Below are 112429 nucleotides of genomic sequence, written 5' to 3' on the forward strand. Positions count from 1 at the left end.
CGTTAGGGAAACGCCCGGTTACATTCCGAACCCGGAAGCTAAGCCTTTCAGCGCCGATGGTACTGCAGGGGGGACCCTGTGGGAGAGTAGGACGCCGCCGAACAAATTGTGGGAAAAGCCCCGCACCAGACCCTGATGGGTCACGGTGCGGGGCTTTTCTGCGTTTAAGGTCGAGTCATGCGCTACGACCTCATCATCTTCGACAACGACGGCGTGCTCGTCGACAGCGAGCCCCTCTCGAACACCATCCTGTCCGGGTATCTCACCGAACTCGGCCACCCCACCTCGTACGAGGATTCACTGCGTGACTACATGGGGGCCGCCGTCCACCGCGTACACGACCTGATTCAGGAGCGGACCGGGCGGACGTTGCCCGCGGACTTCGACGAGACTCTGCACGCCCGGGTCTTCGCCGCGTTCGAGCGGGAATTGCAGCCCGTCGCGGGAGTCACCGACGTACTCGGCAAGCTGGTCGCGGACGGGGTGCCGTACTGCGTGGCGTCGTCCGGGACGCACGAGCGGATCAGGGTCGGGCACCGCAGGACCGGGCTCGACGAGTGGTTCGAGGAGGAGTGGGTGTTCTCCGCGGAGGACGTCGGGCGGGGCAAGCCGGCGCCGGACCTGTTCCTGCTCGCGGCCGAGCGGATGGGGTTCGCGCCCGAGCGGTGCGCCGTGATCGAGGACAGCCGGCTCGGGGTGGCCGCCGCGCGGGCCGCGGGGATGGACGTGTACGGGTTCACGGCGATGACGCCCGCGGAGCGGCTGGAGGGGGCCAACGGGTACTTCGACGACATGGGGCAGCTGCTCGGATTGCTCGGGTGATCTCTCTACCCAGGAGTAGGTGACGGCCCTAGGCTCTGCGGCCATGACTGACGCACGCCTGAGACACGGCAGGGCGTCCCTGGCGGTGAGTTTCTTCGCGCAGGGCATGGCCTTCGCCCTCCTGGTGACCCGCATACCCGCGATCCAGGATCGGTACGGGATATCCGACGGCCTGCTGCCCGTGTTCCTCGCGGCCGTGCCGATCCTCGCGGGGATCGGCAGCGTCGGCACCGAGCAGCTGATCAAGCGGGTCCGGCCGAGCGTGGTACTGCGGTTCGCGCAGCCCGCCGTGCTGCTTGCGCTGCTCGGGGCCGGGGCGGGCGACCGGATGTGGCAGGCCGGCCTCGCGCTCGGCGCGTTCGGGCTTTCGGTGGGGGCGCTGGACGCCTCGATGAACATGCTCGGCGTCAGCCTCCAGCGGACGTACGGGCGCAGCATCATGCTCGGGTTCCACGCCTCGTACAGCCTCGGGGGGATCGGGGGCGCCTCGCTCGCCTGGGTGGGGGCGCACTGGCACCTGTCGCTGCTCGTGTCGTACCTGCCGGTGGTGGCCGTGCTGCTGCCGGTGTGTCTGGTCGCGAGCCGGTGGTACGTGGACGGGGACGCGCCCGCCGACGCGGCGGTGGGCGAGGGCGCGGGGGCCAAGCCTGTGGTGTTCCGGCTGCTGCTGCCGCTGTGCCTGGTGATGAGCTTCGCGTACATCGGGGACTCGACGGTCTCCAACTGGAGCGCGAAGTACCTTCAGGACACGCTGGGCAGCTCCGAGCAGCTGTCGACGGTCCCGTACAACGTCTACATGGTCACCACGCTGCTCGGGCGGGCCGCCGGGGACTTCGGGGTGCGGCGGTTCGGGGCGGTGGCTGTGGTGCGGTTCGGGACGGTGCTCGCGGCGGCCGGGTTCGCCGTGGTGGCGGCCGCGCCCGGGCCGTGGGTGGGGATGGCCGGATTCACGCTGCTCGGGTTCGGGCTGTGCGTGATCGTGCCGCAGACCTTCGCGGCGGCCGGGCGGCTGTTTCCGGGCGCCAGCGACGCGGCGGTCGCGCGGCTCAACATCTTCAACTACGTGGGGTTCCTGGTCGGCTCGCCGCTGGTGGGGGCGATCGGCGACGCGTGGAGCTATCGCGGGGCGATGCTCGTGCCCATGGTCCTGGTGCTTCTGACGCTGGTGTACGCCCGCTCGTTCGGCACGGAGGCCGCCCGATACGGTGGCGGGCATGAACGGCCGCGCACTGTTGATGTGGGATGAAGCTGTCACGCGCTACGACTTCGGGTCGAGCCATCCGATGGACCCGGTGCGGCTCGCGCTGACCATGGGACTGGTGCGGGCGTACGGACTGGACCAGCAGGTGGACGTGGTGGCCGCCGCGCCGGCCGGGGACTCCACGCTGCGGCTCGTGCACCGCCAGGACTACGTGGACGCGGTGCGGGCGGCCTCGCTGAACCCGGCCGCCGCCGACGCCTCGTACGGGCTCGGGACGATGGACGATCCCGCGTTCCCCGGGATGCACGAGGCCTCCGCGCTGATCGCCGGGCAGTCGGTCGCCGCGGCCGAGGCGGTGTGGGCGGGGGAGGCCGCGCACGCGGTCAACTTCGCGGGCGGGCTGCACCACGCGATGCCGGGCGGCGCGTCGGGGTTCTGCGTCTACAACGATGCCGCCCTCGCGATCGCGCGGCTGCTCGAGCTGGGGGTCGAGCGGGTCGCGTACGTGGATGTGGACGTGCACCACGGGGACGGGGTGCAGGCGGCGTTCTGGGAGGACCCGCGGGTCCTGACGATCTCGCTGCACGAGCATCCCCGGCTGCTGTTTCCCGGCACCGGGTGGCCGGAGGAGACCGGGGCGGACGGGCCCGGCGAGGGCTCCGCGGTCAATCTCGCGCTGCCTGCGGGGACGGGGGACGAGGGGTGGTTGCGGGCGTTCCACGCGGTGGTGCCGGAGCTGATCGCCGATTTCCGGCCGCAGGTGCTCGTCACCCAGCACGGGGCCGACACGCACTTCGAGGATCCACTGGCCCATCTGGCCGTGTCACTCGACGCGCAGCGGGCCGTGCAGGCGGCCTGCCACTCGCTGGCGCACGAGTACGTCGAGGGGGCGAAGTGGGTCGCGCTCGGGGGCGGGGGGTATGCGGTGGTCGATGTCGTGCCGCGGTCGTGGACGCATCTGGTGGGGATCGCGGGGCATGCGCCGCTCGATCCCGAGTCGGTGATCCCGGCGTCCTGGCGGGACGAAGTGTATGCGCGTACGCGGCAGTTGGGGCCGGGGCGGATGACCGACGGGCGGACCGTCTCGTGGCGGTCGTGGGACGCGGGGTACGACCCTGCGGATCGGCTCGACCAATCGGTGCTTGCGACTCGGCGGGCCGCGTTTCCCCTGCGGGGCTTGTTGGCGTAGGGGGGCTTCCCCACCCCGCCCGGGGTGCGCCCCGGCCCCTTGGCGGGGGCTCCGCCCCCTGCACCCCCGTTCGCGCCTGAACGGCGCTCGTCCTCAATCTCCCCCAAGGCCTTAAGGGCCAGGGGGGACCCCCATGACGGGCTGAGGTTGCCCATGCTGGCCAGCACGGTGCTGTTAGGGGCGCGGGGAACTGCGCGAGCGGCCCCGCACGGTCCGCAGCCGAACCCTCGCGGGGCGGGCTGAGGGTGCCCATGCGGGCCAGCACGGTGCCGCCAAGGGGCGCGGGGAACTGCGCGAGGAACCACGCACGGTCCGCAGCCGAACCCTCGCCGGGCGGGCTGAGGGTGCCCGGTGCAGGCCAGCACCGGTGCCGCCAAGGGGCGCGGGGAACTGCGCGAGGAACCACGCACGGTCCGCAGCCGAACCCTCGCCGGGCGGGCTGAAGGCGCCGGTGCCGACCCGCACCGACCCCCAGGCGGGCCCCGGGTGGGCCAGGGGGCGTGGGAGGTGGGGGCGGTTACGCCAACTGTGGGGATGCGGGCGGTTATTGGCGCGAGCCGCGGGCGTCTGCGGGAGCATCGTCGGATGTTGAGCATCGGGGCGCTGCGGGCGCATCTTCTGGCGGCCAGACTGGCCGGGCCGGTGGCAACGTCGCGGGAGGAGAGCCTGCGCAGCTATCGGCTGTTCGCGGCGCGGGACCCGCGGGTGACGCTGGGGCTCGATCCCGAATGGGGCTGGGGCGAGCGGGACTTGCTGCGGCTGATGGCGGACAAATGCGGGGTGAGCGACGACCCCGGGCATGTCAGCGGGCCCGATGTCATCGACCCGGAGCGGACGTTGGCGGGGCTCGACGCCTTCGCGGCGCGGCTCGGCGAGGTGGCGTCGAGGCGGGGCGCGGTGCTGCTCGGGACCGGTCATCCGCACCGTCTGCTCGGTTTCTACGCCGCCCTGGCGGACGCTTTGTCGGCGGCGGGATGCCCTGTCCTCACCCCCGCGCAGGGTAGCTCTGTCGACATAACGACCCGGTTCGGGGTACGTACGTACAACCTTGACTACGTACGGGGAGTCGCGTTGGTGCGGGAACCCGGCGCGCGGGGAGCCGGGAGCGAAACCGGCGCGCACTCCCATTCGCCGCTCCCGGTTCGGGTCGCTCTGGGGGCTTCGGCAGGGGGTTCCGGCCGCGTTCCCGATCTGGTGATCGGAGATCACGGATGGGTCTGCGGGGCAGGTCAGCTGGGTATCGAGGCGGTCGGTCTTGCCGATACGGACGACCCCGCGCTGTTCGTCGGCGAGGCCGAGGGGCGAGTGGCCGTGGCCGTTCCGCTTGATGACGCTGTGCGGTCTGATTACTACCGGCCGCTTACTCGCTATGTACTCAATCGAGCGTGTCTGTCACAGTAGGCGGCCGATGGCAGCTCCTCTTCCCCACTCGCACCACCCGCCCCTAGTCTGGGGAGTGAGCGCACAGCGACGTTGAGTCACCGGAGGGGAAGCCGGTGCGCGTTGGGTGCGGAAGGTACAGGTGGGTCATGGCTGCTGGGAGTGACAGGCCTCTCAACGAGGTCAAGTTCCTGACCGTGGCGGAAGTCGCCTCGGTGATGCGAGTGTCGAAGATGACCGTGTACCGCTTGGTGCACAGCGGTCATCTGCCGGCGATCCGGGTGGGCAGGTCCTTCCGGGTCCCGGAGCAAGCAGTTCACGAGTATCTCCGCGAGTCCTTTGTGGGGGTGGAGACGGCCTGAGGGAGCTCCCCGCTCCCCTCGGATTACGTCCCTCACTCGGCGGCAGGTAGGCTAGGCCGACGTAGGTCGTGTGGGCCCAGACGCCCCGCACCGAGTGAGAAGAAGTGAGCGAGGGTAGTCGTGGGCTCTGTTATCAAGAAGCGGCGCAAGCGGATGGCCAAGAAGAAGCACCGCAAGCTGCTCAAGCGCACGCGCGTTCAGCGTCGCAACAAGAAGTAAGCGAGCGCTGTTCGTGAGATCGCAGCCCTCCCACCGCATTGTCGGTGGGAGGGCTGTGGCGTACACGGAGGCGGTTTCTCGGCCATGCGGGCGCACGTGGTCATCGCCGCGCAACATCCAGCCGCTACGGTGGCGCCTAGGGCGTAGGGGCGTACCGAAGGCCGAAGGAAGGCGCTGATCTTGGGGAAGGTCGTGCTCGTCACCGGAGTGGCCCGGCAGCTGGGTGGCCGTCTCGTGCGGCGGATCCAGCGGGATCCCGAGGTCGACCGGGTGATCGGGGTCGATGTGGTCCGGCCGGGGCACCGTCTGGGTGGTGCCGTGTTCGTACAGGCGGACATCCGCCAGCCGGCGATCGCGAAAGTGCTCGCCGAGCACGCGGTGGACACCGTCGTGCACATGGATGTGACCGGCACGCCGCTGAGCTCCGGCGGCGGGCGCACCGCGGTCAAGGAAACCAATGTCATCGGCACGATGCAGCTGCTCGGGGCCTGCCAGAAGTCGCCGACGGTGAAACGGCTCGTCGTGAAGTCGAGTACGAGCGTGTACGGGTCCGCGCCGCGCGATCCGGCGGTGTTCACCGAGACGACCCCGCCGAAGTCGCTGCCCAGCGGTGGCTTCGCGAAGGACGCCGTCGAGGTCGAGGGGTATGTGCGCGGCTTCGCCCGGCGCCGGCCCGACGTCGCGGTGTGCGTGCTGCGCTTCGCGAACATCCTGGGGCCGAGCGCCGACTCGCCGCTCGCCGAGTACTTCTCGCTGCCGGTGCTGCCGACGGTGTTCGGCTACGACCCGCGGCTCCAGTTCGTCCACGAGGACGATGTGATCGACGTGCTGCGGATCGCGTCGGGCGAGCCCCGGCGCGGGACGCTCAACAGCGGGACCTTCAACGTCGCGGGGGAGGGCGTGCTGCTCCTGTCGCAGTGTTCGCGGCGGCTGGGCAGGCCCACGGTGCCGTTCCTGCTGCCCGCCGTCCGCTGGGTCGGCAGCGCGCTCAGGACGGTCGGGGTGACCGACTTCTCGCCGGAGCAGATTCGTTTGCTCACGCACGGCCGGGTGGTCAGCACGGCCCAGATGCGCGAGACGCTGGGCTACCAGCCCCAGTACACGACCGCCGAGGCCTTCACGGACTTCGCCCGCAGCAGGGGGCCGGGGCTGCTGCCGCCGGACTCACTGGCCAGGGCCGTGGACCGGGTGGCGGGTCTGCCGTTCGCGCCCTTCCCCGGCGGGGTACCCGCCGCAGTCACCACCCCTTCGAACGCGGAATGAGGAGCGCACCAACGATGGCGGACGCCAAGGTCATCCCGTTCGACGACGACCGCTCGCGCCAGAGCGCGCAGCGCACCGGTCGCAGGCGCACCGTCCCGGGCCGCCGCAAGGCCGAGCCGGGGCCGCTCGCACCCCCTGCCGCCCCGGTCAGCGCCCTGCCCCGGGCGCAGGAGTCCGCGGAGCAGCCCTCCGGGGCCCGTACGGGCGACGAGCGGGAGCAGGGCGGCGGCTGGGACCGGCGCATCGCGGGCGGGCTGTCGTTCCTGCGGCGGCGGATCACCGGCGAGTACGACGTCGACGAGTTCGGCTACGACAAGGAGCTGACCGACCAGGTCCTGATGTCGATCCTGCGGCCGTTCTACGAGAAGTACTTCCGGGTCGAGGTGAAGGGGGTCGAGAACATCCCGGCCGAGGGCGGGGCGCTGGTCGTCGCCAACCACTCCGGGACGCTGCCGCTGGACGGGCTGATGATGCAGGTGGCCGTGCACGACCACCACCCGGCCGGGCGCCATCTGCGGCTGCTCGCGGCCGACCTGGTGTTCATGCTGCCGGTCGTCAACGAGCTCGCCCGCAAGGCCGGACACACCCTGGCCTGCTCGGAGGACGCCCAGGCCCTGCTGGAGCGCGGCGAGGTCGTGGGGGTGATGCCCGAGGGGTTCAAGGGCATCGGCAAGCCGTTCGGCGAGCGGTACAAGCTGCAGCGCTTCGGGCGGGGCGGCTTCGTGTCGACCGCGCTGAAGGCGGGCACGCCCATCGTGCCGTGCTCGATCGTGGGCGCCGAGGAGATCTACCCGATGATCGGGAACGCCAAGACGCTGGCCCGGCTGCTCGGGTTCCCGTACTTCCCGATCACGCCGACGTTCCCCTGGCTGGGGCCCGCGGGCCTGGTGCCACTGCCGACGAAGTGGACGATCCAGTTCGGTGAGCCGATCCCGACCGACGCCTATCCGCCGGAGGCGGCGGAGGACCCGATGCTGATGTTCAACCTGACGGACCAGGTGCGGGAGCAGATCCAGCACACGCTGTACAAGCTGCTCGTGCAGCGGCGGTCCGTGTTCTTCTGAGCGCTCTGCCGCGCGTCCTTCCGGGCCCCTTCCGGGGTCATCGAGGTTCCCGCGCACGACGACTGGAGGGGCTGGGAGATCCCAGCCCCTCCAGTGCGTTCGTACGTGAACCCCTACTCCGCCTTGTCGGCGTCGATGCCCAGGCCCGGCAGGAGGCCGGGCAGGAGCGGGGGCAGGGTGACGTTGGGGACCGGGGGCTTGTTCGGGGACTTGCCGGTCGGAGCGGGGGCGGTGCCGCCCGTGCCCGGCTCCAACAGGCCGCCGGTGTTGCCGCCGAGCAGGCCCTCGCTGGACGGAGAGCCCGTGGGCTGCGGCTTTCCGCCGGTGCTGGGGGTGGTGTGGCCCGAGGACGTGGACGAGGACGGTGTGGAGGGGTGGGTGGTGCCCGAGGAACCGCCGGGGTGCGAGGAGCTCTGCCTGCTGTGCGTGGTGGACGACGCCTTCGGCAGCAGCGACTGCAGCGGCTCGACCTCTTGGTCTATGGCGGCGAAGACCGAGCTCACCTTGTCGCCGACGTCGGTCAGCTGGGCGGGGAGCTTGCCGCGGAGCTTGCTCCAGCTCGCGCGGTGCGCCTGGGAGAAGGAGTTCAGGGCGGCGATGGGGCCGAGGGAGCCGTCCCTGGCGTAGGCCTGGTGCAGCAGGCGGTGGCCTTCGGAGGCGTCGTGCTCCATGCCGTTGAGGGCGCGCCGGACCTCGCCGAGCTGTTCGTGGTCGAGGTCGCCCGCGCGGCCCCGCTCCATGAGGCGTCTCGCCTCGGAGAGCCGGGTCGAGGCCTGGTCGAGGTAGAGCTCGCCCCGGCTCGCGTCGTCGTCGGCCATGCCGAGCTTGAGGTCCTCCATGCCGCGTTTCAGCCCGTACAGGGAATCACCGGGAAGGGCGTCGGAACTGGCAGCGGCCACGCCGCTGAACGCGCCCGCGGCCACACCGATGCTGAGTCCGCCCGCCGCAATGCCCTTGGACCAGCGGGAGCGGGGTCGCAATTTCCGGAGCGAGGTCGCCCGGTGGGCGCCGCGGCCGGTCCGCTGCTCGGGCACCTGAGGGTCGGCGGCACCTCCGCCGGCGAACATCCGCTCCATCTCGGCCATGAGCAGCGCCCGCTGCTCGATCTTGACCTGCGGATCCATCTCCGGCTTCGGCAGTTCGCCGAGCCCACCCGCCAGGGTCAACAGCCCGCTGGTGTCGGCCGGTTCGGCCGCGCCGGTCTCGGGTGTCTCCTGGTCGGCCGCCGAGGCTTCTTCCAGGGCCTGGGCGAAGGCGTTCGCCCGCCGGTGCGCCGATACGTTCGCGATCACTGGCGGCACCTCCTCTCGTCATCACGGTCGACTCCCCAAGGGGCCTGGAAGGTTGCACGCCTTGAGCACATCCACACGATCGAGTGAGCGGCTGTGGACATGGCGTGACCACAGGGAGCCTTCATCCCGCACAACGACGGACGCGGCACTTGGGTTACGGACGAAGGATGATCGGACCACAGCGTCATCGGGGGCTCACGGATGGTGAGTTGGACCCGCTCTCGGCGGGTCGGCGGGGGCCGTCCGGAGGGGCCGGGCGGTCAGCGGGCGTCGTCCGGGAGGAGCCGGGCGAGGGTGCGCACGGCCCGGTACTGGAGGGTCTTGATCGCGCCCTCGTTCTTGCCCATGACGCGGGCGGTCTCGGCGACCGAGAGGCCCTGGAGGAAGCGCAGGGTCACGCACTCCTGCTGCTGCGGGTTGAGCTTGCGCACGGCTTCGAGCAGGGCGGCGTTGGAGAGCGACTCCAGGACGGAGTCCTCGGGGGAGCGCTCGACCTCGTTGGCGTCGAGCATTTCGCCGGTGGTCACTTCGAGCCGGAATCGGCTCGACTTGAAGTGGTCGGCGACCAGGTTGCGCGCGATCGTGACCAGCCAGGCGCCGAAGTCGCGGCCCTGCCAGGTGAAGGTGGAGATCCGGCGCAGGGCGCGCAGGAACGTCTCGCTGGTGAGGTCCTCGGCCGTCGCCTTGCCGCCGACGCGGTAGTAGATGTAGCGGTACACGGTGTCGCTGTACTGGTCGTAGAGCCGGCCGAAGGCGTCCGCCTCGCCGGCCTGGGCGCGCTCGACGAGGTCCATCATGCGCGCGCTGTCGCTGTCGGCGGTGGGCCGGCGGGCGGTGGGCGTCGCGGACGTGCCCGTGCTGCGGCCGCCGCTGCGTCTCCCGACTGCGGCACCGCCGTCGGCCAGGGCATAGCAGGGCCCGACAGGTGTTGCGGTGGCGAAGGCAGGGGCGCCGGCGTACGCGGTGGGGACGAAGACGCGCAGGCGGTCGACGACCGCCCCGCGCAGCGTAGCCAGGCCCGAGGCGTCAACCCCGACGTGTGGGTACACGGGACTCCCAGAGGCAGAGCTTCCATCACGTGCAGTGCGGAACCGTTCACCCATCGTGGCGATGTACGGGTTCCGGATTGCGTCTGAGGAGAATAACGCTTCGTGCAGGGAGCGCTACACCCAGTTGCTCAAATCGTCGATTCCGTCGCTTCTGTTACGTCTCTGGGTCGGTTCAAGTCGCACAACGTGAGCAGAACTTGATCGGATTGCTTCCGGATCTGTCCGCGCCGGGGATCTGTTGTGCCCGGGTGTGGGCAACGGGGCTGGCGGGCCAAGGGGGATGGGGCGAAACCCCCACAATCGAATATTCCGGCGGCCGGCGACCGGTGCTGACGGCCCGTGGCTGCGGAGGGTGGCGTCCGGGGTCGGCGAAGGCGCGGTCGGCCACCTGGCCGACCGCGCCTGAGGAGCGGGGTTGGTTACCGGCGGCGACGGTGCAGGGCGACCGCGGCGGCCGTGCCGCCCGCCAGCGCGCCGACGCCGGCCGCGGCCGGGATGCCGACCTTCGCGGCCTTGCGGCCGGTGCGGTAGTCGCGCAGCCGCCACTCGCGCTCGCGGGCGTGCTTGCGGAGCTTGGCGTCGGGGTTGATCGCGTAGGGGTGGCCGACGAGCGAGAGCATCGGGATGTCGTTGTGCGAATCGCTGTACGCGGCGCAGCGGGCCAGGTCGAGCCCCTCGGCCGCGGCCAGCGCCCGGACCGCCTCGGCCTTGGCGGGGCCGTGCAGCGGCTCGCCCACCAGGCGCCCCGTGTAGACGCCGTCCACGGACTCGGCGACCGTGCCGAGCGCGCCGGTCAGGCCGAGGCGGCGGGCGATGATCGTCGCGGTCTCGACGGGCGCGGCCGTCACCAGCCAGACCTTCTGGCCCGCGTCGAGGTGGGCCTGGGCGAGCGCGCGGGTGCCGGGCCAGATGCGGTCGGCCATGTACTCGTCGTAGATCTCCTCGCCGATGGACATCAGCTCGGAGACGCGGTGGCCCTTGACGATGGACAGCGCGCTGTCGCGGGCGTCCTGCATGTGCTCGGGGTCCTCGACGCCGGCCAGCCGGAACCAGGCCTGCTGCCAGGCGAACCGCGCGAGCTCGCGCCGCTGGAAGAACTTCCGCTTGTACAGGCCCCGGCCGAAGTGGAAGAGGGCGGCGCCCTGCATCACGGTGTTGTCTAGGTCGAAGAAGGCGGCGGCGAGATCGTCCCCGACGACGGGGAACTCGGGCTCCGGTGGATTCTCGTCGGCCATGGCCTGCGCCAGCTCCGCCAGCGCTGCCAGTTCCTGCGAGGACTTTCGGGCTGCCTCGGCTGCGGCCTCGCCGGCCAGCACGCTGCGTGCTGTCGCCGAGCGCCTACGAGGGGTGAGCCATCCCAGTGCGGCCATGTCGTGAGCATAGCCAGTCTGTTCGGAACTTCCCGACTCGCCGGGATGCGATGGCGTGAACTCTCCGAGACCGCCGCGTTAAACGGACGATCCGGGCGTATGGGTCCGCCCGGTGCGCCGGGGGTTGGAGAATGGAAGGCATGAGTCCCTTGCTGCGACGTACGAAGAAGCCGGGCGGGAGCCCTGCCGACCGGGTGGTCACGTTGATCGGGAAGCCCGGTTGCCATCTGTGCGACGACGCCCAGGAGGTGATCGAGGCCGTGTGCGCCGAGACGGGTGCGTCCTGGGAGAAGAAGGACATCACCCAGGACGAGGCGCTGTACAAGGAGTACTGGGAGCAGATTCCGGTCGTGCTGGTCGACGGCGAGCAGCACACCTTCTGGCGGGTGGACCCCGTACGCCTCAAAGGCGCGCTGGTCGGCTGATCCTGGGCGAGTCCGGGCGGTGGGGGCTGAACAGCCAAATGAGGGCGATCGCGATAGTTGCGGTTACCATCATGGTCGTTTTGCTGTGGTTCGGGGGTATCGCTGTGAGGAGTGTGTGCGGCCTTGCCCCCTTCGGGTCCTGAACGGACTGAACCCGTTCGTGGTTCCGCGATCCGCTCCCCGGGTCGCGTGAGCCCGGTCACTTTGCTCGGACAAAGCGGACACCATCTTTGTGCACGCGTTCACAAAGACATAGCCTGCATCCGACGGGGCGGTCCTGGGACATGTGGCCGCCTGCAGCCCCGCTCATCCCGCAGGAGCACCGTGGCAACTGGCCGAACTCACCGACCGGCGACCCGAAGCCGAGGAATCCCCGAGGCCACCGTCGCCAGGCTTCCGCTGTATCTGCGTGCGCTCACCGGACTCTCGGAGCGCTCCGTGCCGACGGTCTCCTCGGAGGAACTCGCGGCCGCCGCGGGGGTCAACTCCGCGAAGCTGCGCAAGGACTTCTCGTACCTGGGCTCGTACGGCACCCGCGGTGTGGGGTACGACGTCGAGTATCTCGTCTACCAGATCTCCCGGGAACTGGGCCTGACCCAGGACTGGCCGGTTGTCATCGTCGGTATCGGCAACCTCGGCGCCGCGCTCGCCAACTACGGCGGCTTCGCCTCCCGCGGCTTCCGGGTCGCGGCCCTCATAGACGCCGACCCCGCGATGGCCGGGAAGCCGGTGGCCGGGATGCCGGTGCAGCACACCGACGACCTGGAGAAGATCATCAGCGAGAACGGGGTCTCGATCGGGGTCATCGCGACCCCGGCGGGCGCCGCTCAGCAGGTCTGCGACCGCCTCGTCGCGGCCGGGGTGACCTCCATCCTCAACTTCGCGCCGACCGTCCTTTCGGTGCCCGAGGGCGTCGACGTGCGCAAGGTCGACCTCTCCATCGAGCTCCAGATCCTCGCCTTCCACGAGCAGCGCAAGGCCGGCGAGGAAGCCGCTGTCGCCGAGGCCGCCGCGGCCGTCGTGCCGCCGGTGCGGGGCGCCGTGACCAATGGCCGGAAGGGACCGGACGGGGACATGCCCGCCGTGATGCCGGCATGAGCCTCCTGGTCGTCGGCCTGAGCCACCGCAGTGCCCCCGTCAGCGTCCTGGAGCGGGCCTCCCTCTCCGCGGACGCGCAGGCCAAGCTGCTCCACGACACCCTCGCCGCCGAGCCCGCCGCCGAGGCCGCGGTGCTCGCCACCTGCAACCGCATCGAGCTGTACGCCGACGTGGACAAGTTCCACGCGGGCGTCGCCGAGCTCTCCACACTGCTCGCCCAGCACAGCGGCGTCGGCCTCGAAGAGCTCACTCCTTATCTGTATGTGCACTACGAGGACCGGGCCGTCCACCACCTCTTCTCGGTGGCCTGCGGACTCGACTCCATGGTGGTGGGCGAGGGCCAGATCCTCGGGCAGATCAAGGACACCCTCGCGCTCGGGCAGGAACTGCACACCGCCGGACGCCTGCTGAACGACCTGTTCCAGCAGGCGCTGCGGGTCGGCAAGCGCGCCCACAGCGAGACGGGCATCGACCGGGCCGGGCAGTCGCTCGTCACCTTCGGGCTCGAACAGCTCGCCGCCGGGGTCGAGGTCGAGAGCTGGGCCAAGGGCAAGCGGGCGCTGGTCATCGGCGCGGGCTCCATGTCCTCGCTCGCGGCCGCGACGCTGGCGCGGACCGGCGTCGACGAGATCGTGGTCGCCAACCGCACGCACGCCCGCGCCGAACGGCTCGTCGAGATCCTCGGCGAGGCCGGCACGGCCGCGCGCGCGGTCGCGATGGCCGATGTCGCACGGGAACTGACACGAGTCGACATCGCGGTGTCCTGCACCGGCGCGACGGGTCTGGTGCTGACCGGCGAGGCCGTGGCCGCCGCGGTCGGCGAGGAGCTGAAGGCGGCCGAGCCGGCCGTGTCGGCCTCCGCCGCTTCCGCCGCGGGCTGTCCCGTCGACTTTTCCGGCGCGGCGGCCGCGGGTGCCGCGGTGGCCGGGTTCGGGGTGGTGGACGAGGCGCTCAGGGCCGACGGCGCGGCCGCCGCGACCCCGGGTGCCGACGCCGACTCCCTTGAGCTGCACGGCAGTTGGGCCGAGAACACCCAGCGGCGCATCTCCCGTGCCCGCCGCGACATTCCCGTGGCGGCCGGGCCCGTGAAGCTGGCGCTGCTCGACCTCGCCATGCCGCGGGACATCGACGCCGCCGTGCACCGCGTTCCCGGGGTGCGGCTCGTCGACATCGAGTCGCTCGCCGAGGCGTCCGCCGACGCGCCCATGGCCGCCGATGTGGACCAGGTGCGCTCGATCGTCTCCGACGAGGTGGCCGCGTTCGGCGCCGCCCAGCGGGCCGCGCACATCACGCCCACCGTGGTCGCGCTGCGGGCCATGGCCGCCGAGGTCGTGGCCGGCGAGGTCGCGCGCCTGGAGGGCCGACTTCCGGGGCTGGACGACAAGCAGCGCTCCGAGGTCACCCAGACCGTGCGCCGCGTCGTCGACAAGCTCCTGCACGCACCGACGGTGCGGATCAAGCAGCTCGCGGCCGAACCCGGCGGCGCCGGGTACGCGGACGCGCTGCGGACTCTCTTCGACCTCGACCCGGAGACGGTCGCCGCCGTGTCCAGGGCCGATCTGAACGACGCCGATGTCAAGAACCGAGGGCGGTCATGACCGAGAAAGCACTGAGACTCGGGACCAGGCGCAGCAAGCTCGCCATGGCCCAGTCCGGCCATGTGGCCGACGCCGTACGGCAGTTGACCGGGCGTCCCGTCGAGCTGGTGGAGATCACCACGTACGGCGACACCTCCCGCGAGCACCTCGCCCAGATCGGCGGCACCGGTGTGTTCGTCGTCGCGCTGCGCGACGCGCTGCTGCGCGGCGAGGTCGACTTCGCGGTGCACTCCCTCAAGGACCTGCCCACCGCCCAGCACCCCGACCTGGTGCTGGCCGCGGTGCCGGTGCGCGAGGACCCGCGTGACGTGCTGGTCGCGCGCGACGGGCTGACCTTCGCCGAACTCCCGGACGGCGCCCGTGTGGGCACCGGTTCGCCACGGCGGATGGCGCAGCTCAACGCGTACGCCCGCAGCCACGGGATGACGATCGAGACCGTGCCGATCCGCGGCAACATCGACACCCGCGTCGGATACGTCACCAAGGGCGAGCTCGACGCGGTGGTCCTGGCCGCCGCGGGGCTCAACCGCATCGGACGCAGCGACGTCGTGACCGACTTCCTGTCGGTCGACACCGTTTTGCCCGCCCCCGGCCAGGGGGCCCTGGCGATCGAGTGCACGGCGGCCGACGCCGACCTCGCCGCCGCGCTCGCCGAGCTCGACGACCCGTTCACGCGGGCCGCCGTGACCGCCGAGCGGTCCCTGCTCGCCGCCCTGGAGGCCGGCTGCAGCGCACCTGTGGGTGCGCTGGCCGACCTGCTGGCCGACGGGCAGGTTGTTCATGAGATGCGCCTGCGCGGAGTTGTCGGTACCACCGACGGTTCCTCGCTGGTGCAGCTGTCCACCACCGGTCCCGTACCCACGTCGCACGACGAAGCGATGGCCCTCGGACGCGAACTCGCGGACGAGATGCTCGCCAAGGGTGCGGCCGGTCTTATGGGGGAGCGAGCACTTTGAGCCCCACCACCCACCCCACCGCAGCCGGAAACGTCACCTTCCTCGGTGCCGGACCGGGTGACCCCGGACTGCTGACGCTGCGCGCCGTGGAGGCGCTGGCGTCGGCGGACGTCCTGATCGCCGAGCCCGCAGTGCTCGACGTTGTTCGCGCGCATGCGCGGGCAGGTGTGGACACACCTCAGCTGACGGTCATTGACGAGGCGTCAACAACCGCCGGGATCCCTGTGTTGCGGGATGCCGCCAATCTTGTCATGGAGGCCGCGCGCTCCGGCAGGCGGGTCGTCCGTGCCGTCTCCGGCGACCCGGGCCTCGACGGCGACGCCGCCGGCGAGATGCTGGCCTGCGCCTCCGAGGGCATCCCCTTCGAGGTGGTGCCGGGCGTGGCCGCCGCGGTCGGCGTGCCCGCGTACGCCGGTGTCCCGCTGAGCGGGTCCAGCGGCGCGGACGTCCGCTTCGTCGACGCCCGCACCGCCTCCGACCGGTGCTGGGCGGAGGTCGGCGCGAGCGACGGGACGGTGGTCGTCTCCACCACCCTGGAGACGGTGGCGGCCGCGGCCGGCGAGCTCGTCACCGCGGGCCGCAAGCCCGACACCCCGATGTCCGTGACCATCGCGGGCACCACCACGCGCCAGCGGACCTGGTCCGCGACGCTCGGCTCGGTCGCCCAGGTGCTCAAGCAGGCGAAGGTGCTGCCCTCGCCGGACGGGCACCAGGCCGTCATAGCCGTGGTCGGCGAGCGCAGCGCCCCCGCTCAGCGCGACCAGCTCTCGTGGTTCGAGTCCAAGCCGCTGTTCGGCTGGCGCGTGCTCGTACCGCGTACCAAGGAGCAGGCCGCCTCGCTCTCCGACCAGCTCAGGTCGTACGGAGCCGTGCCGCACGAGGTGCCGACGATCGCCGTCGAACCGCCGCGCACGCCCCAGCAGATGGAGCGCGCGGTCAAGGGCCTGGTGACGGGCCGCTACGAGTGGATCGCGTTCACCTCGGTCAACGCGGTGAAGGCGGTGCGCGAGAAGTTCGAGGAGTACGGGCTCGACGCTCGGGCCTTCGCCGGTATCAAGGTCGCCGCGGTCGGTGAGCAGACGGCCGCCTCGCTGGTCGAGTTCGGCGTCAAGCCGGACCTGGTGCCCAGCGGTGAGCAGTCCGCCGCGGGTCTCCTGGAGGACTGGCCGCCCTACGACCCGGTTTTCGACCCGATCGACCGCGTCTTCCTGCCGCGTGCCGACATCGCCACCGAGACGCTGGTGGCGGGCCTGATCGAGCTCGGCTGGGAGGTCGACGACGTCACGGCCTACCGGACCGTACGGGCGTCGCCGCCGCCGGCCGACACGCGTGAGGCGATCAAGGGCGGCGGTTTTGACGCGGTGCTCTTCACGTCCTCCTCCACGGTGCGGAACCTGGTCGGCATCGCGGGCAAGCCGCACAACGTGACCGTCATCGCGTGTATCGGCCCCGCGACGGCCAAGACGGCGGAGGAGCACGGGCTGCGGGTGGACGTCATGGCTCCGGAGCCGTCCGTCCACAAGCTCGCGCAGGCGCTGGCGGACTTCGGGGCGGCTCGTCGTGACGCGGCGGTGTCCGCGGGCGAGCACGTCACCCGGCCGAGCGAGCGCCGCCCCGGCGCCCGGCGCCGCCGCACGACGTAACCCGGGGTGCCCCCGGGGCCCCTGGGCTCAGCCCAGACCCCGGGGGCCGCCCCCACCCCCTGGGGCTCCGCCCCGGGACCCCGGCCCGCCCTTCGGCCTGCGGACCGTGCCCGCTTGCTCGCGCAGTTCCCCGCGCCCCTAAACCCGCTTTCGGCTTGCGGACCGTGCTCGCTTCTCGCGCAGTTCCTCGCGCCCCTGGCGGTACTGGTGCGGGCCAGTGCTGGCATCTTCAGCCCGTCCGGCGTTTGAGGACGAGCGCCGTTCAGGCGCGAACGGGGGCTGGGGCGGAGCCCCAGGACGCCTGCGGACCGTGGTCGCTTCTCGCGCAGTTCCTCGCGCCCCTTGGCGGCATGGTGCTGGCCAGCAGGGGCAACCTCAGCCCGTCCGGCGTTTGAGGACGAGCGCCCTTGAGGCGCGAACGGGGGGGGGCTGGGGGCGGAGCCCCCAGGTGCTTCAACCCAGGGGTGGGGGAGAGCCCCCGCAAAGCGGGCGTAGCGTGTACGCCATGACTGTGTACGGATCCTTCCCCGGGGCCCGGCCCCGTCGGCTGCGCACCACCCCCGCCATGCGCCGCATGGTCGCGGAGACCCGGCTGCACCCCGCCGACCTCATCCTCCCCGCCTTCGTCAGGGAAGGGATCACCGAGCCCGTCCCGATCCAGGCCATGCCGGGCGTCGTGCAGCACTCCCTCGACACGCTGCGGAAGGCCGCCGTGGAGGCCGTCTCCGCCGGAGTCGCCGGGATCATGCTCTTCGGGGTGCCCGAGGACGAGAAGAAGGACGCGGCCGGGACGGCCGGTACCGACCCGGACGGGATCCTCCAGGTCGCCATCCGCGCCGTGCGGGAAGAGGTCGGCGACGACCTCGTCATCATGTCCGACCTGTGCCTGGACGAGTACACGGACCACGGCCACTGCGGTGTGCTCGACGCGGACGGCCGGGTCGACAACGACGCCACCCTGGAGCGCTACGCCGAGATGGCCCAGGTCCAGGCCGACGCGGGCGTCCACGTCGTGGGGCCCTCCGGGATGATGGACGGCCAAGTCGGCGTCATCCGGGACGCGTTGGACCAGACGGGCCACGAGGACGTCTCGATCCTGGCCTACACCGCCAAGTACTCCTCCGCCTTCTACGGCCCCTTCCGCGAGGCCGTCGGCTCCTCCCTGCGCGGCGACCGCAAGACCTACCAGCAGGACCCCGCCAACACCCGTGAATCCTTGCGGGAGTTGGCGCTGGACCTCGAAGAGGGCGCGGACATGGTGATGGTCAAGCCCGCCGGTCCCTACCTCGACATCCTGGCCAAGGTCGCTGAGTCGGTGGACGTGCCGGTCGCGGCGTACCAGATCAGCGGCGAGTACGCGATGATCGAGGCCGCCGCCGAGAAGGGCTGGATCGACCGCGACCGCGCGATCCTGGAAACCCTGACCGGCATCAAGCGAGCCGGAGCCCACATGATCCTCACGTACTGGGCGACCGAGGTGGCCAAGGGGCTGTAGGGCTCAGAGCCCTGGACGATGGCGGCGGCGTACCCCATGCGTCGCCGCCCTCCAAGACGCCCGCCCCTTCAGTCCCACCAGAAGGTCCAACTCCCGCTGCGCACCAGCGACTCCGCATGGTCCCGCAGCGTGGTCCCTATCGCGTCCGGGCAGAATGCGAAGTGTTCCGCCGCCAGCACCAACGCCTCTTCCGGGTCGGTCGGCGGGGCTGCCACCGAGACCGTGAGCCGGTCGAAGGACAGGCCCACCACCCTGATCCCGAACCTGTCCTCCCACGAACGCAGCACCGCGCACAGCCTCGCCGTGTCGTTCTCGTGGTTCAGCGGGCCGCGCCAGCCCATCGCCGCCGGTATGTCCGCGCTGCGGCGGGCCGGGACCAGTGCCGCGCGGGCGCCCTTCAGGTGGCCCTCGCCCAGCGCTTCCCGCGCGACCTCGGCCGCCCTGCCGTCGGGGTCTCGCTGGAGCGCGGGGGCCTCCGCCAGCCCCGGCCACTCGTCGGGGTCATGGCCCAGCTCCTCGGCGTACGTCTCCCAGAACCCCGCCAGCACGTCCTCGGCGTCGTGGTCACCCGCGTACGACATCTCCTCCGGGGCCAGCTCCCACTCGGCCAACTCCCCTGTGCCGCCCAGCAGTACGGGATGTAGGCCCAACGCCCTGCGAGCCGGGGCGAGGCGCGCCAAGTCCTCCGGGGCGGCCGGTTCATCCGCGTACCAGAGCAGTGGCTCGGTCGCCGGGCCGATCACCCTGCCGGGCGGCAGCGCGAGGCCCAGCGCCGTACCGGTCGGATCGTTCGTCAACTGCGGGAGTGGGTTCGGAAGCATCGCCATACCCCGAATGTAGGTCCCGCCACTGACAACGCCGCGAGCGTCTGATCCGGAGCTCAGAGCTCCGCTACGAAGCCCTGCCACGCGGCCGGGTTCAGCGTGAGGGTGGGGCCCTCCGGGTCCTTCGAGTCACGGATGTGGATCGCGGACGGGTGAGCCGCGACCTCCACGCACTGGCCGCCATCGCTGCCGCTGTAGCTCGACTTCCGCCAGGTGCAGGCCATTTCGAGGCACTCACCGCCATCGCTCCCGCTGTAGCTGGACTTGAACCACTTCTGTGCGCCGATGCTCATCAGTCTCCTAGCAAACGGTCCAACAGGCCTTTCGTGTCCTCGGTGTTGAGGGCCTGTGTTCGCAGCATCGCATACCGCTGCGCCAGGATGCTTACGTCGCCAGGGTCGGCCACGAAGTGGCTGCCACGCTGAGTCTCGGTATAGGCGAGGTGCTGGTGGTCCGGAGTCTCCAGCAGGATGAAGGCGCCATCCAGGGATGCGTGAGACGTGCGGCCGAGCGGCATGATCTGGAGAGCCAGGCCGGGGAGTTCCGCGCATTCTCGGAGGTGGCGGAGCATCTCCCTGTACACCGCGTCCCCGCCAAGCCGATCGCGGACGATCGCCTCGGAGATGACGAAGCTCAACGACGGAGGCTCCTTGCGGTGGAGTATGGCCTGGCGGTCGAGGCGGGCCTCTACCTGAAGGGTGATCTCGTCCTCGCTGTACGCCGGTACTCGGCTCCGGAACACCGCGCGGGCGTACTCCTCGTTCTGGAGGAGGCCCGGCAGAACCTGGTTGGCATAGAAGCTGAGGGCGATTGCCACGCGCTCCTCGTCCATGTACTTCTCCGCCCACAACGGATACCGGTCGACCTCCGGCATGTTCTCGACCGCGACGGTCAGAGCGCCCTTGGTGTCCAGCACCACGTCCATTTCGCGGGCAAGGTCGGGCTTCAGTACGCGCCGTCCCTGCTCGATCGAGGCGATCGTCTCCGGATCGGCGCAGACCCGTTCCGCCAGCCGTCGCTGGGTGTATCCGGCTGCTCGCCTGAAGCACGCCAATTGCGCGCCCACCATACGCATCGCGGATGCGTTCTTCCTGGGGTGCATGTCTGCCAACTCCCCATACCCGCAGCGCGGTTATGCGCGGCGGACCCGTACAAAATACTTGTACGGGTCCAACCTCTCCGTCATCAAAGAGCAGCTCCGAAACCCTCCCCCCATGACGACGGCCCTCACCCAGAACGAATTCCGCGAGCGCTTCTACCCCCGGCGGCGCCAATCCGTGCCCGAGGCGAGGGAGTTCGCTGAAGTGGCCCTCTCCGACTGGGGGTTCGCGCACCGGCGTGACGACGTTCTGCTCTGTGTCAGCGAGCTCGCCACCAACGCGTTGGTGCACGGGGTGCCACCGGGGCGGGGATTTCTGTTGCGGGCGGAGTTGCGCGAGGGGGCCGTGTTGCGGGTCGAGGTGCAGGACAGCGGGGGCGGGGTGCCCCGGGTCGCGGACCTGGCGGACGACGGTGGGCGCGGGCTGCTCCTCGTGGGTGCGACGGCCGACCGGTGGGGGGTGGGGGAACGCGACCCCGGGAAGGTGGTCTGGTGCGAGTTCGTCTGCCCGGACGGCGGCTCGTACCCCGGCCCGGATCGCTGGGGCCCCCGCCCGCACGCGGGACCGGATCGTGGAATGGCCTGATCATGGTGGCTGGGCGCTGCATAGGGTGCCGGGTGGTCGAACATCCGAGCAACTGACAGGAGCCGCACCATGACCGCCCCTTCGCCGGCCGCCGCAGCCGTGCCCGCGCTCGCCGCGCGGGCCGCGTCCGTCGGGGCCTCCCCCGTACGGGAGATCCTGGCGCTGACCGCGCGGCCCGAGGTGATCTCGTTCGCGGGCGGTCTTCCCGCGCCCGAGCTGTTCGACGGCGAGGGCATGGCCGCCGCGTTCCGGGCGGTGATGGAGGAGCAGGCGCGGACGGCTCTTCAGTACTCCACGACCGAGGGCAGCCCGGCGCTGCGGGCAGCCACCGCCGCGCGGCTCGCCCAGCGGGGGCTCACCACGGGGACCGACGACCTCCTCATCACCACCGGTTCCCAGCAGGGACTCACCCTGCTGGCCGCCGCGCTGCTCGAACCCGGCGACGTGGTCCTCGTCGAAGACCCCTGCTACCTGGCCGCGTTGCAGGTCTTCGGCTTCGCGGGTGCCCGGATCGTGGCGGTGCCGTGCGACGAGGACGGGCCCGACCCGGTCGCCTTCGACGAACTCGTGGCTCGCGAGCGGCCCAAGCTCTTCTACTGCGTGCCCACCTTCCAGAACCCCACCGGCCGCACCATGAGCGCCGAGCGGCGCCGCGCGATCGCCGACGTGGCGGTGCGGCGCGGGCTGTGGCTCGTGGAGGACGACCCGTACGGCGAGCTGCGCTATGAGGGCGCCCACGTACCCTGGATCTCCTCGTTCGAGGACGCCGCCGACCGCACCGTGCTGCTCGGCAGCTACTCGAAGATCATGGCGCCCGGTCTGCGCATCGGCTGGCTGCGGGCGCCGCGGGCGCTGCTGCGGGCCTGCGTGATCGCCAAGCAGGCCTCCGACCTGCACACCGCGACCGTCAACCAGCTCGCCGCCGCCCGCTATCTGGCCGACCGCGACCTGGACGCGCACGTCGCCAAGGTCCGGACGGCCTACGGCGAGCGCCGGGACGCCATGCTCGCGGCGCTCCCCGAGGCGCTGCCCGACGGCTCCACCTGGAACCGGCCCGAGGGCGGCATGTTCCTGTGGGCCCGGCTGCCCGAGGGCAGCGACGCGACGGCCCTGCTGTCCATGGTGATCGAGCACGACGTCGCCTACGTTCCCGGCGCGCCCTTCTTCGCCGGTGCGCCCGACCCGGCCGCGCTGCGGCTCTGCTTCGTGACCTCGGCTCCGGACGAGATCAGGGAGGGGCTGACGCGCCTCGGTCGTGCGCTCAGAGGCTGAACCGCGCGACCGGCAGGCCCAGTTGGTGTCAGCTCTTCGGTTTCGCGCGGACGTGCATGCGCTCGCCCTGGCGGCCGAAGAGGCTGAGCACCTCCACGGGGCGGCCGTCCGCGCTGCTGAACCAGTGGGGCACCTTCGTGTCCCACTCGGCGACCTCGCCGGGGCCGAGCACCAGGTCGTGCTCCGCGAGGACCAGCCGCAGCAGGCCGTCCAGGACGTACAGCCACTCGTAGCCCTCGTGCGAGCGGAGGTCCGGTTCGGTGCCCCGGTCGGGGATGAGGAGTTTGTACGCCTGGAGGGGGCCCGGTGCACGGGTCAGCGGGATGAAGGTGCCGCCGTTCGGAGACGGGCGGGGGCTCAACCGGACGCGGGGGTCACCCACTTCGGGCGCCCCGACCAGATCGTCCAGGGGCACGCCGTACGCGCTCGCGAGCGGGAGCAGGAGCTCCAGGCTCGGGCGGCGCTGTCCCGATTCGAGGCGGGACAGGGTGCTCTTCGAGATACCCGTCGTCTCGGCGAGCGCGGCCAGGGTGAGGCCGCGCCGGGCGCGCAACCGTTTGAGCCGCGGGCCGACTTCGTCCAGTACCGCCTGGTGGGGCGGTGGTCCGGCGGGAGGTGGACTGTCCATGGGGGCATTCCACCCCGCCGCCCCGGCGGGGGCAACCGTGGTCGCCGTGCGGGACGCGGGGATCTACCAGGAGTCGATCGCCGACAGGTCGGACTGCCAGTACGTGGCCATGGCCTGGCTGTCCACGACGGCCACGCTCTGGGGGAGCGAGGCGTGTGCAGCGGGGCCCGTCGACTCCATGCCGACCTTGCCCTGGAAGTACACGGTGACCTTGCTCGTCCTGTACGACGCGCTGCCGTCGTCCTCGCCCAGCGTGCGGACCATCGCGTACGCCGAGGCGCCCGGGGCCAGCGAGACCACCGCCTGCGGGATGGTCTCCTTGTCCACCGGGATCGGCGCCTGCTGGGAGCTGGAGAAGGAGACGGCGGGGGCGTTGTAGGCGCTGCACATCGTCCTGCTGGTGTTGGTGACGGTCAGCAGGATGTGGTTGACCGGGCGCTTCACCGGGGTCGCCGTCAGCTTCACGTCGGCGCCGGTGCAGGGCGCGTCGGCGTCACCGCCGCCCCCGGAGGGCTTCTTCGTGGATTTGCCGGTCGACTTGGCCGGGGCGCCGGTGTGCTTGCCCGAGCCCGTACCCACTCCCTTGCCCGAGTCCGAACCCTTGCTGCCCGCCGCGTCACCCGCCGTCGGAGCGGGGGCGGCGGTCGCCGGGGCGGAGGCCGAGGGCTGGTCGCTGGACAGTGCCGCGTCGGAACCGCTGTCGCTGCCGCAGGCGGTCAGGGCGAGGGCGGCGATGAGCGTGGTGGTCGCGGCGGCGGCGATGCGGAAGGAGGTACGCATGATGGTGGTGCTCCCCGTGTGTCGGTAAGTCGGTGTTCCGGACGCCGTGATGGCGTCAGGCGCGGTAGTGGTGGATCAGCGTGATGAGGGTGGCGATGGACGCGGCCAGAACGACGACGGCCATCGAGTCCGCGAGATTGAACCGGACGCGGAATCGCATGGGCTGCTCCCGGAACGAGCTGTTCGGTTGCTTGCTACAGCTACCTTGCGGGCCGGTCCGACGGCCCCGCAACGAGCAAGGGACAATGGGGGAAGCTGGAACGCTGAAACACCCTTTGACCTGGGGAAATGACCTGTCCCTGGAATGCGTTCCTGGGATGGCTGGGGAGGGAACCGGGGCATGGCGACAACCGAGTCCGAGCAGCTCGCGGCGCTGCTACGGGAGTTGAAGGACCGCTCGGGACGCAGTTACGGAGTGCTCGCGGGCCGACTCCACATGAGCACCTCCACGCTGCACCGGTACTGCAACGGAGACGCGGTCCCGAACGAGTACGCGCCCGTCGAGCGGCTCGCCCGGCTGTGCGGGGCGACCCCCGAGGAGTCCGTCGAGCTGCACCGGCGCTGGATCCTGGCGGACGAGGCGCGGCGGCGCGCGCGGGGTACGAACCCGGCGCCGACGGCCGCCGAGACGCCTTCCGCGCGCGAGCCGGAACCGGCGCCCGCCGCTGCTTCTCCGGCAGCCCCGGCCGATCGGGGCGAACCGGCCGCTGCCTCCGAGCAGATGGCCGCGGAGCCCGCGTCCGAGCCGGTCGCAGGGACCACGGCCGAGCCCGTGAAAAGGGAGGCGGCCGTCGAACTGCCCGACGTCGTGCCCACCGCCTCGCACGCCCCGACACGTAGGGGCAGGCTGAGCAGCCGCAAGGTGCGGCTCGCGCTGATCGGGGCCGCCGTCGTCGCGCTCGCCGTTCCCGCTGTCGCCGTCGCGAGCCTGTCCGGCGACGACGACAAGAGCTCCACGGTCGCGGACGCCAAGGAGAGCACCCCCGCGCCGAGGACCCCCTCCGGGCACGCGCCGAGCGGCTCGCCCAGCGCCGCCCCGAGCCCGTCGGCTGCGTCGCCGAGCGCCTCGGTGTCCTCCGGCCGCCCGAAGCCCTCGCCGAAGCCGGGATCCGCCGGCGGCGCCCCCGTGAGCGTGGGCATCAGCTCGTACGACTGGGAAACACCGTGCGGCAAGTTCTATCTGCTCGACCAGAAACCCGGCGCGGTGCCGCCGCCCCCGACGAACCTCCAGGACCGGCGCTCCTGGGCGCGGGCGCTCAACGGGGTCGACGGCGAGGCGCTGAAACTCGAGCTGACCGTGACCGGCAAGAGCGCGGAACCGGTGGTGATCACCGGAATCAACGTACGGGTCGTGGGACGCCAGGCGCCCCTGAACTGGACGGCGTACTCGATGGGTACGGGCTGCGGCAGCGGAATCGTCCCGTACAGCTTCGACATCAACCTGGACGCGGCCCAGCCGGTCAGCAAGCCGGTCGCCGGGCAGCAGGCCGACACGAAGATCCCGGCCCGCGACTTCCCCTTCAAGGTGTCCACGTCCGACCCCGAGGTCTTCGACCTGAACGTGTACACCCAGGCGAACGACGTCACCTGGTACCTGGAGGTCTCCTGGACCAGCGGCGACCGCTCGGGCAAGGTCCGGGTGGACGACAACGGCAAGCCGTTCCGCACCAGCGCGGTCAAGGGCCGCCCGGCGTACGAGTACCGCCCGGACACCAACGTGTGGGACCACCTGGAAACCGGGTGAACCAGGCGGCCCCGCACGGGAGTTGGCGATACTAGAGGCGCTCGGGCGTCCGGATGCCGAGCAGGGTCATCCCCTGGGTGAGCGTCCGGGCGGTCAGGTCGCAGAGGAACAGGCGGTTCTCGACCTGGGCCTCGGTGTCGGCCTTGAGCACCGGGCACTGGTCGTAGAACGTCGTGTACAGCGACGCCAGCTGGTACAGGTACGCGGCCAGCTTGTGCGGGGCGTACTCGGCCGAGGCTTCGTAGACGAGGTCGCCGAACGCGTCCAGGTGCAGACCCAACGCCCGCTCCGCAGGGGCGAGTTCGAGCTCCGGGTGGGCGGCGGGCGAGATGTGCTCGGCCTTGCGGAGAATCGACTTGATGCGGGCGTAGGCGTACTGGATGTACACCGACGTGTCGCCGTTCAGCGACACCATCTGGTCCAGGTCGAACTTGTAGTCCCGGTTCGCCGACGTCGACAGGTCCGCGTACTTGACCGCGCCGATGCCGACGTACCGGCCGTTCTCGACGATCTCCGCCTCGCTCAGGCCCACCTTCTCGGCCTTCTCGCGCACGACCGCGGTGGCCCGCTCGGCGGCCTCGTCGAGGAGGTCCTCCAGCTTGACCGTCTCGCCCTCACGGGTCTTGAACGGCTTGCCGTCCGCGCCGAGCACCGTGCCGTAGCCCATGTTGTGCGCGGTGACGTCGTCGCCGAGCCAGCCCGCCCGGCGGGCCGTCTCGAAGACCATCTTGAAGTGCAGCGACTGGCGGACGTCCACGACGTAGATCAGCGAGGTCGCGTTCAGGTCGGTGACCCGGTTGCGGATCGCCGAGAGGTCGGAGGCCGCGTACCCGAAACCGCCGTCGGCCTTCTGCACGATGAGCGGGACGGGCTGGTCGTCCTTGCCCCGGATCTCGTCGAAGAAGACCACGAGCGCGCCCTCGGAGCGCACGGCGACGCCGGACTCCTCAAGGAGCCGCGCCGTCTCCGGCATCAGGTCGTTGTACGCCGACTCGCCGACGATCTCGTCGTCCCGGACCTCCATGTCCAGCTTCTCGAAGACCGAGTAGAAGTAGACCTTCGACTCGTCCACGAACTGCTGCCACAGCTCCAGGGTCTCCTTGTCGCCGGACTGGAGGGCGACGACCCGCCTGCGGGCGCGCTCCTTGAACTCCTCGTCGGCGTCGAAGACCGCGCGGGAGGCCTTGTAGACCCGGTTCAGGTTGCTCATGGCCTGCTCGCCGTCCACGGCGTCGGCCGGGGCCAGCTCGCCGGGGTTCTCGATCAGGTACTGGATGAGCATGCCGAACTGGGTGCCCCAGTCGCCGATGTGGTGACGGCCGATCGTCTGCTCGCCGGTGAAGTCGAGCATGCCGCGCAGCGCGTCGCCGATGACGGCCGACCGCAGGTGGCCGACGTGCATCTCCTTGGCCACGTTGGGCTGGGCGTAGTCGATGACCGTGACGCCCGGGTTCTCCTTCAGCGGCACGCCGAGCCGGTCGTCGGCGGCGCGGGCCGCGAGCGTCTCGATGATCGCGCGGTCGGCGAGCGTGATGTTCAGGAAGCCGGGTCCGGAGACCTCGATCTCCTTGATCGCGTCGCCCTTGACCTCGTCCACGACCTTCGTGGCGAGCTCGCGCGGGTTGCCCTTGAGCTTCTTCGCGAGCGCCAGGATGCCGTTGGCCTGGAAGTCGGCCCGGTCGCTTCGTCGCAGCAGCGGGTCGGTGGAGCCGGCCTCCGGCAGGGCAGCCGAGAGGGCGTCCGCCAGGCGCTGCTGGACAGTGGAAGCGAGGGAATGGACCGAGGCCATGAGGTGCCGTTCCTGTCGGGAGTGAGGACGTTTGCCCCCCGATTCTCCCACGCGGCCTCCTCCCCTTTCTCCCGAGATACGGGCAACCCCCGAGGAGCTCGTTCCGTCTGGGAGAATGGGCATGCCAGCCTCTCCCAGGCATACGAGAAAGAAGGACGTGCCGACCGTGGCTCAGAGCAGCACCGAGACCGACTGGGTCTCCCGTTTCGCGGACGATGTCATCGCCGAGTCGGAGCGACGTGCGCCTGGCAAACCGGTCGTCGTCGCGTCCGGCCTTTCGCCCTCCGGCCCCATCCACCTGGGCAACCTGCGCGAGGTCATGACCCCGCACCTGGTCGCGGACGAGATCCGCCGCCGCGGGTACGAGGTCCGCCACCTCATCTCCTGGGACGACTACGACCGCTACCGCAAGGTGCCGCTGGGCATCCCCGGGGTGGACGAGTCGTGGAACGAGCACATCGGCCGCCCGCTGACCTCGGTCCCGGCGCCGGTCGGTTCGGCGTACCCGAACTGGGCCGAGCACTTCAAGGCCGCCATGACCGCGGCCCTCGCGGAGCTGGGCGTCGAGTACGACGGCATCAGCCAGACCGAGCAGTACACCAGCGGCGTCTACCGCGACCAGGTGCTGCACGCGATGAAGCACCGCGGCGACATCGACGCGATCCTGGAGCAGTACCGGACCAAGAAGGCGCCGGGCAAGAAGTCGCAGAAGCCGGTCGACGAGGCCGAGCTGGAGGCCGCCGAGGGCTCGGGCGCGGCGGCCGAGGACGACGGCACCGGCTCGACGGGCTACTTCCCGTACAAGCCGTACTGCGGCGGCTGCGGCAAGGACCTCACGGTCGTGACGGCCTACGACGACGACACCACGGAGCTGAGCTACACCTGCTCCGCGTGCGCCTTCTCGGAGACCGTGCGGCTCAGCGAGTTCAACCGCGGCAAGCTGGTCTGGAAGGTCGACTGGCCGATGCGCTGGGCGTACGAGGGCGTGATCTTCGAGCCGTCCGGCGTCGACCACTCCTCGCCGGGCTCCTCGTTCCAGGTCGGCGGCCAGATCGTGTCGATCTTCGACGGCGTCCAGCCGATCGGCCCGATGTACGCCTTCGTCGGCATCAGCGGCATGGCCAAGATGTCCTCCTCGAAGGGCGGGGTCCCGACCCCGGCCGACGCGCTGGAGATCATGGAGCCGCAGCTGCTCCGCTGGCTGTACGCGCGCCGCCGCCCCAACCAGTCGTTCAAGATCGCCTTCGACCAGGAGATCCAGCGGCTGTACGACGAGTGGGACAAGCTGGAGGCGAAGGTCGCCGACGGCTCGGTGCTGCCCGCCGACGCGGCCGCCCACGCCCGGGCCGCCCGCACCGCCGCCGGTGAGCTGCCGCGCACCGCGCGCCCGCTGCCCTACCGCACCCTGGCCTCGGTCGTGGACATCACCGCGGGCCACGAGGACCAGACCCTGCGCATCCTCAGCGAGCTGGACCCGGACAACCCGGTGTCCTCGCTCGACGAGGTGCGCCCGCGCCTGGACCGCGCCGAGAACTGGATCTCCACCCAGGTCCCGGCCGACCAGCGCACCCTGGTCCGCGAGGAGCCGGACGCCGAGCTGCTCGGCTCGCTCGACGACGAGGCCCGCGAGTCGCTGCGCCTGCTGGTCGAGGGCCTCGACTCGCACTGGTCGCTCGACGGGCTCACCACGCTCGTCTACGGCGTGCCGAAGGTGATGGCGGGCCTGGAGCCGGACGCCAAGCCGACGCCCGAGCTGAAGGTCGCCCAGCGGTCCTTCTTCGCGCTGCTCTACAAGCTCCTGGTGAGCCGTGAGACGGGGCCGCGACTGCCCACGCTGCTGCTCGCCGTGGGCGCCGACCGGGTGCGCAAGCTGCTCGCCGTCTGACCTGCCGCGGGTCGAAGGGCCGCCACCGATTCCGGGTGGCGGCCCTTCGCCGTGTCGTGGCCCTGACGGTCGTCGGTGCCCTCCCGGCCGTCTGGGGCGAGGGCGCCAAGAAGGACCGGCAGGCCTGATCCTGACGCACTGTCAGGCGATGTGGTCCTCGGTGAGTTCGGCCTCGAAGCGCTGCTTGAACTCCGGGTACAGCTTGCGCAGCACGGCCGAGCTGCCGGGGTAGCTCACGCCGTGGACGTCCGTGAGGTTTATGTCGAGCGCCTCGACGGTCGGGTAGTCGCTGTGCTGGTTCACATAGCGGCGGAAGGCGTCGTAGGCGACGCCCGCGAACTCGGCGAACTCGGCGTCCGTCGGTACGGGTTCCGCGTACGCCTCCTGCTCCTGCGCGGGCTGCGGCCCGGCCGCGCGCGGGCCGGGGACGCCGAGCCGGCGTTCGCGGCCGGGACCCGCCGGGACCATCACGGGCTCCTGGTCCGGGCCCTGCTCGGGCTGGGGCTGCTCCGGCGTGAACGCCGGGTCGTAGGTGCCCTCGTAGACCTCGGGCGAGACGTGCTGGGCGGCGAACCAGGGGCTCTCGTGCGTGGTGGGCTGCTCCGGCCCGGCGTGGGCCTGCTCCTGCGGGGCGGCGGGGGGCGGGGCCTGGAGCGGGGGCTCCTCGGGGGCGGAGTGCGCGTGGGCCGGGGGCAGTTCCGGCTGCGGCTCGACGCGGGCGGCCGCAGGCGGGGGCGGCAGGAGCACCGGGTCCATGCCGGCGGCGGCGAGGCCGGCGGGGGCGGTCTCGGCGAGCGGCACGCCGAACTTGGCCAGGCGCAGCGGCATCAGGGATTCGACGGGTGCCTTGCGGCGCCAGGCGCGGCCGTAGACGGCCTGGAGGCGGGCGCGGTAGACGAGGCGGTCCTGTTCGAGCTTGATGACCTGCTCGTAGGAGCGCAGTTCCCACAGCTTCATGCGGCGCCAGAGGCGGAAGGTGGGGACGGGGGAGAGCAGCCAGCGGGTGAGGCGGACGCCTTCCATGTGCTTGTCTGCGGTGATGTCGGCGATGCGGCCCACGGCGTGCCGGGCCGCCTCGACGGCGACGACGAACAGGACCGGGATCACCGCGTGCATGCCCACGCCCAGCGGGTCCGGCCAGGCGGCGGCGCCGTTGAAGGCGATCGTGGCGGCCGTGAGCAGCCAGGCGGTCTGGCGCAGCAGCGGGAACGGGATGCGCATCCAGGTCAGCAACAGGTCGAGGGCGAGCAGCACACAGATGCCCGCGTCCACGCCGATCGGGAAGACGTAGGAGAAGTTCCCGAACCCCTTGTGCAGCGCGAGCTCGCGGACCGCGGCGTACGAACCCGCGAAACCGATCCCGGCGATCACCACGGCGCCCGCGACCACCACCCCGATCAGGATGCGGTGGGTCCGAGTCAGCTGAGTCGCGGCCACCCGCGTCCCCTCCCCTTGTCAAGCAACTGGCGGGCACAGCCTGGCACATGCGTACGGAGTCCGGCCCACAGGGGAGGGCCGGACTCCGTACGGTGGCGTGAGCGCTACTTGTTGTTCGCGGTGGCCACCGCCGCGACCGCCTCCTTGGCGGTGACGGTGGCGCCGTCCTGGACCTCGTTGGTCTGCGGGGCGTCGGCGCCCTGGTAGCCGGTGCCGTTGTAGTCGACGGTCACCACGGCGTTGGCGGTGCGCACCACCACGACGCCGTACTTGAAGTCCGCGTCGGTCTTCTTCAGGTCGAACGTGATCGCGGTCGCCTGGTCGCCGACCCCGGAGAGCGGCGTGGCCTTCACGTTCTTCGCGTCGGCGGTCGCCTTGGCCGCCGAGACCGCCCGGTCGTACTGCTTCTGGGCCAGCGCGTCGCCGGTGCCGAGGCCCTGCGCGGAGTCGTAGCGCTTGAAGTCGACGTCGAGCCAGCGGTAGAGCGAGCCCTGCACGCCCTTGTCGTCGAGGCCGTTCCAGGTGCAGCTCGCCTGGGACTGCGGGTCGGAGGTCTTGCCGACCTCGCCCGCCTTCGTCTTCGCCTTGGGGACGTACTTGTCGATCGACGCCGGGGTGATCGACTGGCACGCCTCGGGCAGCTTCTTGAACTTCGCCGGGGCGAGGGAGGGCGACGCGGAGGCCTGCGAGCTGCCGGACGCCGTCGCGCTCGCCGTGTCCTTCTTCTTGTCGCCGCCCGAGTCGGAGGAGCAGCCCACTGCGACGAGCATTACAGGGACCGCGGCACAGGCGAGGACACGGGCGAGCCGGATGCGCGGGGCCGGGGCGTGGGCCTTTTCGGGGGTGGCCGGGGCTGATCGGTGCATGATTCCTTCGCTCTTCGTTCTTCGCGCTGGCGCGCTATTCGCTGAACTGCTCGACGAGCTTGCCGGCCAGGGCCTGGGCCTGCTCCTGCAGCTCCTTGCTGTCGGGGACCGCGGCGGATGCCACGGCCTGGGCGGTGTACTCGATGGTCACGATCACATTGGACGTACGGAAGACCACAGTGACGGTACGTTGTCCGGTCGCCGATCCGCCGTCGGTGCCGGACGGGGACGATACGTCGTTGAGGAACGCGGCGTCGCCGAGCCCGCTGAGCCGGCGGGGCTGGACGCCGTCCGCGCCGCCGCTGCCGGAGGGGCTGGGCGAGGCCGGGGCGCCGGTGGGCGAGCCGACCGGGACGGAGGGGGCGCCGGCGGCGGGCGAGACCGAGGAACCCGCGGTCGCGGAGACGGACGGCGCGGGGGCGGAGCTCTTGGGGGCGGGCAGGTTCGCCGCCGTCTCCTTCTTCCCGTACAGCTGCTTGGTCTGGTCGTCGTCGCTCACGGTCGGGTCGTACGAGACGACCCGCTCGAAGTCGACCGTGAGCCTGCGCACACCCTCGGGCGTCTCGTCCTTCCAGCGGCAGCCGACCCGGCGGTCGGTGTCGTAGGTGAGGTCGGCGGTGCCCGCGTACTCCTTGGTGGCGTCGGCCTCCGCGAGGGCGGCCGCGCCGGGCAGCATGTCCTTGAGCGCGCCCTTGTTCACGGCCCGGCAGGGCTCGGGGAGGGTGCGGTACTTGCCGGGCTGCGCGACCGCCGACTTGGGCACGCCCGCCTTGGAGTCGGCGGTGGAGCCGTCGCCGCCGGAGCCCGAAGAGCACCCGGAGGCGAGCGCCACCAGGAGTGCGAGACCAGGCACGTACGCCTTTCGCTGCACGGTTTCCAGGCTCCTTTCAGCGGGACGACGAAGGGAAAAGCAGTTGCCGCCCGTGGGCGGTGGCCGGACACAATGTGTATCGCACGCGCACCTGTGAACGCCGGTCCACTTTCCTGGTTGTGGGTCTTGGCACCAGTTTTTGCCATTCGTGCGGTTCTGGGCGTTGTTTGCCGTTTTCTGCCCTCGGGGGATCAAGGAATTATGTCGTACACGGAGATGCCGGGCGCACGGGTGCCCATCAGGATGTGGACCGATCCGGCGTCCATCGACGCGGGCGCGCTCCAGCAGCTGCGCAACGTGGCCACCCTGCCGTGGATCAAGGGCCTCGCCGTGATGCCGGACGTCCATTACGGCAAGGGCGCCACGGTCGGCTCGGTCATCGCGATGGCGGGCGCGGTGTGCCCGGCCGCGGTGGGTGTCGACATCGGCTGCGGCATGTCCGCGGTGAAGACCTCCCTGACCGCCAACGACCTCCCGGGCGACCTCTCCCGGCTCCGCTCGAAGATCGAGCAGGCCATTCCGGTGGGCCGCGGGATGCACGGCGACCCGGTGGACCCGGGCCGGCTGCACGGCTTCCCGACCTCGGGGTGGGACGGGTTCTGGGAGCGGTTCGGCGGCATCGCGGAGTCGGTCAGGTTCCGCGAGGAACGGGCCGCGAAGCAGATGGGAACGCTCGGATCAGGCAACCACTTCATCGAGTTCTGTCTCGACGAGACGGGTTCGGTCTGGCTGATGCTGCACTCCGGGTCCCGGAACATCGGCAAGGAGCTCGCCGACTTCCACATCGGCGAGGCCCAGAAGCTGCCGCACAACCAGGGCCTGGTGGACCGCGACCTCGCCGTCTTCGTCGCGGACACCCCGCAGATGGCGGCGTACCGCAACGACCTGTTCTGGGCGCAGGAGTACGCGAAGTACAACCGCGCGATCATGATGGCGCTCTTCCAGGACGTGGTCCGCAAGGAGTTCAAGAAGGCCAAGGTGACCTTCGAACCGGTCATCTCCTGTCACCACAACTACGTGGCGGAGGAGCGGTACGAGGGCATGGACCTGCTCGTCACGCGCAAGGGAGCGATCCGGGCGGGCTCCGGCGACTTCGGGATCATCCCGGGCTCGATGGGCACGGGCTCCTACATCGTGAAGGGGCTCGGCAACGCGGCGTCCTTCAACTCCGCCTCGCACGGCGCGGGCCGCAAGATGAGCCGGAGCGCGGCCAAGCGGGCGTTCTCGACGCGGGACCTGGCCGAGCAGACGCGGGGCGTGGAGTGCCGCAAGGACGCCGGTGTCGTGGACGAGATCCCGGGTGCCTACAAGCCGATCGAGAAGGTGATGGACCAGCAGCGCGACCTGGTGGAGGTCGTGGCGAAGCTGAAGCAGGTGGTGTGCGTCAAGGGCTGAGCGGCCGGCTCCGGCGTCCAGGGGTGAGTGCTCGGCTCCGGCTGCTCGGGCTTGCGCGGAGGCGGATCTGACCCTGCTCAGGGACCGGGAGTTGGCACCGGTCCGCCGGGTGCGTGGGACTCCGGGCCGCTGTGAGCCCGGGGGAGCGCGGCCGGGCCGGGGGCGTGAGCCCCCGGCCGCCGCCTCTTCCCGGCCCGCATGCCGGGAAAGCGCCGGAAGGGGCGCGCGGCTGTGCCTTCGGCGAGCCGAGGGCCTGCCGGGCACTGCCCGTATCACGAGGACGTACCGGGGAGGGGTCCGGTTTTGTCCGGGCGGCAGTGGCAGAAGCCGCCCGGTGTCCGCGGGACGCCCGGCAGGGCATCGTCTGCCCATGCCCTGCACTGCCGGTTCTGGCGTACGCGGACAACGTCCTCGTGACAGCGGACGTCAGGCGATCCGGCTTCGTCCCTCCCGGGGCGTGCCATTGATCGTCCTCATTCAGCATGCAGGAAGCGGCGGTTGTTTTCCGCTGAAGATTTATCCGCTGAAAAGCGGGGTGGGAAAAGATCCGGCCCGGTGGGCGGGATATCTGTGGCACGCGGTGGCTGAGTGCCGCCGGTGCCCTGCCGGTGCGTCAGGCCGTGGCCTGGCCGGGGTGGGGCGGGCGGTCGTCGATGAGGCGCTCGTCGGACAGGGCCCACTGATAGGTGAGTTCCTGAAGCGTGGACGCTCCGAACAACTGGCGCAAGGTGTGTACCTCCTTGGAAAGGCTGCGCAGCCCGATGCCGAGGCGCTGGGCGGTGAGCCGTTGCTCGATGCCGCGCGCCATGTCGCGCAGGATCTCGCGCTGGAGCAGCGTCGTGCGCGTCCCCGGCCGGCCTTCCGAGCGGGGTGCGCCGCTGTGCGGATCGCCGTTCCAGGGGTCGGCGCGGCGCCAGCACTCCTCGAAGACCTCGGCGATGAACGCCACCACGGCCCGGTCCCGTACGTGCCAGGAGGCGTGGCCGGGTGCGGAGTTGACGATGTGGTCCGAGATGAATGCCTGCCGCCGGTCGATCACGACACAGCGCTGGAACTGGGTGACCTGGGTACGGAACTGGGCTCCCCGGCCCGTCATCGCGGTCACATAGGCGCGGGTCTCCACGTCCTCGCGGCCGGTGTCGAGGTAGAGGCTGCGGATGTGGACTCCGCGGGCGAGCGCCGCGCGGTCCCGCTCCTCGACGGCCTCCCGCTGGGCGGGGGTGCGCGGGCCGCTGGGCTGTGCGGTGAGCAGCTCGGCGCGGGCCTGGCCGACGGCCTGCTCGATCCGGGCGTTGACGAGCTCGGGCTCGCCGAGGAACTCCGAGCCCCGGCCCGAGCGCCACTTGGCGCGCTCGAAGTGCAGGCTCAGCTCGTCGGTGACCAGCGGGATGCGGGCCGCGAGCGCGGCCTTGGCGGCCATCCGCCGCAGCTCGTCGTCCAGCCGGCGGCGGCCGGCCTCCTGGGGGTCGAGCGCGATGGGCAGGTGCGGCAGATGCGGATCGGTGGTGACCAGGCCCCACTCGGCGAGCTCCGCGAGCGCCGCGGCGTCCCGCTCCGGATCGACGTGCTCATGGCGGGTGACCCGGGCATAGACCTCGACGGCGGCAGGGGACAACGCTCTGGCCTCGGCCGCCCGGCTGTCCGGTTCGCCCATGTCTGCCCCCGTTGCGCCGCTGCGTGTGTGCGCCCTGCGTACGTCCGCACCCCGCTACCGCTTGATCCATGCATACCCCATCGGTCAGCGTACCTGTGGGGTCTCTCCTGGCGGGTGCCTCGGTGGCCACCCCCGAAGGGGGCGGGCACCAAAGCTGTGCCCGGAGGGGGCCGACCGTACCCGACCCGTCCACGAAAGGGCACACCTCGCCAATCACCTCCCGGCCCGCGCTCCGGCCGTGATGGCCGTGGCCGTCCTCGTCCCGCCCGCGGTGACCGCGGTGCTCCCAGCCCCGGACGACTTCGTCCCCGTCCGGGGCCGTCGTGCTGTCGGCGGGCCGTGCCCCCGCCGGGCCGCACCGGCCGAGCGGCGCTCCGCGGCCACCCCGGGCAGCCGGGGAATCGATCCGCTCCGACAATGGGACGTACGACGCCGACAATGGAACGTACGCCGACCATGGACGCGCACCGGCTCGCCCCGGTGCACGCCGAGCACCCGGCCCGGAGCCGATGGCAGAGTCGGGACCGAAAGTCGGGAGCGGCTGTTCCAACCGCGCGGCCAGCGGCGAAGTCGCCGGCCGCCCGTTACCGGGGGAGAACCACAGATGGACAAGCCCGCTCTGCGCTCCCTGCTGCGCGAGCGCCGCGCGCTGATCAAGCCCGAGAGCCACGGGCTGAGCAGGCCCACCCGGCAGGGGCGGCGGGCGCCTGGCCTGTCGCAGGCCCAGATCGACCAGATCCTGCACCGCGCCCCCGACACCTACGGCCGACTGGAGTCCGGCCGCTACCCCAACCCGCCCGCGGACCTGCTGCAGGACGTGGCGCGCCTGCTCGGCATGAACGAGCAGGAGTGGATAGCCCTGTGGCGGTACTGCCTGGGCCAGGACCCACCCTTCCCCCTGCACTCGCAGTCCGGGGAGGAGATCCCCGGCGTGTGGCAGGAGGCCGTCGACGGCATCGGACACATGGCGTACGTCAATGACCGGTCGTGGAACCTGCTCGCCCACAACGAACGCTGGTGCGAGATGTTCCCCGGTGGCCGGGTGCCCCAGAACACCATGCGCTGGATGGCGCTCGACCCCGCGGCCCGGGAGACCCTGACCGACTGGGAGCACTCCTGGGCGCCGCTCGTGCTGCCCCAGCTGCGGGCCGCGCTGGCCGCCGACCCCACCGACCAGACGCTGGCCCAGATCGAGAAGGAGGTCTTGGCGGACCCCCTCGCCGCCGAGATCTACAACCGCGCCAGCGCCTATCTGCACCTCGACGGTGACGAGCGACCCCTCAACCACGCGGCCCAGGGCCCCGGCTGGGTGACGATGTGCGCCGCCCAGCCGATGGCCGCACCGGGCGCCCGCATGATCATTCTGGTCTTCCACGCGGGCGAGAAGCGCCGCCACACGAGGATGCCGATGCTGCGCGCGAAGGTGCAGTAGGGGCGGGTCAGGGGTGGTGGGGGCGGTGGGAGTGCTGCTGGGCGCCCCCGCACCCTCGGGCCGCACCTGGCATCCGGTCGGTTACGGCTCGCGGTGGATCTTGGTGTTGGAGGCCTGGGCGCGGGGCCGGACCACGAGCAGGTCGATGTTGACGTGGCTGGGCCGGGTGACCGCCCAGGTGATGGTGTCGGCGACGTCGTCGGCGGTGAGCGGCTCGGCCACTCCCGCGTACACCTTGGCGGCCTTCTCGGTGTCGCCCCGGAAGCGCGTCGTGGCGAACTCATCCGTCTTCACCATGCCGGGCGCGATCTCGATGACCCGCACCGGACGCCCCACGATCTCCAGCCGGAGCGTCTCGGCGAGCACCCGGGCGCCGTTCTTCGCGGCCACGTAGCCGCCGCCCCCCTCGTAGGTGGCGTGGCCCGCCGTGGAGGACAGGATGACGATCGTGCCGTCGCCCGACGCTTCGAGCGCGGGCAGCAGGGCCTGCGTGAGGTTGAGCGTGCCGATGACGTTCGTCTCGTACATCTGCCGCCAGTCGGCCGGGTCGCCGGTGGCGACGGGGTCCGCGCCCAGCGCGCCGCCCGCGTTGTTGACGAGCACCCCGATGGTGCGGAACGCCGTCGCGAACTCGTCCACGGCGGCGCGGTCCGTCACGTCCAGCGCGTACGCCGTCGCCTGGTGGCCCGCCTCGTTGATCTCGGCGGCCAGCGCCTCGATCCGGTCCTTGCGGCGGGCCGTGAGCACCACGCGGTAACCGGCGGCGGCCAGTTGGCGGGCGGTGGCGGCACCGATCCCGCTGCTCGCTCCGGTGACGACGGCGATCGGGGTCCCGGCGGCAGTCATGTCGTGCTCCTCGCGCGTGTGGTGACCGGCGCTGCGGTCGTGGCTGGGGTGGTCGGCGGCGGCTCGTTCCCAACGCCGGTGACCGATGGGGCTGGACGGTGTGGACTGGACGGTGGGGGACTGGGGGCTGTCCGCGGTTGGACGGTGGTGGTCGAAGGGGTGATCGAAACCGCTACGCGGCCAGGATAGGCGGGCCGGGGCTCGCTCGGGCGGGGCGGGGCGATCTTCAACGGCCCCGCGGGGCGTACATGATCACGGCCATCCCGACCAGGCAGATCAGGGCGCCGGTGACGTCCCAGCGGTCGGGGCGGTAGCCGTCCGCGACCATGCCCCAGGCGATCGATCCCGCCACGAAGACACCGCCGTACGCCGCGAGGATCCTGCCGAACTCCGCGTCCGGTTGGAGGGTCGCCACGAAGCCGTAGATGCCCAGCGCCACGACCCCCGCGCCGATCCACACCCACCCCCGGTGCTCCCTGACACCCTGCCAGACGAGCCAGGCCCCGCCGATCTCGAACAGGGCGGCCAGGACGAACAGGAGAGCTGAACGAGCGACGAGCATGGGATCAGGGTGGCATGGGGCGGGCCGGTGTCCGGGACCGCGTTCGGGGTGGCGTTCCTTGGAAATATGGGGTGAAAGGTACCTTTCGCTCATGGTGGTTCGTGTGATGAGCAGATCGAGCAGAGCTCGCTGGTCGAGCGCGTTCGGCAGGACCCGCGAGGCGAGCACGTTGGGCGGGACCGGCGGGACCGGCAGAACTCTCGGCTCGGGCGGGTTCGGCGGGACGGTCAGGTCGGGCGGATCCCGCGCGTTCGGCAGGACCCGCGAGGCGAGCACGTTGGGCAGGGCGCTCGGCTCGGGCGGATTCGGCGAGAGCGGCAGTCCTCGCGTGTTCGGGGTCGTCGGTGGCCGGGCGGCTCTGCGTCCGGCCGCGGTGCGCGGGACGCTGGCAACGGTCGTCGTCGCCGTACTGGTGGCAGCGACGCTGATCGCCACCGGCACGTCGAGCGGGGCGACCGATGCCGGACGCGGGGGCGGACCCGGCGCGGCGGCACGTCCCGTGCTGTCGGCCGTGACCGCTCCCGATCCGGCCGCGGCAGACGGCGCCCGGGGTGAGGCGGATGTCTCGTATCACGGTCATGTCTCCCTCTGGAACGGCCACGTCGGCGTCTGGCTCGCGACGGCGAACCACGGTCCTTCCCCGGTCTCCGGCGCCACCGTGCGACTCCGGTTCTCCCTTGCCTTCGATCCCGGTGCCACCCTGCCCCCGAGCTGCCTGCGCACCGGCCCCTCGGCGGTGCAGTGCGGCACCGGCCCGATGCGGGCCGCGGGCAACGGCGTCCAACTCGCCCTCGACCTGGCGACCCTGGGCACCCCCACCGAGGTGGGGCTCGACATCGACACCGTCTGGAACGGCGGCATGACCGACCACAATCCGGCGAACAACACCCACCACGTCCTGGCCCCGGCCACCGGCGACCCGTACACCTTCTGACGGCGGCGCCCCAGGGCTTCCCGGGGTGCACCAGTCCGGTGTCCTCACCCCCGCTGCTGGATGACCGCCCGCGGTTGTGCCCGGCCCGTCCAGCGGGTGAGAGCCGCGTGCAACCCCGGCGCGTCCGGGCGGTCGCTCGCCCAGGCCACGTATCCGTCGGGGCGGACAAGGAGCGTGCTGCCGCGCTCGCTCTTCCAGTGGGCGCATATCGCTCCCTCCGGCGCCGGTACCCTGCCGTCCCGGGGTGTCACGAGGACGAACCCGCCGCGCCGCAGCACCTCGTAGAGCCGCCCTTCCGCAAGCTCCACATCGGGGGCGCGCTTCCCGGTCAGCGGGTGCGATCCGCGTTCCGCCGCGTACGAGATGCCGAGGCCGCTGATCATTCCCATCGCCTTGTCGGAGGCCGGTCGTACGGCGTTGAGGAACCGGGTGAGCAGGGAACGGGTGGCCCGTTGGAGGGGGTTGTGGGCCATGGCGAGCCGCACGATCGAGCCGCTGCTGCGCAGCACCATCGCCCCGACGGGGTGCCGCTCCGCCTGGTAGCTGTCGAGGAGCGCCTCGGCGTCGGCGGTGCGGCCGCGCAGCACGGCGGCGAGCTTCCAGGAGAGGTTCGCCGCGTCCTGGAGGCCGGTGTTCATGCCCTGGCCGCCCGCGGGGGAGTGGACGTGTGCGGCGTCCCCGGCGAGGAAGACGCGGCCGACCCGGTAGGCCGGCGCCTGGCGTTCGTCGCTGTGGAAGCGGGAGATCCAACGGGCGTCGTGCATCCCGTAGTCGGAGCCGAGGGCCTCGCGCGCGATCGTGCGGACCTCGTCGAGGTCGACGGGGGCGGTGTCGGGCACCTGGCGCTTCCGATTCCACCCCATGATCCGGTAGTAGCCGTCGCCGAACGGCGCGATGAAGGCGAAGGAGTCGCCCGAGCCGTTGACGGTGAGCATGTTCTCCGGCTCCTCGGCGAGCCGCACGTCAGCCAGCACGATCGAGCGGATCACCGACACCCCGGGGAAGGGCAGCCCGAGGGCCTTGCGGACGCCGCTGTGTACGCCGTCGGCGCCGACCAGGTAGCGGGCCCGCACCCTGACGGGCTGCTCGCAGTCGCCGTCGCACAGCTCGGCGGTCACCCCGGTGTCGTCCTGCTGGAGGCTCAACAGCTCGGCCCCGTAACGGAATTGGGCACCGGCCGACAGCGCGCGCCGTTCCAGTAGCCGCTCCACCTCGTACTGCGGAGTTATCAGCAGGTACGGGAAGCGCGAGCGCAGCCGGGTCAGGTCGAGGGACAGGCGGCCGAACAACCGCAGCCGTTCGATGGTCCTGCCCCGCTTGATCAGTTCGTCCGCCAGGCCGCGCGCGTCGAGCATCTCCAGCGTGCGCGCGTGGACGCCGAAGGCGCGCGTCATGTTGCTGATCCCGTGGGCCCTGCGCTCGACCACGGTGACGCTGAGACCCGCCGCGGCCAGGTCGCCCGCGAGCAGCAGTCCGGTCGGGCCGGAGCCGACCACGAGCACGTCACTGGTCGACGGGGTCTCGGGCCGGATCGTGGCGCGGGCGGCGCCGGTGGAACGCGCGGGGGTGGGCGAACTCGCCGCGCCCGATGGGCTGGTGGGGTCGGTGGAGCGGGCGGAGCCGGTCGAGTCGGTGGTGTCGCGCATGGCTTCCTCCTCGGGGCCAACAGTTGTTGGTCAACGCTTGTTGGCAAATGTAGAACCGCCGAGACTGGCGTGTCAACACCTGTTGGCCTACATTTGTTGGCATGACGACCGAAGCCCCTTCCGGAAGCCCTCGCCGCACCTCCGGCGCCACCAAGGCCGCGATCCTGGAAGCCGCCCGCGAGCGCTTCGCGACCGACGGCTACGAGCGCGCGACCATCCGGTCCATCGCCCGGGACGCGGGGATCGACCCTTCGATGGTGATGCGCTACTACGGGAACAAGGAGGGCCTGTTCGCCGCCGCCTCCGAGATCGACCTGCGCATGCCGGAGCTGGGGAGCCTGCCCGGCAAACACATCGGGGCCGCCCTCGTCGCGCACTTCCTCGACCGCTGGGAGGCCGACGACGTGCTCACCGCCCTGCTGCGGGTCGGCGTCACCAATGCGGCCGGCGCCGAGCGGGTGCAGACGATATTCGCCGAGCAGTTGATCCCGGTCGCCACCGGAGTCTGCCCCGATCCCGACGACGCCCCGCGCCGCGCCGTTCTGGTCGCCTCGCAGATACTCGGCATGGCGATGGCCCGCTATGTGCTGCGCATCCCGACCGCCGTCGCGATGACTCGGGAGGAAGTGGTCGGCTGGCTGGCCCCCACCGTGCAGCGCTATCTGACGGCCGAGCGGCCTTAGGCCCCAGCGCTCAGAAGCCCTTCCGTGGCAGTACGAGGCAAAGCTCTTCCGTGCCAGCACGCGGCATTCCTCTGCGCCGTAGACTTTCTGCATGGCACAGAAGAAGCGTTCGGGCGAGCCGACCGGGCCCGACCGGGACGGGGTCCTGCGCGATCTGGGCGCGGTCTCGCGCCGCTACATGGCCTCGTACGCGCTCTTCAACCAGGCCCTCGCCGACCATCTTGGGCTGCACCCGACGGACCTCCAGTGCCTCAACCTGCTGGGCCTCGAACCCGGGCCCGTCACCACGGGGCGGATCGCCGGGCTCACCGGGCTCACCACGGGGTCCGCGACCCGGCTCGTCGACCGCCTCGAAAGGGCCGGGTATGTGACGCGCCGCCGGGACACCGAGGACCGCAGAAAGGTGCTCGTCGAGGTGGTGCCCGAGCGGATGGCGGAGCTCGGCAAGGTCTGGGGCAGGCTCAACGGCGCCTGGTGGGAGATGTTCGACGCGTACGGGGACGAGGAGATCGCCTTCATCGCCACCCATATGCGCCGGACGGTCGACCTCAGCGCGAGCCAGGTCGAACGCCTCAGAAGCGGCAAGCTCTGACGGGCCCGCCGCGCGACCTCGCCGTCCCTATCCGGCCTGTTCCGCCGGGCAGGGCCCGGCCGTGCCGAACTCGCGGACGGCGTCGTCGACAATCGCCTCAAGACTGGCGTGGTGCGCCCCGCGCCAGTAGACGCGCTCGCAGGAACCGCACTCCGCGAAGACGTCGTACGTGGTGCGCGTGCCGTGTTCCAGGCGCGCACCCACCGATTCCTTGTCGGCCTCTCGTAGGGGTGCGTTGCAGGCGGTGCAGCGCGTCCAGGGCGCCAGGACCGGCGCGAACCGGCTGAGTACGTCCCGGAGTTGCTCGTCGGTGCGGTGGCTGTAGACGTAGGCCCCGGCCCAGAGCTCGCGGCGGTGCAGCAGCCCCCGGTCCCGGGAGAGCATGACGCGCTGCTCCCGAGCGGAGAGCGCGGCGAGTGCGGGGTCGCCGATGTCCTCGCTCTCGTACGCCGCGTCGACACCGAGCAGCCTCAACCGGCGGGCCAGCGTGCCGAGATGGACGTCGAGCAGGAAGCGCAGAGGGGCGCCCGGCACCTGCTGTGGGCGCTCGACGGCGCGCACCTCGATGAATTCGCCCGCCGCCGGAATGTGCGAGACCGGGACCTCGCGTCCGTCGGAGAGCAGCCGACCGGCCTCGGTGAGCGGAACACCCAGCGATTCGACGACGTGGCCGAGGGTGGACACGCCGTCGGTCACCACGGCGCTGCGTCCCTGTCGGCGCTTCGGCGGAACGAAAAGGTGCAGCTCGGGGGCGAAGTCGATCTGGATCTCCGGTCCATTCACGCCGTCAGGATCGCATTCCCGCAGGGGTGTGGGCCAGGCATTTCAGGGCGCGCCCCGGTGTCTGCGCCGGAGCACCGGGGGCTCGCTCTGGTGCGCCGACCCGCTAGGGACGGAAGGCGTCCGCGTTTTCGCGGGCCCAGTCCTCGAAGGTGCGGGCCGGGTGACCGGTCAGCTCTTCGACGACGGGTGTGACGGAGTCGGGCCGACCGTCGCTGGAGGCGAAGTAGCTGAGCAGTGCGTCGGCGATGGCCGGGGGCATGAACTCGGCCGTCGACTCCTTCCAGGCCTGACCGCTCACGGCGTTCACGGTGAGGGGCCGGCCGATCACCTCGGCGAGTATCGCGACCTGCTCCGCGGCGCTGAGGGAGGCGGGCCCGGTGAGGTGGTAGGCCCGGCCCCGCAGCTCGGGCCGGGTGAGCACGGCGAGCGCGGCTTCCGCGATGTCCGCCTCATGGATCGGGCTGGACTGGGTCTCGGGGTAGGGGAGGTCCACGGTGCCGGTCGACTTGATCGCCCAGGCCCACCCCAGGGCGTTGCCCGCGAAACCGCCGGGCTGCAGGAAGGTCGACTGGATGCCGGAGCTCTCCAGGCCTCGCTCGACCGCGCGGTGCATGGCCGCGATGGCGTTGGTGTCGGCGTCGGGCGCGAGGACGGAGCTGGAGGACAGCAGCACGATGTGCTGGACCCCGGCGGCCTTCGCCTCGGAGAGGAACGCCTCGATGTGCTTCGGGTTGGCGTACAGGAAGACCGACTCGACACCGGCCAGCGCGGCCGGGAAGGTCGCCGGGTCGTCGAGGTCGCAGACGACGCGCTCCACCCCCTCCGGAAGGCTCAGCTTGTCCGGGCTCGCGGATGCCGCTCGCACGGCGACGCCGTGCTGGTGGAGCAGCGGGATGAGGGCGGCGGCGACTTTGCCGCGGCTGCCGGTGATCAGAACGGTCATGGTCTAAAAGCCCTTCGTGTCAAGAAAGTTGAAGTACTCCCGCAGTACTGGCCCCTATGGGGCGAGCGTACGTCGCGGGCGGCCGCCGGGGCAGTGAGCTCTTCCGGCGGACCTAGCCGACCGGGCCGCGCTGTCGTGGCGGATCGGCCTGCGGGTGGGGTGGTGCGTGAGGTCATGGGTGGCGCGTGGGGGCTTCCCGACGGCTTCCCCGCTGCCGGCCGCTGGCCTTCAGGCCCTGGGGCAGGCCGGGAGTCCGTGCCACTGCTCTGCGCTGTGCAGAATCTGCGTCACGCAGATAAATATCCAGGAGGGCGGCGCCTGCGTCAAGCGCCTTATTCTTCGGCGCCGGGAAGGCGGCTGAGGGGAGACGGGAGGATGCCTGGGGAAATGCGTGGGGAGAGGCGGATGGCGCGCGGGGGTGGGCCGCGCGGTGGGCCGGAGACGCGGCCTCTACCCTTCCCGCATGAAGATCATTGACCTTGAGCCGGGTGACCGGCGTCTGACGGACGACCTGCTGCCGGTTCTCACAGAACTCCGACCGCACCTCACCGAAGACCTCTTCGCCGAGATCTACGCGGAGGGGCACGCCCAGGGGCTGCGCTTCACCGCCGTCTACGGCGACGACGGGGTCTGCGTCGGCGCCGCCGGGTGGCGGATCATCGTCAACACCGTGGCGGTGCGCAAGCTGTACGTCGACGACCTCGTCACCGCCGCCACCGCCCGCTCGACCGGCGTGGGCCACGCCCTCCTCGCGCACCTGGAGGGCCACGCGAGGGCGGCGGGCTGCACCTCCCTCAACCTCGACTCCGGCACCCACCGCACCGACGCCCACCGCTTCTACTTCCGCGAGCGCATGGCGGTGACCGCCTTCAACTTCAACAAGGACCTGGACTGAGCTCTGGGAAGGGCGGCGGCCCGAAGGAGGTCAACCTCGTCGCCGACAAGGCAGGTTGAAGCGTGACCCTCCGCCTGCCGGGAGCCATGGCCTCCAACTGAGTCAGCTTCTGGCCGAGTTGAGGTCAGCCGCCCGATCCCAGATCGATCCACCAGTCGTTCGACCGGAGCAGCGTGCCCGGCGGGTACTCGAACTCGACCTCGCCGGCGCACTCGAACCCGGCCTTGCGGCAGGTGGCGTTGGAGGCGGCGTGATCGACGGACGGGTAGGCGTGCAGACGACGCGGGCCGCCCGCTGAGCGGGCCGCCTCCACGACCGCCAGGAGCGCCGCGGCGGCCAGACCGCGGCCCTGGTATTCGGGAAGGATGCCGTAGCCCGTCTCGTACACCGCCTCGCCCTGCCATATGCGGGGCCAGTACCCGACCGATCCCACGGCTTCGCCCGTGCCGTCGAGGACGACCTTGAACATGCGCCCCTCGGTGGCGGGGCGGGCGCTCATGGCCGTGTACTTGCCGTGGCGGGCCAGGATCTTCTCCTCGGACTCCGGGCCGCCGAGGTGGTCGGTCATCTCCGGGGCGTTCTTCCTCCGCAGCAGACCGAGGTCCGCGTCGGACCAGGCCTCCAGCCGGACGTGCGGGGGAACTTCACGTGTGGTGTCACTCATGTCCCCGACGGTAGGCGCCGGGTCTGACAACGGCCTCGGATCAGGGGCGGGAGGCCGCCGGGCGCAGGGCCGAGGGCGGTGCGCCCAGCGTCGCCGTGAAGTCCCGTACGAGATGGGCCTGGTCGGCGTAGCCCAGTTCGGCGGCCAGCCGGGCCCAGTCGACGGCGTCGTCGGACTCGGCGTGTTCGAGGGCTTCGTGGATGCGGTAGCGCAGCACGACCCACTTCGGGCCGACGCCCACGCAGGCCGCGAAGAGACGCTGCAGGGAGCGTGCGGACAGACCCGCCTCGCGGGCGAGGGCGTCGACGCGGCGGACCGTGCGGTCGTGGCGGATGCGGTCCACCAGCTCCATCGCGAGCTCCGCCTGGGGGTCGGGCCGCGGATCGAGGCCGAGCAGGAAGGCGTCGAGGGCGGCCACGCGGTCCTCGTCCCGGTCCGGGGAGAGGACCGCCGTGGGGTCGGCCCCGGGGAAGACCGGGTCCGCGGGAATGACCCGGTCCGTCCACTGGGAGACGGGGAAATCCGGTGCGAAGGGCCGGAAGCCGCCGGGGCGGAACTGGATCCCGCACACCCGCCCGCGCCCCGACAGCTTCCGGGTGTCCAGGGCGAGCCCGACCCCCGCGAGCTCCAGGAAGTCCGGGCGGCCGTCGTCATACCGCTGGAAGACCACGTTGACGGAGGGGTGCGGCACCACATGGGAGGCGTACGGCCGGGGGAGATCCCAGTCGATCAGCCAGTAGTGCTCCAGATAGGGGCGCAGCGCGGGAGCCGGTTCATGGCGGCGGAACCGCACGTGCGCGAAGAGGTCGGAGGCGTCGACAATGCCGCGCGTGTCGCGTCGCGGGCCGGGACTCTGCGCTGACATGGCCCGATCCTATGGAGCGGTTGCCCTTGAGGAAGCGGCCACCTCTTGAAGAGGGTGCGGCTCTGTTCTGTACCGGGCACCTCTTTAAGAGGTCGTCGCTCCGGTCTTCAAGAGGTCGTCGCTCGGGCCCTGCAGTGTCTCAGGGGGCGGCCGTCCGTCGGGTCCGCCGGGTGAGCCAGTGCAGGGCACCCGCGTACAGGGCGAGCACGAGGGCGAGCAGCGGGTAGTACGCGGGCGGCAGCGCGGTCATGCCGATGAGTGGGCCGAGGGGCGACAGGGGCAGCAGCAGACCGGTCAGCGCCAGAATGCCGGCGGTGACCGGGACCTTGCCGCCGCGTCCCGTGCGCAGCAGAACCATCACCAGGGCCTGGGTCAGCAGGTTCTCGGTGAACCAGCCCGCGTGGAAGGCGGTTTCGGCGCGGGTGTGGCTGACCGCCCAGACCAGCACGGCGAAGGTCGCGAGGTCGGCGGCGGCGTTGAGGACGCCGAACCCGGTGACCGTGGCGAGGACTTCACGCGGACGCAGCTTGAGCGGCCGCCGCAGCGCTCCGGCCTGGGGGCGGTCGTAGGCGAAGGCCAGTTGCGCGGCGTCGAAGCACAGGTTCTGGACCAGGACCTGGGACGGCAGCATGGGCAGGAACGGCAGCAGCAGACCGGCGGTCAGCATGGCGATGACGTTGCCGAGGTTTGAGGAGAGTGTGATCCGCAAATAGCCCGCGATGGTCGCGCCGCAGCCGCGGCCCGCCACGATGGCGTGGTCGAGGGAGGTCAGATCCTTGGCGGCGAGTACGACGTCGGCCGTCTCGCGGGCCACGTCCACGGCCTCGGGCGGGCAGATGCCGACGTCAGAGGCGCGCAGCGCGGGCAGGTCGTTGACGCCGTCGCCGAGGAACCCGGTGACGTGCCCGCGTTCCCGCAGGACCCGTACGACCCGGGCCTTCTGCTCGGGGGAGCAGCGGGCGAAGACAGTAGTGCGGTCGGCGAGTTCGCCCAGTTCGGTGTCGCCGAGGCCGTCGAAGGAGGCGGCGGTGACGACCTCGCCGGGTTCCAGGCCGAGTTCACGGCAGGCGCGGGCGGCCGTGCCGGGGTGGTCGCCGGTCAGCACTTTCACGGCGATGCCCCGGTGGAGCAGTGCGGAGAGGGCGTCGGCCGCGGTCTCCGCCGTGGCGTCGCGCAGCCCGACCAGGCCCTGGAGGGTCAGTCCGCGCTCGTCCTTGGTGGTGTACGGGCGGGTGGCGGCGGGCCGTTCCGCGAGCGCCACCGCGAGGACACGGAGCCCGTCCGCGGCGAGGCGATCGGCGAGCGCGACGGCCCGCTCGCGTTCGTCGCCGGTCAGCGCGCACCGCTCCAGGACGTCCTCGACGCCGCCCTTGACCACCAGGGTGTGGCGGCCGAACCGGTGCGGCGTTCTGACCACGGCGGTGGACAGGCGGCGTACCGGATCGAAGGGCAGGACGGTGACCGCGTCGTACTCCAGGGCGTCCAGGCCGTCGGGGAAACGTTCCTCGGCGGCGTCGAGGAGGGCTTCGTCGAGTGCGTCGGCGCTGGGCAGTTCGGCGAGCTGCACGGTCCACAGGCTGTTGACGGCGGCCCAGTGCAGTACGGAGTCGTCGGGCGTGCCGGACGCGTCGAGCGCGCAGTCCAGGACCGGCCGGTCCTGGGTCAAGGTGCCCGTCTTGTCGAGGCAGACGACGTCGACGGCGCCCAGGTCGTGCAGCGCGGGCAGCCGCTTGACGATCACCTGGTGCGTGCGGGCCAGCGCGGACGCGCCGCGCGCGAGGGTGGTCGTCACGATGACCGGCAGCATCTCCGGCGTGAGCCCGACCGCCACCGCCACCGCGAACGGCAGCGTCTCCAGGCCGCGCCCGCGCAGCGCGGCATTGGCCATCAGGACCAGCGGCGGCGTGAGCAGCATGAAGCGGATCAGGATCCAGGAGATTCCGTACACCGACCGGTCGAAAGCGGTCGTGCGCCGGTCGTTCCCGGGCAGTTTGTCGGCCCTCGCGAACCGGGTGTCGCCGCCGGTCGCGATCACCACGCCGGTGCCGCCGCCGGAGGCCACGCTGCTGCCCTGGAAGCAGACCTCGGGCCGGTCGAAGTCCTGCGCGTCGAGGGCGAGAGGCTGTGCCTCGGCCGACGAGAGCCGCGCCGACGGCTCGTCCACCGGGTACTTGGGCACCGGCGCGGACTCCCCCGTCAGCGCGGCCTGATGCATCGTCAGGCCGGTGGCCCGCAGCAGGCGCAGATCCGCCGGTACGAGATCGCCGGGCGCCAGGCGCACCACATCGCCCGGGACCACCTGGTCCACGGGCACCTCGCGCGGGACCGGCGCCGCCTCCTCGTCCGACCTGCGCAGCACGGTCGCGGTGCTCGCCACCAGCTCCCGCAGGCCCGCCGCCGAACGGTCGGCGCGGTGCTCCCCGGCCGCCCGCAGCGCACAACTCACCACTACGAGCACCGCGATGACCGCCGCCGTGGCCCAGGCCGCGACAGCCGCCGAGACCAGGGCGAGGCTGGCGAGCACGGCCGTGAACGGGTCGCGCAGGCTGCGCAGAAAAATGATCGGGAGCGAGGGAACTCGGCGCGCGGGAAGGACGTTTTCCCCATACCGCAGGAGTCGTTTCTCGGCCTCGGACTCCACCAGCCCCCGAGGGCCCGAGCCGAGGGAACGCAGCAGCTGCAGAGGAGTGCTCCTTGACAACTGCAGAGAAGAGATCCGCTCAGGCGCCCAGGTCACGGACGAGTCCCGACGGTCCCGGCAGCTTCACGCCCTCGCCCAGCCGGGCGACCAACCAGCGCACCATCTGAGCCACATCGGGGTCGTCGACGAGATATACGACCCGGCGTCCCTCCCGCCGGGACCGCACGAGCCCCGCGAGTTTCAGCTTCGCCAGATGCTGACTGACGGCCGGCAGCGCACCGCCGACCCTCTCGGCCAGACCCGACACATCGGACTCGCCGTGGCTCAGCGTCCACATGATGTGCAGCCGCGCGGGCGAGGCAAGGAGTCCGAAGACCCCCGCTGCCTCGCCGAGCACCTCGGCCGACGGGTCGGTGCCGCTCGTCGTGGTCACCGTCGTCTCCCGTCTCCTGGATGTGGTGGCTGTTCCTGTCGCCCCCGGGCAGCCAGTCTAGAGGCGCCGGCTCACAGGGACACGAGGGTCACCTCGGTTGCCTTCACGCTCGACCACACGGCCGCGCCCTCCGCGAGTCCCAGCTCGGCGGCCGCCTCCGGGGTGATCTCCGCGATCAGGTCGGGCGACTCGGCGGACCCGATGAGCACCCGCAGCCTGCTTCCGCTCGCGGTGATCTCCCGTACGGTGCCGGGCCAGACGTTGCGGGGGCTGCCATCGGGACGCTTGCGGTGCACGGACACGGACTCCGGCGCGATGATCGCCAGTGCCCGGCTGCCCTCGCGCAGTGGCTCGGCCGCGACGATCCGCCCGCCGCCGGCCAGCGCGAGCCCGTCGCCGTTCGCCTCCCCGGCCCACGCGTTGCGGCCCAGCATCCGGGCCACCCAGGGGGAGCGGGGATTGCGGGTGACCTCGGCGGGCGGCGCGTCCTGGAGCGCGCGCCCGGCATCGAGTACGAGGACCCGGTCCGCCAGGGAGACGGCCTCGACCGGGTCGTGGGTCACCATCAGGCAGACACCGGCGAAGCCCGCCAGGTGGGTGCGCAGGGTGTGGCGCACATGGGCCCGGGTCGTCTGGTCGAGGGCCGCGAGCGGCTCGTCGAGGAGCAATAGCCGGGGGCGTGCGGCGAGCGCCCGCGCCAGGGCCACGCGCTGGGCCTGGCCGCCGGAGAGCTGTGCGGGCTTGCGCTGGGCGAGGTGCCCGACACCGAGCCGGTCCAGCCAGTCCTGGGCGGCGGCGCGTGCCGCACGCCGGGAGACGCCTTGTGCGCGCAGCCCGTACGCCGTGTTGGCGAGCGCGGTCAGTTGCGGGAACAGCGCACCGTCCTGCGGCACCCAGGCGACCCCGCGCTTGTGCGGCGGCAGGGTGGTGACGTCGAGCTCGCCGAGGCGCAGGTCGGCGTGCGCGCGGGGGGTGAGGCCGAGCAGGGCCCGCAGCAGGGTGGTCTTGCCGGCGCCGTTCTCGCCGACGACCGCGATGGTGGTCCCGGGGTCCGCCTCCAGGGTCAGCTGATTGAAACCGGTCACCTCGGCGTGCAGCGCCCAACTCGCCTCATCCAGAGCTGAGTTGGGGATTTCTGCGGGCCGGGGTGCGCCCGGGCGGGCGGCGCCCTCCGGGCCGCGGGGAGAGGCGGTCGTCCCGAAGCCGGGGCGTGCGCTGTCGGGGTCGGCCGGGCTCGTACGCGCCGGGTCGGTGTCCGGCGGCGCGGTGTCCGCGCGTACGGGGGCGGCGGCTGAGCCGCGTACCGAGGCGGAGCCGGTCCAGCGGCCGCGCAGGGCCACGAGCACCGCCATGGCGATGGCGAGCAGCAGCAGGGAGACGGAGGTCGCGGCCTCGGGGGAGTCCTGGAGCAGGAGATAGACCTGGAGCGGCAGGGTCTGGGTGGTGCCGGGGAGGTTGCCGGCGAAGGTGATCGTCGCGCCGAACTCGCCGAGCGCTCGGGCCCAGGTGAGCGCGGCGCCCGCGGCGAGGCCCGGCGCGACCATGGGCAGGGTCACCGTGAGGAAGACCCGGAAGGGCGAGGCGCCGAGCGAGGCGGCGGTCTCCTCGTAGCGGGGTCGCAGCCCACCGAGCGCGCCCTCCAGGCTGATGACGAGGAACGGCATCGCGACGAAGGTGGCGGCGACCACGGCGCCGGAGGTGTGGAAGGGGAGGGTGATGCCGAAGGTGCCCTCGAGCCAGGGCCCGAGCAGCCCGCGCCGCCCGAAGCCGAGCAGCAGGGCGACACCGCCGACCGTGGGCGGCAGCACCATGGGCAGCAGGACGAGTGAGCGCACCAGGGCCTTGCCCGGGAAGTCGACCCGGGCAAGCAGCCAGGCCAGGGGCACACCGAGAAGAAGGGAGAAGCCGAGTGCCCAGAACGAGACGACCAGCGAGAGCCGCAGGGCCTCGGTGACATCGGGGCCGGTCAGGTGCGTGCCGAGATCGCTCCAAGGGGTGCGGGCCAGGATGCCGAGGAGCGGCATCAGCAGGAACGCGACGGCGAGCAGCGCGGGCAGCGCCAGAGCGACGGGCGGACGCGGGCGGGAGCGGCTGCGAGTCATGGGAGGTCCCGGTGTCCTGATGGCGCGGGGCCTGCCCGCCCGGTGTGAACGGGCAGACCCTGCACAGTGGTTGAGCGTGGTGGACCGGACGGGCGCGCGGTTACGGCTGCTGGAAGCCGGCGCCCTGGAGGATCTTCTGCGCCTCGGGAGAGGACAGCCACTTCACGAACGCGGCGGCGGCGTCCGCGTTCTTCGAGGTCTTGAGGGTGGCGGCCGGGTACTTGGCGACGGCGTTCTGGGCGTCCGGGATGTCGACCGTGTCGACCTTGCCCTTCGCGGAGGCGGCGTCGGTCTTGTAGACGATGCCGGCGTCGGCCTCGCCCAGCTCCACCTTGCTGAGCACGGCGCGCACGTTCGGCTCCTGGGAGACCGGCTTGACCGTGATCTTCTGGGCGTCCAGGACCTGCTTGCTGTACCGGCCGACCGGCACCTCCGGCGCCGCGAGGACGACCTTCAGATGGGTGTCGGACAGGTTCTTCAGGCCTTCGACCTTCTTCGGGTTGCCCTTGCCGGTCGCGATGACCAGGCGGTTTTTGGCGATGACCGACGCATCGTTCACGCCCGCCTTGAGGCCGTCCATGGTCTTGGTGTCCGCGGTCACCAGGGCGTCGGCGGGCGCGCCCTGCTTCACCTGGGCGGCGAGCTCCTGCGACCCCGCGAAGGAGAACTTCACGTGGGTGCCCGGGTGCTCCTTCTCGTAGGCGGCGCCCGCCGCCTTGAAGACGTCGGTGAGCGAGGAGGCGGCGAGGACCGTCAGCTGAGCCGCCTTCGGCGCGTCGCCGGAACTGCCGGACGGCGAGGCGGTCTTGTCGCCCCCGCTGCTCTTGTCGCTGCCGCAGGCGGCGGCCAGCGGGATGAGCAGGGCGGCGGAGACGACTGCCGCGGCGGCGCGGCGGCGCCTGGTGCTGAGAGCCATGACAGACATGGGTGGTGCTCCTTCGGATGGTGGTCGAGCCGCGCCGGGAGGAGAGGGGCTTCCCCCTGCCGGGCATCCGGGCCGGATGTCCTGGGAGGAACGGGGAAGGGCGACGCCGCGGGGACGTTCGTGAGAGGCCTGACGCCGACCTAGGTGCGGTCGATGTGCACGCTGGTGGACTTCACCCGCGCGGTGGCCTGCATGCCCACCTCAAGGCCCAGCTCCTCGACGGCCTCCCGGGTCAGGAGGGAGACCAGCCGGTGCGGACCGGCCTGGATCTCGACCTGGGCCGCGACGTCACCGAGCTTGACGGCGGTGACGATGCCGGGAAAGGCGTTGCGGGCGGAGGTGTAGGGCACCTCTTCCTCGCCGTTGGAGGACTGGCCGACCTCGATGGAGAAGGCGGCCAGGTCCCGCCCGTCGATGAGCCGGCGGCCGCCTTCGTCGCGATGGGTCGTGACGCGGCCGCCGTCGGCCCAGCGGCGCACGGTGTCGGGGCTGACGCCGAGCAGACGCGCTGCCTGGCCGATGGTGTAGGACTGCATGTGCGCCAAGATAAGCGGCTTCGCGCCGCATACACAAAGGATCCGTCCGAACCTACACGGCGTTTGCGAGGCCGAATGGATGAAGGTCCAAGCTGGTCGTCGCGCCCGGTCGGGCGTTGGGTCCCGCCGCCCTCGGCGCAAGCCCGTGCCCCGCGGGACCTTGGGCCCGACCTCCCGAAAGCGGCACGGTCGTCCCGGCCGTGCGGTGCCGGGAAGGTCGCGGTCCGGTCAGCCGGTCAGGGCCACACCAAGCAGTACGGCTGATGCCCCGCCTCATGCAGCCGGTGCGAGAAGTCCTGCCATTCGTGCAGGAGTTGATAGACGTTGAAGGCGTCACGCGGGCCGCCGCGGTCCGGGACCGTGGACCAGATGAAGGCGGCTGCGCCGACCGATTCCTCCCCGACGCCGCGCAGCGGGTCGACGACCGTCATGGGGAGCTTGACCACCGCGTAGTCGGGGTGGAGCACGACCAGTTCCAGGGGTGGGACCTTGTGCAGCGGTATGCCCTGGATGCCGGTGAGGACCATCGCGGCCATCGTCTCCGGTTTGATCTTGGTGAACATGCCGCCCATGCCCAGCTCGTCACCACCGAGCTCCTCGGGGCGCATGGTCACGGGCACCCGCGCCGCGGTCGCGCCGTCCGGAGCGCCGAAGTACTTGTAGGTCACCCCCACCCGGCCACTTCCGTTCCCCGCCCCTGCGACGTCCCCGACCCGGTCGATCCGGTCCTGGGCGTCGCGTCGCCGGTGCCGTCCCCGACGGTGGGCGCGCTCGGGACCCCGGTCATCGGTCCCTTCGCCCAGTCCGCCACCGCGATGCATATCCTTCACCCGACTGCTTGTAGCCCGACTGCTTTGTAGATGGCACGGCCCCCACCGCGCAACCCGATCATCCGCCGATGCAACTCGATCATCTGCGGATCATCGTGTCATTGACCTCCCCCGCGCGGGTGCGGTGAAACACCAGTCCGCAAGAACGTCCGGCCCTCTGCCACCATGGCGTGTGTGAGCTATCCGTACGAATACGACGCCCCAGTTTCGCAGAACCTCTTCGACCGCGCGTCCGCCGTGACGCCCGGCGGCGTGAACTCCCCCGTCCGTGCCTTCCGGGCCGTGGGCGGTACGCCCCGGTTCATGGTGTCCGGTACGGGTCCCTACCTGACCGACGCCGACGGCCGCGAGTACGTCGACCTGGTGTGCTCGTGGGGCCCGATGATCCTCGGGCACGCGCACCCGGAGGTCACGGCCGCCGTGCAGGAGGCCGTCGCGCGCGGCACCTCCTTCGGCACGCCCGGCGAGGGCGAGGTCGCGCTCGCCGAGGAGATCGTGGCCCGGGTCGGCCCGGTCGAGCAGGTCCGCCTGGTGTCCTCGGGCACCGAGGCGACCATGTCCGCGATCCGCCTGGCCCGTGGCTTCACCGGCCGCGCCAAGGTGATCAAGTTCGCCGGCTGCTACCACGGTCATGTGGACGCGCTGCTGGCCGCCGCCGGTTCCGGGGTCGCCACGTTCGGCCTCCCCGACACCCCCGGGGTGACCGGCGCCCAGGCCGGCGACACCATCGTGCTGCCGTACAACGACCTGGACGCGGTGGACGCGGCGTTCCACGCCCACCCGGGCGAGATCGCCTGTGTGATCACCGAGGCCTCGCCCGGCAACATGGGCGTCGTCCCGCCGGGGGACGGCTTCAACGCGGGCCTGAAGGCGGCCTGCGCGAAGAACGGCGCGCTGTACATCTCCGACGAGGTGATGACCGGCTTCCGTACGTCGAAGGCGGGCTGGTTCGGCGTCGACGGCGTGGTGCCGGACCTCATGACGTTCGGCAAGGTCATGGGCGGCGGCTTCCCGGCCGCGGCGTTCGGCGGCCGGGCCGATGTGATGGGTCACCTCGCCCCGGCGGGCCCCGTCTACCAGGCGGGCACCCTCTCGGGGAACCCCGTCGCGACGGCCGCCGGGCTCGCCCAGCTGCGGCTCCTCGACGACGCGGCGTACGACAAGGTCGACGCCGTCTCCCGGGAGATCCAGGCGCTCGTCACCGCCGCGCTCAGCAAGGAGGGCGTCGCCCACCGGCTGCAGACGGCGAGCAACATGTTCTCCGTCTTCTTCACGGCCGACGAGGTCCGCGACTACGACGACGCGAAGAAGCAGGAGGCGTTCCGCTTCAACGGGTTCTTCCACTCGATGCTGTCGCAGGGCGTCTACCTGCCGCCGTCGGCCTTCGAGTCCTGGTTCGTGTCGACCGCCCACGACGAGCGCGCGATCGAGCGCGTCGCGGCCGCGCTGCCCGCCGCCGCCCGTGCCGCAGCGGAGGCCACCGCATGAGCGAGAACACCAACGCCGGGAACGAGCTGACCGTCGTGCACCTGATGCGCCACGGCGAAGTGCACAACCCGGACGGGGTGCTCTACGGGCGGCGCCCCGGCTACCACCTCTCCGAGCTCGGCCGGCAGATGGCCGACCGGGTCGCCGAGCACCTCTCGGGCCGTGACATCACCCATGTCGTGGCCTCCCCCCTGGAGCGCGCCCAGGAGACGGCGACGCCGATCGCCAAGGTGCTCGGCCTGGACCTGGCCACCGACCCTCGCCTGATCGAGGCGGCCAACGTCTTCGAGGGCAAGACCTTCGGGGTCGGCGACGGCGCCCTGCGCAAGCCCGCCAACTGGAAGCACCTGACGAACCCGTTCCGCCCGTCCTGGGGCGAGCCGTACGTGGAGCAGGTCGTGCGCATGATGGGCGCCCTGGACGCGGCGCGCGACGCGGCCCGTGGCCACGAGGCGGTGTGCGTCAGCCACCAGCTGCCGATCTGGATCGTGCGCAGCTTCGTCGAGAAGCGGCGGCTGTGGCACGACCCGCGCAAGCGGCAGTGCACCCTGGCCTCGCTCACCAGCTTCACCTATCAGGGCGACCGGATCGTGTCCGTGGGCTACAGCGAGCCCGCCCGCGATCTCGTACCGGCGCACCTGCTGGCCGGGGCCAAGCCGGTCAAGGGCAAGTCGAAGGCGTTCGGCGCCTGACGCACCCGGCCGGCCGGACCTCCGGCCGGCCGGCCCGCGCCGCCCGGCCCCGGGTGAGCACCCCCCCCACCTCTCCGACCCGCACTCCCCACCTCGTACGGTTTAAGAAGATTTGTGCGAGCCGCGGGGAACCATCCCTGTTTCGCCCGGCATCTCACAAATTGCCCAACTGCGGTGACGCGCTTGGGTTCGAGGACGACGAGACGACGGTGCGACGCGATGGGAACGGACGGGCTTATGCGGGAGATCGGTCGGAACTTCAGCCGAAGGGGCATGCTGGGACTGGGTCTGGGGGCCGCCGCGGCGGCCGGGCTTGCCGGATGCGGCAGTTCGGGCGGCGGCGGAGCGGGCGGCAAGACCGGCGGCGACGCGGCCGGTAAGAAGGCCGACGCGAAGCTGATAGGCGACGGTTCCACCGCGGACACCGGCAAGCAGCCGCACCAGCCCGACAAGCCCGTCCCCCTTGAGCCCGGCCAGACCCCGCCCCAGTTCGTCGTCTTCTCCTGGGACGGCGCCGGCGAGGTCGGCAACGGCCTCTTCCCGCGCTTCCTCCAGCTCGCCAAGGACCACGGCGCGGGCATGACCTTCTTCCTCTCGGGGCTCTACCTGCTGCCCGAGGCGAAGAAGCGGCTCTATCAGCCGCCGAACAACCCCGTCGGCGCCTCCGACATCGGCTATCTCTCCGACCCCCATCTCAAGGAGACGCTGAAGTACGTCCGCCAGGCCTGGACCGACGGCCATGAGATAGGCACCCACTTCAACGGCCACTTCTGCTCCGGGCGCGGCACGGTGGAGCACTGGACCCCGGCCCAGTGGCAGAGCGAGATAGACCAGGCGATCGACTTCGTCACCAAGTGGAAGACGAACACGGGCTGGACGGACGAGGACCCGCTGCCCTTCGACTACCGCCACGAGCTCGCCGGCGGCCGCACCCCCTGCCTGCTCGGCCAGGACAACCTGCTGCCCACCGCGCAGAAGATGGGCTGGCGCTACGACGCCTCGTCGCCCGGCGGCACCCAGGTGTGGCCGGTCAAGCGACACGGCCTGTGGGATCTGCCGCTCCAGCAAATACCCTTCCCCGGGCATTCCTTCCAGGTCCTCTCGATGGACTACAACATCCTCGCCAACCAGTCGCAGAATTCGACCAAGGCGCCCCCGGCCAACTACCCGGGCTGGCGCAAGCAGGCGACCGAGGCCTATCTCGCCGGATTCAAGCGCGCCTACGAAACCAATCGCGCGCCGTTCTACATCGGCAACCACTTCGAGGAGTGGAACGGTGGCATCTACATGGACGCCGTCGAGGAGGCGTTCAAGGGCATCGCGGCGCAGCGCGACGAGAAGAAGGATGTGAGGCTCGTCTCCTTCAAGCAGTACGTCGACTGGCTCGATGTACAGGACCCGAAGGTGCTCGCCAAGCTCCGTACGCTGGGCGTGGGACAGGCCCCCACCGGTGGCTGGAACGCGTTCATGAAGTCCGCTTAGGCGTTCCTGACAAGGGGCTTTACGGGCAGCCAGGGGGGCGGGCAAGATCCCCGAAACCGCCATGCGAAACTTTTCACATGTCCGTGAGTCCTGCCTTCCGACGCCGTCGCACCCTGACGCTGGCCGCGGCTGCCGCGGCCGCCGGTGCGCTGACCCTGACGGCCTGCGGTTCCGGTGGTACGTCCGGTGGTTCCGGTGACACCAAGTTCGTCACCGGTACCGGCGGGATCGCCACCGTGGCCAAGGGCGGCCGCCAGAACGCCCCGGAACTGTCCGGTGAGACCGTCGACGGCAAACAGCTCGACGTCGCCTCCCTCAAGGGCAAGGTCGTCGTCCTGAATGTGTGGGGCTCCTGGTGCGCGCCCTGCCGGGCCGAGGCGCCGTATCTGGCCAAGGTCTCCAAGGACACGAAGGCCAAGGGCGTCGAGTTCGTCGGGATCAATACCCGGGACACCGACAAGGGCCCGGCCCAGCGGTTCGAGAAGGAATTCGGGGTCGACTACCCGAGCCTGTACGACCCGATCGGCAAGCTCATTCTGCGTTTCCCGAAGGGCAGCCTGAATCCGCAGGCCATTCCGTCGACGATCGTTCTCGACCGGAACGGAAAGATCGCCGCCCGCGCCCTGATGGCGCTCGACGACACGAAGCTGCACCAGATGATCGACCCGCTGATCGCGGAGAAGTGATCGCGTGATGGCACTGGCCGCCGTCGGCGGAATGAATGAGACGGTCTTCAGCGGCGCCCTTCTGGTGGCCCTGCCGGTCGCCGTACTCGGCGGCCTCGTCTCGTTCTTCTCGCCCTGTGTGCTGCCGCTGGTCCCCGGCTACCTCTCGTACGTCACCGGAGTCACCGGCACCGACCTGGCCGAGGCCCGGCGCGGCCGCATGGTGGCGGGCGCCAGCCTGTTCGTGCTCGGCTTCACCGCCGTCTTCGTCTCCGGCGGCGCCCTGTTCGGCTACTTCGGCAGGAACCTCCAGGAGTACGGGGACACGCTCTCCAAGGTCCTCGGGGTGCTGATGATCCTGATGGGCGTCTTCTTCATGGGCCTCATGCCCTGGATGACCCAGCGCGAATTCCGCTTCCACCGGCGGCCGGTGACCGGTCTGGCGGGGGCGCCGCTGCTCGGCGCGCTCTTCGGCATCGGCTGGACACCGTGCCTGGGCCCGACGCTCACCTCGGTGAACGCGCTGGCCATGGACCAGGCGAGCGCGGGCCGCGGGGCCATACTGACGGTCGCGTACTGTCTCGGCCTCGGGCTGCCGTTCGTGCTCGCGGCGGTCGCCTTCCGCAAGGCGCTCGGCGCCTTCGGCTGGGTCAAGAAGCACTACGTATGGGTGATGCGGATCGGCGGCGGCATGATGATCGTGACCGGTGTGCTGCTGCTGACCGGGGCTTGGGCGGAGCTCGTCCAGCAGGTACAGGGCTGGTCCCAAGGCTTTCAGGTGGGTGTCTGACGCATGAGCAAGACCGAATCGACTCCGGAGCCCGACCTCGGCGAGGCCGGGTCGCAGCTTTCGACCGCCCCGACCGAGGAGCGGTCCAACGGCCCGGTCGGCATCGGCGTCCTCGGCTGGATCCGCTGGTTCTGGCGGCAGCTGACCTCGATGCGGGTCGCCCTGATCCTGCTCTTCCTGCTCTCGCTCGGCGCGATCCCCGGCTCGCTGATCCCGCAGACCAGCGTCGACGAGATGAAGGTCGCCGACTTCCAGAAGCGGCACGACACGCTCACGCCGATCTACGAGAAGCTCGGCCTCTTCCACGTCTACAGCTCGGTGTGGTTCTCCGCGATCTACATCCTGCTGTTCGTCTCGCTCATCGGCTGCATCGTCCCGCGCACCTGGCAGTTCGTCGGCCAGCTGCGCGGACAGCCGCCGGCCGCGCCCGGCCGCCTGACCCGGCTGCCCGCGTACACGACCTGGCGCACCGAGACCGAGCCCGAGCAGGTCCGCGAGGCCGCGCTCGCGATGCTCAAGAAGCGCCGCTTCCGCGCCCGGATCAGCGGCGACGCCGTCGCCGCCGAGAAGGGCTATCTGCGCGAGGCCGGCAACCTGATCTTCCACGTCGCGCTGATCGTGATCCTGGTGGCGTTCGCCGCCGGCCAGCTCTTCAAGTCCGAGGGCGGCAAGCTCGTCGTCCAGGGCGACGGCTTCTCCAACACGCTCACGCAGTACGACGACTTCAAGTCGGGCTCGCTGTTCGACACCGGGGACCTGGCGCCGTTCAGCTTCACCCTGGACCGCTTCGACGCGTCGTACGAGCGCAGCGGGCCCGAGCTGGGCACGGCCCGCGAGTTCAAGGCACACCTCACCTACTCCGAGGGTGCCAACGGCAAGGCGCAGCAGAAGACCGTCGAGGTCAACAAGCCGCTCATCGTCGACGGCTCCAAGGTCTACCTGCTCTCCCACGGCTACGCCCCGTCGGTCACCGTGAAGGACGGCCGGGGCAACGTCGTCTTCCACGGCGCGGTGCCGCTGCTGCCGATGGACAACAACCTGACGTCCAGCGGCGCCATCAAGGTGCTCGACGGCTACCGCGACGCCCAGGGCAACAAGGACCAGCTCGGTTTCGCCGCGTTCTTCGTGCCGACCTTCGGCGGCAAGGGCACCGGCGCGACCCAGATGTTCTCGAAGTTCCCCGCGCCCGACTTCCCGGTCCTCAACGTCGGCGCCTACCACGGCGACCTCGGTCTCAACTCGGGGCTGCCGAAGAACGTGTACCAGCTGGACACGAGCAGCCGCTCCATCAAGCCCTTCAAGGACGCCCAGGGCAACATCCTGAAGAAGCTGCTGCTGCCGGGCGAGAGCCTCGAACTGCCGGACGGCGCCGGGTCGATCACCTTCGACAAGGGCCCCATCCCGCAGTGGGCGAGCTTCCAGATCTCCCACCAGCCCGCCAACGGTCTCGCCCTCACCGGCGCGATCGCGGCCATCGCGGGCCTCGCCGGCTCGCTGTTCATCCAGCGGCGCCGGGTCTGGGTCCGCGCCGTCAAGGGCGACGACGGCGTGACCGTGGTCGAGATGGCCGGGCTCGGCCGCAGCGAGTCCACGAAGCTTCCCGAGGAGCTGGCCGATCTCGCGGTCACGCTCATCCCACAGGCGCCGACCGCGCCGGATCCCGAACCCGAACCCTCAGTTGTTCCTGCCGAAGGGGCTGAGAAGTGAATCTCGCCGCCACCACCAATGAGAGCCTGGCGCACACCAGCAATTACCTGATCTACTCGTCGATGGCCGTGTATCTGCTGGCCTTCTTCGCCAACATGGCCGAGTGGCTCTTCGGCAGCCGCAGCAAGGTCGCCCGCACCGCGGCCGCGCTGACCGGCGCCGGGCAGAACGCCAAGGACGCGGGCACCGTCAAGGTCGAGGTCGCCACTAAGAACGGCGGCACCGCCGTCCTGGAGCGCCCGAAGGTCGTGACGCGGTCCGCCAGCGGTTCGCGCGACGTCCCGGACGGCCCCGGCGCCTCCGGCGGGGACGAGAAGGGCGACCTCTACGGCCGCATCGCCATCTCCCTGACGGTCCTTGCCTTCCTCATCGAGTTCTCCGGTGTGCTGGCCCGCGCGCTGTCCGTGCAGCGGGCGCCGTGGGGCAACATGTACGAGTTCAACCTGACCTTCTCCACGGTCGCGGTCGGCGTGTACCTGGGCCTGCTCGCCCTGAAGAAGAACGTCCGCTGGCTCGGCCTTCCGCTGGTCACCACGGTCCTGCTCGACCTCGGCCTCGCGGTCACCGTGCTCTACACCGCCAGCGACCAGCTGGTCCCGGCCCTGCACTCGTACTGGCTGTGGATCCACGTCTCCACCGCGATCTTCTGCGGCGCGGTCTTCTACGTGGGCGCGGTCGCCACGCTCCTCTACCTCTTCCGCGACCGGTACGAGACCAAGCTCGCCGAGGGCGGCAAGCCCGGCAGCTTCGCGACCTCCGTCCTGGAGCGGCTGCCCGCGGCCGCCACGCTCGACAAGTTCGCCTACCGCGTGAACGCGGCCGTCTTCCCGCTGTGGACGTTCACGATCATCGCGGGCGCGATCTGGGCGGGCGACGCCTGGGGCCGCTACTGGGGCTGGGATCCCAAGGAGACCTGGTCGTTCATCACCTGGGTCGCGTACGCCTGCTACCTGCACGCCCGGGCCACCGCCGGCTGGAAGGGCCGCAAGGCCGCGACGCTCGCGCTGATCGCGTTCGGGTGCTGGCTGTTCAACTACTACGGCGTGAACATCTTCGTGAACGGAAAGCACAGTTACGCGGGGGTCTGAGTCGGTACCCAGTACCGGGGTGGGGGCCCTCTGGGGCTCCGCCCCAAACCCCGTTCGCGCCTAAAGGGCGCTCGTCCTCAATCTCCCCCAAGGCCTTAAGGGCCAGGGGGGACCCCATGACGGGCTAAAGATGCCCCTGTCGGCCAGCACCGACCCTGCCAGGGGCGCGGGGAACTGCGCGAGCAACCACGTACGGTCCGCGGCATAACGAACTCCCCCGGAGGGGCTGGGGGAGGGGCGGGGCCGGGGCCCAAGCGGGCCTAGTCCTCGCCCCGTTCGCGCCGCTTGAGCTCTTCCTCGCGGCGGCGCAGGTCCGCCTCCCAGTCCTTCAGAAGCGCCTCGTCCTTCTTGTTCTCCTCCTTGAGGGAGGCCAGGAAGGCCGGGTTGTCGTCGGGGGCGGTCCAGCGCCCAGCAGGGTTCCCGCCCCGGACCTTGCCCGCGGCCAGCCAGGCGATCGGCCCGATCAGGAGCTCGCCGAAGAGCAGGACGATGATGATCCACACCACTTTGGGGAGGCCCTTGACCTCTTCCTCGGGGGTGTTGAGGCAGTCGATGAACGCGTAGATCCACAGCGCCAGGACCAGCAGGAACGGCAGATACCTGAGCATGGTTGGAGAGTCCCCCCGGGAACGGTTGCGGGCCGTGCCTCGGCCCCGGTGACCGGCCCAGGGTAGCGGGTGCCCGATACTTGACCCCATGGCTTACGACGATCTCCGATCGCTGCTCAGGGCGCTGGAGCGCGAGGGCGACCTCAAGCGCATCAAGGCCGAGGTCGACCCGTATCTCGAAGTCGGCGAGATCGTCGACCGGGTCAACAAGGCCGGGGGCCCCGCCCTCCTCTTCGAGAACGTCAAGGGCGCGTCGATGCCCCTGGCCATGAACGTGTACGGCACCGACCGCCGCCTCCTGAAGGCGCTGGGGCTCACGTCGTACGAGGAGATCAGCGAGAAGATCGGCGGGCTGCTGAAGCCGGAGCTTCCGCAGGGCTTCGTCGGCGTCCGCGAGGCCTTCGGCAAGCTCGGCTCGATGGTGCACGTGCCGCCGAAGAAGGTGAAGCAGGAGGCGGCCCCCGTCCAGGAGGTCGTCCTCAAGGGCGACGACGTCGATCTGGACCAGCTGCCCGCGCTCTTCACCTGGCCCGAGGACGGCGGCTCGTTCTTCAACCTGGGGCTCACCCACACCAAGCACCCCGAGACGGGCGTGCGCAACCTCGGGCTCTACCGGCTCCAGCGCCACGACAAGCGCACCATCGGCATGCACTGGCAGATCCACAAGGACAGCCGCAACCACTACGCGGTCGCCGCCAAGCGCGGTGAGCGGCTGCCGGTCGCCATCGCCTTCGGCTGCCCGCCCGCCGTCACATACGCCTCGACCGCGCCGCTGCCCGGCGACATCGACGAGTACCTCTTCGCCGGGTTCATCCAGGGCAAGCGGATCGAGATGGTCGACTGCAAGACGGTGCCGTTGCAGGTCCCGGCCAACGCCGAGGTCGTCATCGAGGGCTGGCTGGAGCCGGGCGAGATGCTGCCCGAGGGCCCGTTCGGCGACCACACCGGGTTCTACACCCCGCAGGAGCCGTTCCCCGCGCTGACCATCGACTGCGTGACGATGCGCAGGCGCCCGCTGCTCCAGTCGATCGTGGTCGGTCGGCCGCCCACCGAGGACGGGCCGCTGGGCCGGGCCACGGAGCGGTTCTTCCTGCCGCTCCTCAAGATCATCGTGCCGGACATCGTGGACTACCACCTGCCGGAGTCGGGCGGCTTCCACAACTGCGCGATCGTCTCGATCGACAAGAAGTACCCCAAGCACGCCCAGAAGGTCATGCACGCGATCTGGGGCGCGCACATGATGTCGCTGACCAAGCTGATCGTGATCGTGGACGCCGACTGCGACGTCCACAACCTGCACGAAGTGTCCTGGCGGGCCTTCGGGAACACCGACTACGCCCGCGACCTGACCGTCGTGGAAGGCCCGGTCGACCACCTCGACCACGCCTCGTACCAGCAGTTCTGGGGCGGCAAGGCGGGCATCGACGCGACCGCGAAGTGGCCCGAGGAGGGGTACACGCGGGACGGTGGATGGCCGGCGATGGTCGAGTCGGACGCGGAGACGGCCGCACGGGTGACAAGGCGTTGGAAGGAGTACGGGCTGTGAGGTGCCGACAGATGAGGGTGAACAGCGGCGCGGAGGCCGGGTCCCCCCGCCCGCGCGGGAACGAACCGGAGCGCGGACGCCAGTGAGTGCTTCAGCCGCAGCGGTCCCGCAGCCGGGCCGCACCAAGGCGTTCCTGCGCCTGGTCATGATCGAGCACTCGGTCTTCGCGCTGCCCTTCGCCTACATCGCCGCGCTGACCGCGATGTTCCAGCTCGACCGGAACATCCACTGGGGGCGGCTGCTCCTGGTCACCGTCGCCATGGTGGGGCTGCGCACGTTCGCGATGGCCTGCAACCGGATCATCGACCGCGAGATCGACGCCCGTAACCCGCGCACCGCGGGCCGCGAGCTGGTCACCGGCGCGGTCTCGGTGCGCTCCGCCTGGACGGGCGCGCTCATCGCCCTCGTCGTCTTCCTCGGCGCGGCCGCGGCGCTCAACCCGCTGTGCCTGGCGCTCGCGCCGGTCGCCGTCATCCCGATGGTGGTCTATCCGTACGGGAAGCGGTTCACCAACTTCCCGCAGGCCATCCTCGGCATCGCACAGGCGATGGGCCCGGTCGGCGCCTGGATCGCGATCACCGGGTCCTGGTCGTGGGACGCGGTGATCCTGGGTCTCGCCATCGGCATCTGGATCGGCGGCTTCGACCTGATCTACGCCTGCCAGGACGTCGAGGCCGACCGCGGCCACGGGGTGAAGTCGGTGCCGGCCCGCTTCGGCATCCCGGCCGCGATTTACGGTGCGCGCGGCTGCCACACGGTGACGATGGCCCTGCTCGTCTGGTACGCCCTCGCCACCGGCGCCGGGTTCTTCTTCTGGCTGGGACTGCTCGTCGTGCTCGGGGCCTTCCTCTACGAGCACACCCTGGTCAAGCCGCACGACCTCTCGCGTCTGAACCGGGCGTTCTTCCAGGTCAACGGCTTCATCGGGATCGCCCTTTTCGTCTGCGCGCTGATCGACCTGCTGGTGCGGGGCCTCACGCTCTAGCCACCTGACCCGGACCCGGGCGCGGGTCGCCGGATAGGCTCGGACACGTGGAGCACGTGAACGTACACAGTCAGCAGCGCAAGCCGTGGGTGGTCGGGATCTCGGGTGCGTCCGGGACGCCGTACGCGGCGGCGGTGCTGCGCGCGCTGCTGGCCGCCGGGGAGAGCGTGGACCTGGTGGTCTCGCGGGCCTCGCGCCTGACGCTGCTCGACGAGACCGGCATCGCGTTCCGCGACGCGCACTGGCAGGACGATCTGCGCACGTGGCTGGCGCGGGGCGCGGACGGCAAACCGGGCACGTTCGGCGCGGTGGACGTCTCGGACGTACGGCACTGGGCGGCCGGGGACCTGGCGGCGGGGCCCTCGTCGGGCTCGTACCCGGTGCGGGGGATGCTGATCGTGCCGGCGTCGACGGCCTGTGTGGCCGGGGTCGCGCTCGGGCTTTCGAAGGACCTGTTGCAGCGGGCCGCGAGCGTGACGCTCAAGGAGCGGCGGAAGCTGGTGGTCGCGGTGCGCGAGACGCCGCTGAACGGACAGACGCTCAAGCACCTGGTGACACTGGACGAGGCGGGCGCGGTGGTGCTGCCCGCCTCTCCGGCGTTCTACGCGGGGGCGACGCACATCCAGGATCTGGTGGACTTCGTCGCGGGGCGCGTACTGGACGCGGCAGGGGTGCCGCACGGCCTGTACCGCCGTTGGGAGGGAGAGCTGGGGTCGGGATCCGCTCCGGTCGAGCGGGGCCGGGACCTTGGAGGTGGCTCTCGCGAGAACTAGCGCTTCTTGGCGGCGCGCTTGGGGGCGCGGGGCTTCGTCGCGGACGGCTGGTGGGCACGGGACCGGTTGGCCAGGTCCTGAAGCTCGCGCATCCGGGCGTAGGCCATCTCGATCGTGTACACGGTGACAACTCCTGAAAGATCGTCTTTGATCTGCTGGAAATTTATGCAAGCAGCTGAATGATTCGCAGGGTGTCGCCCCTGCATGCCTTAGATTCTACACTTAAACTCGCGGTATCGCTGAACAATGGAAGGCTTCAGGCATATGGACGCCGTCGATAGGCAGCTCATCCAGGCACTGCGGGAGAACGGCAGGGCCTCGTACGCGGAACTGGGCCGGCTCGTCGGGCTCTCCGGCCCCAGCGTCACCGACCGCATCAACCGTCTGGAGGCCGCCGGTGTCATCACCGGATACCGCGCCACCGTGGACGCGGCCTCGCTCGGCCTCGGCGTCACCGCGCTGATCGGCATCTCGCTCTCGGACGCCGCCGACCACGAGGACGTGGCCCGGCGCCTGCGCGACCTCGCCGAGATCGAGGACTGCTGGTTCATCGCGGGCGACGACTCGTACATGCTCAAGATCCGGGCCGGGGACGTCGACGGCCTGGAGAAGACGATCCGCAGGCTCGGCTCGACCAAGGGCGTCTCGCGCACCCGTACCACGATCGTGCTCTCCACCAAGTGGGAGAACCGGGTCGGGGAACTTCCCGAGTAGGGCGGGGCGTACCTTTGGTGGAGCCTGAAAGACACACGTATGGGAGGCGGCCTTGATGGACGCGGGACTCAAGCGCGAGCTGGAGCAGAAGGTCCGGGCCGGCGAGCGGCTCAGCCGCGAGGACGGCGTCGCGCTCTACGCGTCGGACGATCTGGCCTGGCTCGGCGGGCTCGCCCACGAGGTGCGCACGCGCAAGAACGGTGACGTCGTCCACTTCAACGTGAACCGTCACCTCAACATGACCAACGTGTGCACGGCGTCGTGCGCGTACTGCTCGTTCCAGCGCAAGCCGGGCGAGAAGGACGCGTACACGATGCGCATCGAGGAGGCCGTCCGCCTCGCCAAGGCGATGGAGAACGACAACCTCACCGAGCTGCACATCGTCAACGGGCTCCACCCGACGCTCCCGTGGCGCTACTACCCGCGTTCGCTCAAGGCCCTCAAGGAGGCGCTGCCGAACGTCGGCCTGAAGGCGTTCACGGCGACCGAGATCCACCACTTCGAGACGATCTCCGGGCTGAGCGCGAGCGAGATCCTGGACGAGCTCATCGACGCCGGCCTTGAGTCGCTGACCGGCGGCGGCGCCGAGATCTTCGACTGGGAGGTCCGCCAGCACATCGTGGACCACCGCACGCACTGGGAAGACTGGTCGCGCATCCACCGCCTCGCCCACGAGAAGGGCCTCAAGACGCCCGCGACCATGCTGTACGGGCACATCGAGGAGCCGCGTCACCGCGTCGACCACGTGCTGCGGCTGCGCGAGCTCCAGGACGAGACCGGCGGCTTCCAGGTCTTCATCCCGCTGCGCTACCAGCACGACTTCGTGGACATGCAGGACGGCAAGGTCCGCAACAAGCTCCAGGCGCGCACCACGATGGCGACGGGCGCCGAGTCGCTGAAGACCTTCGCGGTCTCCCGCCTCCTGTTCGACAACGTGCCGCACGTGAAGTGCTTCTGGGTCATGCACGGCCTCCAGACCACGCAGCTCGCGCTCCAGCACGGCGCCGACGACATGGACGGCTCGGTCGTCGAGTACAAGATCACGCACGACGCCGACAACTACGGCACGCCGAACAAGCTCACCCGCGACGACCTGCTCGACCTCATCCGCGAGGCCGGCTTCCGCCCCGTGGAGCGCAACACGCGGTACGAGATCATCCGCGAGTACCCGGGCCCGGACGCGGAGCTGCGCGAGGCGCCGCAGCCGATGCGCTTCTGAACGAGGGCCCCATGGCACTGACCTTCCAGCTCGACCCGGCGGTCACCCCGGCTCTGCGGGACGACATCCTCGGCCTGTGGGCCGAGGTGTCCAACGCGGGCGGGGCCGTCGGGTTCGTGCCGCCGGTCTCCATCGAGGACGTACGGCCCGAACTGGTCAAGCACCTCGCGGCCATGGCCGAGGGCCGGATGCGGCTGGTCGTCGGGTTCGACGAGGAGGGACGCGCCGCCGCCACGGCGTTCGTCGCGTACAACACACACCGCCTGATGGCGCACTGGGTGTGGCTGTACACCGTCATGGTGCACCCCGCGCACCAGGGCAAGGGGTACGGCCGCGACCTGATGCGGGCGACCGCCGACGCGGTGCGCGGCCTCGGCGGCATCGACGCGATCCGGCTCACCTGCCGGGGCGGCACCGGCGCCGACCGGTTCTACACGGCGTGCGGTTACAAGGAGGTCGGACGGGTGCCCGGCGCGATCCGGGTCGCCGACGGTGACGACCGCGACGACATCATCATGCTGCTCCCCCTGAACTGATCCAATTGTGGGCGTGCTTCACTAGTCGGACAGGGCCACCGTAGAGAGAAGGTCAGTCGTGAACGCCGCCAAGCCGAGCGCCACCATCTGGTACACCATGCTGCGCGTGGGGATCTTCATCGGCAGCCTGGTCTTCGTCGGCCTGCTGGTCCAGTTCGGTGTGCTGCCCAAGGGGCTCGGCCACTCCAACTTCATCTGGGTGATCCTGCTCGCCCTGGTCATCTCCGCGCCGCTCAGCTTCGTGCTGCTGCGCAAGCAGCGCGACGCGATGTCCGCGCAGCTCGTCACCAAGGTGGAGAGCGCGAAGGCGAAGCTGGAGGCGAACCGGTCCCAGGAGGACCGTCTCGCCCAGTAGGCGCCCCGCGCAGGACACACCCCACCCTTCTCGTACGGCCCGGCCCCGGAGCTCACCGCTCCAGGGCCGGGCCGCCGCTGTTTCCGGCCGGGCGGGAGCGGCTTCCGGTCATCCCGGGGTAAAAGAACTGCTTTGAGGTTCTCAAAGTTCAAGTGTTAACGTGTTCGACATGACGACAGCAGCAGTGCACCAGCACCCCACCGGCGGAGCCGTTCCGCTCGTGGCGCGTCTGCATGTCGACCTCTGCCGCTGCATGTCCGCGGTCTGTTGCCGCGACGTCTGACCCCGGCATCATGCGGCGGCGTCTTCCGCGTTACGTGACCGGTCCACGCTGACCAGTCCCCTGTGAACGGGCGCCGCGCTCATCTTCGAACGTCGATCAGTCCCCGTCTCCGCTCACCCGGGAGTATGTCCGTGTCCTCCGCGACCGCCCAGGAGAAGCCCAAGCGCGGCTCCTCCATATCCTCGATATTCTCGAAGTTTCCCTTCTGGGCCCAGATCATCGCCGGCCTCGTCCTCGGCGGCCTGCTCGGCTGGCTCGCCCGCAGCCAGGACATCGGCTGGCTCAAGGACACCCTGGAGCAGATCGGCAGCATCTTCGTCCAGCTCCTGAAGCTGGCCGTGGCGCCGCTCGTCTTCTTCGCGATCCTGGTGTCGATCACCAACCTCCGCAAGGTCAACAACGCCGCCCGGCTGGCCTCGCGCACCCTGCTCTGGTTCATGATCACGTCGCTGATCGCGGTGGCCATCGGCCTCGTCATCGGGCTGCTCACCAACCCGGGCGCGGGCACGGGGCTGACCCCGAAGGACGGCAAGCTCCCCAAGCACACGGGCTCCTGGCTGGACTTCCTGACCGGGATCATCCCGACGGACGTGGTGACGCCGTTCACCGAACTCAACGTCCTGCAGATCGTGTTCATGGCCGCCGTCGCCGGCATCGCGCTGCTCCAGCTCGGCGAGAAGGCCAAGCCGATCCTCACCCTCAGCGAGGCCGTTCTGGAGCTGCTCCAGAAGGCGCTGTGGTGGGTCATCCGGCTCGCCCCGCTCGGCACGCTCGGCCTCATCGGCTTCGCCATCGCCGACTACGGCTGGGACCTCATCGGCAAGTACGCCACCTTCACCGCGGACGTCTACATCGGCTGCGCGCTGGTGATGTTCGGGGTCTACCCGCTGCTGCTCGCCACCGTCGCCAAGGTCAACCCGGTCCAGTTCTTCAAGGGTGCCTGGCCCGCGATCCAGCTCGCCTTCGTCTCCCGCTCCTCCGTGGGCACGATGCCGCTGACCCAGAAGGTCACCGAGCGGCTCGGTGTGCCCAAGGAGTACGCGTCCTTCGCCGTGCCGTTCGGCTCGACCACCAAGATGGACGGCTGCGCGGCGATCTACCCGGCGCTCGCGGCGATCTTCATCGCCCAGATCTTCGACGTGCACCTCGGTGTCGGCGACTACGTCCTGATCGCGTTCGTCTCGGTCATCGGTTCGGCGGCGACGGCGGGTCTGACGGGCGCCACGGTCATGCTGACCCTGACCCTCTCCACGCTGGGCCTGCCCCTGGAGGGCGTCGGCCTGCTCATGGCGATCGACCCGGTCCTGGACATGATGCGTACGGCCACGAACGTGGCGGGGCAGGCGCTGGTACCGGTCATCGTGTCGGCGCGGGAGAAGATCCTGGATCTGGACGCGTTCAACCGGGCGTCCGGGTCGCCCGTGGAGGAGTCCTCCGACTCCCCGGTGCCGGTCGCGGCGTAGCCCCTCCGGGGGTGCGGCCTCTGTGACCCGGGGTCGGGGCGGGCCTCCTGGGGCTCCGCCCCAGACCCCGGGGGTTCGCCCACCCGCCCGCCCGTGCAGGGGGTTGGATGGCTTGAGCCCTGGGGCTGCGCCCCAGACCCCCTGCGGGGACTTCGTCCCCTGCGCCCCTGGGGGTTTGCCCGCCCGCCCGTGCAGGGGGTTGGAGGGTTCTGTTCTGGGGCTGCGCCCCGGGACCCGGCGGGGGCTCTGCCCCCTGCGCCCCTGGGGGTTCGCCCACCCGCCCGCCCGTTGCGCGGGGTTGGAAAGCTCAGCCCTGGGGCTCCGCCCCAGACCCCCAGCGGGACTCCGTCCCCTGCGCCCCTGGGGGTTTGCCCGCCCCCCTGCCCGTGCAGGGGGTTGGGTGGTTCGGCTCTTGGGGCTGCGCCCCGAGCCAGGGCGGGGACTTCGTCCCCTGCACCCCTGGGGCTGCGCCTCGGGCCCCGCGGGGACTTCGTCCCCTGCGCCCCGGGGGGTTCGCCCGGGTAGGGGGCATGGGGCGCGGGTCCTGGGGGTTTGCTCGGCTGTTGGAACGCGGGGTTCGCTTCCACCCGCTCAGGGGCGCGGGGAACTGCGCGATCAGCCACGTACGGTCCGCGGGGGGACGAGGTGGGGTGCCAAGTCCTCCACACCCTCCCGGCCCCGCCCAGCCCCCGTCTCCCACCGGAGGTTTTCGGGAAGGGGCGGGGTGGGGGAGATCACCAGAGTCCCCGCCCCCCGCCGCACCCCCCGCACCAGCCCCCGGCTGCACGCCCACACCGCCGCCCTCGCCCGGACCGGCGACCGCCCCACGCGCTGGGCCAGGACCGCGCCCAGGACCAGGCGCCGGGCCCCGCCCACATCGGCGTACGCCGCCCACAGGCCGTTCCCGCCCGCCGGCGTACTCGTCCCCGTCTTCAGGCCGACCACCCCGTACCGCCCCAGCAGCCGGTTCGTGGTGTGGGCCTCGCCGTGGCCTCCGGGGAGCCGGACGGAGGGGGTCGAGACGATCGTCCGGAACACCTCGTTCCGCATCACCGCCCCCGCCAGCGTGAGCAGGTCGCGCGCCGTGCTGACATTCCCCGCGTCCATGCCGCAGGAGCCGGTGAACCGAGAATGGGTCAGGCCCAGTTCGGCCGCGGCCTCGTTCATCCGGCGTACGAAGGCCGCCTCGGAACCGGCGGTCCGGCGCGCGAGCAGCCGGGCGATGTTGTTGCCCGACGGGATCAGCATGAATTCCAGCAGGTGCCGCAGCGGGTACTCCTGCCCCTCCTCTACGGGCACGACCGACTCGATCGCCGAGGCGGACTCCTCGGCGGCGGCGCGGTCGACACGGATCACGGGACCCGCATCCCGCGGCCCCAGCGGAAACGCCCGCAGCACCACGTACGCCGTCATCACCTTGGTGATGCTCGCGATCGGCACCGGCGTCTGCTCGCCGAGCGTGCCCAGGCTGCCCACCCCGACGACCTCCACGCTCGCCTGCCCCTCCCGGGGCCAGGGCAGCGCGTTCCTCGACCCGACGCGGTGCGCCCCGGCGAGAGCGGCGTCGCCGAACCGGCAGGCCGTGAGCCAGGCGCGCGCGGGGAGTTCGGCGGCCCCGCGCAGGAGCGCGCTCACCGGAGCCCCGACTTCGTCCCCAGGCTCCGGCCGAGCACGCCGACGCTCACCATCGTCGCGCCGAGGCACAGCCCGACCGCGCCGAGCGTGCCGGCGGGCTGCCAGGATTCGCCCGCCGCCGAGTCCGTCAGGAAGGCGCCGGTGATCAGCACGAGGGACCCGATGAGCAGCGCCGCTCCGACGGCTCCCGTCGTCATCGTCCAGAGCGTGGTGAACCTGCGGGACCGGACCGCGGGCGTGGCGTCGGAGGGGATGTGTCCGGGGGTCTTCATGGCCTGCTCCTCATGCTTCGGGGTGACTGCTGTGGCGGCTCCGTCTCGGGGGCGGAGAGTCACTTCGAAGCCTGAACGGGCGGCGTATCAGGGCCCGGACGGTTGTGTATCGGCCTCCGCGCCGCTGTGTACCAATGGCCACCACCCCCGCTGCCCGGCAGCCGCCCTGCCCGCGCCGCCCACCCTTGCCGCGGGCCGCGCGGCGTCGACCTCGCCAAGTACAAGGGCCCCGCGATGGACGACGTCGGCCGTGACGGATACGTCGCTGGGGCCAAGGAGGCGGGTCGGACGCAGGTCGTCCTCGACCTGTGGGTCGGCAAGGACGACCTCGTCCTCAAGTCCCAGGAAGCGGGCAAGGGCAAGCAGGGCGACGAGGTCGTGACCGAGGAGTACTCGGCCTACGGCGTCGACCCCAAGCTCGATGCCCCGCCCGCGTCGTCGGTCCTCACCTGGGACGAGTACATGGGGGCCCTTTCGAAGGGCTGAGCGTCCCTACTGCGTGGCGTACGCGGTGAACGCCGCCCATGCCCGGGGGGCCACCGCGAGCTGGGGACCCTGGGGGTTCTTCGAGTCCCGGATGTGGATGGTGGTGGGGTGGGCGGCGATTTCTATGCACTCGCCGCCCTCGCCTCCGCTGTAGCTCGACTTCCGCCAGGCATAGGAGAGTTCAACGCGCTCACCGCCTCCGCCGCTGCTGTGGCTGGCCTTGAACCAGTGGAGTTGCTCGGTGTTCATCGTTCCCCCAGCGTCTTCTCGATCAGGGACAGCGACTCCCGTGGGGTGAGAGCCTGCGCCCGGATGATCCCATAGCGGTCGGTGATGTGCCGGACCTCCTTCGCTGTGGTGATCAGACGCGGGTAGCCCTGGATTTCGGTGTACGACACCTGGTGCCCGCTCCTGGTGGTGATGAGGGTGAACGCGCCGTCCATGTTCGGGTGTTCCTCATTGGCCGTGGGCAGCACCTGAATTTCCACGGTGCGTAGACCGCCCAGGCGCACGAGTTGCCTCAACTGTGCGTTGAGTACGTCTCGTCCACCCACCGGGCGCTGGAGGATGACCTCCTCCAGGACGAAGCTGTACGTCGCCGATGTCCAGCGCTCCAAGATCTGCTGACGTGCCAGGCGGTCGGCCACGCGCTTTTCGACGGTCGCCTCGTCCAGCAGGGGACGCCGATGCGTGAAGATGGCGCGCGCGTAGTCCTCGGTCTGGAGAAGGCCGTGCACGACCTGGTTGTTGTAGTTGTGAAACTCGATGGCCTCTGCCTCAAGCTGCGCATAGTCCCGGTACCACTCCGGATGCCGCGTCCGGGCCTTCGCCTGGGCCTTGCGCACGTCGTCCTTCGCCGCGCTCAACAGGCCGCCCGCGTTGAGGAGTTCGTCCGCCGCATCCAGGAATTCCGGCTGTGGGATGCGCACCCCTCTTTCCACGGCGGAGATCTGGGCCTCGCTGTACCCCACCAGCTTCCCGAATTCCCGCTGGGTGAGGCCCGCGCGTTCGCGCAGGACCCTGATCTGTTTGCCCAGGGCGCTGAACAGCTCCGAGGCGCCTTCCGCCTCGCCGGGCGACTCCGGGCGGCGTTCCTGTTCCACCTATGCCTCCGCGCATGCGGTTACGGTCGACAACCCCTACAGCGCGCACCTCGCACCCGTACAGCAAACCGGTGTTGCGCGGTTGCCCCTGTTCAGCGTACGCAGAACTCGTCACGCTCGGTGACATGAATCCCCAATCCGCCGTCACGGCAACCGAGTTCGTCCAGCGATTCAGCAGTACGCGGCGCGGCGCGCGGCTCGCTCGGTGGCTGGCGGTGCAGCAGTTGGACGCGTGGGGCATCCCGTACGGGAGTCCGCGTTCCGACGCCGCCGCGCTCGTCGTCGCCGAGTTCGCCGCCAATGCCGTGACCCACGGTCACGTAGCGGGGCGGGACTTCGAGGTGCGGCTCGCGCTCGGGGAGCTGCTGCGGATCGAGGTCAGTGACGCGCGGGGTGAGTCGGAGCCCGCCGCGGCGCCGGTGGCGGAGGACGCCGAATGCGGGCGCGGGTTGCTGCTCGTGGCCGCCGTCGCCGTGGCGTGGGGCGTCAAGGCGCGGCCGGGCGTCGGCAAGGTCGTCTGGGCGGAACTCCATCCGCATGACGAAGGAGTGGGGGCCATGTAAAGGAAAAGTCAAGGTCGACATACCATGCGGGTGACCAACTCTGACTTTCTTGGGTAATTGGGGGAATCACGTGAAGTTCACGCGCATGCCGGCGCTCGTCGCCTCCGCGGCCATCGGGTCGGCCGTTCTGCTCGCCTCTCCGGCGTACGCCGCCGACGTCAAGGCTCCCGCCGTTTCGGCGCCGGACGCCGGGGCGACGACCTCCGGCGATCAGGCGGCCGCGGACAAGGCGGAGATCCTGCGGCTGATGGCGGCCAAGGACGCGGGGGAGGGCATCAAGGAAGAGGGGGCCAAGGCCATCAGCGCCGGCCCGGCTGCGATGCGGAAGTTCCTTGAAGTGGACCAGTTCGCCGTACGCGACACCGACAACTCGGTCGCCGTATCCCGGATCATCGGCACGGCGGACAAGGTCGGCCGGGGTGTCCGCGAAGCGGGCATGAAGGCGCTCAAGGGCACCCCGCAGGATCGTGTGAAGTTCCTTGAGGTGGGCCAGTACGAGGCCCGCTTCCAGGACGACCGGGTGCGCGTGGCCCAGATCATCAACGCCGGTGGCCGTTCGGTGCAGGAAGCCGGTTCCAAGGCGCTGGACACGAACACCCGCGAGTCCATCAAGGAGTTCCTCGAGGTCGGCCAGTTCAAGGCGCGCATCATCGACAACCGCGTCCTCGTCAGCCAGCTCATCAACGCCGGTGGCCCGGCCGTGAAGGAGGCGGGGACCAAGGCCCTCCTCGGCACCCCCGAAGACGTCCAGGCCTTCCTCGACAAGGGGCAGTACGAGGCCCGTAAGAAGGACGAGGCCGACGCCGCTGCCGCGAAGGACAAGAACAAGGGGCAGGACAAGGGGAAGAAGGACGACGGCAAGAAGGGCGGCGACGGTACGCCCACGCCTGACGCCTCCAAGGCGGGTGACAAGGGTGCCGGTGCCTCGGCTGCCGACAAGGGCGGCACGTCGGTGACCGCGGCCACCAAGAACGACCCCGCGCCTGCCTCCGGCGGCACCTCCCTCGCCTCCACCGGCGCCGGTTCCACGCTGCCGTGGGCCGCGGGTGGCACCGCCGTCGCGCTCGCCGGGGGCGCGGGCATTCTGGTGGCCACGCGTCGTCGGCGTTCTGCGGAGTAGGTGTTCTGCGGAGTAGGTGTTCTGCCGGGGGCGCGGGGGCTTCGACTGCGGGCCGTCGGGGGGCCGTTTGCGCAGTTCCCCGCGCCCCCAAAGCCGGTTTCGTCCGCCCGCCGTGCGTGGTTGATCGCGCCGTTCCCCGCGCCCCTTCACCCGCCTTCGCCCGCGGACCGTGCCCGCTTGCTCGCGCCGTTCCCCGCGCCCCTAAAGCCCGTTTCGTCCGCCCGCCGTGCGTGGTTGATCGCGCCGTTCCCCGCGCCCCTGTAGGGCAGCCAGTACCCCTTGACCGGCTGCCTCTTAGGAGGCCGCCGGTTCGGAGGTTGCCGGCGCCGTCCCCTGGGGTGGCTTCCGGCGTCCCAGGCGCTCCGCCGCCGTGCGGCCGCGGGCCTCCAGGGGGACCACGCCCGTCGCCGCGGCGAGGCCGAACGGGGGCATGTCCGCGTAGATCGACTCGTACGAGCCCTGGGGCGCGATGTACGTCTCGTGCCACAGCCCCACGTGCCCGCGCAGCTTGCCCTTGCGCTCCTTGCGGTTCAGGATCGCCCACGCCCGGTGGTGGAACATCTCCGGCGAGTGCGCGTAGGCGTACAGCTTCTCCTTGGACTCCCAGTACTGGACCACGTAGTACGTGCGCGGCGACGCGGTCAGCAGGACGTGGCCGAGCAGCCCGCGGCTCTTGTCCTTGCCCAGTTCGCCGAGCATGCGGAACATGGCCAGGCCCACCGGGACCCACTGGTGCACCGCCCAGAAGTGGTTGACGCGCATCCCGATCAGCAGCACCACCACGTCGCCCTCGGCGGCGGCCGTCGTGCGGGTCGGGCTCTGCTTGGCGAACATCGTGCCTCCAGCGTTCCTCGTCGGACGGCTTCCCCGGAGGGCAACTCGCTTGTTGGATAACGGAGTTACCCAGGCTCTACATCTTGGATAATGGCGTTATCCGAGGAAGGGCGCAAGGGATGCGGCTGGCAGAGTTGAGCGAGCGGAGCGGGGTCTCCACCGCGATGATCAAGTACTACCTGCGGCAGGGGATGCTCGCGCCGGGGCGCAAGATCGGTGCGACCACGGCGGACTACGACGAGAGCCATCTGCGCCGCCTCCGCCTCGTGCGGGCCCTGATCGAGGTCGGGCGGCTTCCCGTGGCCACCGCCAAGGAGGTCATCGGGTTCGTCGACGACGACTCCCTCGACCGCACCATGCGGCTGGGCGCCGCCCTGTGGGCCCTGCCCCACGGGCCCGACCCGGACGACGGCGACGAGAGCGTGGCCGCCGCCCGTGCCGAGGTGGACCGGCTGCTGGAGATGCTGGGCTGGTCCACCGCGCAGGACATCGGCGAACTCTCCCCGGACCACCGGGCGTTGATCGTCGCCGTGGCGACGCTCATCCGGCTCGGCTACCCCTGGAACGCCGAGCTGATGGCCCCGTACGCCGAGCTCATGCACCGGGCGGCCGTCCGCGACCTGGACTTCGTGGAGACCCATCCCTCCGAGGAGGAGAAGGTGGAGACCGCCGTCGCCGCGACCCTCCTGTTCGAGCCCGTCCTGCGCGCCCTCCACCGCATCGCCCAGCAGGAGGAGTCGGCCCGCCGGTACGGGTTGTAGCCCGCCCCCGTCGTGATGGGGAGCGGGCTCAACTCATCTGTCGGGCCTAGCAGTTGGACTGGCTCGGCTTGCCCGCGAAACGGTCCGCCAGCCAGTTCGCGGCCGGTACCCCGCCCACCGTGACCCCGCCGATGTGGCCGAGCAGCGGCAGCGCGTGCCACTCCACGTCCGCGCCCCGGGCGCACCAGTCCGAACGGAGCTGTTGGCCCACCGCGTACGGGATCAGCTCGTCCACCGTGCCGTGGTAGAGGTAGACCGGCGCGTCCGGGCGGTGGGTGCCGAGCTTCGACTCGGCCAGTCTGGCCTGCCAGTCGGGCTGTTCGAGCGGGTTCTTCACGGTCATGTCGGTGATGTGCTTGAACGAGCCCACCGTGGTGTCGACGGCCACGCAGTTGTTCCTGAAGTAGTCGACCAGCGCCTTGCCCGCCGGGTTCAGGTACGAGTCGAGCTTCAGCTCGGGGAAGGCCGCGTTCTGCCCGGCCGCCGCCATGAAGATCAGGCCGGAGCCCAGCCCGCCGTCGTTGGAGGCCGCGACCTTCATGAGGTCGGCCGGCACGCCGCCGGTCGCGGTGCCCTTCACTTTCAGTTCGGGGGCGTAGGAGTCGTGCAGCTCGGCCGCCCAGCTGCTGGCCTGGCCGCCCTGCGAGTACCCCATGATCCCCACGGGTGAGTTGGCGTCGACGCCGGGGATGCCGAGGCGCTCGGCGGCGCGGGCCGCGTCCAGGACGGCGGTGCCCTCGGCGCGGCCGACCGTGTAGGTGTGGTCGCCGGGCGTGCCCAGGCCCTCGTAGTCGGTGACCGCGACCGCCCAGCCCTTCTGCACGACCTGGTTGATCAGGGTGGCCTCGACGGCCGTCCCGTACGGGAAGTTGGCGCTCGGCGCGCACGAGTCGGCGAGCCCGACCGTGCCGACCGCGTACGTGACGAGCGGGCGCGGGCCGGTGCGGCCGTCGTTGGGCACGATGACCGTCCCGGAGACGGTGTTCGGGCCGCCCTTGGCGGTGGTGGAACGGTAGGTGATGTGCCAGGCCTTGGTGTTGGTCCACTGGCCGGGCAGCGGATGGAACTCGGTGGGGGACTGGGTGACGATGTCACCCGGCGAGGCGGTCGCCGTGTCGTCGGCGAACGCGGTGGGGGTGGCTGCCGACAGGAGCAGCGCGGCGGTGAGGGCACCGGCCACTCTGGTACGGACGTGCATGCGGCTCTCCCAACGGTCCTATGGGGCGCGGGCAGTTGAGGAGAAGGTAGTGACTGACCGGTAGGTACGGAGCTGACCGATCCGCTCAGCTTCACTGACCCCGTCGACGGACGGATGCCTGCCGCTCGCCGACCCCCGGCTGCCCTCAGTGGCCCAGGCGGTACGCGCCCGGCGTCGTCCCCGTCCAGCGGCGGAACGCGCGGTGGAAGCTCGTGTCCTCCGAGAAGCCGAGACGTGCCGCGATCTCGGCGATCGGTTCGCGGCCCTCCGCCAGGCCCGCGATCGCGGCGTCGCGCCGTACCGCGTCCTTGAGCCGCTGGAACGAGGTGCCCTCCTGGGCGAGGCGGCGGCGCAGGGTCGCGGGGGACATGGCGAGGCGGGCGGCCGTCTCGTCGAGGGTGGGCAGCCGGGGCGAGGCGCGCAGGCCGGCCGCCAGCGCCCGGCCCACCTGCTCGCCCACCGTCGTCCCGTACGCGCGCCGGCTGAGGAGCTCGAAGGGGGAGCGGCGCAGCATCTGCCCGAGGGCGGCCTCGTCGCGCACGAGCGGCGCGGTCAGCCAGTGGGCGTCGAACACCGCCTCCGTACGGGAGTCCCCGAACCGGACCGGGCAGCCGAACAGCGACGCGTACTCGTCCTTGTGCGGGGGCGGCGGATAGCCGAAGGACGCGCGGGTGAGCGGGATGCGGCGGCCCACCAGCCAGCTGCACAGGCGGTGCCAGATGATCACGAGGCACTCGGTCAGGAAGCGGTCCTCGTCCTGGCCCGCCAGATCGCCGCGCACGGTGAACACCGCGGTGGGGCCGGTGACTTCGAGAGCGAGGTCGGGGCCGTGCGGGAACAGCCCGTAGAAGGCGGTGCCGCGCCGCATCGCGCCGCCGAGGTCGCGGCAGCCGAGCGCGGCGTGGCACATCATCGCGAAGGTGCCGGGGCGGCTGGGGGCGGCGCCCAGCCCCAGGAACTCGTCCCCGGTCGCCCGGTACAGGGCGCGGAAGAGCTGCGCGAACTGGGCCGGGGTGACGCGCGCCCGGTCGTCCCCGAGCAGCAGCGGGGGGATGCCGGACGCCTGGAGCAGCGGCACGGTGTCGATGCCGTGCCGCACGGCGCCGCGCAGCACGGCCCGCACATGGTGCACGGTGATCGTCGGCTTCGCCATGGTCAACGACGGTAGCGGGGTTGAGCGGTGCGGTCAGCCGGGGTGACGTTTCCCGTCATCCCGCCCGGCTCGATGTCGTACCTACCGTCGGGTCATGACCCCCCAGAGCCCGCACCAGCGCCCGCGCCCCGAGACGCTCGCCGTGTTCGCCGAATGGGCCGCCGGACGCCACCCGGACCAGCCGGCCCTCAGGTTCCGCGACGCGGACGGGGGCTGGGCGTCGGTCACCTACGCCGAACTGCGCGACACCGTGCGCCGCACCGCGCGCGGCCTGCTCTCGCTCGGCATCGGGAGGGGCGACCGGGTGGCGATCCTCGCGGAGACCCGGCCCGAGTGGACGTACGCGCATCTCGCCTGCCTGGCGGTGGGAGCGGTGGTGGTGCCGGTGTATCCGACGGCGGGTGACGAGGAGGCCACCTGGGTCCTCGCCGACTCCGCGGCGAAGGCGGTCGTCTGCGAGGGGCCTCGGGAGGCGGCCCGGGTGGAGGGGCTGCGCGGGAAGCTGCCCGCGCTCGCCCATGTCCTGCTGATGACCGGCGTCCCGGAGGGGAGCGCGGTGCCGCTCGCCTCGCTGTCGGCCGACGCCGTGCCGCTCGCCGACCTGGCGGCCCGGTCCGCCTCCGTGCGGCCGCAGGACGACGCCGAGCTCGTCTACACCTCCGGCACCACCGGGCCGCCCAAGGGCTGCCGCCTCACGCACGGAAACATGGGCGCCGTCCAGGACGCGACGCTGCACCTCATCGAGGGCGGGCCCGGCGACCGCACCTACCTCTATCTGCCGCTGGCGCACCTGCTCGCCCAGCTGATCCAGTTCTCCACGCTCCTGTACGGCGGCGAGCTCTGCTACTTCGGCGGCCGGATCGAGGACGTGGTCGGCGAACTCGCCGAGGCGCAGCCGACCCATCTGCCGTCCGTGCCACGGCTGTTCGAGAAGGTCTACTCGGTGGTGCGCTCGCTCGCCGAGGCGGAGGAGGGCGGCGGGGAGCGGTTCGACGCGGCGGTCGCGGTCGGCGTGCTCGCGGCGGACGGGATGCTTCCGCCCGAGCGGCGGGCCGCGTACGAGGCCGCGGACGAGTCGCTGTTCAGCCTGGTCAGAGCGGCCTTCGGCGGCCGCCTCCGCTGGGCCCTGACCGGCGGCGCCCCGATCGACACGGCGGTCCTGGACTTCCTGCGGGCCTGCGGGATCCAGGTCTTCGAGGGGTACGGGATGACCGAGTCCGCGGGCGTGATCTCGCTCAACCATCCGGGCGCGGTGCGCTACGGCACGGTGGGCCGGCCGGTCTCGGGGTGCGAGGTGAGGATCGCGCCCGACGGGGAGGTGCTGGCCCGGGGGCCGATGGTCTTCCCCGGCTACCACGCGAACGAACCGGGCACCGCGGACGCCCTGGACGCGGACGGCTGGCTGCACACGGGGGATCTGGGTGCGCTTGACGCGGACGGCTACCTGACGATCACCGGCCGCAAGAAGGACCTGATCATCACCTCCGCCGGGAAGAACCTGACCCCCTCGCACGTGGAACTGGCCGTCGAGCGGTCCCGGATCGTCTCGCACGCGGTGCTGGCGGGCGACCGGCGGCCGTACCCGGTCGCCCTGATCACGGTGGACGCGCAGGAGGCGGCGGGGCTGAGCGAGGCGGAGGTCCGCGCGCGGGTCCAGGAGGCGGTCTCGGCGGCCAACGCGCAGGTGTCCCGTCCCGCGCGGATCCGGGGGTTCGCGGTTCTGCCGCGGGAGTTTTCCGTGGAGCGGGGGGAGCTGACGCCGACGCTCAAGGTTCGGCGGGGGGTGGTGCTTGCGCGGTACGCGGCGGAGGTGGACCGCCTGTACGCCTGAGCCCCGCCGGGCGGGACGGCTCTGGGGGTGCCCAGGCCCCGAGGCGGCGGCGTTCTGGGCGGTGCCCAGGCCCGAGGGTGCAGCCGTTCTGGGCGGTGCCCAGACCCCCCGAGGGTGGGTGTTCGGCTGCGGATCGTGGGGCTTGTTCGCGCAGTTCCCCGCGCCCCTGGGGGTCTGGGCTTGGCCAGCGCTGCCCAGGAGGGGGCCTGGTTCTTTGGGGGAAAAGGCAGGAGCCCCGGTCCGGGCGGACGGGGCTCCTTGGGTACTGCTAAGTCAGCGATCGCCAACCCGGGCAAGTTAGGCCGGGGTGACGTTCTCCGCCTGCGGGCCCTTCGGGCCCTGGGTGACGTCGAAGTTCACGACCTGGTTCTCCTCCAGGGAGCGGAAACCAGACGCGTTGATCGCGGAGTAGTGGACGAAGACATCCGGGCCGCCGCCGTCCTGGGCGATGAAGCCGAAGCCCTTTTCAGCGTTGAACCACTTCACGGTTCCGGTAGCCATAAGCCCTCCTTGGGCCAAAGGGTTGCCCTGCTCCAGAACCTGCAAACAAGTCTGAAAACTACAAAAGCCTGCGGGTTACATGCTCCGCAGGCTCTGTACTGCAAGGGAAACCAAACTGCAACTTGCGCTGAGCGTAGCACGCAGCTCAGGTGCTGCGGTAGAGGGAAAGATCACTCCGCCCGGACGTTTGACCGGCGGCTGAGCAGGTGATCAAGAGCCCCCTCAAGGCACCCCGAGAGCCACTTTGGAAGGCACCCCGCGAGGCCCCTCGCGCGCCCCTCCGCCGACACCCCCGAACACCCCCGGCAGGGCCCGGCGCCGTCCACGGAATGGGACGGGTCTAGCCTCGCCATGTGGACAATTCAACCAGCCCCCAGCACCAAGGCGGCCGGCCGCGCGTCGGTCACATCCAGTTCCTCAACTGCCTGCCCCTGTACTGGGGCCTGGCCCGGACGGGAACGCTGCTCGACCTGGAGCTGACCAAGGACAGCCCGGAGAAGCTCAGCGAGCAGCTGGTGGGCGGCGACCTGGACATCGCACCGATCACCCTCGTGGAGTTCCTGCGCAACGCCGACGACCTGGTCGCCTTCCCCGACATCGCGGTGGGCTGCGACGGGCCCGTCATGTCCTGCGTGATCGTCTCCCAGCGTCCCCTGGAGGACCTGGACCGGGCCCGGGTCGCGCTCGGCTCCACCTCGCGGACCTCCGTACGCCTGGCGCAGCTGCTGCTCGCCGAGCGGTACCAGGTCGCCCCGGACTACTACACGTGCCCACCCGACCTCGGCCTGATGATGCGCGAGGCGGACGCCGCCGTGCTGATCGGGGACGCCGCGCTGCGGGCCTCGCTGCACGACGCGCCCCGGCTCGGGCTCCAGGTCCACGACCTGGGCGCGATGTGGAAGGAGTGGACGGGGCTCCCGTTCGTCTTCGCCGTGTGGGCCGCCCGCAAGGACTACCTGGCCCGCGAGCCCGAGCTCGTCCAGCAGGTGCACGAGGCGTTCCTCGCCTCGCGGGACCTGTCCCTGGAGGAGGTCGGCAAGGTGGCCGAGCAGGCCGCCCGCTGGGAGGTCTTCGACGCCGACCTCCTGGAGCGCTACTTCACGACGCTCGACTTCCGCTTCGGGGCCCAACAGCTCGAAGGAGTACGGGAGTTCGCCCGGCGGACCGGACCGACCACCGGGTTCCCGGCGGACGTGAACGTGGAGCTGCTCGCCCCGTAGGGCCCGCGGTTCGGTCCGTGGGGCCCGCGGTTCAGGAGGAGGGGACCGGGGCGAGCATCTGCTTGCTGATCCACTCCATGGTCCCCTCGCCCATGCCCTTCACATAGGTGTGGGCGTTGTGGGTGCCGCCCTCGATCATCTGGAGGCGGGTCTTGACCGGGCCCTTGCCGTACGTGTCGATGAACTTCCGCACGCTCGGCACGACGGTGCCCTCCTTGGTGCCCACCTGGAAGGCGAGGGCGACCTCGGGGCCCTTCTGGTCGATGAGGTCCTGGGCCAGCTTCTCCGGGTTGTTCGCCTGCTTCTCGGCCTCGTGGCCGGCCCACAGCGGGGAGTCCGGCACGATGTCCGGGCCCGAGGCGATCGCGGCCTTGAACAGGTCGGGCCGCTTGAGCACCGACTTCAGGCCGACGAAGCCGCCGGACGAGGAGCCCATGAAGGCCCAGCCGTCCCGGGACTTGAACGTACGGAAGTTGGCCCTCACCAGGTCCGGCACGTCCTCGGTCATCCAGGTGCCCATCTTGGGCTGGCCCGGGATGTCACTGCCGTCGTAGTAGTGCTTGGCGTCCGGGTTGAGGACCGGCATGACGACGATGAACGGCAGACTCTTGCCGGTCTTCGACCACTCGCTGATGCTGCTCTGGAGCTTGAGGTCGGTGCCCATCCAGTAGTTCTTGGGGTAACCGTTTCCTCCCGGTAGCGCGATGAGCACCGGGAAGCCGCTGTCCTTGTACTTCTCGTCGAAGTACTGCTGCGGCGCCCACACCCACACCTTGCCGGTGAACCCGGACTTGGCGCCCTTGAGCGTGGTCACGCCGATCTTGGTGCCGTCGCCGAGGCTGCTCTGCGTGGTGAACTCGGCCTTAGGGCCGGTGGGCAGCAGCGTCTGCGATGCCGCCCCGTTCTTCGCGGGGGCGTCGGCGCCCTTCTTCCCGCCCTGCGGCGAGGGGTTGGCCGGCGGGCTGCTCGGACCCGAGTCGAAGCTGACCGGCTTGCCCTCGTCGGAACAGCCGCTGACCAGCACGACCGCGCCTATGACGGCGGCTGCTATCAGAGCGGCGGGGCGGCGACGGTTCATTTCGGGGCTCCGTGATTCTGGGGTCCGGCGGCGGGCTCGGGGCGGGTCCCGCGGGGCGCCTCGGGCGGTGATTCGGGTGATTACGCACGAACTACGCCAGTCAAGAGGGCGGAACCCGCCATTCGGTTCGCTCGTACAGGCATCGGTTCAGTCTCGGTTGAGGGTGATCCCGCGCACGTCCGGCTCTACGCTGCTGTCGGACCGGCATGACCAGGTGGGCGTTGGGGGAGCACCGCGATGCAGTCGTTGCAGCCGTTGGAAGCGGGCGAACCACAGACGATCGGTGCCTACCGGCTGCTCGGCCGACTCGGGGCGGGCGGCATGGGCCGGGTCTACCTGGGCCGCAGTGCGGGCGGCCGCACGGTCGCCGTCAAGGTGGTGCACCCACACTTCGCCCTCGACGAACAGTTCCGGGCGCGCTTTCGGCACGAGGTCGAGGCGGCCCGGCGGGTGGGCGGCGACTGGACCGCGCCGGTGCTCGACGCGGACCCGGAGGCGCCGGTTCCGTGGGTGGCGACGGGCTATGTCGCGGGGCCCTCGCTGACCCAGGCGGTCGGCGACCGCGGCCCGCTTCCCGAGCACTCGGTACGCGTGCTGGGCGCCGGCCTCGCCGAGGCGCTGGCCGCCGTGCACGCGCTGGGCCTGGTCCACCGCGACGTCAAGCCGTCGAACGTGCTGCTCACCCTCGACGGCCCCCGCCTCATCGACTTCGGCATCGCGCGCGCCACCGACGGCACCGCCTCGCTCACCGCGACCGGCGTCTCCATCGGCTCGCCCGGCTACATGTCGCCCGAGCAGATCCTCGGCCGGGGCGTTACCGGCGCCGCCGACGTGTTCTCGCTCGGCGCGGTCCTCGCCTACGCGGCGACCGGCGAGCCGCCCTTCCCCGGCGACTCGTCGGCCGCCCTCCTCTACAAGGTGGTGCACGAGACGCCCGAGCTGGGCGCGGCCCTCACCGGCGAGCTGCGCGAGGCGGTCGCGGACTGCCTGGCCAAGGACCCGGCGGACCGTCCGGCCCCCGCCTCCCTCGCGGCCCGGCTCGCCCCGGCCGGGGCGGCGGCGCTGGTGCGCGGCGGCTGGCTGCCCGGCCCGCTCGTGGAGGAGGTCAGCCGGTCCGCCGTGCGCCTGCTCGACCTGGAGCCCGAGCAGGCGGTGAGCGGCTCGGGACCGATCCCGTTCAGCAGCCCGGCCATCGGCGGGAGCCGGGCGCAGGACACGGGCCCCGCGGCGGGTGCGTTCGGCCCGCCGGACGCCTCGTACGGCAGGGACCTCCCCGGTCCCCGCACGCCCCCGCCGCCCACCGCCCCGCCGCACCCCGCCGACCGGGGCCCGCGCGTCGCCCTCTCCGTCTCGACCGCCGCCGAACCGGGCGAACGCGGCCGCGGCCGCAGGGTCAGCTGCACGGTGGCCCTCGCCGTGGCGGGCGCGCTCGCCGCCGTCACGGTGGGCGCGGCGTTCCTCTTCGACCTGCTGCCGGGCGGCGGCGCGAACCACACCGGCGCCAGGCCGCCCGCCGCCAGTTCGTCGACGGGCTCGGGCCAGTCGTCCGACCCGGGCGCGGGCGAGCCGACCGGGGACGGGACGCCGTCGCCCTCCGGGTCCCAACTGGCAGCTCTTCCACAGGAGTTCGTCGGCACCTGGCAGGGGCCGACCACGGAACGGAGCACCGGGCAGCCGCACGGCACGATCGCCGCGGCCTTCACGGCGGGCAGGACGGGCAGCGACGTGGTCCGTACGACCTCGACGATCGACCTGCTCGGCACGAAGGTGGAGTGCCACGGCGTGGGCAAGCTGCTCTCGGCCACCGCGAGCGAGGTGCGCATCGAGGAGCGCACCGACCCGGCGAACCCCGGCACCGCGGGCCTGTGCACCTCCGGCACCGCCGAACTCGTCTTCACCCTGAGCGCCGACGGCAAGGTCACGTACCAGTCCGAGGAGGCGGCCGCCGGAAAGCCGTCCGGCATTCTGACGAAGCAGTGACCGCGCTCCTCGTGGCCGGGGCCGCGCTCTGGGGAGCGGCCGCCGGGTCCCTGCTGCCCCGCCCGGCCCACCGCCTCGGCGTCGAGCCGGACCAGCCGTGGCGCTCCGCCGACCCCGAGGGGCGGCCCTTCACCGGGCCCGCCCGGGGCTGGCTCGGTGCCGCGCGTGGGCACGGGCCCGCCACGCCCCAAGTCGCGCTCCTGACCGGGCTGGTCTGCGCGGCGCTCGCCGCCACCACCGGCGCCCGCCCGGAGCTCGTGGTCTGGCTGCTGCTCGCGCCGGTGGCCGTGCTGCTCGGGCTCGTCGACCGGCGGGTGCACCGGCTGCCCGACGTGCTCACACTGCCGCTCGCCGCGGCGGCCACGGTGCTGCTCGGCCTCGCCGCGCTCGTACCCGGGCACGCGGGTTCCTGGACCGGCGCGCTGATCGGCGAACTCGTCCTGGGCGGCGGCTACTTGGTCCTCGTCCTCATCAACCCGGCGGGCATGGGCCTCGGGGACGCCAAGCTCGCCCTCGGACTCGGCGCCGCTCTCGGCTGGTACGGCCCGCCGGTCCTCCTCGCGGGCGCCCTGCTCGGGCTCGGGCTCGGCGCGCTCTACGGGCTCGGGCTGCTCGTGCTGCGCAGGGCGGGCCGCGCCACCGCCATCCCGTACGGGCCCTTCCTGCTGGCCGGGGCGTTCGGCGGGCTGCTCATCGGCGGGCTCGGCGGCTGAAGCGCCCGGCGGCCCCCGCTCAGCGGGGCGGGGCCGCTGGCGTACGCTGGATCGGTCCGCCCACCCGTCTCCCACCACCACCCCGAACGAGGCGCTCCGCGCCGCACCCCAGACATCCAACCCCTCCGAAAGGGACACCCCCGGTGACTGAGAAGGCCGATCTTCAGTCCGTTCTCGACCGTGCCGCCGAGGGCGGGCGGATCACCCCGGAGGAAGCGCTGGACCTGTACCGGTCCGCGCCGCTGCACGCGCTCGGCGCCGCCGCCGACGCGGTGCGCCGCCGCCGGTACGCGGGTACCGAGCACATCGCGACGTACATCATCGAGCGGAACATCAACTACACGAACGTCTGCGTGACGGCGTGCAAGTTCTGCGCCTTCTACGCCGCGCCCAAGGACACCGCCAAGGGCTGGACCCGCGACCTCGACGACATCCTGCGCCGCTGCGCGGAGACCGTCGAGCTGGGCGGCACCCAGATCATGTTCCAGGGCGGCCACCACCCCGACTTCGGCGTCGAGTACTACGAAGAGCACTTCGCCGCGATCAAGAAGGCCTACCCGCAGCTGGTCATCCACTCCCTCGGCGCCTCCGAGGTCGAGCACATGGCCCGCATCTCCAAGGTGAGCGTGGAAGAGGCGATCAGCCGCATCCACGCCGCCGGACTCGACTCCTTCGCGGGGGCCGGCGCCGAGCTGCTGCCCGAGCGGCCGCGCAAGGCGATCGCCCCGCTCAAGGAGTCCGGCGAGCGCTGGCTGGAGATCATGGAGACCGCGCACGGCCTGGGTGTGGAGTCCACCTCCACCATGCTCATGGGCACGGGCGAGACCAACGCCGAGCGCATCGAGCACCTGCGCATGATCCGCGACGTGCAGGACCGCACGGGCGGCTTCCGCGCGTTCATCCCGTACACGTACCAGCCGGAGAACAACCACCTCAAGGGCCGCACCCAGGCGACGCTCTTCGAGTACCTGCGCATGATCGCCATCGCGCGGCTGTTCTTCGACAACATCGCCCACATCCAGGGCTCCTGGCTCACCACCGGCAAGGAGGTCGGCCAGCTGTCGCTGCACTACGGCGCCGACGACCTCGGCTCGGTCATGCTGGAGGAGAACGTCGTCTCGTCGGCCGGTGCCAAGCACCGCTCCAACCTCATCGAGATGATCGACATGATCCGCAAGGCGGACCGTGTGCCCGCCCAGCGCGCCACCACCTACGAGCACCTCGTCGTGCACGACGACCCGGCGAACGACCCGGTCGACACGCGCGTCCAGTCGCACATCTCCTCGACCGCGATCGAGGGCGGCACCGCCCACCCGGAGCTGAAGCTCCTCGCCTCCAACTGAGGCGTGTTCCTGACGTGCTGACGCTCCACGCGGCCGAGCTGGTGCTGCCCGGGGACTCCACCGAGATCCCGGGCGGCGCGGTCCTGGTCGACGGCGACCGGATCGCGGCGATCGGCCCGTACGAGGACGTCGCGGCCGCGCACCCCGCCGCCCGCGTCCGCCGCTGGCCCGGCCTGCTCACGCCCGGCCTGGTCAACCGGCACGGCACGGCCCTGCTCGAACACACCTACTTCCCGGACGACCCCTTCGAGGCCGACGAGCTCGGCACCGAACCGCTGACCGGTACCGCGCTCGCCGCCCTCGCGCCGAGCGAGTCCCGCCGGGGCAACAGCGCGCGGCGCTGCACCCAGAAGCTGCTGGCCCGCGGTGTGGTCGCGGTGGCGGCCCGGCTCACCACCCCCTCGGTGCGAACCGCCGTGCACCGCGCGGGGCTCGAGGTGCTGCCGGGCGGTGCGGCCGAGGGCCCGGCCGTGCTCGACCCGCTGGCCGCGGCCTCCCCCGCCGCCGCCTTCCGCGCCCCGCTCGTGGTGGGCGCCCCCGCCCGGTTCGCGGTGTTCGCGGTGCCGGACGAGGCCGCTCTGCTCGCCCAGGGGGCCGGGACCTGTGTCGCCACCGTCATCGGCGGACGGCTGCTGCACCGGCGCCGCTAGCCCCTCAGCTCCCCGACAGCGCCTTCGCGAAGGCGCCCGGCGCCTGGTCGACACCACTGCAACTGGCCTGCGCCACAGCAGAGTTGACGCCATCGGCACACTTCTGGTCGCGGTAGGTCACCCACAGGGACACCCGGCCGACGCCCTTGTCCTTCGTGAACCCCCGTACTTTCGCGGCGTCGTCGAGCGTGAACGTCTCGCCCTTCACGTCGTTGACGCCGATCATCGACGTGACCCCGAGCCCCTGCCAGGCCGCCTGGTCGGACAGGCCCAGGACCCGCTGGAGCTGGCCGTGCGCGGCGGTCGCGGCCCGCACCGCGTAGTCGCCCATGTTCCCGCCGAACGACGTGCCGTAGTTCATCGTCATCACGTTGACGGTGGAGACCTTCACCCCGTGGTCCTTGGCCGACTTCAACAGGGCCACGCCCTCAGGTGTGAGTCCCGTCGGCATCACCGCGAGCGTGAACGTCACCTTGAGGCCCCGCTGCTTCTGGAGCAGGGCTATCGCCTCGGCCCGCCGGGTGAGCGCGGCGGAGTCGGCCAGCGCCGCGCCCTCGATGTCGAAGTCGGCCTCGGTGGCCCCGGCCGCGTCCAGCGCCGAGCCGTAGGCGGCCGCCAGCTCCGTGGGCGTCCCGCAGGTCAGCGCCAGTTCCTTGCCGGCCTGCCCGCCGAAGGACACCCGCACCGCGGCGCCCGACGTGCGCAGCGCGGCCGCCCGGTCCTTGACGTCCTGGTCCACGATGGCGGTGTCGTCGTCCCACACCGCCCGGCAGGTGTTGCCGTGGGCGATGGCGAACGCCAGGTTGTAGACGGCAGGGGAGCCCACCGCGTCGGTCGGCGTGGCCGTGGTGGCGCTGACGTAGGGGGAGTACGTGCTGTTCAGGGCCGCGCGCGGGACCGGCTTGGACGGGACGGCCGGGGCCGCGTCCGGGGTCGCGGAGCACCCCGCGCACATCAGCGCGGCCACGGCACCGACCCCCGCCACCGGCACCCTCAGGAAACTCCGCATGTCGTGCGCACCCGCTCTCGTGACTCCGCGCCCCGTGGCACGGAAAGGAGAATGTACGTTCCCCGGCTGTGCCGGTGAGGGCCGGGCACCCGGGCGCGAGCCGCGTCCTGCTTGAATGGAAGCGTGACCCGCGCATCCCTGGACAAGCAGCCGCACGAAGTCGCCTCGATGTTCGACGACGTCGCGGCACACTACGACCTCACCAACGACGTGCTCTCCCTCGGGCAGACCCGGCTGTGGCGCAAGGAGGTCGCGAAGGCGGTCGACGCGCGCCCCGCGCAGAAGGTGCTCGACCTCGCGGCGGGCACGGCCACCTCCTCGCGGCCGTTCGCCGCGGCGGGCGCGTACACCGTGCCCTGCGACTTCTCGCTAGGGATGCTGCGGGTCGGCAAGGAGCGCCAGCCCCACATGCCGTTCACGGCGGGCGACGCGACGAAGCTGCCGTTCCGCGACGACACCTTCGACGCGGTGACCATTTCCTTCGGGCTGCGCAACGTCCAGGACACGGACGCCGCGCTGCGCGAGATGTACCGGGTCACCAAGCCGGGCGGCCGGGTCGTGATCTGCGAGTTCTCGCAGCCGACGTGGAAGCCGTTCCGGACGGTGTACACCGAGTACCTGATGCGGGCACTGCCCCCGGTGGCCACGGCCGTCTCGTCCAACCCGGAGGCGTACGTCTACCTCGCCGAGTCGATCCGTGCCTGGCCGGACCAGAGCGCCCTCGCGAGCAGGCTCCAGGAGGCCGGCTGGGCCAAGGTGGCCTGGCGCAACCTCACCGGCGGGGTCGTGGCGCTGCACCGCGGGTTCAAGGCCTGAGCGCGGCGGTGCGGGGGCGCGGCCCCCGCACCCCTTCGCTCAACCCGCCAGTTCCAGGCGGAAACAGAGCGCGTCCACCCCGAGCTTCCGGGACGGGTACGTTCTGGACAGGGTCATCCCGAGCCGTTCCGCCACCGCCACCGAGCGGGCGTTGTCCGGATGGATCATCGCCACCACGTGGGAAATCCCGGCGGCGCGCACCCGGTCCAGGGTCGCCCGCGCCGCCGCCGTCGCGTATCCGCGGCCCCAGCGCGCGCGGTCCAGACGCCAGCCGATCTCGATCTCGCCGACCGGACCCCAGTCGTCCAGGGGCCACGGCTGGGCACCGGTGAAGCCGATCACCTCGCCGTCCTCGTCCAGCATCGTCCACAGGCAGAAGCCGTGTTCGGCGTCGTGCTTGCGCTGGCGGGCGGTCAGCTCCTCGTAGACGGAGACCTCCGCCGAGGCGCCGCCGTGGAACTCCATCACGTCGGGGTCGTCGAAAACCCGGTGCCAGGCGTAGGCGTCCTCCTCGGTGGGCACGCGCAGCCGCACGGCGGGCAGGGACTTCTCCGGCACGGGGGACACAGAGCTCATGGCGTGGGCAACCCTTCGCGATGTCGATCAACAGCCACCCATAGACTGCACATGTCCTGTGCTTCTCGGCACGCAAATTCGAGTCTTCGGGAGATCCCGCTGTGACCGAGCCGCTCTCCGAACACACCGCGGACGTGATCGTCGTCGGCGCCGGCCCGGCCGGTTCGACGACCGCGTACTACCTGGCCAAGGCCGGACTCGACGTGCTGCTCCTGGAGAAGACCGCCTTCCCGCGCGAGAAGGTGTGCGGCGACGGCCTGACCCCGCGCGCCACCAAGCAGCTGGTCTCGATGGGGATCGACATCTCCGAAGAGGCGGGCTGGCTGCGGAACAAGGGCCTGCGGATCATCGGCGGCGGCGTCCGGCTCCAGCTCGACTGGCCCGACCTCGCCTCGTACCCGGACTACGGACTCGTGCGCAAGCGCGACGACTTCGACGAGCAGCTGGCCCGGCAGGCGCAGAAGGCCGGGGCGCGGCTGTACGAGCGCTGCAACGTGGGCGCCCCGATCATCGACGAGCGCAACGGCCGCATCACCGGCGTCAACGCCAAGCTCGGCGAGGAGAAGACCCCGGTCACCTTCCACGCCCCGCTCGTGGTCGCCGCCGACGGCAACTCGACGCGGCTCTCGCTCGCCATGGGACTGCACCGCCGCGAGGACCGCCCGATGGGCGTCGCCGTGCGGACGTACTTCACCTCGCCGCGCCACGACGACGACTACCTGGAGTCCTGGCTGGAGTTGTGGGACCGGCGCGGCCCGCAGGACCGGCTGCTCCCGGGCTACGGCTGGATCTTCGGCATGGGCGACGGCACGTCCAACGTCGGCCTCGGCATCCTCAACTCCTCCTCCGCGTTCCGGGAGCTGGACTGGCGCGAGATCCTCAAGGCGTGGTGCGCCTCCATGCCCGAGGACTGGGGCTACACCCCCGAGAACATGACGGGCCCGATCCGCGGCGCCGCCCTGCCGATGGCCTTCAACCGCCAGCCGCACTACACCAAGGGCCTGCTGCTCGTGGGTGACGCGGGCGGTCTGGTCAACCCGTTCAACGGCGAAGGCATCGCGTACGCCATGGAGTCGGGGCAGATCGCGGCGGACGTCATCGTGCAGGCGCACGCCCGCGCGACGCCCTCGCAGCGCGAACTGGCGCTGCACGCCTACCCGAAGATCCTCAAGGACACCTACGGCGGCTACTACACGCTGGGCCGCGCCTTCGTGAAGCTCATCGGCAACCCGAAGGTCATGAAGATCGCCACCCAGCGCGGGCTCACCCACCCGATGCTGATGAAGTTCACGCTGAAGATGCTGGCCAACCTCACCGACCCGACGGGCGGCGACGCGATGGACCGCATCATCAACGGCCTCTCGAAGGTGGCCCCCAAGGCCTGAACCGGGTCCGCCGCTAGCTGCGGCGCTCCACCGTGTCCGTCCAGCGGACGGGGACCTCTCCGGCGAACCGGGACAGACCGGTGCGCAGTTCATCGGCGGAGAGGTCCCCGCCCTGGCGGCGCGCCACGTACTCGTGCCGCTTGCCGCTGTGCAGCGTCACCCACACCGCGCGGTGGTGCTCGTAGCCGCCCGCTGTGCTCTCGTCCCCGTGCTCCCAGATGGCCACGGTGCCGACCTCGATCTCCCGCACCTCGGACCAGGGCGCGTCGAAACGCGTGGCGAGGTGTATCCCGGTCGCGTCCGCGCGGATGACCGGCCGCACCGCGCCGTACACGCACGCGAGGACGAGGAACGTGCCGGCGCCCAGGACGAACAGGGCGAAACCCCACCCGAAGGCGAGCTTGGACCAGTCGACCGGGCCGTGCCACGGGCGGATGCCGGTGAGCATCCACAGGCCGAACACCACGAACACGATCCCGATGGCGGCGAACATGCCGAGCCCGTCGGCGTAGACCTCGTACGGCTGCGGATCCGCGTCCCGAACCTGCTCGTCCATGCGCCCACCCCCTGATAGGTGAACTCTGCCCGCCGACAGGCAGAGTTCAACACATTCCGGGCATGCCGAAGGGCCGTGGCTCCCGAGCGGGGGAGCCACGGCCCTTGCAGGCGGTGCGGATGCGGCTCAGAAGGCCGCTGGGCGCCTCAGAGAATGCGGACGGCGCCGGTGGGCTGGTCCCAGTCCATGCTGCGCTCCACGACGCCGGTGGAGGAGTTCTGCGCGCCGACGAACTTGCCGCCGCCCACGTAGATCGCCACGTGGTACGCGGAGCCGGAGCTGCCCCAGTACAGGACGTCGCCCGGCTGGAGGTTGGACAGCGAGACCTGGGTGCCGGTGGCCGACTGGTCCTGCGAGACGCGCGGCAGGTCGACGCCGGCCTGACGGTAGGCGGCCTGCACGAGACCGGAGCAGTCGTACGCGCTGGGGCCGGTGGCGCCGGAGACGTACGCCTTGCCGACCTGGGCCAGCGCGAAGTTCACGATGGCGGCGGCGGAGCCGGTCGCGGTCGAGGACTTGAAGGACGCGCTGCCCGAGGTGGTGCCGGCGGAGGCGCTGAGCGTGGTGCGCTCGGAGGAACGGGAGGCGCGCGCGGCGGCGTCGGCCTTGGCCTTCGCCTCGGCGTCGGCCTTCGCCTTGGCCTCGGCGGCCTTCTGGTCGGCGTCGTCCTTGGCCTTCTTGGCGTCCTTGGCGGCGCTGGACGCGGCGGCGTCCCGGGCGGCCTGGAGCTGGAGGTCGGCGGCGACCGTCTTGGTGGCCTGCGCCGTGGCGGCCGCGGTGGTCGCGAGGTCGCCCGTCAGCGTCGGCATCTCGATGGTCTCGGTCACCGGCTGAGCGGCGATGGCGGGAGCGGCCGCACCTGCCAGCGCGATGGTGCTGAGTACGCCACCGGCAACTCCGGCCCGGAGCGTGACCTTCGAGGCGCTGCGGCGGGGCTTCCGGTGGCTGGGTATGTGAGCGGTGTGGGACATGGGTACAACCGCTATCAGGGGTACAGGGTTCCCTTCAAGAAACGTGTGCTGCGCCACAGTTGATGGCGGACGCGCCGAATCCGCTTCTTGCCAGCACTTATTGACGCCGTAACGGACAAACCTGGCACGCGCGATCAGGGCTGTGATCATGTGTTTTCCATGAAACGCCCGAATTGCCCGGCGCTTACCATCCCCTCACGTCGATGGCCAAGCCCCGTTGATTCAGCACCGGTTGACGAGTGACGCAGGTCACATCGCGGGAGATCCAGTCGGCCGAAGGGGCGAGGCGGCTCTCGTGAAGGTGTGCACACGTCCACCTTTCGGCGCCGAAGTCCCTCTCGCGAGTGACGAGCGGCCGCTTATCACCGGATGGCCGTCCACCGCCAATTTGCCTGTAGCGCACATCCCTTGATAACGCCAGACGGCCGACGACCAGCGGCAACACCATCGAATGTCACGTCTCGTGATCACTCAGGCGCTTCGCGTATGAAGATCACCGCTCATCCGACTTCATGATCCTTCGTCAGGTGGTGGAGATCACAAAGGCGTTGTCGCACCCCGTGTCGCAGATCACAGACCGCCGGGCATAGGATGCGGGGCAGTCGGGCTTGTGAACTGCCTCACATGTACGCGATCTTCTCGCAAAACGGGAGGCGGAGAGGCGTTCGTGAAGCCCGTGTGCGGTCCAACGGTCAAGGACGACTGGAAGGAGCGAGGAGCGTGAATGCCTACGCGCCCATCCTCGTGCTCGGCGCCCTCGGGGCAGGGTTTGCGATCTTTTCCGTGGTCATGGCCACGCTAATCGGTCCAAAAAGGTACAACCGGGCGAAACTTGAGGCGTACGAGTGCGGCATCGAACCCACTCCCACGCCGGCCGGCGGCGGCCGCTTCCCCATCAAGTACTACCTGACGGCGATGCTCTTCATCGTCTTCGACATCGAGATCGTCTTCCTCTACCCCTGGGCCGTCACCTTCGACGCCCTGGGGCTTTTCGGGCTCGTGGAGATGCTGCTCTTCGTGCTCACCGTCTTCGTCGCCTACGCGTATGTGTGGCGGCGCGGCGGCCTGGAATGGGACTGAGGGGCTGAGGGGCACCTATGGGACTCGAAGAGAAACTGCCTAGCGGCTTTCTGCTGACCACCGTTGAACAGGCCGCGGGCTGGGTGCGCAAGGCGTCCGTCTTCCCCGCCACCTTCGGCCTGGCCTGCTGTGCCATCGAGATGATGACGACCGGTGCGGGCCGCTACGACCTGGCCCGTTTCGGCATGGAGGTCTTCCGCGGCTCCCCGCGCCAGGCCGACCTGATGATCGTGGCCGGCCGGGTCAGCCAGAAGATGGCGCCGGTGCTGCGGCAGGTCTACGACCAGATGCCCAACCCCAAGTGGGTCATTTCCATGGGGGTTTGCGCCTCATCGGGCGGAATGTTCAACAATTACGCCATTGTTCAGGGTGTTGACCACATTGTCCCGGTTGATATCTACCTGCCCGGCTGCCCACCCCGGCCCGAGATGCTCCTGGACGCCATCCTCAAGCTCCACCAGAAGATCCAGGGCTCCAAGCTCGGGGTCAACCAGGAGGAAGCGGCCCGCGAGGCGGAGGAGGCGGCCCTCAAGGCGCTTCCCACCATTGAGATGAAGGGGCTGCTGCGGTGAGCTCTCCCGACACTCCGGAACAGAACGGCGTGCCCGCCCAGCGCGACGACACCGGCGAGGTCATCGGCGTACGCAAGGGCATGTTCGGGGCCGCGGACGGCGGCGACACCAGCGGCTACGGCGGCCTCGTGCGCACCGTCGCGCTGCCCGGCGCCGCCTCGCGGCCCTACGGCGGCTACTTCGACGAGGTGGCCGACGAACTCGAAGGCGCGCTGGAGGAGCAGGACCTGCTGCCCGGCAACGCCATCGAGAAGACGGTGGTCGACCGCGGCGAGCTGACCTTCCACATCGCGCGCGAGCACCTCGTACGCGTCGCCCGCACCCTGCGCGACGACCCCGCCCTGCGCTTCGAACTCTGTACGGGCGTGAGCGGCGTCCACTTCCTCGGGGACACGGGGCGCGAGCTGCACGCCGTCTACCACCTGCGGTCCCTGACGCACGGCCGGCTCATCCGGCTCGAAGTGAGCGCCCCCGACAGCGATCCGCACATCCCCTCGCTCGTCGAGGTCTACCCGACCAACGACTGGCACGAGCGCGAGACGTACGACTTCTTCGGCATCGTCTTCGACGGCCACCCCGCCCTCACCCGGATCATGATGCCGGACGACTGGCAGGGCTTCCCGCAGCGCAAGGACTACCCCCTCGGCGGCATCGCGGTCGAGTACAAGGGCGCCCAGATCCCGGCTCCGGACCAGCGGAGGTCGTACAGCTGATGTCCACATCCAACGGAACGTCGCAGGCGTCCGCCCGCGAGACCACCGAGGGGACCGTCTACACGGTCACCGGGGGCGACTGGGACGAGGTCGTCCAGTCCGCGGCGAAGGCCGACGACGAGCGCATCGTCGTCAACATGGGTCCCCAGCACCCCTCCACGCACGGCGTGCTCCGGCTGATCCTGGAGATCGAGGGCGAGACCGTCACCGAGGCCCGCTGCGGAATCGGTTATCTGCACACCGGCATCGAGAAGAACCTCGAATTCCGCACCTGGACGCAGGGCACCACCTTCGTCACGCGCATGGACTACCTGACGCCGTTCTTCAACGAGACGGCGTACTGCCTCGGTGTCGAGAAGCTCCTCGGCATCACCGACCAGATCCCCGACCGGGCCTCGGTCATCCGCGTCCTGCTCATGGAGCTCAACCGGCTCTCCTCGCACCTGGTGTGCATCGCGACCGGCGGCATGGAGCTGGGCGCGACCACGATCATGATCTACGGATTCCGGGATCGTGAACTCATTCTCGACCTCTACGAGCTGATCACCGGCCTGCGCATGAACCACGCGTTCATCCGCCCCGGCGGGCTCGCCCAGGACCTGCCCCCGGGCGCCATGGACCAGCTCCGCGAGTTCGTGAAGACCATGAAGAAGAACCTGCCGGAGTACGACAAGCTCGCCACCGGCAACCCCATCTTCAAGGCCCGTATGCAGGACGTCGGCTACCTCGACCTGACGGGCTGCATGGCGCTCGGCGCCACCGGGCCCATCCTGCGCTCGGCCGGCCTGCCGCACGACCTGCGCAAGACCGACCCGTACTGCGGCTACGAGACCTACGACTTCGACGTCCCGACCGCAGACACCTGCGACTCCTACGGCCGCTTCCTGGTCCGCCTGGAGGAGATGCGCCAGTCGCTCAGGATCGTCGAGCAGTGCCTGGACCGGCTTCAGCCGGGACCGGTCATGGTCGAGGACAAGAAGATCGCCTGGCCCGCGCAGCTCGCGCTCGGACCGGACGGACTCGGCAACTCCCTCGACCACATCAAGAAGATCATGGGCACCTCGATGGAGTCCCTGATCCACCACTTCAAGCTGGTGACCGAGGGCTTCCGGGTCCCGGCCGGACAGGCCTACACCGCCGTCGAGTCGCCCAAGGGCGAACTCGGCGTGCACGTCGTCTCCGACGGCGGCACCCGCCCCTACCGGGTCCACTTCCGCGACCCGTCCTTCACCAATCTGCAGGCCATGGCGGCCATGTGCGAGGGCGGCCAGGTCGCCGACGTCATCGTCGCCGTCGCGTCCATCGACCCCGTGATGGGAGGCGTCGACCGGTGACAGACATCCAACTGGGCATGCCTCAACTGCCCGCGCCCGACTACCCGGCCGATGTACGCGCCCGGCTCGAAGCGGACGGCAGGGAGATCATCGCCCGCTACCCCGACAGCCGCTCCGCGCTGCTGCCGCTGCTCCACCTCGTCCAGGCGGAGGAGGGCCACGTCACGCGCACCGGCATGGCCTTCTGCGCCGACCTCCTGAAGCTGACGACGGCCGAGGTCACCGCCGTCGCCACCTTCTACTCCATGTACCGCCGCAAGCCGTCCGGCGACTACCAGGTCGGGGTGTGCACCAACACCCTGTGCGCGGTCATGGGCGGCGACGCCATCTTCGACGAGCTGAAGCGGCACCTCGGCGTCGGCAACAACGAGACCACCGACGACGGCAAGGTGACGCTCGAACACATCGAGTGCAACGCCGCCTGCGACTTCGCGCCCGTCGTGATGGTCAACTGGGAGTTCTTCGACAACCAGACCCCCGAGAGCGCCAAGCGCCTCGTCGACGACCTGCGCGCGGGCCGCCAGGTCGAACCCACCCGCGGCGCCCCCCTGTGCACGTACAAGGAGACCGCGCGCATCCTGGCCGGCTTCCCCGACGAGCGCCCCGGCGCCGTCGCCGCGACCGGCGGCGCGGGCCCGGCCTCACTGGTCGGCCTGCGGCTGGCCAGGGGCGAGACGCCCGCGGCCCGCGTGGTCCACCCGCGCGGCGAGGCAGCGCACGACGAACCCCAGCCGGGCGCCCAGCACTTGAGCTCCCACGACGCACCGCAGCCGACCTCGGCGTCCGACCCCGAGCACCCGGCGGGTCCGGTCAACGAGGAGGGGGAGTGATGACCTTGGCAACCGAGATCGAGGGAAACGGGAACGGGAGCAGCCCCGAGAAGCTCCTGGCACCCGTCCTCTCCGCCTTCTGGGACCAGCCCGAGTCCTGGACCCTGGAGACCTACCGCCGCCACGACGGCTACGAAGGCCTGCGCAAGGCGCTCGCCATGACGCCGGACGACCTCATCGCGTACGTCAAGGACTCCGGTCTGCGCGGCCGCGGCGGCGCGGGCTTCCCCACCGGAATGAAGTGGCAGTTCATCCCGCAGGGCGACGGCAAGCCGCACTACCTGGTGGTCAACGCCGACGAGTCGGAGCCCGGGACCTGCAAGGACATCCCGCTCCTGTTCGCCAACCCGCACTCCCTCATCGAGGGCATCGTGATCGCCTGCTACGCGATCCGCTCCTCGCACGCCTTCATCTATCTGCGCGGCGAAGTCGTCCCCGTACTGCGGCGGCTGCACGAGGCCGTGCGCGAGGCGTACGCGGCGGGCTTCCTCGGCAAGGACATCCTGGGCAGCGGCCTTGACCTCGAACTCACCGTGCACGCGGGCGCGGGCGCGTACATCTGCGGCGAGGAGACCGCACTCCTGGACTCGCTCGAAGGCCGGCGCGGCCAGCCCCGGCTGCGCCCCCCCTTCCCCGCGGTGGCCGGTCTGTACGCGTGCCCCACTGTCGTGAACAACGTCGAATCCATCGCCTCGGTTCCCGCGATCCTGCACCGGGGCAAGGACTGGTTCACATCCATGGGCAGCGAGAAGTCCCCGGGCTTCACGCTGTACTCGCTGAGCGGGCACGTCGCGAGCCCCGGCCAGTACGAGGCGCCGCTCGGCATCACCCTGCGCCAGCTGCTCGACATGAGCGGCGGGATGCGGCCCGGCCACCGGCTCAAGTTCTGGACGCCGGGCGGCTCCTCGACCCCGATGTTCACCGACGAGCACCTCGACGTGCCGCTGGACTACGAGGGCGTGGGCGCGGCCGGGTCGATGCTCGGCACCAAGGCGCTCCAGTGCTTCGACGAGACGACCTGCGTGGTGCGGGCCGTCACCCGCTGGACCGAGTTCTACGCCCACGAGTCCTGCGGCAAGTGCACCCCGTGCCGCGAAGGGACGTACTGGCTGGTCCAGTTGCTCCGCGACATCGAGGCGGGCAAGGGCTCGATGGAAGACCTCGACAAGCTGAACGACATCGCCGACAACATCAACGGCAAGTCGTTCTGCGCGCTCGGCGACGGCGCCGCCTCGCCGATCTTCTCCTCGCTCAAGTACTTCCGCGACGAGTACGAGCAGCACATCACGGGCAAGGGCTGCCCCTTCGACCCCGCCAGGTCCACGGCCTGGGCGGACGACAGCACGGAGGTGAACGCATGACTGTGACGACGAGTAGCGCTTCCTCCGGGGGCGGCGAGGCGGCCGTGCCGGCGGAGGATCTCGTCTCGCTGACCATCGACGGCATCGACATCAGCGTCCCCAAGGGCACCCTGGTGATCCGCGCCGCCGAACAGCTCGGCATCGAGATCCCGCGGTTCTGCGACCACCCCCTGCTCGACCCGGCCGGCGCCTGCCGCCAGTGCATCGTCGAGGTCGAGGGCCAGCGCAAGCCGATGGCGTCCTGCACCATCACCTGCACCGACGGCATGGTGGTCAAGTCCCAGCTCTCCTCGCCGGTCGCCGAGAAGGCCCAGCGCGGCGTGATGGAACTCCTCCTGATCAACCACCCGTTGGACTGCCCGGTCTGCGACAAGGGCGGCGAGTGCCCGCTGCAGAACCAGGCGATGCAGGTCGGCGACACGGACTCGCGTTTCGAGGGCCGCAAGCGCACCTACGAGAAGCCGGTGCCGATCTCCACCCAGGTGCTCCTGGACCGCGAGCGCTGCGTGCTGTGCGCCCGCTGCACCCGGTTCTCCAACCAGATCGCCGGCGACCCGATGATCGAACTGATCGAGCGGGGCGCGCTCCAGCAGGTCGGCACCGGCGAGGGCGACCCCTTCGAGTCGTACTTCTCCGGGAACACCATCCAGATCTGCCCGGTCGGCGCCCTCACCTCGGCGGCGTACCGCTTCCGCTCACGGCCCTTCGACCTCGTGTCGTCGCCGTCGGTGTGCGAGCACTGCGCGGGCGGCTGCGCGACCCGCACCGACCACCGGCGCGGCAAGGTCATGCGGCGACTGGCGGCCGAGGACCCGGAGGTCAACGAGGAGTGGCTCTGCGACAAGGGCCGGTTCGGCTTCCGGTACGCGCAGCAGCCGGACCGGCTGACCACGCCGCTGGTACGCGACGCCGCCACGGGTGAGCTCGCACCGGCGAGCTGGCCCGAGGCGCTGGAGGCGGCCGCCGCCGGGCTGTCCGCCGCGCGCGGCCGGGCCGGGGTGCTCGCGGGCGGACGCCTGACCGTCGAGGACGCCTACGCCTACGCCAAGTTCGCGCGGATCGCCCTCGACACCAACGACGTCGACTTCCGGGCCCGCGTCCACTCCGCCGAGGAGGCCGATTTCCTGGCGGCCCGGGTCGCGGGACACGGCCGCGACCTCGACGGGCGGGGCGTCACCCACACCTCCCTGGAGAAGGCGCCGGCCGTCCTGCTGGTCGGCTTCGAGTCCGAGGAGGAGGCGCCCGGCGTCTTCCTGCGGCTGCGCAAGGCCTGGCGCAAGCACGGCCAGCGCACCTACGCGCTCGCCACCCACATGACGCGCGGCCTGGAGAAGGCGGGCGGCACCCTGCTGCCCGCCGCGCCCGGCACCGAGACCGAGTGGCTGGACGCGCTCGCGGGCGGCGTCGGCCTGGACGCCGACGGCGCGAAGGCGGCCGAGGCCCTGCGCGCCCCGGGCGCCGTCCTCGTCGTCGGCGAGCGGCTCGCCGGCGTGCCCGGCGCGCTGACCGCCGCCGTACGCGCCGCCACGGCGACCGGCGCCGAACTGGTGTGGATCCCGCGCCGGGCCGGCGAGCGCGGCGCGGTGGAGGCGGGCGCGATCCCGTCGCTGCTGCCCGGCGGCCGCCCGGCCACCGACCCGCGCGCCCGCGAGGAGGTCGCCTCGGCCTGGGGCGTACGTGAACTCCCGCACCGCTACGGCCGCGACACCGGCCAGATCGTCGAGGCCGCGGCCACCGGCGAACTGGGCGCGCTGGTCGTCGCGGGCGTCGACCCGGCGGACCTGCCGGACCCGGCGCGGGCCCGCCAGGCCCTCGCGGAGACGTTCGTGGTCAGCCTGGAGCTGCGGCCCACCGAGGTCACCGCCCACGCGGACGTGGTCCTCCCGGTCGCGGCCGTCGTCGAGAAGTCCGGCACCTTCCTCAACTGGGAAGGCAGGGCGCGCCTGTTCGAGGCCGCGCTGAAGCCGGAGCAGATGACCCGGGCCCTGGCCCCGACCGACGCGCGGGTGCTGCACATGCTGGCCGATGTCCTGGCCCGCGCCGGAGGCGCTGGGGAACACAGTCACTTCGCGCTGCCCGATGTCCGGGCCGTACGCCGTGAGATGACGCGGCTCGGCACCTGGGACGGACCGCGCGCGAGCGAGCCCCTGGAGCCGGCGCAGCCGCTGCCCCGGCCCGCCGAGGGCGAGGCGGTGCTCGCCGGGCACCGGCTGCTGCTCGACCAGGGCTCGCTCCAGGACGGCGACGAGGCGCTGGCGGGCACCCGGCACGCCGCCGTGGCCCGGCTGTCCGCGGCCACCGCGGCCGAGGCCGGCGTCAAGGACGGCGACCTGCTCGAAGTCACCGGTCCGTCCGGCCACGTCCGCCTCCCGCTCCAGGTGAGCGAGATGCCCGACCGGGTGGTGTGGCTGCCGCTGAACTCCGTCGGCGCCGGCGTCACCGCGGACACCGGCGCGGTCCCCGGACAGGTCGTGCGGATCGGCCCGGCCGTTACGCAAGCCCCCTCGGAGGTGGTGGAGGCGTGATCACGCTCGCTGCGGAGGACCTCTCCCTGTTCGGCCGCGATCCCTGGTGGCTCGTCGTCGTCAAGGCGGTCTTCTGCTTCGCCTTCCTGATGGTGACCGTGCTGTTCTCCATCGTGTGGGAGCGCAAGGTCGTCGCCTGGATGCAACTGCGCATCGGCCCCAACCGCCACGGCCCCTGGGGCATGCTCCAGTCGCTCGCCGACGGCATCAAGCTGATGCTGAAGGAAGACGTCATCGTCAAGCGCGCGGACAAGGTCGTCTACGTGCTGGCCCCGATCATCGCCGCGATCCCGGCCTTCATGGCGATCGCCGTGATCCCGTTCGGGCCCGCGGGCAACGAGGTCTCGATCTTCGGCCACCGCACCACGATGCAGCTCACCGACCTGCCGATCGCCATGCTCTACGTGCTGGCGGTGGCCTCGGTCGGCATCTACGGCATCGTGCTCGCGGGCTGGTCGTCCGGTTCGACGTACCCGCTGCTCGGCGGTCTCCGCTCGTGCGCGCAGATGATCTCGTACGAGATCGCCATGGGCGCGGCGTTCGCCTCGGTGTTCCTCTACTCGGGGTCGATGTCGACCTCGAAGATCGTCGAGGCGCAGGGCGACCGCTGGTACATCGTGCTGCTGCCGGTCTCCTTCATCATCTACATCATCACGATGGTCGGCGAGACCAACCGGGCGCCGTTCGACATGCCGGAGTCCGAGGGCGACCTGGTCGGCGGCTTCAACACCGAGTACTCGTCCATCAAGTTCGCGATGTTCATGCTCGCCGAGTACGTCAACATGGTCACCGTCTCGGCCGTCTCGGTCACCCTCTTCCTCGGCGGCTGGCGGGCCCCCTGGCCCATCAGCACCTTCTGGGCGGGCGCGAACCACGGCTGGTGGCCGATGCTCTGGTTCGTCATCAAGGTCCAGCTGCTGCTCTTCTTCTTCATCTGGCTGCGCGGCACCCTGCCCCGGGTCCGCTACGACCAGCTGATGAAGCTGGGGTGGAAGGTCCTCATCCCGGTCTCGGTGCTCTGGCTGATGCTGGTCGCGACCGTCCGGGCGCTGCGCAACGACGGCTACGACTTCTCGAAGATCGTGCTGTACGTGGGCGGCGCGGTGGTCGCCGTGCTGCTCCTCTCCTTCGTCGCGGACGTCTTCCGCGGCAAGAAGGAGGACGCGCAGGCGCAGACGCCGTCCGCCGCCTTCGACCCGATGGCCGGCGGGTTCCCGGTGCCGCCGCTGCCCGGACAGACCCTTCCGCCCGTACCCCGCCGACGGCCGCGCCACGAGCGCGAGTTGATTGTCAGTGGTGGCGTCGATACTGAGAGTGACCGAGAGGGAAGGGAGGGCGACGGTGTCTGAGTCATCGACCGGGAAGTCGGAGAAGTCCGCGAAGCCCGGGGAGTCGGGGAAGCCCGGAGAGTCGGGGGAGAAGTTCCTCAACCCGGTGGCCGGCTTCGGCGTGACCTTCAAGGCCATGTTCAAGAAGCGGCTGACCGAGCAGTATCCGGAGCAGCAGAAGGTCACAGCGCCGCGCTTCCACGGCCGCCACCAGCTCAACCGGCACCCGGACGGCCTGGAGAAGTGCGTGGGCTGCGAGCTGTGCGCCTGGGCCTGTCCGGCCGACGCCATCTATGTGGAGGGCGCGGACAACACGGACGAGGAGCGCTACTCGCCGGGCGAGCGCTACGGCCGGGTCTACCAGATCAACTACGCCCGCTGCATCCTGTGCGGCCTGTGCATCGAGGCCTGCCCCACCCGGGCGCTGACGATGACCAACGAGTTCGAGCTGGCCGACTCCTCCCGCGAGAACCTGATCTACACCAAGGAGCAGCTGCTCGCCGGGCTCGACGACACCATGGTCGACACCCCGCACGCGATCCATCCGGGCATGGACGAGCAGGACTACTACCGGGGCCTGGTCACCGAGGCCGCGCCCGGCACCGTCCGGCAGGTGGCGCTCAGCAAGGGCGAGCGGCCCCAGGAGGGCGCATCCACCTTCGGTGAGGACGAGCCCGCGTCCCGGAAGGTGGTGGGCGCATGAGCGCGGTGCTGGCCGCCGCGGCCGCCTCGCACACCTCCACGGGCGAGGCCTTCCAGTTCTGGGTGCTCGGCACGGTCGCCGTGATCGGCGCGCTGTGCACCATGCTCATGAAGAAGGCCGTGCACAGTGCGCTGTGCCTGGCCGGGACCATGATCATCCTCGCGGTCTTCTACCTCGCCAACGGGGCGTACTTCCTGGGAGTCGTCCAGATCGTCGTCTACACCGGCGCGATCATGATGCTGTTCCTCTTCGTCGTCATGCTGGTGGGCGTCACGGCCGCCGACTCGCTGAAGGAGACGATCAAGGGCCAGCGCTGGTGGGCCGCGGCCTGCGGGCTCGGCTTCGGGGTGCTCCTCGTCGCGGGCATCGCCAACGCCTCGCTGAAGACCTTCACCGGCCTCGGCCAGGCCAACGCCAACGGAAACGTCGAGGGTCTCGCCGCCCTCATCTTCACCAAGTACGTCTTCGCCTTCGAGATCACCGGCGCCCTGCTGATCACCTCGGCGGTCGGCGCGATGGTGCTCACCCACCGGGAGCGCACCGAGCGCGCCAAGACCCAGCGGGAGATGTCCGAGGAGCGCGTACGCGGCAAGCACCTGCCCCCGCTGCCCGCCCCCGGCGTCTACGCCCGGCACAACGCGGTGGACATCGCGGGCCTGCTCCCCGACGGCACCCCGTCGGAGCTCACCGTCAACCAGACGCTCCGCGGCCGCGGCCAGATCCGTGACGTGTCCGACGAGGCGCTCGCCGACCTCAAGGCCCTGGAGCAGCGCTCCGAGGAGCGGCTCGGCCGGGACGAGGAGGCGGTCAAGTGAATCCGGTCAACTATCTCTATCTGTCAGCCCTGTTGTTCACCATCGGCGCCGCCGGAGTGCTCATCAGGCGGAACGCGATCGTGGTCTTCATGTGCGTCGAGCTGATGCTCAACGCCTGCAACCTCGCGTTCGTCTGCTTCTCCCGGCTGCACGGCAACCTCGACGGCCAGATCATCGCGTTCTTCACGATGGTCGTCGCCGCCGCGGAGGTCGTGGTCGGGCTCGCGATCATCGTGTCGCTCTTCCGTTCCCGCCACTCGGCCTCGGTCGACGACGCCAGCCTGATGAAGCTGTAAGGGGTCGCTAGAACCGTGGGAAACACAGACAACCTCATCGCCCTGCTCATCGCGGCGCCTCTGCTCGGAGCGGCCGTACTGCTGTGCGGCGGACGGAGACTGGACGGGATCGGCCACTGGCTGGGCACGGTGCTCGCGGGCGCGTCCTTCGTCCTGGGCGCGGTGCTCTTCGTCGACATGCTGGGCCGCCCGGCCGACGGCCGCACGGTGACCCAGCACCTGTTCAGCTGGGTTCCGGTGGCGGGTTTCCAGGCCGACATCGGCTTCCACCTCGACCAGCTGTCGATGACCTTCGTCCTGCTGATCACCGGTGTGGGCACACTGATCCACATCTACTCGATCGGCTACATGGAGCACGACGAGAACCGCCGCCGCTTCTTCGCCTACCTGAACCTGTTCCTCGCGGCGATGCTGCTCCTGGTCCTCGCCGACAACTACCTGCTGCTCTACGTCGGTTGGGAAGGCGTGGGCCTCGCGTCCTACCTGCTCATCGGCTTCTGGCAGCACAAGCCCAGCGCGGCGACCGCCGCCAAGAAGGCGTTCCTGGTCAACCGGGTCGGCGACATGGGCCTGTCGATCGCCATCATGGTGATGTTCACGACCTTCGGCTCGTTCGCCTTCTCCACCGTCCTCGGTGAGGCCGGCGGGGCGAGCTCGGGCCGCGACACCGCCATCGGCCTGATGCTGCTGCTCGCCGCGTGCGGCAAGTCGGCACAGGTGCCGCTGCAGTCCTGGCTCGGCGACGCGATGGAGGGCCCGACCCCGGTCTCGGCCCTGATCCACGCGGCGACGATGGTGACCGCGGGCGTCTACCTGATCACCCGCTCCGGCGCGATCTTCAACGCGGTGCCGGACGTGCAGACGGCGGTCGTGGTCGTGGGCGCGGTCACGCTCCTGTTCGGTGCGATCGTCGGTTGCGCGAAGGACGACATCAAGAAGGCGCTGGCCGGCTCGACGATGTCGCAGATCGGCTACATGATCCTGGCCACCGGCCTCGGCCCGATCGGCTACGCCTTCGCGATCATGCACCTGGTGACGCACGGCTTCTTCAAGGCCGGGCTGTTCCTCGGCGCGGGCTCGGTCATGCACGGCATGAACGACGAGGTCGACATGCGCAAGTACGGCGGCCTGCGCACGTACATGCCGGTCACCTTCGTCACCTTCGGCCTCGGCTACCTCGCGATCATCGGCTTCCCCGGCCTGTCCGGCTTCTTCTCCAAGGACAAGATCATCGAGGCGGCGTTCGCCAAGGGCGGCGCCGAGGGCTGGATCCTCGGCGCGGTCACCCTGCTCGGCGCCGCGATCACCGCGTACTACATGACGCGCGTGATGATCCTGACCTTCTTCGGCGAGGAGCGCTGGAAGCACGCGAAAACGCCGTCGCCGGACCAGCCGAGCGTGGAACCCGCCGCCGAGACCCGGGGCGCCCACGACGCGCCGCACCCGCACGAGTCCCCGAAGTCCATGACGATCCCCATGATCGTCCTCGCCTTCGGCTCGGTCTTCGCGGGCGGCGTCTTCGGCATCGGCGACCGGTTCGTGAAGTGGCTCGAGCCCATCACCTCGTTCGACCACGGCGATTCGCCGGTCGGCCAGTGGACGGTCACCGCCGCCACCATCGTCTGCCTGCTGATCGGCGTGGGCCTCGCGGTCGCCCAGTACGGCCGCGGGCCCGTCCCGGCCGTCGCCCCGCGCGGCTCGCTGCTCACCCGGGCCGCCCGCCGCGACCTGCTCCAGGACGACTTCAACCATGTGGTCCTGGTCCGCGGCGGCGAGCACCTGACCCGCTCGCTCGTCTACCTCGACCACAGCCTGGTCGATGGGGTCGTCAATGGAACCGCCGCCTCGGTCGGCGGGCTCTCCGGCCGGCTGCGCAAGCTGCAGAACGGCTTCGCCCGCAGCTACGCGGTCTCGATGTTCGGAGGTGCTGTGGTGATCATCGCCGCGACTCTGCTGATGAGGGCGGTGTAACGCGATGTCCTTCCCCCTCCTCACCGCGACGGCCGCCCTCCCGGCGCTCGGCGCCGTCGCGACCGCGGCCGTCCCGGCGGCCCGGCGCACCGCCGCCAAATGGCTGGCCCTGCTGGTCTCGGTGGGCACCCTGGTGCTCGCCGCGATCCAGCTCGTACGGTTCGAACCGGGCGGCTCGCGTTACCAGTTGACCGAGTCCCACGCCTGGATCAAGGACTTCGGCGTCCGCTACGAACTGGGCGTGGACGGCATCGGCGTGGCCCTCATCGGGCTCACCGCGCTGCTCATCCCGTTCATCATCGCGGCTGGCTGGCACGACGCCGACCCCCTGGAGACCCACAGCAGCCGCTGGCGGCCGACGCAGGGCTTCTTCGCCCTGATCCTCGCCGTCGAGGCGATGGTGGTGCTCTCCTTCGAGGCCACCGACGTCTTCCTCTTCTACATCCTGTTCGAAGCCATGCTCATCCCGATGTACTTCCTCATCGGCGGCTTCGGCGACCGCGCCGCCCCCTCCCAATATGGTGCTGCCGCACCGGGCCAGGGCGACGAGGCGGCGGCCACCCAACGCTCGTACGCGGCCGTCAAGTTCCTCCTCTACAACCTGGTCGGCGGGCTCATCATGCTGGCCGCCGTCATCGGTCTCTACGTGGTGGCGGGCTCGTTCTCGCTGAACGAGATCGCCGCGGCCCGCGCGAGCGGCTCGCTCCACATGGAGACCAACACCGAGCGGCTGCTGTTCCTCGGCTTCTTCTTCGCCTTCGCGGTCAAGGCCCCGCTGTGGCCGCTGCACACCTGGCTGCCCAACGCGATGGGCGAGGCCACCGCTCCGGTCGCCGTGCTCATCACCGCGGTCGTCGACAAGGTCGGCACCTTCGCGATGCTGCGCTTCTGCCTCCAGCTCTTCCCCGAGGCCAGCAAGTGGGCGACGCCGGTGATCGTGGTGCTCGCCGTGATCAGCATCATCTACGGGGCGCTGCTCGCGGTCGGCCAGCGCGACATCAAGCGCCTGGTGGCGTACGCGTCGATCTCGCACTTCGGCTTCATCATCATGGGCATCTTCGCGATGACGAGCCAGGGCCAGTCCGGCGCCACGCTCTACATGGTCAACCACGGCATCTCGACGGCCGCGCTCATGCTGGTGGCCGGCTTCCTCATCTCGCGCCGCGGCTCCCGGCTCATCTCGGACTACGGCGGGGTGCAGAAGGTCGCCCCGGTGCTGGCCGGCACGTTCCTGATCGGCGGCCTCGCGACCCTCTCGCTGCCGGGGCTCGCGCCCTTCGTCAGTGAATTCCTGGTCCTGGTCGGCACGTTCAGCCGCTACCCGGCGGCGGGCGTGGTCGCGACCCTGGGCATCGTCCTGGCCGCGCTCTACGTCCTCGTCCTCTACCAGCGGACGATGACCGGACCCGTCAAGGCCGAGATCCAGGGCATGCCCGACCTCAAGGTCCGCGAACTGCTCGTGGTGGCCCCGCTGATCGCCCTGCTGATCTTCCTCGGGGTCTATCCGAAGCCGCTGACGAACATCGTCAACCCGGCGGTGGGCCACACCATGTCGGACGTACAGAAGAAGGACCCCAACCCGGTGGTGGAGGCGGCCAAGTGAGCTCATCAGCTGTCCACAGCCTGTGGACCACGGCGGCCGGGGGGAAGCTCGACAAGATCCCCGCGCCGCACATCGAGTACGCGCAGCTCGCGCCCACCCTGATCGTGGTGGGCGCGGCGCTCCTCGGCGTCCTCGTCGAAGCCTTCGTCCCGCGCCGCAGCCGCTACTACGCGCAGGTGTTCCTGTCGGTGGTCGCGCTCGCCGCCGCCTTCGCCGCGGTGGTCGGCCTCGCGGCCGGCGGCTACGGCACGACCAAGGCGCACATCGCCGCCATGGGCGCCGTCGCGGTCGACGGCCCCGCGCTCTTCCTCCAGGGCACCATCCTCCTGGCCTCCATCGTGGCGGTCTTCACCTTCGCCGAACGCCGCCTGGACCCGGTGGCGCACGGCAACAAGGTGGACTCCTTCGCCGCGCAGGCCGCCTCGGTGCCGGGCAGCGACAGCGAGAAGGCAGCGGTCAAGGCCGGGTTCACCACGACCGAGGTCTTCCCGCTGGCCCTGTTCGCGGTCTCCGGCATGCTGGTCTTCCCGGCGGCGAACGACCTGCTGACCCTGTTCGTGGCGCTCGAGGTCTTCTCCCTCCCGCTCTACCTGCTGTGCGCCGTGGCCCGCCGCAAGCGGCTCATGTCGCAGGAGGCGGCGGTCAAGTACTTCCTGCTCGGCGCGTTCTCCTCGGCCTTCCTGCTCTTCGGCATCGCGCTCCTGTACGGCTACGCGGGCTCCGTCTCGTACGCCACGATCGCCGACGTCGTCAGCGGCTCGGTCCAGAACGTGGACCCCGCGCTCGCCGGGACCATGGGCAACGACGCGCTGCTGCTCATCGGCGGCGCGATGCTCCTGATGGGCCTGCTCTTCAAGGTCGGCGCGGTGCCGTTCCACATGTGGACGCCGGACGTCTACCAGGGCGCGCCCACCCCGGTGACCGGCTTCATGGCGGCGGCCACCAAGGTCGCGGCCTTCGGGGCGCTGCTCCGCCTGCTGTACGTGGTGCTGCCCGGCATGAGCTGGGACTGGCGGCCGGTCATGTGGGGCGTCGCGATCATCACGATGCTGGGCGGCGCGGTCGTCGCGATCACCCAGACCGACATCAAGCGCCTGCTCGCGTACTCCTCGATCGCGCACGCCGGGTTCATCCTGGCCGGTGTCATCGCGACCAACGCGGACGGCATCTCGTCGGTGCTGTTCTATCTGGCGGCGTACTCGTTCGTGACGATCGGCGCGTTCGCCGTGGTCACGCTGGTGCGGGACGCGGGCGGCGAGGCGACGCACCTGTCCAAGTGGGCGGGGCTCGGCCGCCGTTCGCCGCTGGTCGCGGCGGTCTTCGCGGTCTTCCTGCTCGCCTTCGCGGGCATCCCGCTGACCTCCGGCTTCTCCGGGAAGTTCGCCGTGTTCAAGGCTGCGGCGGAGGGGGGCGCGGGAGCGCTGGTCGTGGTCGGTGTCGTGTCCTCGGCGGTCGCCGCGTTCTTCTACATCCGGGTGATCGTGCTGATGTTCTTCAGCGAGCCGAAGGCGGACGGGCCGACGGTCGCGGTGCCGTCGCCGCTGACGATGGCCACGATCGGGGTGGGGGTCGCGGTGACGCTCGTGCTGGGTGTCGCGCCGCAGTACTTCCTTGACCTGGCGCACAGTGCGGGTGTGTTTGTTCGGTAGGGGGTGGGCGGGGCCCCCACCCCACCCCGCCCCTTCCCGAGGCCTTCCGGGGGTTGAAGGCGTTCCTGGGGCTCCGCCCCGGACCCCGTTCGCGCCTAAAGGGCGCTCGTCCTCAATCTCCCCCAAGGCCTTGAGGGCCAGGGGGGACCCCCATGACGGGCTGAGGATGCCCATGCTGGGCCCCCTACAGGGGCGCGGGGAACTGCGCGAGCAACCACGCACGGTCCGCAGCTGGACGAGGGTTTAGGGGCGCGGGGAACCGCGCACTCCGGGGTAGGCGCGCACGGTCTGCGGGCGAGATCGGGGTTGGGGCGCGAGGCCCCAGTCCCCGGCTAGGGCAGGGTGGTGAGGAGGGCCAGGACCTCCTCGCCCCAGGTGGCCAGCTTCTTCTCGCCCACCCCACCGATCGCCCCGAGCTCCCCCATCGACCCCGGCCGAACCGTCGCGATCTCCCGCAACGTCGCATCGTGGAAGATCACGTACGCCGGAACCCCCGCCTCCTTCGCCTGGGCCGCGCGCCACGTCCGCAGCGCCTCGAAGACCGGGAGCACCTCTGCGGGCAGGTCGGCCGCCACGGTGGACTTCTTCGACGCGCCGCGCGCCGCCCGCACCGGCTTCTCCGGCTCCGTCCGCATCCGGACCTCGCGCCCGCCGCCCAGCACCTCTCCGCTCTGCTCGGTCAGGACCAGCGTGCCGTACTCACCCTCCACCGCGAGCAGTCCCTGCGCAAGCAACTGCCGTACCACGCCCCGCCATTGGGCCTCGGACAGCTCTTCCCCGATGCCGAAGACGGACAGCGCGTCATGGTCGAACTGGATGATCTTCGCGGTCCTGCGGCCGAGCAGGATGTCGATGATCTGGCCCGCGCCGAACTTCTGGCCCCGCTCGCGCTGGAGGCGTACGACGGTGGACAGGACCTTCTGTGCGGCGACCGTGCCGTCCCACGTCTGCGGCGGGGTCAGGCAGGTGTCGCAGTTCCCGCAGCTCGCGGACTCGGCCTCCTGGCCGAAGTAGCCCAGGAGCTGGGCCCGGCGGCACGAGGCGGTCTCGCAGAGCGCCAGCATCGCGTCCAGATGCGCGGCCGCGCGGCGCCGGAACGCCTCGTCCCCCTCACCGCTCTGGATCAACTTGCGCTGCTGGACGACGTCTTGGAGCCCGTACGCCATCCAGGCCGTCGACGCCAGTCCGTCGCGCCCCGCGCGGCCGGTCTCCTGGTAGTAGCCCTCGACCGACTTCGGCAGGTCGAGGTGGGCCACGAACCGCACGTCCGGCTTGTCGATGCCCATGCCGAAGGCGATGGTCGCCACCACGACCAGGCCGTCCTCCCGCAGGAAGCGCGACTGGTTGAGCGCGCGCGTCCCCGCGTCGAGGCCCGCGTGGTACGGGACGGCCTGCACCCCGTTGTCGCTCAGGTACTGGGCGGTCTTCTCCACCGAGGCCCGCGAGAGGCAGTAGACGATGCCCGCGTCCCCCTCGTGCTCCTCCTTCAGGAACGCGAGGAGCTGCTTCTTCGGGTCGCTCTTCGGCACGATCCGGTACTGGATGTTCGGCCGGTCGAAGCTCGCCACGAAGTGCCGGGCCTGCGGCATTCCGAGGCGCTGGGTGATCTCGCGGTGCGTGGCGTCCGTGGCGGTCGCGGTGAGCGCGATGCGCGGTACGTCCGGCCAGCGCTCGCCGAGCAGGGACAGGGCGAGGTAGTCCGGGCGGAAGTCGTGGCCCCACTGGGCGACGCAGTGCGCCTCGTCGATGGCGAAGACGGAGATCTTGGCACGGGAGAGCAGATCGAGCGTGGCCTCCACGCGCAGCCGCTCGGGGGCCAGGTACAGCAGGTCGAGCTCGCCGGCGAGCAGCTCCGCCTCGACGGTGCGGCGCTCGTCGAAGTCCTGCGTGGAGTTGATGAACCCGGCGCGCACGCCGAGCGCGCGCAGCGCGT

General features: G+C 70.9%; 107 protein-coding genes and 1 rRNA gene (1 of these 108 cut by a window edge). 66 read left to right on the forward strand and 42 right to left on the reverse strand.

Going from position 1 to position 112429, the window contains the following annotated elements; genetic code table 11:
* The 9 genes from rrf to DT019_RS30875 all read left to right on the forward strand — a co-directional run.
* Positions 1–103 (forward strand): 5S ribosomal RNA (rrf, locus tag DT019_RS30835); the annotation flags it as partial.
* A 74-nt stretch (positions 104–177) separates the two neighbouring features.
* A complete protein-coding gene (locus tag DT019_RS30840; protein ID WP_114040262.1) occupies positions 178–822 on the forward strand; it encodes an HAD family hydrolase in 645 nt (214 codons plus the stop codon).
* Positions 823–865: 43 nt separating this feature from the next.
* Positions 866–2068, forward strand: a complete 1203-nt coding sequence (locus DT019_RS30845) for an MFS transporter (protein ID WP_114040263.1) — start codon at positions 866–868, stop codon at positions 2066–2068.
* Positions 2037–3212 (forward strand): acetoin utilization protein AcuC, encoded by a 1176-nt coding sequence (locus DT019_RS30850; protein ID WP_114040264.1) that lies wholly within the window; start codon positions 2037–2039, stop codon positions 3210–3212. The genes DT019_RS30845 and DT019_RS30850 overlap by 32 nt, the downstream gene beginning before the upstream one ends.
* A gap of 585 nt (positions 3213–3797) precedes the next feature.
* Positions 3798–4613, forward strand: coding sequence for a phosphatase (locus DT019_RS30855; RefSeq protein ID WP_114040265.1), 816 nt, complete (start codon positions 3798–3800; stop codon positions 4611–4613).
* A 128-nt stretch (positions 4614–4741) separates the two neighbouring features.
* Positions 4742–4954 (forward strand): helix-turn-helix domain-containing protein, encoded by a 213-nt coding sequence (locus tag DT019_RS30860; protein WP_159030439.1) that lies wholly within the window; start codon positions 4742–4744, stop codon positions 4952–4954.
* A gap of 120 nt (positions 4955–5074) precedes the next feature.
* The gene (locus DT019_RS30865) at positions 5075–5173 is read left to right on the forward strand and encodes a 30S ribosomal protein bS22 (RefSeq protein ID WP_003948845.1); all 99 of its coding nucleotides are present in this window, start codon (positions 5075–5077) and stop codon (positions 5171–5173) included.
* A gap of 180 nt (positions 5174–5353) precedes the next feature.
* Positions 5354–6436: an NAD-dependent epimerase/dehydratase family protein gene (locus DT019_RS30870; RefSeq protein WP_114040267.1), complete on the forward strand. Its 1083-nt coding sequence runs from the start codon at positions 5354–5356 to the stop codon at positions 6434–6436.
* A gap of 14 nt (positions 6437–6450) precedes the next feature.
* The gene (locus tag DT019_RS30875) at positions 6451–7500 is read left to right on the forward strand and encodes a lysophospholipid acyltransferase family protein (RefSeq protein ID WP_114040268.1); all 1050 of its coding nucleotides are present in this window, start codon (positions 6451–6453) and stop codon (positions 7498–7500) included.
* A 113-nt stretch (positions 7501–7613) separates the two neighbouring features.
* Here the strand turns inward: DT019_RS30875 and DT019_RS30880 are convergent, their stop codons facing one another.
* The 3 genes from DT019_RS30880 to DT019_RS30890 form a co-directional block, all read right to left on the reverse strand.
* Complete coding sequence (locus DT019_RS30880) at positions 7614–8792, reverse strand: DUF5667 domain-containing protein (RefSeq protein WP_114040269.1); 1179 nt, start codon at positions 8790–8792, stop codon at positions 7614–7616.
* A gap of 260 nt (positions 8793–9052) precedes the next feature.
* Positions 9053–9841: an ECF subfamily RNA polymerase sigma factor, BldN family gene (locus tag DT019_RS30885; RefSeq protein ID WP_053724590.1), complete on the reverse strand. Its 789-nt coding sequence runs from the start codon at positions 9839–9841 to the stop codon at positions 9053–9055.
* 419 nt (positions 9842–10260) lie between these two features.
* Positions 10261–11211 (reverse strand): HAD family hydrolase, encoded by a 951-nt coding sequence (locus DT019_RS30890; protein ID WP_114040270.1) that lies wholly within the window; start codon positions 11209–11211, stop codon positions 10261–10263.
* A gap of 140 nt (positions 11212–11351) precedes the next feature.
* Between DT019_RS30890 and DT019_RS30895 the strand changes: the two genes are divergently transcribed.
* The 6 genes from DT019_RS30895 to hemB all read left to right on the forward strand — a co-directional run bounded on the left by DT019_RS30895 (position 11352) and on the right by hemB (position 18426).
* Positions 11352–11636, forward strand: coding sequence for a glutaredoxin family protein (locus tag DT019_RS30895; protein ID WP_114040271.1), 285 nt, complete (start codon positions 11352–11354; stop codon positions 11634–11636).
* A 324-nt stretch (positions 11637–11960) separates the two neighbouring features.
* The gene (locus tag DT019_RS30900) at positions 11961–12734 is read left to right on the forward strand and encodes a redox-sensing transcriptional repressor Rex (protein ID WP_114040272.1); all 774 of its coding nucleotides are present in this window, start codon (positions 11961–11963) and stop codon (positions 12732–12734) included.
* Positions 12731–14332 carry a glutamyl-tRNA reductase gene (locus tag DT019_RS30905; protein ID WP_114040273.1) on the forward strand — a complete coding sequence of 534 codons (1602 nt, stop codon included), beginning with the start codon at positions 12731–12733 and terminating at the stop codon, positions 14330–14332. Before DT019_RS30900 ends, DT019_RS30905 begins: the two co-directional genes overlap by 4 nt.
* Complete coding sequence (gene hemC / locus DT019_RS30910; protein ID WP_114040274.1) at positions 14329–15288, forward strand: hydroxymethylbilane synthase; 960 nt, start codon at positions 14329–14331, stop codon at positions 15286–15288. The genes DT019_RS30905 and hemC overlap by 4 nt, the downstream gene beginning before the upstream one ends.
* On the forward strand, positions 15285–16931 hold the full coding sequence (locus tag DT019_RS30915) for a uroporphyrinogen-III synthase (protein WP_114040275.1): 1647 nt from the start codon (positions 15285–15287) through the stop codon (positions 16929–16931). The genes hemC and DT019_RS30915 overlap by 4 nt, the downstream gene beginning before the upstream one ends.
* Positions 16932–17436: 505 nt before the next feature.
* Positions 17437–18426, forward strand: coding sequence for a porphobilinogen synthase (gene hemB, locus DT019_RS30920; RefSeq protein ID WP_114040276.1), 990 nt, complete (start codon positions 17437–17439; stop codon positions 18424–18426).
* Between the two features lie 68 nt (positions 18427–18494).
* Here the strand turns inward: hemB and DT019_RS30925 are convergent, their stop codons facing one another.
* From DT019_RS30925 to DT019_RS30935, 3 genes are read right to left on the reverse strand one after another with little or no spacing between them, the layout of a single operon-like run.
* Entirely contained in the window at positions 18495–19253 is a 759-nt protein-coding gene (locus DT019_RS30925) for a DUF4253 domain-containing protein (RefSeq protein WP_114040277.1), read from the reverse strand.
* Between the two features lie 53 nt (positions 19254–19306).
* Complete coding sequence (locus tag DT019_RS30930) at positions 19307–19543, reverse strand: DUF397 domain-containing protein (RefSeq protein ID WP_114040278.1); 237 nt, start codon at positions 19541–19543, stop codon at positions 19307–19309.
* Positions 19543–20352 (reverse strand): helix-turn-helix domain-containing protein, encoded by an 810-nt coding sequence (locus DT019_RS30935; protein WP_223279851.1) that lies wholly within the window; start codon positions 20350–20352, stop codon positions 19543–19545. The genes DT019_RS30930 and DT019_RS30935 overlap by 1 nt, the downstream gene beginning before the upstream one ends.
* Before the next feature lie 112 nt (positions 20353–20464).
* Between DT019_RS30935 and DT019_RS30940 the strand changes: the two genes are divergently transcribed.
* Complete coding sequence (locus DT019_RS30940) at positions 20465–20935, forward strand: ATP-binding protein (protein WP_114040280.1); 471 nt, start codon at positions 20465–20467, stop codon at positions 20933–20935.
* A gap of 69 nt (positions 20936–21004) precedes the next feature.
* On the forward strand, positions 21005–22207 hold the full coding sequence (locus tag DT019_RS30945; protein WP_114040281.1) for a PLP-dependent aminotransferase family protein: 1203 nt from the start codon (positions 21005–21007) through the stop codon (positions 22205–22207).
* A 28-nt stretch (positions 22208–22235) separates the two neighbouring features.
* Here DT019_RS30945 and DT019_RS30950 read toward each other — a convergent pair whose 3' ends face one another.
* Both DT019_RS30950 and DT019_RS30955 read right to left on the reverse strand, forming a co-directional pair.
* Entirely contained in the window at positions 22236–22835 is a 600-nt protein-coding gene (locus tag DT019_RS30950; protein ID WP_114040282.1) for a helix-turn-helix domain-containing protein, read from the reverse strand.
* A 63-nt stretch (positions 22836–22898) separates the two neighbouring features.
* Entirely contained in the window at positions 22899–23615 is a 717-nt protein-coding gene (locus tag DT019_RS30955; protein ID WP_114040283.1) for a DUF4232 domain-containing protein, read from the reverse strand.
* 340 nt (positions 23616–23955) lie between these two features.
* Here DT019_RS30955 and DT019_RS30960 point away from each other — a divergent pair, with 340 nt between their 5' ends.
* The gene (locus DT019_RS30960) at positions 23956–25359 is read left to right on the forward strand and encodes a helix-turn-helix domain-containing protein (RefSeq protein WP_114040284.1); all 1404 of its coding nucleotides are present in this window, start codon (positions 23956–23958) and stop codon (positions 25357–25359) included.
* A gap of 31 nt (positions 25360–25390) precedes the next feature.
* Here DT019_RS30960 and argS read toward each other — a convergent pair whose 3' ends face one another.
* Positions 25391–27148 (reverse strand): arginine--tRNA ligase, encoded by a 1758-nt coding sequence (gene argS / locus DT019_RS30965; protein ID WP_114040285.1) that lies wholly within the window; start codon positions 27146–27148, stop codon positions 25391–25393.
* Positions 27149–27305: 157 nt separating this feature from the next.
* Between argS and lysS the strand changes: the two genes are divergently transcribed.
* Positions 27306–29033 carry a lysine--tRNA ligase gene (gene lysS, locus DT019_RS30970; RefSeq protein WP_114040286.1) on the forward strand — a complete coding sequence of 576 codons (1728 nt, stop codon included), beginning with the start codon at positions 27306–27308 and terminating at the stop codon, positions 29031–29033.
* A 141-nt stretch (positions 29034–29174) separates the two neighbouring features.
* On the opposite strand, the gene DT019_RS30975 is transcribed toward lysS, so the two are convergent.
* From DT019_RS30975 to DT019_RS30985, 3 genes are all read right to left on the reverse strand, one after another.
* Complete coding sequence (locus DT019_RS30975) at positions 29175–30470, reverse strand: DUF2637 domain-containing protein (RefSeq protein WP_114040287.1); 1296 nt, start codon at positions 30468–30470, stop codon at positions 29175–29177.
* Positions 30471–30574: 104 nt separating this feature from the next.
* Complete coding sequence (locus tag DT019_RS30980; protein ID WP_223279852.1) at positions 30575–31240, reverse strand: DUF3558 domain-containing protein; 666 nt, start codon at positions 31238–31240, stop codon at positions 30575–30577.
* 130 nt (positions 31241–31370) lie between these two features.
* On the reverse strand, positions 31371–32207 hold the full coding sequence (locus DT019_RS30985; RefSeq protein ID WP_114040289.1) for a DUF3558 domain-containing protein: 837 nt from the start codon (positions 32205–32207) through the stop codon (positions 31371–31373).
* A gap of 201 nt (positions 32208–32408) precedes the next feature.
* On the opposite strand from DT019_RS30985, the gene DT019_RS30990 reads away from it, so the two are divergent.
* On the forward strand, positions 32409–33602 hold the full coding sequence (locus tag DT019_RS30990; RefSeq protein ID WP_114040290.1) for an RtcB family protein: 1194 nt from the start codon (positions 32409–32411) through the stop codon (positions 33600–33602).
* 613 nt (positions 33603–34215) lie between these two features.
* Here the strand turns inward: DT019_RS30990 and DT019_RS30995 are convergent.
* Positions 34216–35256 (reverse strand): hypothetical protein, encoded by a 1041-nt coding sequence (locus DT019_RS30995; RefSeq protein ID WP_114040291.1) that lies wholly within the window; start codon positions 35254–35256, stop codon positions 34216–34218.
* Positions 35257–35860: 604 nt separating this feature from the next.
* Here DT019_RS30995 and DT019_RS31000 point away from each other — a divergent pair.
* Positions 35861–36688, forward strand: a complete 828-nt coding sequence (locus tag DT019_RS31000) for a helix-turn-helix domain-containing protein (protein ID WP_114040292.1) — start codon at positions 35861–35863, stop codon at positions 36686–36688.
* A gap of 81 nt (positions 36689–36769) precedes the next feature.
* Here DT019_RS31000 and DT019_RS31005 read toward each other — a convergent pair whose 3' ends face one another.
* Together DT019_RS31005 and DT019_RS31010 are read right to left on the reverse strand one after the other, a co-directional pair.
* Entirely contained in the window at positions 36770–37534 is a 765-nt protein-coding gene (locus DT019_RS31005; protein WP_114040293.1) for an SDR family NAD(P)-dependent oxidoreductase, read from the reverse strand.
* Between the two features lie 226 nt (positions 37535–37760).
* Positions 37761–38096 (reverse strand): YnfA family protein, encoded by a 336-nt coding sequence (locus DT019_RS31010; RefSeq protein ID WP_114040294.1) that lies wholly within the window; start codon positions 38094–38096, stop codon positions 37761–37763.
* A gap of 106 nt (positions 38097–38202) precedes the next feature.
* On the opposite strand from DT019_RS31010, the gene DT019_RS31015 reads away from it, so the two are divergent.
* Positions 38203–39030, forward strand: coding sequence for a hypothetical protein (locus DT019_RS31015; protein WP_147267367.1), 828 nt, complete (start codon positions 38203–38205; stop codon positions 39028–39030).
* A 44-nt stretch (positions 39031–39074) separates the two neighbouring features.
* Here DT019_RS31015 and DT019_RS31020 read toward each other — a convergent pair whose 3' ends face one another.
* On the reverse strand, positions 39075–40676 hold the full coding sequence (locus DT019_RS31020; protein WP_114040296.1) for an FAD-dependent monooxygenase: 1602 nt from the start codon (positions 40674–40676) through the stop codon (positions 39075–39077).
* Positions 40677–40777: 101 nt separating this feature from the next.
* Between DT019_RS31020 and DT019_RS31025 the strand changes: the two genes are divergently transcribed.
* The gene (locus DT019_RS31025; RefSeq protein ID WP_114040297.1) at positions 40778–41359 is read left to right on the forward strand and encodes a TetR family transcriptional regulator; all 582 of its coding nucleotides are present in this window, start codon (positions 40778–40780) and stop codon (positions 41357–41359) included.
* Positions 41360–41537: 178 nt separating this feature from the next.
* A complete protein-coding gene (locus DT019_RS31030; protein ID WP_411292754.1) occupies positions 41538–41951 on the forward strand; it encodes a MarR family winged helix-turn-helix transcriptional regulator in 414 nt (137 codons plus the stop codon).
* A 27-nt stretch (positions 41952–41978) separates the two neighbouring features.
* On the opposite strand, the gene DT019_RS31035 is transcribed toward DT019_RS31030, so the two are convergent.
* Positions 41979–42734 (reverse strand): Mut7-C RNAse domain-containing protein, encoded by a 756-nt coding sequence (locus DT019_RS31035; protein ID WP_114040299.1) that lies wholly within the window; start codon positions 42732–42734, stop codon positions 41979–41981.
* A 103-nt stretch (positions 42735–42837) separates the two neighbouring features.
* Positions 42838–43677 (reverse strand): NAD(P)H-binding protein, encoded by an 840-nt coding sequence (locus DT019_RS31040; RefSeq protein WP_114040300.1) that lies wholly within the window; start codon positions 43675–43677, stop codon positions 42838–42840.
* A gap of 463 nt (positions 43678–44140) precedes the next feature.
* Here DT019_RS31040 and DT019_RS31045 point away from each other — a divergent pair, with 463 nt between their 5' ends.
* Positions 44141–44572, forward strand: coding sequence for a GNAT family N-acetyltransferase (locus DT019_RS31045; RefSeq protein WP_114040301.1), 432 nt, complete (start codon positions 44141–44143; stop codon positions 44570–44572).
* A 124-nt stretch (positions 44573–44696) separates the two neighbouring features.
* Here DT019_RS31045 and DT019_RS31050 read toward each other — a convergent pair whose 3' ends face one another.
* The 8 genes from DT019_RS31050 to DT019_RS31085 form a co-directional block, all read right to left on the reverse strand.
* On the reverse strand, positions 44697–45236 hold the full coding sequence (locus tag DT019_RS31050) for a GNAT family N-acetyltransferase (RefSeq protein WP_114040302.1): 540 nt from the start codon (positions 45234–45236) through the stop codon (positions 44697–44699).
* A 40-nt stretch (positions 45237–45276) separates the two neighbouring features.
* Positions 45277–46101: a helix-turn-helix domain-containing protein gene (locus tag DT019_RS31055; RefSeq protein WP_114040303.1), complete on the reverse strand. Its 825-nt coding sequence runs from the start codon at positions 46099–46101 to the stop codon at positions 45277–45279.
* Between the two features lie 139 nt (positions 46102–46240).
* On the reverse strand, positions 46241–48838 hold the full coding sequence (gene mgtA / locus DT019_RS31060; RefSeq protein ID WP_114040304.1) for a magnesium-translocating P-type ATPase: 2598 nt from the start codon (positions 48836–48838) through the stop codon (positions 46241–46243).
* The gene (locus tag DT019_RS31065) at positions 48822–49175 is read right to left on the reverse strand and encodes an ArsR/SmtB family transcription factor (RefSeq protein ID WP_114040305.1); all 354 of its coding nucleotides are present in this window, start codon (positions 49173–49175) and stop codon (positions 48822–48824) included. Before DT019_RS31065 ends, mgtA begins: the two co-directional genes overlap by 17 nt.
* Positions 49176–49246: 71 nt before the next feature.
* Entirely contained in the window at positions 49247–51277 is a 2031-nt protein-coding gene (locus DT019_RS31070) for an ABC transporter permease (protein WP_114040306.1), read from the reverse strand.
* Between the two features lie 100 nt (positions 51278–51377).
* Complete coding sequence (gene modA / locus DT019_RS31075) at positions 51378–52193, reverse strand: molybdate ABC transporter substrate-binding protein (RefSeq protein WP_114040307.1); 816 nt, start codon at positions 52191–52193, stop codon at positions 51378–51380.
* Between the two features lie 149 nt (positions 52194–52342).
* Positions 52343–52738, reverse strand: coding sequence for a molybdopterin-binding protein (locus DT019_RS31080; protein ID WP_114040375.1), 396 nt, complete (start codon positions 52736–52738; stop codon positions 52343–52345).
* 236 nt (positions 52739–52974) lie between these two features.
* The gene (locus DT019_RS31085) at positions 52975–53559 is read right to left on the reverse strand and encodes a hypothetical protein (RefSeq protein ID WP_114040308.1); all 585 of its coding nucleotides are present in this window, start codon (positions 53557–53559) and stop codon (positions 52975–52977) included.
* 174 nt (positions 53560–53733) lie between these two features.
* Between DT019_RS31085 and hemL the strand changes: the two genes are divergently transcribed.
* The 7 genes from hemL to ccsB all read left to right on the forward strand — a co-directional run bounded on the left by hemL (position 53734) and on the right by ccsB (position 61480).
* On the forward strand, positions 53734–55056 hold the full coding sequence (gene hemL, locus DT019_RS31090) for a glutamate-1-semialdehyde 2,1-aminomutase (protein WP_114040309.1): 1323 nt from the start codon (positions 53734–53736) through the stop codon (positions 55054–55056).
* On the forward strand, positions 55053–55748 hold the full coding sequence (locus DT019_RS31095; protein ID WP_114040310.1) for a histidine phosphatase family protein: 696 nt from the start codon (positions 55053–55055) through the stop codon (positions 55746–55748). Before hemL ends, DT019_RS31095 begins: the two co-directional genes overlap by 4 nt.
* 273 nt (positions 55749–56021) lie before the next feature.
* Positions 56022–57230 (forward strand): hypothetical protein, encoded by a 1209-nt coding sequence (locus DT019_RS31100; protein WP_114040376.1) that lies wholly within the window; start codon positions 56022–56024, stop codon positions 57228–57230.
* A gap of 77 nt (positions 57231–57307) precedes the next feature.
* Positions 57308–57916 carry a TlpA family protein disulfide reductase gene (locus DT019_RS31105; RefSeq protein ID WP_114040311.1) on the forward strand — a complete coding sequence of 203 codons (609 nt, stop codon included), beginning with the start codon at positions 57308–57310 and terminating at the stop codon, positions 57914–57916.
* A gap of 7 nt (positions 57917–57923) precedes the next feature.
* Positions 57924–58685 (forward strand): cytochrome c biogenesis CcdA family protein, encoded by a 762-nt coding sequence (locus DT019_RS31110; protein WP_411292755.1) that lies wholly within the window; start codon positions 57924–57926, stop codon positions 58683–58685.
* A gap of 3 nt (positions 58686–58688) precedes the next feature.
* Positions 58689–60392 (forward strand): cytochrome c biogenesis protein ResB, encoded by a 1704-nt coding sequence (locus DT019_RS31115; protein ID WP_114040312.1) that lies wholly within the window; start codon positions 58689–58691, stop codon positions 60390–60392.
* Positions 60389–61480, forward strand: a complete 1092-nt coding sequence (ccsB, locus tag DT019_RS31120; RefSeq protein ID WP_114040313.1) for a c-type cytochrome biogenesis protein CcsB — start codon at positions 60389–60391, stop codon at positions 61478–61480. The genes DT019_RS31115 and ccsB overlap by 4 nt, the downstream gene beginning before the upstream one ends.
* A gap of 260 nt (positions 61481–61740) precedes the next feature.
* Here ccsB and DT019_RS31125 read toward each other — a convergent pair whose 3' ends face one another.
* Entirely contained in the window at positions 61741–62088 is a 348-nt protein-coding gene (locus DT019_RS31125) for a PLD nuclease N-terminal domain-containing protein (protein WP_114040314.1), read from the reverse strand.
* Between the two features lie 88 nt (positions 62089–62176).
* Between DT019_RS31125 and DT019_RS31130 the strand changes: the two genes are divergently transcribed.
* The 3 genes from DT019_RS31130 to DT019_RS31140 all read left to right on the forward strand — a co-directional run bounded on the left by DT019_RS31130 (position 62177) and on the right by DT019_RS31140 (position 65392).
* The gene (locus tag DT019_RS31130; protein WP_114040315.1) at positions 62177–63634 is read left to right on the forward strand and encodes a menaquinone biosynthesis decarboxylase; all 1458 of its coding nucleotides are present in this window, start codon (positions 62177–62179) and stop codon (positions 63632–63634) included.
* Between the two features lie 82 nt (positions 63635–63716).
* Complete coding sequence (gene mqnP, locus DT019_RS31135) at positions 63717–64619, forward strand: menaquinone biosynthesis prenyltransferase MqnP (protein ID WP_114040316.1); 903 nt, start codon at positions 63717–63719, stop codon at positions 64617–64619.
* A gap of 47 nt (positions 64620–64666) precedes the next feature.
* Positions 64667–65392: a UbiX family flavin prenyltransferase gene (locus tag DT019_RS31140; protein WP_189390085.1), complete on the forward strand. Its 726-nt coding sequence runs from the start codon at positions 64667–64669 to the stop codon at positions 65390–65392.
* Here the strand turns inward: DT019_RS31140 and DT019_RS40820 are convergent.
* The gene (locus DT019_RS40820; RefSeq protein ID WP_262985355.1) at positions 65389–65514 is read right to left on the reverse strand and encodes a hypothetical protein; all 126 of its coding nucleotides are present in this window, start codon (positions 65512–65514) and stop codon (positions 65389–65391) included. The genes DT019_RS31140 and DT019_RS40820 overlap by 4 nt on opposite strands.
* Positions 65515–65656: 142 nt before the next feature.
* On the opposite strand from DT019_RS40820, the gene DT019_RS31145 reads away from it, so the two are divergent.
* From DT019_RS31145 to DT019_RS31165, 5 genes are all read left to right on the forward strand, one after another.
* Positions 65657–66106 (forward strand): Lrp/AsnC family transcriptional regulator, encoded by a 450-nt coding sequence (locus tag DT019_RS31145; RefSeq protein ID WP_053728817.1) that lies wholly within the window; start codon positions 65657–65659, stop codon positions 66104–66106.
* 55 nt (positions 66107–66161) lie between these two features.
* Entirely contained in the window at positions 66162–67325 is a 1164-nt protein-coding gene (mqnE, locus tag DT019_RS31150) for an aminofutalosine synthase MqnE (protein WP_114040317.1), read from the forward strand.
* 11 nt (positions 67326–67336) lie between these two features.
* Positions 67337–67861 carry a GNAT family N-acetyltransferase gene (locus DT019_RS31155; RefSeq protein WP_114040318.1) on the forward strand — a complete coding sequence of 175 codons (525 nt, stop codon included), beginning with the start codon at positions 67337–67339 and terminating at the stop codon, positions 67859–67861.
* A 58-nt stretch (positions 67862–67919) separates the two neighbouring features.
* Positions 67920–68216: a DUF4229 domain-containing protein gene (locus tag DT019_RS31160; protein ID WP_189390087.1), complete on the forward strand. Its 297-nt coding sequence runs from the start codon at positions 67920–67922 to the stop codon at positions 68214–68216.
* A gap of 408 nt (positions 68217–68624) precedes the next feature.
* Positions 68625–69962, forward strand: a complete 1338-nt coding sequence (locus tag DT019_RS31165; RefSeq protein ID WP_114040319.1) for a dicarboxylate/amino acid:cation symporter — start codon at positions 68625–68627, stop codon at positions 69960–69962.
* Between the two features lie 615 nt (positions 69963–70577).
* Here DT019_RS31165 and DT019_RS40825 read toward each other — a convergent pair.
* The gene (locus tag DT019_RS40825; RefSeq protein WP_114040320.1) at positions 70578–71597 is read right to left on the reverse strand and encodes a D-alanyl-D-alanine carboxypeptidase family protein; all 1020 of its coding nucleotides are present in this window, start codon (positions 71595–71597) and stop codon (positions 70578–70580) included.
* A complete protein-coding gene (locus DT019_RS31175; RefSeq protein ID WP_114040321.1) occupies positions 71594–71869 on the reverse strand; it encodes a hypothetical protein in 276 nt (91 codons plus the stop codon). The genes DT019_RS40825 and DT019_RS31175 overlap by 4 nt, the downstream gene beginning before the upstream one ends.
* Before the next feature lie 234 nt (positions 71870–72103).
* Between DT019_RS31175 and DT019_RS31180 the strand changes: the two genes are divergently transcribed.
* The gene (locus DT019_RS31180) at positions 72104–72355 is read left to right on the forward strand and encodes a hypothetical protein (protein ID WP_114040322.1); all 252 of its coding nucleotides are present in this window, start codon (positions 72104–72106) and stop codon (positions 72353–72355) included.
* Positions 72356–72361: 6 nt separating this feature from the next.
* Here DT019_RS31180 and DT019_RS31185 read toward each other — a convergent pair whose 3' ends face one another.
* Both DT019_RS31185 and DT019_RS31190 read right to left on the reverse strand, forming a co-directional pair.
* On the reverse strand, positions 72362–72604 hold the full coding sequence (locus DT019_RS31185) for a DUF397 domain-containing protein (RefSeq protein ID WP_114040323.1): 243 nt from the start codon (positions 72602–72604) through the stop codon (positions 72362–72364).
* Positions 72601–73458, reverse strand: coding sequence for a helix-turn-helix transcriptional regulator (locus DT019_RS31190; protein ID WP_114040324.1), 858 nt, complete (start codon positions 73456–73458; stop codon positions 72601–72603). The genes DT019_RS31185 and DT019_RS31190 overlap by 4 nt, the downstream gene beginning before the upstream one ends.
* Positions 73459–73583: 125 nt before the next feature.
* On the opposite strand from DT019_RS31190, the gene DT019_RS31195 reads away from it, so the two are divergent.
* Positions 73584–74021, forward strand: coding sequence for an ATP-binding protein (locus tag DT019_RS31195; protein WP_114040325.1), 438 nt, complete (start codon positions 73584–73586; stop codon positions 74019–74021).
* A 70-nt stretch (positions 74022–74091) separates the two neighbouring features.
* Positions 74092–75141 (forward strand): ALF repeat-containing protein, encoded by a 1050-nt coding sequence (locus DT019_RS31200; RefSeq protein WP_114040326.1) that lies wholly within the window; start codon positions 74092–74094, stop codon positions 75139–75141.
* 294 nt (positions 75142–75435) lie between these two features.
* Here the strand turns inward: DT019_RS31200 and DT019_RS31205 are convergent, their stop codons facing one another.
* Positions 75436–75975, reverse strand: a complete 540-nt coding sequence (locus tag DT019_RS31205; RefSeq protein ID WP_114040327.1) for a DUF4188 domain-containing protein — start codon at positions 75973–75975, stop codon at positions 75436–75438.
* A 119-nt stretch (positions 75976–76094) separates the two neighbouring features.
* Between DT019_RS31205 and DT019_RS31210 the strand changes: the two genes are divergently transcribed.
* The gene (locus DT019_RS31210) at positions 76095–76736 is read left to right on the forward strand and encodes a MerR family transcriptional regulator (protein WP_114040328.1); all 642 of its coding nucleotides are present in this window, start codon (positions 76095–76097) and stop codon (positions 76734–76736) included.
* A 46-nt stretch (positions 76737–76782) separates the two neighbouring features.
* Here DT019_RS31210 and DT019_RS31215 read toward each other — a convergent pair whose 3' ends face one another.
* Both DT019_RS31215 and DT019_RS31220 read right to left on the reverse strand, forming a co-directional pair.
* On the reverse strand, positions 76783–77934 hold the full coding sequence (locus DT019_RS31215; RefSeq protein ID WP_114040329.1) for a lipase family protein: 1152 nt from the start codon (positions 77932–77934) through the stop codon (positions 76783–76785).
* A 145-nt stretch (positions 77935–78079) separates the two neighbouring features.
* Complete coding sequence (locus DT019_RS31220) at positions 78080–79087, reverse strand: AraC family transcriptional regulator (protein WP_114040330.1); 1008 nt, start codon at positions 79085–79087, stop codon at positions 78080–78082.
* Between the two features lie 94 nt (positions 79088–79181).
* On the opposite strand from DT019_RS31220, the gene DT019_RS31225 reads away from it, so the two are divergent.
* Positions 79182–80918, forward strand: coding sequence for an AMP-dependent synthetase/ligase (locus tag DT019_RS31225; RefSeq protein WP_114040331.1), 1737 nt, complete (start codon positions 79182–79184; stop codon positions 80916–80918).
* 297 nt (positions 80919–81215) lie between these two features.
* Here DT019_RS31225 and DT019_RS31230 read toward each other — a convergent pair whose 3' ends face one another.
* Positions 81216–81419, reverse strand: coding sequence for a cold-shock protein (locus DT019_RS31230; protein ID WP_003967102.1), 204 nt, complete (start codon positions 81417–81419; stop codon positions 81216–81218).
* A gap of 353 nt (positions 81420–81772) precedes the next feature.
* Between DT019_RS31230 and DT019_RS31235 the strand changes: the two genes are divergently transcribed.
* On the forward strand, positions 81773–82639 hold the full coding sequence (locus tag DT019_RS31235; protein ID WP_114040332.1) for a menaquinone biosynthetic enzyme MqnA/MqnD family protein: 867 nt from the start codon (positions 81773–81775) through the stop codon (positions 82637–82639).
* Positions 82640–82670: 31 nt separating this feature from the next.
* Here the strand turns inward: DT019_RS31235 and DT019_RS31240 are convergent, their stop codons facing one another.
* The gene (locus DT019_RS31240; protein WP_114040333.1) at positions 82671–83717 is read right to left on the reverse strand and encodes an alpha/beta hydrolase; all 1047 of its coding nucleotides are present in this window, start codon (positions 83715–83717) and stop codon (positions 82671–82673) included.
* A gap of 246 nt (positions 83718–83963) precedes the next feature.
* Here DT019_RS31240 and DT019_RS31245 point away from each other — a divergent pair, with 246 nt between their 5' ends.
* The 4 genes from DT019_RS31245 to DT019_RS31260 all read left to right on the forward strand — a co-directional run bounded on the left by DT019_RS31245 (position 83964) and on the right by DT019_RS31260 (position 88403).
* Positions 83964–85697, forward strand: coding sequence for a serine/threonine-protein kinase (locus DT019_RS31245; protein WP_114040380.1), 1734 nt, complete (start codon positions 83964–83966; stop codon positions 85695–85697).
* A complete protein-coding gene (locus DT019_RS31250; RefSeq protein ID WP_114040334.1) occupies positions 85694–86410 on the forward strand; it encodes a prepilin peptidase in 717 nt (238 codons plus the stop codon). Before DT019_RS31245 ends, DT019_RS31250 begins: the two co-directional genes overlap by 4 nt.
* A gap of 143 nt (positions 86411–86553) precedes the next feature.
* Entirely contained in the window at positions 86554–87753 is a 1200-nt protein-coding gene (gene mqnC, locus DT019_RS31255) for a cyclic dehypoxanthinyl futalosine synthase (RefSeq protein WP_114040335.1), read from the forward strand.
* A 14-nt stretch (positions 87754–87767) separates the two neighbouring features.
* The gene (locus tag DT019_RS31260; protein ID WP_114040336.1) at positions 87768–88403 is read left to right on the forward strand and encodes an imidazolonepropionase-like domain-containing protein; all 636 of its coding nucleotides are present in this window, start codon (positions 87768–87770) and stop codon (positions 88401–88403) included.
* 4 nt (positions 88404–88407) lie between these two features.
* Here DT019_RS31260 and DT019_RS31265 read toward each other — a convergent pair whose 3' ends face one another.
* Positions 88408–89412, reverse strand: coding sequence for a chitinase (locus tag DT019_RS31265; RefSeq protein ID WP_114040337.1), 1005 nt, complete (start codon positions 89410–89412; stop codon positions 88408–88410).
* A gap of 123 nt (positions 89413–89535) precedes the next feature.
* Here DT019_RS31265 and DT019_RS31270 point away from each other — a divergent pair, with 123 nt between their 5' ends.
* Positions 89536–90228 (forward strand): demethylmenaquinone methyltransferase, encoded by a 693-nt coding sequence (locus DT019_RS31270; protein WP_114040338.1) that lies wholly within the window; start codon positions 89536–89538, stop codon positions 90226–90228.
* Positions 90229–90267: 39 nt separating this feature from the next.
* Here DT019_RS31270 and DT019_RS31275 read toward each other — a convergent pair whose 3' ends face one another.
* Entirely contained in the window at positions 90268–90804 is a 537-nt protein-coding gene (locus tag DT019_RS31275) for a GNAT family N-acetyltransferase (RefSeq protein ID WP_114040339.1), read from the reverse strand.
* Between the two features lie 101 nt (positions 90805–90905).
* Here DT019_RS31275 and DT019_RS31280 point away from each other — a divergent pair, with 101 nt between their 5' ends.
* Positions 90906–92189 carry a geranylgeranyl reductase family protein gene (locus tag DT019_RS31280; protein WP_114040340.1) on the forward strand — a complete coding sequence of 428 codons (1284 nt, stop codon included), beginning with the start codon at positions 90906–90908 and terminating at the stop codon, positions 92187–92189.
* 13 nt (positions 92190–92202) lie between these two features.
* On the opposite strand, the gene DT019_RS31285 is transcribed toward DT019_RS31280, so the two are convergent.
* Positions 92203–92745, reverse strand: coding sequence for a hypothetical protein (locus tag DT019_RS31285; RefSeq protein ID WP_114040341.1), 543 nt, complete (start codon positions 92743–92745; stop codon positions 92203–92205).
* 146 nt (positions 92746–92891) lie between these two features.
* Complete coding sequence (locus tag DT019_RS31290) at positions 92892–93716, reverse strand: C40 family peptidase (protein ID WP_114040342.1); 825 nt, start codon at positions 93714–93716, stop codon at positions 92892–92894.
* Between the two features lie 720 nt (positions 93717–94436).
* Here DT019_RS31290 and DT019_RS31295 point away from each other — a divergent pair.
* From DT019_RS31295 to nuoN, 14 genes are read left to right on the forward strand one after another with little or no spacing between them, the layout of a single operon-like run.
* On the forward strand, positions 94437–94796 hold the full coding sequence (locus DT019_RS31295; protein ID WP_030494815.1) for an NADH-quinone oxidoreductase subunit A: 360 nt from the start codon (positions 94437–94439) through the stop codon (positions 94794–94796).
* Between the two features lie 17 nt (positions 94797–94813).
* Positions 94814–95368 carry a NuoB/complex I 20 kDa subunit family protein gene (locus DT019_RS31300; protein WP_114040343.1) on the forward strand — a complete coding sequence of 185 codons (555 nt, stop codon included), beginning with the start codon at positions 94814–94816 and terminating at the stop codon, positions 95366–95368.
* Entirely contained in the window at positions 95365–96081 is a 717-nt protein-coding gene (locus DT019_RS31305; protein WP_114040344.1) for an NADH-quinone oxidoreductase subunit C, read from the forward strand. Before DT019_RS31300 ends, DT019_RS31305 begins: the two co-directional genes overlap by 4 nt.
* Positions 96081–97415 carry an NADH-quinone oxidoreductase subunit D gene (locus tag DT019_RS31310; RefSeq protein ID WP_114040345.1) on the forward strand — a complete coding sequence of 445 codons (1335 nt, stop codon included), beginning with the start codon at positions 96081–96083 and terminating at the stop codon, positions 97413–97415. The genes DT019_RS31305 and DT019_RS31310 overlap by 1 nt, the downstream gene beginning before the upstream one ends.
* 17 nt (positions 97416–97432) lie before the next feature.
* Positions 97433–98245 (forward strand): NADH-quinone oxidoreductase subunit NuoE, encoded by an 813-nt coding sequence (gene nuoE / locus DT019_RS31315; protein ID WP_114040381.1) that lies wholly within the window; start codon positions 97433–97435, stop codon positions 98243–98245.
* Entirely contained in the window at positions 98245–99606 is a 1362-nt protein-coding gene (nuoF, locus tag DT019_RS31320; RefSeq protein WP_114040346.1) for an NADH-quinone oxidoreductase subunit NuoF, read from the forward strand. Before nuoE ends, nuoF begins: the two co-directional genes overlap by 1 nt.
* Positions 99603–102131 (forward strand): NADH-quinone oxidoreductase subunit G, encoded by a 2529-nt coding sequence (locus tag DT019_RS31325; protein ID WP_114040347.1) that lies wholly within the window; start codon positions 99603–99605, stop codon positions 102129–102131. Before nuoF ends, DT019_RS31325 begins: the two co-directional genes overlap by 4 nt.
* Positions 102128–103480 (forward strand): NADH-quinone oxidoreductase subunit NuoH, encoded by a 1353-nt coding sequence (gene nuoH / locus DT019_RS31330; protein ID WP_114040348.1) that lies wholly within the window; start codon positions 102128–102130, stop codon positions 103478–103480. Before DT019_RS31325 ends, nuoH begins: the two co-directional genes overlap by 4 nt.
* Positions 103473–104162, forward strand: coding sequence for an NADH-quinone oxidoreductase subunit NuoI (gene nuoI, locus DT019_RS31335; RefSeq protein WP_114040349.1), 690 nt, complete (start codon positions 103473–103475; stop codon positions 104160–104162). Before nuoH ends, nuoI begins: the two co-directional genes overlap by 8 nt.
* Positions 104159–104977 (forward strand): NADH-quinone oxidoreductase subunit J, encoded by an 819-nt coding sequence (locus DT019_RS31340; RefSeq protein ID WP_114040350.1) that lies wholly within the window; start codon positions 104159–104161, stop codon positions 104975–104977. The genes nuoI and DT019_RS31340 overlap by 4 nt, the downstream gene beginning before the upstream one ends.
* Positions 104974–105273 carry an NADH-quinone oxidoreductase subunit NuoK gene (gene nuoK, locus DT019_RS31345; RefSeq protein ID WP_114040351.1) on the forward strand — a complete coding sequence of 100 codons (300 nt, stop codon included), beginning with the start codon at positions 104974–104976 and terminating at the stop codon, positions 105271–105273. Before DT019_RS31340 ends, nuoK begins: the two co-directional genes overlap by 4 nt.
* A gap of 15 nt (positions 105274–105288) precedes the next feature.
* Positions 105289–107244 carry an NADH-quinone oxidoreductase subunit L gene (nuoL, locus tag DT019_RS31350; RefSeq protein WP_114040352.1) on the forward strand — a complete coding sequence of 652 codons (1956 nt, stop codon included), beginning with the start codon at positions 105289–105291 and terminating at the stop codon, positions 107242–107244.
* A 4-nt stretch (positions 107245–107248) separates the two neighbouring features.
* Positions 107249–108847 carry an NADH-quinone oxidoreductase subunit M gene (locus DT019_RS31355; protein ID WP_114040353.1) on the forward strand — a complete coding sequence of 533 codons (1599 nt, stop codon included), beginning with the start codon at positions 107249–107251 and terminating at the stop codon, positions 108845–108847.
* Complete coding sequence (gene nuoN, locus DT019_RS31360) at positions 108844–110496, forward strand: NADH-quinone oxidoreductase subunit NuoN (RefSeq protein ID WP_114040354.1); 1653 nt, start codon at positions 108844–108846, stop codon at positions 110494–110496. The genes DT019_RS31355 and nuoN overlap by 4 nt, the downstream gene beginning before the upstream one ends.
* A gap of 332 nt (positions 110497–110828) precedes the next feature.
* Here nuoN and recQ read toward each other — a convergent pair whose 3' ends face one another.
* Positions 110829–112429, reverse strand: partial view of a DNA helicase RecQ gene (gene recQ / locus DT019_RS31365; protein ID WP_114040355.1) — the 3' portion only. Its footprint extends 262 nt past the window's final position; 1601 of the gene's 1863 nt are visible here — the last part of the coding sequence; the start codon falls outside the window, past its right edge — the gene reads right to left on this strand; its stop codon occupies positions 110829–110831.

The sequence above is a fragment of the Streptomyces sp. SDr-06 genome (assembly GCF_003324565.1).
Lineage (GTDB): Bacteria > Actinomycetota > Actinomycetes > Streptomycetales > Streptomycetaceae > Streptomyces.

What these genes read in the sequence shown, in the direction of transcription:
- DT019_RS30840 (WP_114040262.1), top strand. Translation starts at nt 178, where the DNA reads ATGCGCTACGACCTCATCATCTTCGACAACGACGGCGTGCTCGTCGAC.
- DT019_RS30845 (WP_114040263.1), top strand. Translation starts at nt 866, where the DNA reads ATGACTGACGCACGCCTGAGACACGGCAGGGCGTCCCTGGCGGTGAGT.
- DT019_RS30850 (WP_114040264.1), top strand. Translation starts at nt 2,037, where the DNA reads ATGAACGGCCGCGCACTGTTGATGTGGGATGAAGCTGTCACGCGCTAC.
- DT019_RS30855 (WP_114040265.1), top strand. Translation starts at nt 3,798, where the DNA reads ATGTTGAGCATCGGGGCGCTGCGGGCGCATCTTCTGGCGGCCAGACTG.
- DT019_RS30860 (WP_159030439.1), top strand. Translation starts at nt 4,742, where the DNA reads ATGGCTGCTGGGAGTGACAGGCCTCTCAACGAGGTCAAGTTCCTGACC.
- DT019_RS30875 (WP_114040268.1), top strand. Translation starts at nt 6,451, where the DNA reads ATGGCGGACGCCAAGGTCATCCCGTTCGACGACGACCGCTCGCGCCAG.
- DT019_RS30890 (WP_114040270.1), bottom strand. Translation starts at nt 11,211, where the DNA reads ATGGCCGCACTGGGATGGCTCACCCCTCGTAGGCGCTCGGCGACAGCA.
- DT019_RS30895 (WP_114040271.1), top strand. Translation starts at nt 11,352, where the DNA reads ATGAGTCCCTTGCTGCGACGTACGAAGAAGCCGGGCGGGAGCCCTGCC.
- DT019_RS30905 (WP_114040273.1), top strand. Translation starts at nt 12,731, where the DNA reads ATGAGCCTCCTGGTCGTCGGCCTGAGCCACCGCAGTGCCCCCGTCAGC.
- hemC (WP_114040274.1), top strand. Translation starts at nt 14,329, where the DNA reads ATGACCGAGAAAGCACTGAGACTCGGGACCAGGCGCAGCAAGCTCGCC.
- hemB (WP_114040276.1), top strand. Translation starts at nt 17,437, where the DNA reads ATGACTGTGTACGGATCCTTCCCCGGGGCCCGGCCCCGTCGGCTGCGC.
- DT019_RS30925 (WP_114040277.1), bottom strand. Translation starts at nt 19,253, where the DNA reads ATGGCGATGCTTCCGAACCCACTCCCGCAGTTGACGAACGATCCGACC.
- DT019_RS30930 (WP_114040278.1), bottom strand. Translation starts at nt 19,543, where the DNA reads ATGAGCATCGGCGCACAGAAGTGGTTCAAGTCCAGCTACAGCGGGAGC.
- DT019_RS30935 (WP_223279851.1), bottom strand. Translation starts at nt 20,352, where the DNA reads ATGCACCCCAGGAAGAACGCATCCGCGATGCGTATGGTGGGCGCGCAA.
- DT019_RS30940 (WP_114040280.1), top strand. Translation starts at nt 20,465, where the DNA reads ATGACGACGGCCCTCACCCAGAACGAATTCCGCGAGCGCTTCTACCCC.
- DT019_RS30945 (WP_114040281.1), top strand. Translation starts at nt 21,005, where the DNA reads ATGACCGCCCCTTCGCCGGCCGCCGCAGCCGTGCCCGCGCTCGCCGCG.
- DT019_RS30950 (WP_114040282.1), bottom strand. Translation starts at nt 22,835, where the DNA reads ATGGACAGTCCACCTCCCGCCGGACCACCGCCCCACCAGGCGGTACTG.
- DT019_RS30955 (WP_114040283.1), bottom strand. Translation starts at nt 23,615, where the DNA reads ATGCGTACCTCCTTCCGCATCGCCGCCGCCGCGACCACCACGCTCATC.
- DT019_RS30960 (WP_114040284.1), top strand. Translation starts at nt 23,956, where the DNA reads ATGGCGACAACCGAGTCCGAGCAGCTCGCGGCGCTGCTACGGGAGTTG.
- argS (WP_114040285.1), bottom strand. Translation starts at nt 27,148, where the DNA reads ATGGCCTCGGTCCATTCCCTCGCTTCCACTGTCCAGCAGCGCCTGGCG.
- DT019_RS30980 (WP_223279852.1), bottom strand. Translation starts at nt 31,240, where the DNA reads ATGCTCGTCGCAGTGGGCTGCTCCTCCGACTCGGGCGGCGACAAGAAG.
- DT019_RS30990 (WP_114040290.1), top strand. Translation starts at nt 32,409, where the DNA reads ATGTCGTACACGGAGATGCCGGGCGCACGGGTGCCCATCAGGATGTGG.
- DT019_RS30995 (WP_114040291.1), bottom strand. Translation starts at nt 35,256, where the DNA reads ATGGGCGAACCGGACAGCCGGGCGGCCGAGGCCAGAGCGTTGTCCCCT.
- DT019_RS31000 (WP_114040292.1), top strand. Translation starts at nt 35,861, where the DNA reads ATGGACAAGCCCGCTCTGCGCTCCCTGCTGCGCGAGCGCCGCGCGCTG.
- DT019_RS31005 (WP_114040293.1), bottom strand. Translation starts at nt 37,534, where the DNA reads ATGACTGCCGCCGGGACCCCGATCGCCGTCGTCACCGGAGCGAGCAGC.
- DT019_RS31010 (WP_114040294.1), bottom strand. Translation starts at nt 38,096, where the DNA reads ATGCTCGTCGCTCGTTCAGCTCTCCTGTTCGTCCTGGCCGCCCTGTTC.
- DT019_RS31015 (WP_147267367.1), top strand. Translation starts at nt 38,203, where the DNA reads ATGAGCAGATCGAGCAGAGCTCGCTGGTCGAGCGCGTTCGGCAGGACC.
- DT019_RS31020 (WP_114040296.1), bottom strand. Translation starts at nt 40,676, where the DNA reads ATGCGCGACACCACCGACTCGACCGGCTCCGCCCGCTCCACCGACCCC.
- DT019_RS31025 (WP_114040297.1), top strand. Translation starts at nt 40,778, where the DNA reads ATGACGACCGAAGCCCCTTCCGGAAGCCCTCGCCGCACCTCCGGCGCC.
- DT019_RS31030 (WP_411292754.1), top strand. Translation starts at nt 41,538, where the DNA reads ATGGCCTCGTACGCGCTCTTCAACCAGGCCCTCGCCGACCATCTTGGG.
- DT019_RS31040 (WP_114040300.1), bottom strand. Translation starts at nt 43,677, where the DNA reads ATGACCGTTCTGATCACCGGCAGCCGCGGCAAAGTCGCCGCCGCCCTC.
- DT019_RS31045 (WP_114040301.1), top strand. Translation starts at nt 44,141, where the DNA reads ATGAAGATCATTGACCTTGAGCCGGGTGACCGGCGTCTGACGGACGAC.
- DT019_RS31050 (WP_114040302.1), bottom strand. Translation starts at nt 45,236, where the DNA reads ATGAGTGACACCACACGTGAAGTTCCCCCGCACGTCCGGCTGGAGGCC.
- DT019_RS31055 (WP_114040303.1), bottom strand. Translation starts at nt 46,101, where the DNA reads ATGTCAGCGCAGAGTCCCGGCCCGCGACGCGACACGCGCGGCATTGTC.
- DT019_RS31070 (WP_114040306.1), bottom strand. Translation starts at nt 51,277, where the DNA reads ATGACTCGCAGCCGCTCCCGCCCGCGTCCGCCCGTCGCTCTGGCGCTG.
- modA (WP_114040307.1), bottom strand. Translation starts at nt 52,193, where the DNA reads ATGGCTCTCAGCACCAGGCGCCGCCGCGCCGCCGCGGCAGTCGTCTCC.
- DT019_RS31080 (WP_114040375.1), bottom strand. Translation starts at nt 52,738, where the DNA reads ATGCAGTCCTACACCATCGGCCAGGCAGCGCGTCTGCTCGGCGTCAGC.
- DT019_RS31085 (WP_114040308.1), bottom strand. Translation starts at nt 53,559, where the DNA reads ATGCATCGCGGTGGCGGACTGGGCGAAGGGACCGATGACCGGGGTCCC.
- hemL (WP_114040309.1), top strand. Translation starts at nt 53,734, where the DNA reads ATGGCGTGTGTGAGCTATCCGTACGAATACGACGCCCCAGTTTCGCAG.
- DT019_RS31095 (WP_114040310.1), top strand. Translation starts at nt 55,053, where the DNA reads ATGAGCGAGAACACCAACGCCGGGAACGAGCTGACCGTCGTGCACCTG.
- DT019_RS31100 (WP_114040376.1), top strand. Translation starts at nt 56,022, where the DNA reads ATGCTGGGACTGGGTCTGGGGGCCGCCGCGGCGGCCGGGCTTGCCGGA.
- DT019_RS31105 (WP_114040311.1), top strand. Translation starts at nt 57,308, where the DNA reads ATGTCCGTGAGTCCTGCCTTCCGACGCCGTCGCACCCTGACGCTGGCC.
- DT019_RS31110 (WP_411292755.1), top strand. Translation starts at nt 57,924, where the DNA reads ATGGCACTGGCCGCCGTCGGCGGAATGAATGAGACGGTCTTCAGCGGC.
- DT019_RS31115 (WP_114040312.1), top strand. Translation starts at nt 58,689, where the DNA reads ATGAGCAAGACCGAATCGACTCCGGAGCCCGACCTCGGCGAGGCCGGG.
- DT019_RS31125 (WP_114040314.1), bottom strand. Translation starts at nt 62,088, where the DNA reads ATGCTCAGGTATCTGCCGTTCCTGCTGGTCCTGGCGCTGTGGATCTAC.
- DT019_RS31130 (WP_114040315.1), top strand. Translation starts at nt 62,177, where the DNA reads ATGGCTTACGACGATCTCCGATCGCTGCTCAGGGCGCTGGAGCGCGAG.
- DT019_RS31145 (WP_053728817.1), top strand. Translation starts at nt 65,657, where the DNA reads ATGGACGCCGTCGATAGGCAGCTCATCCAGGCACTGCGGGAGAACGGC.
- mqnE (WP_114040317.1), top strand. Translation starts at nt 66,162, where the DNA reads ATGGACGCGGGACTCAAGCGCGAGCTGGAGCAGAAGGTCCGGGCCGGC.
- DT019_RS31155 (WP_114040318.1), top strand. Translation starts at nt 67,337, where the DNA reads ATGGCACTGACCTTCCAGCTCGACCCGGCGGTCACCCCGGCTCTGCGG.
- DT019_RS31165 (WP_114040319.1), top strand. Translation starts at nt 68,625, where the DNA reads ATGTCCGTGTCCTCCGCGACCGCCCAGGAGAAGCCCAAGCGCGGCTCC.
- DT019_RS31175 (WP_114040321.1), bottom strand. Translation starts at nt 71,869, where the DNA reads ATGAAGACCCCCGGACACATCCCCTCCGACGCCACGCCCGCGGTCCGG.
- DT019_RS31180 (WP_114040322.1), top strand. Translation starts at nt 72,104, where the DNA reads ATGGACGACGTCGGCCGTGACGGATACGTCGCTGGGGCCAAGGAGGCG.
- DT019_RS31185 (WP_114040323.1), bottom strand. Translation starts at nt 72,604, where the DNA reads ATGAACACCGAGCAACTCCACTGGTTCAAGGCCAGCCACAGCAGCGGC.
- DT019_RS31195 (WP_114040325.1), top strand. Translation starts at nt 73,584, where the DNA reads ATGAATCCCCAATCCGCCGTCACGGCAACCGAGTTCGTCCAGCGATTC.
- DT019_RS31205 (WP_114040327.1), bottom strand. Translation starts at nt 75,975, where the DNA reads ATGTTCGCCAAGCAGAGCCCGACCCGCACGACGGCCGCCGCCGAGGGC.
- DT019_RS31210 (WP_114040328.1), top strand. Translation starts at nt 76,095, where the DNA reads ATGCGGCTGGCAGAGTTGAGCGAGCGGAGCGGGGTCTCCACCGCGATG.
- DT019_RS31215 (WP_114040329.1), bottom strand. Translation starts at nt 77,934, where the DNA reads ATGCACGTCCGTACCAGAGTGGCCGGTGCCCTCACCGCCGCGCTGCTC.
- DT019_RS31220 (WP_114040330.1), bottom strand. Translation starts at nt 79,087, where the DNA reads ATGGCGAAGCCGACGATCACCGTGCACCATGTGCGGGCCGTGCTGCGC.
- DT019_RS31225 (WP_114040331.1), top strand. Translation starts at nt 79,182, where the DNA reads ATGACCCCCCAGAGCCCGCACCAGCGCCCGCGCCCCGAGACGCTCGCC.
- DT019_RS31230 (WP_003967102.1), bottom strand. Translation starts at nt 81,419, where the DNA reads ATGGCTACCGGAACCGTGAAGTGGTTCAACGCTGAAAAGGGCTTCGGC.
- DT019_RS31240 (WP_114040333.1), bottom strand. Translation starts at nt 83,717, where the DNA reads ATGAACCGTCGCCGCCCCGCCGCTCTGATAGCAGCCGCCGTCATAGGC.
- DT019_RS31265 (WP_114040337.1), bottom strand. Translation starts at nt 89,412, where the DNA reads ATGCGGAGTTTCCTGAGGGTGCCGGTGGCGGGGGTCGGTGCCGTGGCC.
- DT019_RS31275 (WP_114040339.1), bottom strand. Translation starts at nt 90,804, where the DNA reads ATGAGCTCTGTGTCCCCCGTGCCGGAGAAGTCCCTGCCCGCCGTGCGG.
- DT019_RS31285 (WP_114040341.1), bottom strand. Translation starts at nt 92,745, where the DNA reads ATGGACGAGCAGGTTCGGGACGCGGATCCGCAGCCGTACGAGGTCTAC.
- DT019_RS31290 (WP_114040342.1), bottom strand. Translation starts at nt 93,716, where the DNA reads ATGTCCCACACCGCTCACATACCCAGCCACCGGAAGCCCCGCCGCAGC.
- DT019_RS31300 (WP_114040343.1), top strand. Translation starts at nt 94,814, where the DNA reads ATGGGACTCGAAGAGAAACTGCCTAGCGGCTTTCTGCTGACCACCGTT.
- DT019_RS31310 (WP_114040345.1), top strand. Translation starts at nt 96,081, where the DNA reads ATGTCCACATCCAACGGAACGTCGCAGGCGTCCGCCCGCGAGACCACC.
- nuoE (WP_114040381.1), top strand. Translation starts at nt 97,433, where the DNA reads ATGCCTCAACTGCCCGCGCCCGACTACCCGGCCGATGTACGCGCCCGG.
- nuoF (WP_114040346.1), top strand. Translation starts at nt 98,245, where the DNA reads ATGACCTTGGCAACCGAGATCGAGGGAAACGGGAACGGGAGCAGCCCC.
- DT019_RS31325 (WP_114040347.1), top strand. Translation starts at nt 99,603, where the DNA reads ATGACTGTGACGACGAGTAGCGCTTCCTCCGGGGGCGGCGAGGCGGCC.
- DT019_RS31340 (WP_114040350.1), top strand. Translation starts at nt 104,159, where the DNA reads ATGAGCGCGGTGCTGGCCGCCGCGGCCGCCTCGCACACCTCCACGGGC.
- DT019_RS31355 (WP_114040353.1), top strand. Translation starts at nt 107,249, where the DNA reads ATGTCCTTCCCCCTCCTCACCGCGACGGCCGCCCTCCCGGCGCTCGGC.